At 61.6% G+C, this 114,584-nt stretch carries 111 protein-coding genes (2 of these 111 cut by a window edge); 90 read left to right on the top strand and 21 right to left on the bottom strand.

Translation table 11 applies throughout. The annotated features are described in order from the left end of the window. The 31 genes from RIN49_RS02865 to RIN49_RS02715 form a co-directional block, all read left to right on the top strand. Positions 1-386, top strand: the 3' portion of a protein-coding gene (locus RIN49_RS02865) for a hypothetical protein (protein ID WP_309118658.1). It extends 151 nt beyond the left edge of the window; only the last 386 of its 537 coding nucleotides appear in the window; the start codon falls outside the window, past its left edge; it ends in the stop codon at positions 384-386. A 102-nt stretch (positions 387-488) separates the two neighbouring features. After that, complete coding sequence (locus tag RIN49_RS02860; RefSeq protein ID WP_309118657.1) at positions 489-1,331, top strand: heptaprenyl diphosphate synthase component 1; 843 nt, start codon at positions 489-491, stop codon at positions 1,329-1,331. Between the two features lie 10 nt (positions 1,332-1,341). Then, the gene (locus RIN49_RS02855; protein WP_309118656.1) at positions 1,342-2,049 is read left to right on the top strand and encodes a demethylmenaquinone methyltransferase; all 708 of its coding nucleotides are present in this window, start codon (positions 1,342-1,344) and stop codon (positions 2,047-2,049) included. Between the two features lie 6 nt (positions 2,050-2,055). After that, positions 2,056-2,919 (top strand): UbiA-like polyprenyltransferase, encoded by an 864-nt coding sequence (locus tag RIN49_RS02850; RefSeq protein WP_309118655.1) that lies wholly within the window; start codon positions 2,056-2,058, stop codon positions 2,917-2,919. Further along, positions 2,916-3,545, top strand: coding sequence for a UbiX family flavin prenyltransferase (locus RIN49_RS02845; protein WP_309118654.1), 630 nt, complete (start codon positions 2,916-2,918; stop codon positions 3,543-3,545). Before RIN49_RS02850 ends, RIN49_RS02845 begins: the two co-directional genes overlap by 4 nt. After that, positions 3,529-4,416 (top strand): menaquinone biosynthesis protein, encoded by an 888-nt coding sequence (locus RIN49_RS02840; protein ID WP_309118653.1) that lies wholly within the window; start codon positions 3,529-3,531, stop codon positions 4,414-4,416. Before RIN49_RS02845 ends, RIN49_RS02840 begins: the two co-directional genes overlap by 17 nt. After that, a complete protein-coding gene (locus RIN49_RS02835; RefSeq protein ID WP_309118652.1) occupies positions 4,413-5,381 on the top strand; it encodes a polyprenyl synthetase family protein in 969 nt (322 codons plus the stop codon). Before RIN49_RS02840 ends, RIN49_RS02835 begins: the two co-directional genes overlap by 4 nt. Before the next feature lie 49 nt (positions 5,382-5,430). Beyond that, entirely contained in the window at positions 5,431-5,874 is a 444-nt protein-coding gene (ndk, locus tag RIN49_RS02830; protein ID WP_138193338.1) for a nucleoside-diphosphate kinase, read from the top strand. Positions 5,875-5,908: 34 nt separating this feature from the next. After that, positions 5,909-6,727: a CheR family methyltransferase gene (locus RIN49_RS02825; protein ID WP_309118651.1), complete on the top strand. Its 819-nt coding sequence runs from the start codon at positions 5,909-5,911 to the stop codon at positions 6,725-6,727. A gap of 67 nt (positions 6,728-6,794) precedes the next feature. Continuing rightward, positions 6,795-6,965 carry a hypothetical protein gene (locus RIN49_RS02820; protein WP_202914489.1) on the top strand — a complete coding sequence of 57 codons (171 nt, stop codon included), beginning with the start codon at positions 6,795-6,797 and terminating at the stop codon, positions 6,963-6,965. Between the two features lie 163 nt (positions 6,966-7,128). After that, on the top strand, positions 7,129-8,292 hold the full coding sequence (gene aroC / locus RIN49_RS02815) for a chorismate synthase (RefSeq protein WP_309118650.1): 1,164 nt from the start codon (positions 7,129-7,131) through the stop codon (positions 8,290-8,292). A gap of 1 nt (position 8,293) precedes the next feature. Then, positions 8,294-9,412 carry a 3-dehydroquinate synthase gene (gene aroB, locus RIN49_RS02810; protein ID WP_309118649.1) on the top strand — a complete coding sequence of 373 codons (1,119 nt, stop codon included), beginning with the start codon at positions 8,294-8,296 and terminating at the stop codon, positions 9,410-9,412. Next, on the top strand, positions 9,413-9,781 hold the full coding sequence (gene aroH, locus RIN49_RS02805; RefSeq protein ID WP_309118648.1) for a chorismate mutase: 369 nt from the start codon (positions 9,413-9,415) through the stop codon (positions 9,779-9,781). A gap of 268 nt (positions 9,782-10,049) precedes the next feature. After that, complete coding sequence (gene trpE / locus RIN49_RS02800; RefSeq protein ID WP_309118647.1) at positions 10,050-11,612, top strand: anthranilate synthase component I; 1,563 nt, start codon at positions 10,050-10,052, stop codon at positions 11,610-11,612. Between the two features lie 14 nt (positions 11,613-11,626). Next, positions 11,627-12,667: an anthranilate phosphoribosyltransferase gene (gene trpD, locus RIN49_RS02795; protein WP_309118646.1), complete on the top strand. Its 1,041-nt coding sequence runs from the start codon at positions 11,627-11,629 to the stop codon at positions 12,665-12,667. After that, positions 12,654-13,448, top strand: coding sequence for an indole-3-glycerol phosphate synthase TrpC (gene trpC / locus RIN49_RS02790; protein WP_309118645.1), 795 nt, complete (start codon positions 12,654-12,656; stop codon positions 13,446-13,448). Before trpD ends, trpC begins: the two co-directional genes overlap by 14 nt. Beyond that, positions 13,445-14,116, top strand: coding sequence for a phosphoribosylanthranilate isomerase (locus RIN49_RS02785; protein ID WP_309118644.1), 672 nt, complete (start codon positions 13,445-13,447; stop codon positions 14,114-14,116). Before trpC ends, RIN49_RS02785 begins: the two co-directional genes overlap by 4 nt. Further along, complete coding sequence (trpB, locus tag RIN49_RS02780; protein WP_375295201.1) at positions 14,116-15,318, top strand: tryptophan synthase subunit beta; 1,203 nt, start codon at positions 14,116-14,118, stop codon at positions 15,316-15,318. Before RIN49_RS02785 ends, trpB begins: the two co-directional genes overlap by 1 nt. 17 nt (positions 15,319-15,335) lie before the next feature. Further along, complete coding sequence (trpA, locus tag RIN49_RS02775) at positions 15,336-16,151, top strand: tryptophan synthase subunit alpha (protein ID WP_309118906.1); 816 nt, start codon at positions 15,336-15,338, stop codon at positions 16,149-16,151. Between the two features lie 81 nt (positions 16,152-16,232). Continuing rightward, positions 16,233-17,342 carry a histidinol-phosphate transaminase gene (gene hisC / locus RIN49_RS02770; protein WP_309118643.1) on the top strand — a complete coding sequence of 370 codons (1,110 nt, stop codon included), beginning with the start codon at positions 16,233-16,235 and terminating at the stop codon, positions 17,340-17,342. Then, positions 17,339-18,430, top strand: coding sequence for a prephenate dehydrogenase (locus tag RIN49_RS02765; RefSeq protein ID WP_309118642.1), 1,092 nt, complete (start codon positions 17,339-17,341; stop codon positions 18,428-18,430). The genes hisC and RIN49_RS02765 overlap by 4 nt, the downstream gene beginning before the upstream one ends. A 740-nt stretch (positions 18,431-19,170) precedes the next feature. Continuing rightward, positions 19,171-19,764, top strand: a complete 594-nt coding sequence (locus RIN49_RS02760; protein ID WP_309118641.1) for an RNA polymerase sigma factor — start codon at positions 19,171-19,173, stop codon at positions 19,762-19,764. Then, the gene (locus RIN49_RS02755; RefSeq protein WP_309118640.1) at positions 19,761-20,369 is read left to right on the top strand and encodes an anti-sigma factor family protein; all 609 of its coding nucleotides are present in this window, start codon (positions 19,761-19,763) and stop codon (positions 20,367-20,369) included. Before RIN49_RS02760 ends, RIN49_RS02755 begins: the two co-directional genes overlap by 4 nt. Positions 20,370-20,533: 164 nt before the next feature. Next, a complete protein-coding gene (locus RIN49_RS02750) occupies positions 20,534-21,826 on the top strand; it encodes a hypothetical protein (RefSeq protein ID WP_309118639.1) in 1,293 nt (430 codons plus the stop codon). A gap of 167 nt (positions 21,827-21,993) precedes the next feature. Beyond that, positions 21,994-22,185: an IDEAL domain-containing protein gene (locus RIN49_RS02745; RefSeq protein WP_138193351.1), complete on the top strand. Its 192-nt coding sequence runs from the start codon at positions 21,994-21,996 to the stop codon at positions 22,183-22,185. Positions 22,186-22,338: 153 nt separating this feature from the next. Beyond that, positions 22,339-22,776: a DUF2487 family protein gene (locus RIN49_RS02740; RefSeq protein WP_309118638.1), complete on the top strand. Its 438-nt coding sequence runs from the start codon at positions 22,339-22,341 to the stop codon at positions 22,774-22,776. 183 nt (positions 22,777-22,959) lie between these two features. Next, positions 22,960-23,505 carry a QcrA and Rieske domain-containing protein gene (locus tag RIN49_RS02735; protein WP_309118637.1) on the top strand — a complete coding sequence of 182 codons (546 nt, stop codon included), beginning with the start codon at positions 22,960-22,962 and terminating at the stop codon, positions 23,503-23,505. Between the two features lie 18 nt (positions 23,506-23,523). After that, the gene (qcrB, locus tag RIN49_RS02730; protein ID WP_138193354.1) at positions 23,524-24,195 is read left to right on the top strand and encodes a menaquinol-cytochrome c reductase cytochrome b subunit; all 672 of its coding nucleotides are present in this window, start codon (positions 23,524-23,526) and stop codon (positions 24,193-24,195) included. 19 nt (positions 24,196-24,214) lie between these two features. Further along, positions 24,215-25,123, top strand: coding sequence for a menaquinol-cytochrome c reductase cytochrome b/c subunit (locus RIN49_RS02725; RefSeq protein ID WP_309118636.1), 909 nt, complete (start codon positions 24,215-24,217; stop codon positions 25,121-25,123). A 72-nt stretch (positions 25,124-25,195) separates the two neighbouring features. Next, on the top strand, positions 25,196-25,873 hold the full coding sequence (locus RIN49_RS02720) for a DUF1405 domain-containing protein (protein ID WP_309118635.1): 678 nt from the start codon (positions 25,196-25,198) through the stop codon (positions 25,871-25,873). 43 nt (positions 25,874-25,916) lie between these two features. Further along, on the top strand, positions 25,917-26,804 hold the full coding sequence (locus tag RIN49_RS02715; protein ID WP_309118634.1) for a sporulation protein YpjB: 888 nt from the start codon (positions 25,917-25,919) through the stop codon (positions 26,802-26,804). Positions 26,805-26,818: 14 nt separating this feature from the next. On the opposite strand, the gene RIN49_RS02710 is transcribed toward RIN49_RS02715, so the two are convergent. Continuing rightward, on the bottom strand, positions 26,819-27,706 hold the full coding sequence (locus RIN49_RS02710; protein WP_309118633.1) for a YitT family protein: 888 nt from the start codon (positions 27,704-27,706) through the stop codon (positions 26,819-26,821). A gap of 198 nt (positions 27,707-27,904) precedes the next feature. Here RIN49_RS02710 and RIN49_RS02705 point away from each other — a divergent pair, with 198 nt between their 5' ends. From RIN49_RS02705 to RIN49_RS02580, 26 genes are all read left to right on the top strand, one after another. After that, positions 27,905-28,234 (top strand): nucleotide pyrophosphohydrolase, encoded by a 330-nt coding sequence (locus tag RIN49_RS02705; protein WP_309118632.1) that lies wholly within the window; start codon positions 27,905-27,907, stop codon positions 28,232-28,234. A gap of 69 nt (positions 28,235-28,303) precedes the next feature. Further along, complete coding sequence (locus tag RIN49_RS02700; protein WP_309118631.1) at positions 28,304-28,825, top strand: tetratricopeptide repeat protein; 522 nt, start codon at positions 28,304-28,306, stop codon at positions 28,823-28,825. Next, complete coding sequence (gene dapB, locus RIN49_RS02695) at positions 28,822-29,628, top strand: 4-hydroxy-tetrahydrodipicolinate reductase (RefSeq protein ID WP_309118630.1); 807 nt, start codon at positions 28,822-28,824, stop codon at positions 29,626-29,628. Before RIN49_RS02700 ends, dapB begins: the two co-directional genes overlap by 4 nt. 28 nt (positions 29,629-29,656) lie before the next feature. Continuing rightward, positions 29,657-30,061, top strand: a complete 405-nt coding sequence (locus tag RIN49_RS02690; RefSeq protein WP_309118629.1) for a methylglyoxal synthase — start codon at positions 29,657-29,659, stop codon at positions 30,059-30,061. Then, positions 30,048-30,755 (top strand): bacillithiol biosynthesis deacetylase BshB1, encoded by a 708-nt coding sequence (gene bshB1 / locus RIN49_RS02685; protein WP_309118628.1) that lies wholly within the window; start codon positions 30,048-30,050, stop codon positions 30,753-30,755. Before RIN49_RS02690 ends, bshB1 begins: the two co-directional genes overlap by 14 nt. Before the next feature lie 66 nt (positions 30,756-30,821). Next, the gene (gene bshA / locus RIN49_RS02680; protein ID WP_309118627.1) at positions 30,822-31,994 is read left to right on the top strand and encodes an N-acetyl-alpha-D-glucosaminyl L-malate synthase BshA; all 1,173 of its coding nucleotides are present in this window, start codon (positions 30,822-30,824) and stop codon (positions 31,992-31,994) included. Continuing rightward, complete coding sequence (locus RIN49_RS02675) at positions 31,991-33,295, top strand: CCA tRNA nucleotidyltransferase (protein WP_309118626.1); 1,305 nt, start codon at positions 31,991-31,993, stop codon at positions 33,293-33,295. The genes bshA and RIN49_RS02675 overlap by 4 nt, the downstream gene beginning before the upstream one ends. Next, positions 33,292-34,278 carry a biotin--[acetyl-CoA-carboxylase] ligase gene (locus RIN49_RS02670; RefSeq protein ID WP_309118625.1) on the top strand — a complete coding sequence of 329 codons (987 nt, stop codon included), beginning with the start codon at positions 33,292-33,294 and terminating at the stop codon, positions 34,276-34,278. The genes RIN49_RS02675 and RIN49_RS02670 overlap by 4 nt, the downstream gene beginning before the upstream one ends. 294 nt (positions 34,279-34,572) lie before the next feature. After that, positions 34,573-35,457: a 3-methyl-2-oxobutanoate hydroxymethyltransferase gene (gene panB, locus RIN49_RS02665; RefSeq protein WP_309118624.1), complete on the top strand. Its 885-nt coding sequence runs from the start codon at positions 34,573-34,575 to the stop codon at positions 35,455-35,457. A gap of 6 nt (positions 35,458-35,463) precedes the next feature. After that, complete coding sequence (panC, locus tag RIN49_RS02660; protein ID WP_309118623.1) at positions 35,464-36,342, top strand: pantoate--beta-alanine ligase; 879 nt, start codon at positions 35,464-35,466, stop codon at positions 36,340-36,342. Positions 36,343-36,348: 6 nt separating this feature from the next. Beyond that, complete coding sequence (gene panD, locus RIN49_RS02655) at positions 36,349-36,732, top strand: aspartate 1-decarboxylase (protein WP_309118622.1); 384 nt, start codon at positions 36,349-36,351, stop codon at positions 36,730-36,732. 104 nt (positions 36,733-36,836) lie between these two features. After that, positions 36,837-37,508, top strand: coding sequence for a tetratricopeptide repeat protein (locus RIN49_RS02650; protein WP_309118621.1), 672 nt, complete (start codon positions 36,837-36,839; stop codon positions 37,506-37,508). Between the two features lie 126 nt (positions 37,509-37,634). After that, positions 37,635-40,529 (top strand): ATP-dependent DNA helicase DinG, encoded by a 2,895-nt coding sequence (gene dinG, locus RIN49_RS02645; protein WP_309118620.1) that lies wholly within the window; start codon positions 37,635-37,637, stop codon positions 40,527-40,529. After that, positions 40,526-41,173: a redox-sensing transcriptional repressor Rex gene (locus RIN49_RS02640; protein ID WP_309118619.1), complete on the top strand. Its 648-nt coding sequence runs from the start codon at positions 40,526-40,528 to the stop codon at positions 41,171-41,173. Before dinG ends, RIN49_RS02640 begins: the two co-directional genes overlap by 4 nt. After that, the gene (locus tag RIN49_RS02635; protein WP_309118618.1) at positions 41,170-42,474 is read left to right on the top strand and encodes an amidohydrolase; all 1,305 of its coding nucleotides are present in this window, start codon (positions 41,170-41,172) and stop codon (positions 42,472-42,474) included. Before RIN49_RS02640 ends, RIN49_RS02635 begins: the two co-directional genes overlap by 4 nt. A 7-nt stretch (positions 42,475-42,481) precedes the next feature. Beyond that, positions 42,482-43,018, top strand: coding sequence for a cell wall elongation regulator TseB-like domain-containing protein (locus tag RIN49_RS02630; RefSeq protein WP_309118617.1), 537 nt, complete (start codon positions 42,482-42,484; stop codon positions 43,016-43,018). A gap of 310 nt (positions 43,019-43,328) precedes the next feature. Next, positions 43,329-43,862: a hypothetical protein gene (locus RIN49_RS02625; protein ID WP_309118616.1), complete on the top strand. Its 534-nt coding sequence runs from the start codon at positions 43,329-43,331 to the stop codon at positions 43,860-43,862. Next, positions 43,855-45,363 carry an AAA family ATPase gene (locus RIN49_RS02620; RefSeq protein WP_309118615.1) on the top strand — a complete coding sequence of 503 codons (1,509 nt, stop codon included), beginning with the start codon at positions 43,855-43,857 and terminating at the stop codon, positions 45,361-45,363. The genes RIN49_RS02625 and RIN49_RS02620 overlap by 8 nt, the downstream gene beginning before the upstream one ends. A 77-nt stretch (positions 45,364-45,440) precedes the next feature. Next, the gene (locus tag RIN49_RS02615; RefSeq protein ID WP_309118614.1) at positions 45,441-46,316 is read left to right on the top strand and encodes a 3-hydroxyacyl-CoA dehydrogenase family protein; all 876 of its coding nucleotides are present in this window, start codon (positions 45,441-45,443) and stop codon (positions 46,314-46,316) included. Next, positions 46,313-47,509: an acetate/propionate family kinase gene (locus tag RIN49_RS02610; RefSeq protein ID WP_309118613.1), complete on the top strand. Its 1,197-nt coding sequence runs from the start codon at positions 46,313-46,315 to the stop codon at positions 47,507-47,509. The genes RIN49_RS02615 and RIN49_RS02610 overlap by 4 nt, the downstream gene beginning before the upstream one ends. Before the next feature lie 58 nt (positions 47,510-47,567). Continuing rightward, entirely contained in the window at positions 47,568-48,878 is a 1,311-nt protein-coding gene (asnS, locus tag RIN49_RS02605; protein WP_309118612.1) for an asparagine--tRNA ligase, read from the top strand. A 21-nt stretch (positions 48,879-48,899) separates the two neighbouring features. Next, positions 48,900-49,640 (top strand): DnaD domain-containing protein, encoded by a 741-nt coding sequence (locus RIN49_RS02600; protein ID WP_309118611.1) that lies wholly within the window; start codon positions 48,900-48,902, stop codon positions 49,638-49,640. A 152-nt stretch (positions 49,641-49,792) separates the two neighbouring features. Continuing rightward, positions 49,793-50,050, top strand: coding sequence for a DUF2164 domain-containing protein (locus RIN49_RS02595; protein WP_309118610.1), 258 nt, complete (start codon positions 49,793-49,795; stop codon positions 50,048-50,050). After that, positions 50,047-50,718, top strand: coding sequence for an alpha/beta hydrolase (locus RIN49_RS02590; protein WP_309118609.1), 672 nt, complete (start codon positions 50,047-50,049; stop codon positions 50,716-50,718). Before RIN49_RS02595 ends, RIN49_RS02590 begins: the two co-directional genes overlap by 4 nt. Then, the gene (locus RIN49_RS02585) at positions 50,718-51,443 is read left to right on the top strand and encodes a DUF1361 domain-containing protein (protein WP_309118608.1); all 726 of its coding nucleotides are present in this window, start codon (positions 50,718-50,720) and stop codon (positions 51,441-51,443) included. The genes RIN49_RS02590 and RIN49_RS02585 overlap by 1 nt, the downstream gene beginning before the upstream one ends. Beyond that, a complete protein-coding gene (locus RIN49_RS02580; RefSeq protein WP_309118607.1) occupies positions 51,353-52,135 on the top strand; it encodes a VC0807 family protein in 783 nt (260 codons plus the stop codon). The genes RIN49_RS02585 and RIN49_RS02580 overlap by 91 nt, the downstream gene beginning before the upstream one ends. A gap of 12 nt (positions 52,136-52,147) precedes the next feature. Here RIN49_RS02580 and mtnB read toward each other — a convergent pair whose 3' ends face one another. The 6 genes from mtnB to proB form a co-directional block, all read right to left on the bottom strand. Beyond that, positions 52,148-52,783, bottom strand: coding sequence for a methylthioribulose 1-phosphate dehydratase (gene mtnB, locus RIN49_RS02575; protein ID WP_309118606.1), 636 nt, complete (start codon positions 52,781-52,783; stop codon positions 52,148-52,150). Then, positions 52,783-53,508 (bottom strand): 2-hydroxy-3-keto-5-methylthiopentenyl-1-phosphate phosphatase, encoded by a 726-nt coding sequence (locus tag RIN49_RS02570; protein WP_375295200.1) that lies wholly within the window; start codon positions 53,506-53,508, stop codon positions 52,783-52,785. The genes mtnB and RIN49_RS02570 overlap by 1 nt, the downstream gene beginning before the upstream one ends. Position 53,509: 1 nt before the next feature. Continuing rightward, positions 53,510-54,754, bottom strand: coding sequence for a 2,3-diketo-5-methylthiopentyl-1-phosphate enolase (locus RIN49_RS02565; protein ID WP_309118605.1), 1,245 nt, complete (start codon positions 54,752-54,754; stop codon positions 53,510-53,512). 137 nt (positions 54,755-54,891) lie between these two features. Beyond that, positions 54,892-55,758: a pyrroline-5-carboxylate reductase gene (gene proC / locus RIN49_RS02560; protein ID WP_309118604.1), complete on the bottom strand. Its 867-nt coding sequence runs from the start codon at positions 55,756-55,758 to the stop codon at positions 54,892-54,894. A gap of 12 nt (positions 55,759-55,770) precedes the next feature. Continuing rightward, positions 55,771-57,018 (bottom strand): glutamate-5-semialdehyde dehydrogenase, encoded by a 1,248-nt coding sequence (locus tag RIN49_RS02555; RefSeq protein ID WP_483874274.1) that lies wholly within the window; start codon positions 57,016-57,018, stop codon positions 55,771-55,773. 28 nt (positions 57,019-57,046) lie between these two features. Then, a complete protein-coding gene (gene proB / locus RIN49_RS02550; RefSeq protein WP_309118603.1) occupies positions 57,047-58,156 on the bottom strand; it encodes a glutamate 5-kinase in 1,110 nt (369 codons plus the stop codon). A 447-nt stretch (positions 58,157-58,603) separates the two neighbouring features. On the opposite strand from proB, the gene RIN49_RS02545 reads away from it, so the two are divergent. Continuing rightward, on the top strand, positions 58,604-59,287 hold the full coding sequence (locus RIN49_RS02545) for a hypothetical protein (protein ID WP_309118602.1): 684 nt from the start codon (positions 58,604-58,606) through the stop codon (positions 59,285-59,287). Positions 59,288-59,396: 109 nt separating this feature from the next. Here RIN49_RS02545 and argS read toward each other — a convergent pair whose 3' ends face one another. The 3 genes from argS to RIN49_RS02530 form a co-directional block, all read right to left on the bottom strand. Beyond that, entirely contained in the window at positions 59,397-61,082 is a 1,686-nt protein-coding gene (gene argS, locus RIN49_RS02540) for an arginine--tRNA ligase (RefSeq protein ID WP_309118601.1), read from the bottom strand. A 427-nt stretch (positions 61,083-61,509) separates the two neighbouring features. After that, positions 61,510-62,268: an HAD family hydrolase gene (locus RIN49_RS02535; RefSeq protein WP_309118600.1), complete on the bottom strand. Its 759-nt coding sequence runs from the start codon at positions 62,266-62,268 to the stop codon at positions 61,510-61,512. A 57-nt stretch (positions 62,269-62,325) separates the two neighbouring features. Further along, positions 62,326-63,513, bottom strand: coding sequence for a pyridoxal phosphate-dependent aminotransferase (locus tag RIN49_RS02530; RefSeq protein ID WP_309118599.1), 1,188 nt, complete (start codon positions 63,511-63,513; stop codon positions 62,326-62,328). 151 nt (positions 63,514-63,664) lie between these two features. Here RIN49_RS02530 and RIN49_RS02525 point away from each other — a divergent pair, with 151 nt between their 5' ends. Next, positions 63,665-64,450 carry a carbon-nitrogen family hydrolase gene (locus RIN49_RS02525; protein WP_309118598.1) on the top strand — a complete coding sequence of 262 codons (786 nt, stop codon included), beginning with the start codon at positions 63,665-63,667 and terminating at the stop codon, positions 64,448-64,450. Here RIN49_RS02525 and RIN49_RS02520 read toward each other — a convergent pair. After that, entirely contained in the window at positions 64,447-64,797 is a 351-nt protein-coding gene (locus RIN49_RS02520) for a hypothetical protein (protein ID WP_309118597.1), read from the bottom strand. The genes RIN49_RS02525 and RIN49_RS02520 overlap by 4 nt on opposite strands. 63 nt (positions 64,798-64,860) lie before the next feature. Continuing rightward, positions 64,861-65,772, bottom strand: coding sequence for a LysR family transcriptional regulator (locus RIN49_RS02515; RefSeq protein ID WP_309118596.1), 912 nt, complete (start codon positions 65,770-65,772; stop codon positions 64,861-64,863). Between the two features lie 133 nt (positions 65,773-65,905). On the opposite strand from RIN49_RS02515, the gene leuC reads away from it, so the two are divergent. From leuC to RIN49_RS02500, 3 genes are all read left to right on the top strand, one after another. Beyond that, a complete protein-coding gene (gene leuC, locus RIN49_RS02510; RefSeq protein ID WP_309118595.1) occupies positions 65,906-67,330 on the top strand; it encodes a 3-isopropylmalate dehydratase large subunit in 1,425 nt (474 codons plus the stop codon). 15 nt (positions 67,331-67,345) lie between these two features. Further along, positions 67,346-67,933, top strand: a complete 588-nt coding sequence (gene leuD, locus RIN49_RS02505; RefSeq protein ID WP_309118594.1) for a 3-isopropylmalate dehydratase small subunit — start codon at positions 67,346-67,348, stop codon at positions 67,931-67,933. A gap of 161 nt (positions 67,934-68,094) precedes the next feature. After that, the gene (locus RIN49_RS02500; RefSeq protein ID WP_309118593.1) at positions 68,095-68,805 is read left to right on the top strand and encodes a hypothetical protein; all 711 of its coding nucleotides are present in this window, start codon (positions 68,095-68,097) and stop codon (positions 68,803-68,805) included. Positions 68,806-69,104: 299 nt separating this feature from the next. On the opposite strand, the gene RIN49_RS02495 is transcribed toward RIN49_RS02500, so the two are convergent. From RIN49_RS02495 to RIN49_RS02485, 3 genes are read right to left on the bottom strand one after another with little or no spacing between them, the layout of a single operon-like run. After that, the gene (locus RIN49_RS02495) at positions 69,105-69,803 is read right to left on the bottom strand and encodes a TetR/AcrR family transcriptional regulator (RefSeq protein WP_309118592.1); all 699 of its coding nucleotides are present in this window, start codon (positions 69,801-69,803) and stop codon (positions 69,105-69,107) included. A gap of 27 nt (positions 69,804-69,830) precedes the next feature. Then, positions 69,831-70,865, bottom strand: a complete 1,035-nt coding sequence (locus RIN49_RS02490; protein ID WP_309118591.1) for an ABC transporter permease — start codon at positions 70,863-70,865, stop codon at positions 69,831-69,833. Next, a complete protein-coding gene (locus RIN49_RS02485; RefSeq protein WP_309118590.1) occupies positions 70,862-71,584 on the bottom strand; it encodes an ABC transporter ATP-binding protein in 723 nt (240 codons plus the stop codon). Before RIN49_RS02485 ends, RIN49_RS02490 begins: the two co-directional genes overlap by 4 nt. 246 nt (positions 71,585-71,830) lie before the next feature. Between RIN49_RS02485 and RIN49_RS02480 the strand changes: the two genes are divergently transcribed. From RIN49_RS02480 to RIN49_RS02430, 11 genes are all read left to right on the top strand, one after another. Next, on the top strand, positions 71,831-73,270 hold the full coding sequence (locus RIN49_RS02480) for an N-acetylmuramoyl-L-alanine amidase (protein ID WP_309118589.1): 1,440 nt from the start codon (positions 71,831-71,833) through the stop codon (positions 73,268-73,270). 24 nt (positions 73,271-73,294) lie between these two features. After that, on the top strand, positions 73,295-75,994 hold the full coding sequence (locus RIN49_RS02475; protein WP_309118588.1) for an S-layer homology domain-containing protein: 2,700 nt from the start codon (positions 73,295-73,297) through the stop codon (positions 75,992-75,994). A 192-nt stretch (positions 75,995-76,186) separates the two neighbouring features. Continuing rightward, the gene (gene nth / locus RIN49_RS02470; protein WP_138193401.1) at positions 76,187-76,864 is read left to right on the top strand and encodes an endonuclease III; all 678 of its coding nucleotides are present in this window, start codon (positions 76,187-76,189) and stop codon (positions 76,862-76,864) included. A gap of 46 nt (positions 76,865-76,910) precedes the next feature. After that, positions 76,911-77,192: an NAD/NADP transhydrogenase alpha subunit gene (locus tag RIN49_RS02465; RefSeq protein ID WP_309118587.1), complete on the top strand. Its 282-nt coding sequence runs from the start codon at positions 76,911-76,913 to the stop codon at positions 77,190-77,192. A gap of 162 nt (positions 77,193-77,354) precedes the next feature. Next, positions 77,355-81,071 (top strand): dynamin family protein, encoded by a 3,717-nt coding sequence (locus RIN49_RS02460; protein WP_309118586.1) that lies wholly within the window; start codon positions 77,355-77,357, stop codon positions 81,069-81,071. 193 nt (positions 81,072-81,264) lie between these two features. Next, positions 81,265-83,049: an ABC transporter ATP-binding protein gene (locus RIN49_RS02455; protein WP_309118585.1), complete on the top strand. Its 1,785-nt coding sequence runs from the start codon at positions 81,265-81,267 to the stop codon at positions 83,047-83,049. Further along, complete coding sequence (locus RIN49_RS02450) at positions 83,046-84,908, top strand: ABC transporter ATP-binding protein (RefSeq protein WP_309118584.1); 1,863 nt, start codon at positions 83,046-83,048, stop codon at positions 84,906-84,908. The genes RIN49_RS02455 and RIN49_RS02450 overlap by 4 nt, the downstream gene beginning before the upstream one ends. A gap of 106 nt (positions 84,909-85,014) precedes the next feature. Then, positions 85,015-86,190 carry a M24 family metallopeptidase gene (locus tag RIN49_RS02445; RefSeq protein WP_309118583.1) on the top strand — a complete coding sequence of 392 codons (1,176 nt, stop codon included), beginning with the start codon at positions 85,015-85,017 and terminating at the stop codon, positions 86,188-86,190. Positions 86,191-86,326: 136 nt separating this feature from the next. Next, positions 86,327-87,292 (top strand): TAXI family TRAP transporter solute-binding subunit, encoded by a 966-nt coding sequence (locus tag RIN49_RS02440; protein WP_309118582.1) that lies wholly within the window; start codon positions 86,327-86,329, stop codon positions 87,290-87,292. Between the two features lie 65 nt (positions 87,293-87,357). Beyond that, positions 87,358-87,888: a DUF1850 domain-containing protein gene (locus tag RIN49_RS02435; RefSeq protein ID WP_309118581.1), complete on the top strand. Its 531-nt coding sequence runs from the start codon at positions 87,358-87,360 to the stop codon at positions 87,886-87,888. Beyond that, entirely contained in the window at positions 87,881-89,836 is a 1,956-nt protein-coding gene (locus RIN49_RS02430) for a TRAP transporter permease (protein ID WP_309118580.1), read from the top strand. Before RIN49_RS02435 ends, RIN49_RS02430 begins: the two co-directional genes overlap by 8 nt. Positions 89,837-90,024: 188 nt before the next feature. On the opposite strand, the gene RIN49_RS02425 is transcribed toward RIN49_RS02430, so the two are convergent. Further along, the gene (locus RIN49_RS02425; RefSeq protein WP_309118579.1) at positions 90,025-90,531 is read right to left on the bottom strand and encodes a ferritin; all 507 of its coding nucleotides are present in this window, start codon (positions 90,529-90,531) and stop codon (positions 90,025-90,027) included. A 117-nt stretch (positions 90,532-90,648) separates the two neighbouring features. Here RIN49_RS02425 and RIN49_RS02420 point away from each other — a divergent pair, with 117 nt between their 5' ends. From RIN49_RS02420 to RIN49_RS02390, 7 genes are all read left to right on the top strand, one after another. Continuing rightward, entirely contained in the window at positions 90,649-91,245 is a 597-nt protein-coding gene (locus RIN49_RS02420; protein WP_309118578.1) for a DUF421 domain-containing protein, read from the top strand. Between the two features lie 86 nt (positions 91,246-91,331). Further along, positions 91,332-92,111: a GDSL-type esterase/lipase family protein gene (locus RIN49_RS02415; RefSeq protein ID WP_309118577.1), complete on the top strand. Its 780-nt coding sequence runs from the start codon at positions 91,332-91,334 to the stop codon at positions 92,109-92,111. A 9-nt stretch (positions 92,112-92,120) separates the two neighbouring features. Continuing rightward, entirely contained in the window at positions 92,121-93,053 is a 933-nt protein-coding gene (locus RIN49_RS02410; protein ID WP_309118576.1) for an ABC transporter ATP-binding protein, read from the top strand. Beyond that, positions 93,046-94,038: an ABC transporter permease gene (locus RIN49_RS02405; RefSeq protein WP_309118575.1), complete on the top strand. Its 993-nt coding sequence runs from the start codon at positions 93,046-93,048 to the stop codon at positions 94,036-94,038. The genes RIN49_RS02410 and RIN49_RS02405 overlap by 8 nt, the downstream gene beginning before the upstream one ends. A 46-nt stretch (positions 94,039-94,084) precedes the next feature. After that, entirely contained in the window at positions 94,085-96,073 is a 1,989-nt protein-coding gene (parE, locus tag RIN49_RS02400; protein ID WP_309118574.1) for a DNA topoisomerase IV subunit B, read from the top strand. 26 nt (positions 96,074-96,099) lie between these two features. Beyond that, positions 96,100-98,547 carry a DNA gyrase subunit A gene (gene gyrA / locus RIN49_RS02395; RefSeq protein ID WP_309118573.1) on the top strand — a complete coding sequence of 816 codons (2,448 nt, stop codon included), beginning with the start codon at positions 96,100-96,102 and terminating at the stop codon, positions 98,545-98,547. A 517-nt stretch (positions 98,548-99,064) separates the two neighbouring features. Next, on the top strand, positions 99,065-99,490 hold the full coding sequence (locus tag RIN49_RS02390; protein WP_309118572.1) for a MarR family winged helix-turn-helix transcriptional regulator: 426 nt from the start codon (positions 99,065-99,067) through the stop codon (positions 99,488-99,490). A 4-nt stretch (positions 99,491-99,494) separates the two neighbouring features. Here RIN49_RS02390 and RIN49_RS02385 read toward each other — a convergent pair whose 3' ends face one another. Further along, on the bottom strand, positions 99,495-100,754 hold the full coding sequence (locus tag RIN49_RS02385) for a CapA family protein (protein WP_309118903.1): 1,260 nt from the start codon (positions 100,752-100,754) through the stop codon (positions 99,495-99,497). 9 nt (positions 100,755-100,763) lie between these two features. Then, on the bottom strand, positions 100,764-101,630 hold the full coding sequence (locus tag RIN49_RS02380) for a class I SAM-dependent methyltransferase (protein WP_309118571.1): 867 nt from the start codon (positions 101,628-101,630) through the stop codon (positions 100,764-100,766). Positions 101,631-101,750: 120 nt separating this feature from the next. Between RIN49_RS02380 and RIN49_RS02375 the strand changes: the two genes are divergently transcribed. The 9 genes from RIN49_RS02375 to cls all read left to right on the top strand — a co-directional run bounded on the left by RIN49_RS02375 (position 101,751) and on the right by cls (position 112,561). Beyond that, entirely contained in the window at positions 101,751-102,404 is a 654-nt protein-coding gene (locus tag RIN49_RS02375; protein ID WP_309118570.1) for a phosphatase PAP2 family protein, read from the top strand. A gap of 40 nt (positions 102,405-102,444) precedes the next feature. Beyond that, entirely contained in the window at positions 102,445-104,370 is a 1,926-nt protein-coding gene (glgB, locus tag RIN49_RS02370) for a 1,4-alpha-glucan branching protein GlgB (RefSeq protein ID WP_309118569.1), read from the top strand. Continuing rightward, a complete protein-coding gene (locus tag RIN49_RS02365) occupies positions 104,367-105,521 on the top strand; it encodes a glucose-1-phosphate adenylyltransferase (RefSeq protein ID WP_309118568.1) in 1,155 nt (384 codons plus the stop codon). Before glgB ends, RIN49_RS02365 begins: the two co-directional genes overlap by 4 nt. Next, positions 105,518-106,627: a glucose-1-phosphate adenylyltransferase subunit GlgD gene (glgD, locus tag RIN49_RS02360; protein WP_309118567.1), complete on the top strand. Its 1,110-nt coding sequence runs from the start codon at positions 105,518-105,520 to the stop codon at positions 106,625-106,627. The genes RIN49_RS02365 and glgD overlap by 4 nt, the downstream gene beginning before the upstream one ends. A 17-nt stretch (positions 106,628-106,644) precedes the next feature. Beyond that, the gene (glgA, locus tag RIN49_RS02355; protein WP_309118902.1) at positions 106,645-108,072 is read left to right on the top strand and encodes a glycogen synthase GlgA; all 1,428 of its coding nucleotides are present in this window, start codon (positions 106,645-106,647) and stop codon (positions 108,070-108,072) included. A 19-nt stretch (positions 108,073-108,091) separates the two neighbouring features. Then, the gene (locus tag RIN49_RS02350) at positions 108,092-109,267 is read left to right on the top strand and encodes a GNAT family N-acetyltransferase (protein ID WP_309118566.1); all 1,176 of its coding nucleotides are present in this window, start codon (positions 108,092-108,094) and stop codon (positions 109,265-109,267) included. 88 nt (positions 109,268-109,355) lie between these two features. Then, positions 109,356-110,018: a helix-turn-helix transcriptional regulator gene (locus RIN49_RS02345; RefSeq protein ID WP_309118565.1), complete on the top strand. Its 663-nt coding sequence runs from the start codon at positions 109,356-109,358 to the stop codon at positions 110,016-110,018. Between the two features lie 612 nt (positions 110,019-110,630). Beyond that, positions 110,631-110,909, top strand: coding sequence for a hypothetical protein (locus tag RIN49_RS02340; RefSeq protein WP_309118564.1), 279 nt, complete (start codon positions 110,631-110,633; stop codon positions 110,907-110,909). 206 nt (positions 110,910-111,115) lie between these two features. Continuing rightward, positions 111,116-112,561 (top strand): cardiolipin synthase, encoded by a 1,446-nt coding sequence (gene cls / locus RIN49_RS02335; protein ID WP_309118563.1) that lies wholly within the window; start codon positions 111,116-111,118, stop codon positions 112,559-112,561. Between the two features lie 5 nt (positions 112,562-112,566). On the opposite strand, the gene RIN49_RS02330 is transcribed toward cls, so the two are convergent. Next, complete coding sequence (locus RIN49_RS02330) at positions 112,567-113,190, bottom strand: TVP38/TMEM64 family protein (protein WP_309118562.1); 624 nt, start codon at positions 113,188-113,190, stop codon at positions 112,567-112,569. Positions 113,191-113,340: 150 nt separating this feature from the next. On the opposite strand from RIN49_RS02330, the gene RIN49_RS02325 reads away from it, so the two are divergent. Further along, positions 113,341-113,634, top strand: coding sequence for a Dabb family protein (locus RIN49_RS02325; RefSeq protein ID WP_309118561.1), 294 nt, complete (start codon positions 113,341-113,343; stop codon positions 113,632-113,634). A gap of 108 nt (positions 113,635-113,742) precedes the next feature. On the opposite strand, the gene RIN49_RS02320 is transcribed toward RIN49_RS02325, so the two are convergent. Both RIN49_RS02320 and RIN49_RS02315 read right to left on the bottom strand, forming a co-directional pair. After that, positions 113,743-114,258, bottom strand: a complete 516-nt coding sequence (locus RIN49_RS02320; protein ID WP_309118560.1) for a Ger(x)C family spore germination C-terminal domain-containing protein — start codon at positions 114,256-114,258, stop codon at positions 113,743-113,745. A gap of 202 nt (positions 114,259-114,460) precedes the next feature. Then, positions 114,461-114,584, bottom strand: the final stretch of a protein-coding gene (locus RIN49_RS02315; protein WP_483874275.1) for a Ger(x)C family spore germination protein. 140 nt of this gene lie beyond the right edge of the window; only the last 124 of its 264 coding nucleotides appear in the window; its start codon lies beyond the right edge, outside the window; the stop codon is at positions 114,461-114,463.

Raw genomic sequence — 114,584 nt, 5'->3', positions numbered from 1 at the left:
CGCCGGAGACGGTCGTCGACGCGCTGGTCGATCTCGGCTTGTCGGCGGAAATTCGAAGAGTGTCGGTCCGTTCGTCTTTGCTGGAGATCGACCTCGCCCTCACCGGCGACCAGGTCGACGAAGCGTCGGTCCGCGCCGACATGGGTGCCGTCGCGGGCCTTGCGCTAGCGAGGTCGGACAATATCTCCCGCGTCTTCGTGCGCGTGCTGGAGCCGGAGCGCGAAGGAAGCGGCGCGAAGCTGCTGCTGGCGTTGTCCGGCGCGAAATCCGAGTTCCGATCGACGGAGCTGCAGCGGCTTCGAGACGGGGAACCGATGCCGGACGCCTGGCTCGAAGAGAAGATGCGGCTGACGGCCACCGACCGATGGCGCGAGCTCGCGCATTAGCGCCGCCGCGCGCGGCTCGCCGTGCGTCCGTAATATCGTTATGCTATAATGTCAAGAATGAATGCGAACGAAGGACGACATCGGAGGAGTGCCTGGACACGCATGGACGGATTTAAGGAAACAGCCAAAAAGTATACCGAGCATGACTTGATCAGCACGCACACGAAGCTGCCGGAATATCCGGAGCTTCGTTCGAACGTGCTGACCGCATTTTTGCAGTACGCCGCTTCGACGTCGGCGCACCCGAAGCTGCAGGAGGCGATCGGTCTCGCCGTGTCGCTCATGCAGCACGGACTCGATACGCACGAGCTCGTTGACGGCAAGGGCGAGACGCGCCGTCGGCAAATGACGGTGCTCGCCGGCGATTATTTCAGCAGCCGGTTTTACCAGCTGTTGTCGCAGGCGGAGAGCGTACAGACGATTAAGCTCGTGTCGCAGGCGGTGTGCGACGTGAACCGGCTGAAGATGAACTTGTACCTCAAGGCGAAGCGGCTGCTGCTGACCGCGGAGGAGTACGTCCGCGCCACGGTAGACATCAACACGCACTTGTTCGTGACGTTCTCTTCCTGGATGGACGTCATGTATCGCAAATCCTGCCCCGCGATTTTGCGCGCGATCGCCGAATGCGAGCTGATCGCCAGCGAGCTCGGCCGGGTGCGGCCGGATAACGTGAAGGACGGCTTCGCGTATTGGTACGTCGTCGAACACGGCACGACGGAAGAAGTGGATTTGTTCGTCGGAGGGAAGATCGACGAATCCCGGCTCCAGTCCGTATTGATCAAGTATAACTTGATCGGACGGCTGACGGACCGATGGGAGTCGAAGATCTCGGAACTCCGGCATCTGCTGCGCGGCATCGGGTCGGACAAGCTCGCGGAGGAGCTGCATCGCCTCGCCGAGCCGCTGCTCGCCCACGGACATACAACCAGAGCGCAAGAAATATGAGGTGAATGCGGTGAGCGTACGAAACAAAGAGAAGCATGTTCATTCGGTATTCGAGACGATCGCTCCGAATTACGACCTGATGAACGACGTCATCAGCTTCCGCCGGCACAAGGCGTGGCGAGAGTATACGATGCGGCGGATGGACGTGAAGCCGGGGCAGTCGGCGATCGATCTATGCTGCGGCACATGCGATTGGACGATCGCCCTCGCCAAAGCGAGCGGGACGGGCGAGATCGTCGGACTCGACTTCAGCCGCAACATGCTGGAGATCGGGCGCGCCAAGGTGGAGAAGGAGGGGCTCGGCGGTTCGATCGAGCTCGTCCAAGGCAACGCCATGGCGCTGCCGTTCGAGGACAACCGGTTCGACTTCGCGACGATCGGCTTCGGGCTGCGCAACGTGCCCGACCTCGACGTCGTCTTGAGGGAGATGGCGCGGGTCGTGAAGCCCGGCGGCAAGGTCGTCTGTCTCGAGACGTCGAAGCCGACGGCGGAGCCGTTCCGCACGGTGTATTATTTATATTTCGAGCATATATTGCCGCGGCTCGCGAAGTGGTTCGTCAAGCGGTACGAGCAATACAAGTGGCTGCCCGAATCGCTCGCGGCGTTCCCCGGACGGGAGGAGCTCGAGGAGCGCTTCCGGCAGGCGGGAATGACGGACGTGAAGTCCCGCGCGTTCTTCATGGGCGTCGCCGCGCTGCATATCGGAACGAAGGTGTAACGAGAGATGAATAAAATCAAAGTGTTTTTAGAGATGATCAAGTTCGAGCATTCGATCTTCGCGCTTCCCTTCGCGTACATGGGAGCGATTCTGGCCTCGATCGCGCTGAACGATTCGCTGCCCTCCTGGTCGGATATCGGCTGGATCACGCTTGCGATGGTCGGCGCACGCAGCGCCGCCATGGGCCTCAATCGATTGATCGACGCCGCCATCGACGCGGAGAATCCGCGCACGGCGCTCCGCGCCATTCCCGCGGGGCTGCTGTCCAAGAAGGAAGTCCTGATCTTTATCGTCATTTCGTTCGTCTTGTTGTTTTACGCGGCTTCTCGGTTGAACCCGTTGTGCGTATGGATGCTGCCGGTCGCCGTCTTTTTCTTGACGTTCTATTCGTATACCAAGCGCTTTACCTGGCTCTGCCATGTCGTGTTGGGCCTGACGATCGGTCTTGGTCCGCTCGGCGGTTGGATCGCGGTAACCGGCGCCTTCGACTTGATCGGGCTTGTGCTGTATGCGACGGTCGCCTTCTGGACGGCCGGCTTCGACATCTTGTACGCCTGCCAAGACACCGAGTTCGACCGGGAGAAGGGGCTCCATTCGATCCCTTCGCGATTCGGCGTCGCCAGAGCGCTGCTGATCGCGAGAGGCTTCCACGTCGTCACCGCGGCGGGGCTAGTAGCCGTCTGGTGGATGGCGGACCTGAACTGGATTTACTTGATCGGTCTAGCGATCGCTTATGTGGTCTTGTTCTACGAGCATGCGCTCGTCAAGCCGAACGACTTGTCCCGCATTAACACCGCCTTCATGACGATGAACGGCATTCTCAGCATGGTCATGTTTACGTTCACGCTGATCGACGTGGCGGTTCTATGAGCGAGACGGCGGCGAAACGCGGGTGGATCGTAGGTCTTACCGGCGCCAGCGGGGCGGCGTACGGCGTTCGATTGGTCGAGCGGCTGCTCGACATGGGGTATCCCGTTCATCTCGTCGTAACGGACGCCGGCTGGCGCGTGCTGAAGGAAGAGCTCGATTGGGACGCGGCGAAGCGCGCGGCGACGATCGAAGCGAAGTTCGCGGGTCGGAACGCGCAAGCGACGTATTATCCGATCCAAGACATCGGCGCGGCGGTCGCCAGCGGCACGTTCCGCGTGAACGGCATGGTCGTCGCGCCGTGCTCGATGGGGACGCTCGCGGCGATCGCCCACGGACTGTCCGACAACTTGTTGGAACGCGCGGCCGACGTGACGCTGAAGGAAGGCAGAAAGCTTGTGCTCGTGCCGCGGGAGACGCCGCTGCATGCGATCCATCTGGAGAACATGCTGAAGCTCGCCCGAATGGGCGTAAGCATCGTCCCGGCGAGTCCGGGGTTGTATCATCGCGCTCAGACCGTCGAGGAGCTCGTCGACTTCATGGTCGGCAAGACGCTGGACAGTATGGGCATCGATCACGAATTGTATCGACGTTGGGGAGAGGGATCGCCGCATGACGAGGCAGAATGAAGAGACGGAACGGCAACGAGACATTCGCCTCGGGAAGATCGTATTTACGAACGTATGGCCCGTGTTTTACGGCTTTCCGCCCGCGGGACTCGAGTCGCGCATCGAAGTGACGACGCGGACGCCGACGGAGCTGAACGCCGCGTTGTCCCGCGGCGAGATCGACGTCGCGTCGATCTCCTCGTTCGCGTATGCGAAGCACGCGGACGAGCTGCTGCTGCTGCCCGAGTTGTCCGTCGGGGCCAAGGGATCCGTCGGCTCGCTCTTCCTGTTTACGAAGCGTCCGCTCAATGAGGCGCTGCCGGAACGGATCGCGCTCGCGACGACGTCCGCGACGACCGTGCATTTGCTTAAGATCATTATGGCGAAGCGTTTCGAATTTACGCCGACCTATGTAGATATGTCGCCGATTTTGGATACGATGATGAGTACGTGCGACGCGGCGCTGTTGATCGGCGACGACGCGATTCGCGCGAGCCGACCCGCCGAAGCCCGCGGCTATCACCGATACGACCTATGCACGCTCTGGACCGAATGGACGGGCTTCGGCATGACGTTCGCGGTGTGGGCCGTTCGAGAGGCGTGGGCGGCGGAGCGGGCGGATGACGCGGCGCTGGTGCACGAAGCGCTGCTTGCGTCCAAGCGGCTCGGGAAGCGTCTTCCGAACGATCTGTTGGACGAAGCGTCGCGGAAGGTCGGAGAGGATCGGGAGTTTTGGCGAAGGTACTTCGGCGGGCTCGACTATGATTTCGGGGAGTCGCAGCGCCAAGGACTCGAGCTGTATTTCCGCTTCGCGCACGACCTCGGCTTTCTCGACTCCGCGCCGCCGCTGCGGGTATGGCGAAATCCCAACGTAACGCAGGTGAATGAATGAAGCTATTGGACATATACGCGAAAATGCAAGACGACATCCAATATATCGAGCGGAAGTTGGAAGGCAGCGTCCGCACCGAAGAAGCGGAGCTCAACGACGCTTCGCTGCACCTGTTGAAGGCGGGCGGCAAGCGGATTCGGCCGATCTTCGTTCTGTTGTCCGGCCGCTTCGGCCGGTACGACATCGAACGGCTTTCGCATGTGGCCGTCGCTCTGGAGCTGATCCATATGGCGACGCTCGTGCACGACGACGTCATCGACGACGCGGCGACGCGTCGAGGTCAGCCGACCGTCAAGGCGAAGTGGGACGAGCGGATCGCCATGTATACCGGCGACTACATTCTCGGCAAGGCGCTCGATACCGCGGCGAACTTGGAGCAGCCCGACATTCACCGCATCTTGTCCAAAGCGATGGTGCAGATGGTCATCGGCGAGATGGAACAGTTCCGACTGTTCTACCAGCTTGACCAGTCGGTTCGCGATTACTTGCTTCGCATCCGTCGGAAGACGGCGCTGCTCATCGCCGTCTCCTGCCAGCTGGGCGCGCTGGCCGCCGGCGTATCGGTGCCGCAGTCTCATCGGCTGTATAAGTTCGGGTACAACGCGGGCATGGCGTTCCAGATTCGGGACGACATCCTCGACTTGACCGGGACCGAGAAGCAGCTCGGCAAGCCGCCGGGGAGCGACATGCGGCAGGGCAATATTACGCTGCCGGTCTTGTGCGCGATGCGCGACGCGCGCGTCAGAGAGGCGGTGGAGGCCGCGACGCGCGGACCGACGCCGGACGAAGACGCGCTGAAGCAGGCGCTGAAGCTCGTTCGGAAGAGCCCGGGCATCCGAGAAGCCGACGAACTGTCGCATCGGTACATCGACAAGGCGATCGGTGCGCTGAACGAGCTGCCGGACATTCCGGCGAAGAAAGATTTCGTCGCGATCGCTAAATTTATCGCGGATCGCTCGCATTGACTTTTTCCTTGGAGTTTTAAAAAACATACATATACTTGGAGGAATCACAATGCAAAGAACGTACTTAATGGTCAAACCGGACGGCGTCCAACGCGGACTGATCGGCGAAATCGTGGCTCGCTTCGAGCGCAAGGGCTTCCAGCTCGTCGGCGCGAAGCTGATGCAGGTGACGCGAGAGCAAGCGGAATTCCATTACGAGGAGCATAAGGAGAAAGCGTTCTTCGGGGAGTTGGTCGATTTCATTACGTCCGGTCCGGTATTCGGCATGGTGTGGCAAGGCGACGACGTCATCGCCCTGTCCCGTCTCATGATGGGCAAGACGAACGTGATGGATTCGCAGCCGGGCACGATCCGCGGCGATTTCGCGGCGCACACGCCGAAAAACTTGATCCACGGCTCCGACAGCCCGGAGAGCGCGGAGCGGGAGATCGGCAACTTCTTCAAGCCGGAAGAATTGCTCGGTTACGATAAGGCGATCAACCGCTGGATTTAGCGAAACGCCGCTCGCCACGGGAGGTGGGGAACGCATGGGAGAAGAGGGACGCGAAGGGGAATACGATCCGGATTTCGCCGCGTTCGTCGCAGGATTTAAAGGGTTGACGGGGATCGACCTAGCTTTATATAAGGAAGCTCAGATGAAACGTCGGCTCGCGACGCTGCGGCAGCGCAGGGGATACGACACGTTCGCGACGTATCTTCAGGCGGTTCAACGGGATAAGGAGCTGCTCGCGGAGCTGCTCGACCGAATGACGATCAACGTGTCGGAGTTTTGGCGCAATCCGAACCGATGGGAAGTGCTCGAGAACAAATTCATCCCGGAGATGCTGCAGCATTCGAGACGGCTGAAGTGCTGGAGCGCCGCATGCTCGACGGGCGAGGAGCCGTATTCGCTCGCGATGATCCTGGCGAGGCGAGGAGCGCTTCCGGACGCGAAGCTCGTCGCCACCGACATCGACGACAACGCGCTCGCGAAGGCGAAGCTCGGCGTCTACCACGAACGGAGCCTGAAGGACGTGCCGAAGCCTTATATCGACGCGTACTTCCGCCGGGAAGGCGAGTCGTATTTCGTAACCGACGAGCTGAAACGAGGCGTGTCGTTCGCGAAGGGCAACCTGCTGACGGACGCCTTCGATACGGGATACGATCTCATCATCTGCCGCAACGTCATGATTTACTTCACGGACGACGCCAAGACGCTGCTGTATCGGAAGTTCGCGGAGGCGCTCCGGCCCGGCGGCATCTTGTTCGTCGGCTCGACGGAGCAAATTTTCACGCCGGGCCAATACGGCCTCGCGTCGGCGGATACGTTCTTCTATCGCAAAACGTTGGCCTCCGACCATGTATAAGCATTTCCAACAATTCCTATACTAGGACTACGGAACTGTTTACTTGGTCAGGAGGAGCCATCCGAGAATGGACAAACGCAAAGTAATAACCGCTTATCGCCGCGGGTTTCTTACGATTCAGGAATGCGCGCAAATTTTGGGCATCGACTCGCCGCAGATCATGAAGTTGGTGAACGATCCGTCGATGTCCGAAACGAAGCCGTTCGCCTTGCCGAAATCCGCAGCGAAGACGGTTTGATTCGCAGCCCAAAACCCCCGGAAGCATGGCTTCCGGGGGTTTCGTTTTCTTGCCAAGGATGATAGATTAACTTATAATAGTTCAAAACGCATTCGCGCATAAAAGCGTTAAAGTCTCGAAGAGTACGGGGTCGGACTGGGGCAGACAAAAGGAGGAACCGGTTGTGAGGTATTTAACGGCGGGGGAGACGCACGGACCGCAGCTGACGGTCATTATCGAGGGGATGCCGAGCAACGTGCCGTTGACGGCGGAATTCATCAACGAGCAGTTGGCGCGGCGCCAGAAGGGCCACGGCAGAGGCCGTCGGATGCAAATCGAGAAGGACGAGGTCGCCATCGTCGGCGGCGTTCGTCACGGAAAGACGACGGGAGCGCCGATCGCGCTGGTCGTATATAACAAGGATTGGAAGAATTGGACGTCCGTCATGGGCATCGAGCCGGTGGAAGAAGATTCGGAAGCGAAGCGGCGAGTCAATCGCCCGCGTCCCGGCCACGCGGATCTATCCGGCGGCATCAAATACAATCAGCGGGATCTTCGGAACATTCTCGAGCGCTCGAGCGCGCGGGAGACGACGGTTCGCGTCGCGGTCGGCGGCGTGGCGCGGGCGCTGCTCGCCCACTTCGGCATCGCGGTCGGCGGCCAAGTCGTCCGGATCGGCGAAGTGGAAGCGCCGGCGAACGAGCTTCCGCTCGACGAGCTGATCGCGCTTACGGAAGCGTCGCCGGTTCGCGTCGTCGACAAGGCGACAGAAGAGAAGATGATCGCGGCGATCGATGCGGCGAAGGCCGACGGCGATACGCTCGGCGGCATCGTCGAAGCGATCGTCGAAGGCGCGCCGATCGGCCTCGGTTCCCACGTGCAGTGGGACCGCAAGCTGGACGGGCGCATCGCGCAGGCGGTCGTGTCGATTCAGGCGTTCAAAGGCGTCGAGATCGGCATCGGCTTCGAAGCGGCGAAGCTGCGCGGTTCGAAGGTGCACGACGCCATCCATTTCGACGAAGCGAAGGGCTTCGTGCGGCCGACGAATCGCGCCGGCGGCTTCGAGGGCGGCATGACGACCGGCGAACCGATCGTCGTTCGCGGGGTCATGAAGCCGATATCGACGCTTTACAAGCCGTTGGCGAGCGTCGATATCGACACGAAGGAAGCGTTCACCGCCCAGGTGGAGCGATCCGATACGTGCGCGGTTCCGGCGGCCGGCGTCATCATGGAGAACGTCGTCGCTTGGGAAGTCGCGCGGGCGATGGTCGAGAAGTTCGGCGGCGACTCGATCGAGGAGATGCGTCGAAACTACGATTCGTACCTCGCGTACGTGAAGGATTACTAGGATGAGCGGCAATCCATCGCGCGAGCTGACCGTCGAGCTGGGCGAGCGATCGTATCCGATCTATATCGGAGAGGGGCTGCTCGCCGGCTTCGGACGGACGGCGGAGAAGCACGGACTGCCGAAGAAGTCGCCGATTCTCGTCGTCACCGACGAGAAGATCGCCCCGTTGTACTTGGAGCGAGTCGTCGCGTCGCTGAGGGAAGCGGGTTACGAAGCGGCCAGTCACGTCATCGAGTCCGGCGAGCAAGCGAAACGGCTCGAGGTGCTCGGCGACGTCGTGACGACGGCGCTCCAGGCCGGACTCGACCGCGATTCGACGATCGTCGCTCTGGGCGGCGGCGTCGTGGGCGATCTCGCGGGCTTCGCGGCGGCCTCGTACATGAGAGGCGTCCGCTTCGTTCAGGCGCCGACGACGATCCTGGCGCACGATTCGAGCGTCGGCGGCAAGGTGGCGGTCAATCACCCGCTCGCCAAGAACATAATCGGCGCGTTCCATCAACCGGAGTTCGTCCTCTACGATACGGAGACGCTTCGGTCGCTTCCCGCCCGGGAAGTCCGCTCGGGGCTCGCCGAGGTGGCGAAGCACGGTCTCATCAAGGACCGCGCGTTCGCGGCTTGGTGCGACGCGAACGCGGAGAAGCTGCTCGCGCTCGACCCGGAGTCGCTCGCATACGCGCTTTACGTCGGCTGCGGCGTGAAGGCGTGGGTCGTCTCCCAAGACGAGAGGGAAGGCGGCCTGCGGGCGATTCTTAATCTCGGGCATACGATCGGACATGCGCTCGAGGCGGTCGCCGGATACGGCGAGCTGACGCATGGGGAAGCGATCTCGATCGGGATGTGCGGCTCCGCGCGTCTAGCCGAGAAGCTCGGCGTCGCGAAGGAGCCGGTCTACGAGCCGACGCGGAAGCTGCTCGCGAACCTCGGGCTCCCCGTGGCGCTGCCGGCGCACTTCGATACGGACGCGATCATGGAAGCGATGATGCACGACAAGAAGTTCCGCGGGGGGCAGATGGTATTCGTGCTCCCGCAGGAGATCGGCGCGGTCGACATCGTGAAGGGCATTGCGTCGACGCTCGTGCGAGACGTCGTCGAATCGTTGAAACAGGGGGAGAGCGAGTAAATGTACTGCAGGGGAATTCGGGGAGCGACGACGGTAGAACATAACGAGGAACGGGATATTTTACACGCCACGGCGGAGCTGCTGTCGACGATCATCGCGGAGAACGGGCTCTCGCCCGAAGACATCGCTTACGTCTACATTACGGTCACGAACGATCTGGACGCGACGTTCCCGGCCCGGGCGATCCGCGGCATGGAAGGCTGGGACCTCGTTCCGCTCATGTGCGGCCTGGAGATCCCGGTGAAGGGCGCGCTGCCGCTGTGCATCCGATTGCTTGTAACCGTCAATACGACGAAAACCCAGAAGGAAATGAATCACGTGTACTTGAACGAAGCGCGGGTGCTGCGGCCGGATTTAGCGAGGCGTTGACCGCGAACGGACCGTTGGTGTATAGTGGGAGGTAGCCGAGTAGAGCCTAGCTAGTTTTTTAGATGAGTGGAGATCAGTCGAGACGAGAGATAAGCGTACCCCGAAACCGGGCGGACGTCGCTTCGCGTTACCGCGATGCGCGACCCAGGCGGCAGGAGGGCAGGCTTCCTTTTCCATTGATAATGAATCCACCGGCCTCTACGTTCCGTAGAGGCCTTTCGTTGTTTTTCAGGCTCTTGCGCGGCAATCACGAGACGGAGGCGTTCCTATGATGTACCCAGATCGCGAATCGTTCGGGCGGTTCGCCCGCGATTACAACTTGATTCCGGTGACGCGCACGCTGCTCGCCGACACGGAGACGCCGATCCGCGTGTTCCAGCAGTTCAGCGAGGAGCCGCACGCGTTCTTGCTCGAGAGCGTCGAAGGCGGGGCGAAGTGGGCCCGATATTCGTTCATCGGCACGGACCCGTTCCTCGTCGTCCGAGGCAAGGAAGGCACGCTCGAGGTCGAGCGCCGCGGCACGTTCGAGACGTATGCGGAGCAGCCGGTCGACTTCCTTCGCGGAATGCTGGACCAATACCGAAGCCCGCAGTACGACGGTTTCCCCCGATTCATGGGCGGGGCCGTCGGATTTTTCGGCTACGATCTGCTCCGGTATTACGAGAAGAAGCTGCCGCCGCATCGCGTCGACGATTTGAAGATGAACGACGTACAGTTTATGTTCTGCGACCAACTGATCGTATTCGACCACTTGAAGCAGCATATGGTCGTCGTCGCCAACGCGCACCTGCCGCATGGCGCCGACGAGGCTCGGCTGGACGAAGCGTACCGGGACGCGGAAGCGAGAATCGACGCGATGATCGCGAGATTGCAGGGCGGCGGAGGAACGGCCGTTAACGCGTTCACCCCGCGATCGCCGCAGGAGCCGGCGACGATTCGAGCCGAGGAGCTCAAGTCGAATTTATCGAAAGAAGCGTTCCTCGCGAACGTCGGTAAGGCGAAGGAGTACATTCGCGCCGGGGACATTTTCCAAGTCGTGTTGTCGCAAAGATTCGAGATGGACACCGCCGTCTCCCCGCTGCACGTGTACCGCGTGCTGCGGACGATGAATCCGTCCCCGTACATGTATTATTTGAAAATGGGCGAAGAGCGCATCGTCGGCACGTCGCCGGAGCTGCTCGTCCGCGTCGAAGGCGGCAAGGTGCAAACCCGGCCGATCGCGGGAACGAGACCGCGGGGCAAGTCGCCGGAAGCGGACGCGGCGCTCGAGCGAGAGCTGCTCGCCGACGAGAAGGAGCTCGCGGAGCACCTGATGCTCGTCGATCTCGGACGCAACGATATCGGCCGCGTGTCCGTGCCTGGCACGGTGAAGGTCGACGCTTACATGGAGATCGAACGCTACTCGCACGTCATGCATATCGTCTCGAACGTCTCCGGTACGATGCGGGAGGATAAGGATTTCTATGACGCCTTCCTCTCTTGCATGCCGGCGGGGACGGTGTCGGGCGCGCCGAAGCTGCGGGCGATGGAAATTATCGCGGAGCTCGAGCAGGAAGCTCGCGGCGCTTACGCCGGGGCGATCGGATACTTAGGCTTCTCGGGCAACCTCGATACGTGCATCACGATCCGGACGATCATCTTCCGCGAAGGCAAGGCGTATGTGCAGGCCGGCGCGGGCATCGTGTGGGACTCCGTGCCGGAGAAGGAGTACGAGGAAACGGTGAATAAGGCGAAGGGCATGTTGACGGCCATCAAGACGGCCGAGAGCGTCTTCGGCGCCTCGATCCGCGAATCGGTCACCGTGAATCAAGACTACTACGCAAAGCCCTAGGGAGGGGACGGACGATGAGTGAGTCGGTAATGAAGTCTGCGCTCGCGACGCTGCTGGACGGAAGGCCGCTGACGCGAACGGAAGCGCAAGAAGTCATGGAGACGATTATGGACGGCGAGGCGACGCCCGCGCAAATCGGAGGTCTGCTCTCCCTGCTGCGGGTGAAGGGCGAGACGGCCGAGGAAGTCGCCGGCTTCGCGGAAGGCATGCGGTCGCGCGTGAACCGCGTCCCGACGCTGCAGGAGGGACTGCTCGACACATGCGGCACCGGCGGCGACGGGCAGCATACGTTCAATATTTCGACGACGGCCGCTCTCGTCGCCGCCGCGGGCGGCGTACGCGTCGCGAAGCACGGCAACCGGGCGATGTCGAGCAAGAGCGGCAGCGCCGACGTATTGGAGGCGCTCGGCGTGAACATCGAGCTCGGCCGGGAACAGGCGGCGGAATGCCTCCGCGAGGCGGGCCTCTGCTTCATGTTCGCGCAGGTGTACCACCCGTCGATGCGGCATGCCGCGGCGCCCCGGAAGGAGCTCGGCTTCCGCACGGTGTTTAATCTGCTCGGACCGTTAACGAATCCCGCCGGCGCGGACCGGCAGCTGCTCGGCGTCTACGACCGGACGAAGACGGAGCTGATGGCGCACGTGCTTCGCAAGCTCGGGACCGTGCGGGCGCTCGTCGTCGGCAGCCACGACGGCTTGGACGAAATCAGCTTGTCGGCGCCGACGCGGGTGACGGAGCTGAAGGACGGCCACCTCCGAACGTACGATATTACGCCGGACGATCTGGGGCTGCGGCCGTGCGCCGTGGCCGACATCGTCGGGGGAGACGCCGCGGAGAACGCCGAGAAAGTGCGAATCGTCCTCTCCGGAGAGAAGGGGCCCTACCGCGACATCGTTCTTGCGAACGCGGGCGCATGCTTCTATGTGTCCGGCCTGAGCGGCACGCTGCAGGAAGGCGTGAAGCGGGCGGCGGACGCGATCGATTCGGGCGCCGCGGCGCGCAAGCTGGACCAATTGGTGAAGACGACGGAGGCGCTTAGACATGTTTCTCGATAAGATCGTAACGGTGAAAAAGCAAGAAGTCGAGCGCCTGAAGGCGTCGACGAGCGTCGCCGAGCTGGAGCGGAAGATCGCGGGCATGCCGGCGACGGTCGGGTTTCGATCGGCGCTCGTCGAGCGCGCGAACCGGCCGACGGGGCTCATCGCCGAGGTGAAGAAGGCATCGCCGTCGAAGGGGCTCATTCGCCCCGACTTCGATCCGGTGGCGATCGCCGAGGCGTATGAGCGAGCGGGCGCGGACTGCTTGTCCGTCTTGACGGACGAGCCGCACTTCCAAGGCGCTAACTCGTACTTGACCGCGGTTCGCGCCGCGGTCGGTCTGCCCTTGCTGCGGAAGGACTTCACGATCGACCCGATTCATATTTACGAGGCTCGCGCGATCGGAGCAGACGCGATCCTGCTCATCGCGGCGATCTTGTCGAAGGAAGAGCTTCGCTCCTTCCTCTCGGAAGCGGCGTCGCTCGGACTCGATGCGATCGTCGAGGTGCACGACCGCGAGGAGCTGGACGTCGCTCTGGAGCTCGGCGCCGATCTCGTGGGCATCAATAATAGAAATTTGAAGACGTTCGCGACCGATCTCGCGGTGACGGAGGAGCTGCTTCGGACGATCCCGAAGGATCGCTTCGTCATCAGCGAGAGCGGGATCTCGAAGCCGGAGGACGTGGCGCGCGTCTCCGCGGCCGGCGCCCGCGCGGTGCTCGTCGGCGAGCACTTCATGCGCCAGCCGGACGTAGCCGAGGCGGTCGCCGCGCTCATGGGCGAGCCGGCCGCGCGATGAGCGCGCCGCTGCTGAAGGTGTGCGGCCTGCGGGACGCGGCGACCGCCGCTTCCGCCGCGCCGCTCGCGATCGATTACATCGGCTTCGTGTTCGCGCCGAGCAAGCGCCGCGTGACGGCGGAGGACGCGCGACGCATGATCGAGGCGATGCGGATGGCCGAGGGGCGGCAGCGGTTCGTCGGGGTGTTCGTCAACCCGACGTTGGATGAGCTCGACGCGCTGCTCGGCGTCGCGCCGCTCGACGCGCTGCAGCTGCACGGCGCCGAAACGCCGGCGTTCGTCCGCGCCTGCCGCGACCGCTTCCCGGGCGTCGCCGTCTGGAAGGCGATAGGCGTCGCGGGCGAGGCGGATCACGGCGACGCGGCCGTGTCGGCGCGCCTTGCGCCGTACGACGGGCTGCTCGACGCGCTGCTGCTCGACGCCTACGATCCCGTCGCGGGCGGCGGCACGGGACGGACGTTCCGTTGGGACGTCATTCCGGCGTATCGGCGATGGACGCAGGCGCAGGGCGTTCCGTTGTTCGCCGCGGGCGGGCTGCACGAAGGGAACGTCGGCGAGCTGCTCGCCGCGGGCATCGTCGACGGGGTCGACGTCTCGAGCGGCGTGGAGGCGGACGGAGTGAAGGATCTACACAAGATACGTACATTCGTGAAAAGGGTGAAACCATAATGGCGATTTCGTTCGTTCCCGACAATCAAGGCCGCTTCGGCAAATTCGGCGGGCGCTTCGTGCCGGAGACGTTGATGAACGCGCTTCTCGAGCTCGAGGAAGCGTACGCGCATTATTCGAAGGATGAATCGTTCCAACAGGAAATCCAGGAGCTCTACCGTCAATATTCGGGCCGGCCGACGCCGCTCTATTACGCGGAACGGCTGTCCGAGCATCTCGGCGGAGCGCGCATCTACCTGAAGCGGGAAGACCTCAATCACACGGGCGCGCATAAGATCAACAACACGATCGGACAAGGCGTGCTCGCGAAGCGGATGGGCAAGAAGAAGGTCATCGCGGAAACCGGCGCGGGCCAACACGGCGTCGCGTCCGCGACGATCGCGGCGCTGCTCGGCATGGAGTGCAAGGTGTTCATGGGCGAAGAAGACACGAAGCGGCAGCAGTTGAACGTGTTCCGGATGAACCTGCTCGGCGCGGAAGTCGTTCCGGTGACGTCGGGCTCGCGCACGCTGAAGGACGCGGGCAACGAAGCGCTTCGCTACTGGGTCAGCCACGTCGACGACACGTTCTACATTCTCGGCTCCGTCGTCGGGCCGCATCCGTATCCGATGATGGTCCGCGACTTCCAGCGCATTATCGGCGACGAGACGAAGTCGCAGATGCTTAGGGACCACGGCCGGCTGCCGGATGCGATCGTCGCCTGCGTCGGCGGCGGCAGCAACGCGATGGGCATCTTCTACCCGTTCGTGGACGATACCGACGTACGGTTGATCGGCGTCGAGGCGGCCGGCGAAGGCGTCGATACGGAGCGGCACGCCGCGACGATGACGCACGGGACGGCGGGCGTGTTCCAAGGCTCGATGAGCTACCTGCTGCAAGACGAGCACGGCCAGGTGCAGGAGGCGCATTCGATCTCCGCCGGCCTCGATTATCCGGGCATCGGTCCGGAGCACTCCTATTTGAAGGATATCGGACGGGCGGAATACGTCCCTGCCAGCGACGCGGAAGCGCTCGAGGCGCTGCAGTTGCTCTCCCGTAAGGAGGGCATCATTCCGGCGCTCGAATCGGCTCACGCGATCGCGCATGTGCTGCGCCTGGCGCCGACGATGTCGAAGGATCAGATCATCGTCGCGAACTTGTCCGGCCGCGGCGACAAGGACGTCGAGTCGATCATGAAGTATTTGGGAGGGAACGTACGATGACCGTGGAACACGTTGCCGTGAACGCCATCGATACGACGTTCGCCGCATTGAAGACGGAAGGGCGGACGGCGCTCATTCCGTTCCTTACGATCGGCGACCCGGATCTGGACGCATCGCTCGCGTTGATCCGCGAGTTGGAGGCGGCCGGCGCGGACATGATCGAGCTCGGCGTGCCGTATTCCGACCCGCTCGCCGACGGACCCGTCATTCAACGGGCGTCGCAGCGCGCCTTGAGCGGCCGGCTGACGACGATCCTGGACGTGATCGCCATCGCGCGGCGCGCGAAGGAAGAGGGCGTGAAGCTGCCTTTCATTTTGTTCACGTATTACAATCCTATACTCCAGCTCGGCTTCGACCGCTTCTTCGACCTGCTGCAAGCGAACAATATTTCCGGCATGATCGTGCCGGATCTTCCGATCGAGGAAGACGAAGAGCTTCGCGGGCTCGCGGAGTCGCACGGACTGCATCTCATTCCCCTCGTCGCTCCGACGTCGAGCCAGCGAGTGAGCCGAATCGCGAAGAAGGCGCGGGGCTTCGTCTACTGCGTCTCGTCGCTCGGCGTAACGGGGGAACGAGCTTCGTTCGCGAACGAGATCGAGGCGTTCCTCGACACGGTGCGCGGCGCGACCGACGTGCCGATCGCGATCGGATTCGGCATCTCGAACCGGGAGCAGGTCGCCCGCTTCGAAGGCCGCTGCGACGGCGTCATCGTCGGCAGCGCGATCGTGCGCAAGGTCGAAGAGCAGGAGGAGAAGCTCCGCAATCCCGCCACGCGGGCCGAAGGGGCTCGCGCCGTCGGCGACTTCGTGCGGGAGCTGAAAGGCGCGAAATAAGCGTGGATGCGGTTCGCCGTATGCGATACAATGGTTGTATTATTTTCACATGACAGTATGGGGTTAGGAGTGGGTTCGAGGATGCAACCGAAAGCGAGAATCATGCACCTGCCGGTATACCAGCCCGGCAAACCGATCGACGAAGTGAAGCGGGAGCTCGGGTTGACCGACGTTATCAAGCTCGCTTCCAACGAAAATCCGTTCGGCTGCTCGCCGAAGGCGAAAGAAGCGATCATCGCGCACGTGGATCAAGCGAACATCTACCCGGACGGCGCCAGCGTCGAACTGAAAAGCGCGCTCTCCGCGCTGCACGGCGTGTCGCCGGATCAGATCGTCTTCGGCGCGGGCTCCGACGAAGTGATCCTCATGATCGCGCGGGCATACCTGTCGCCGGGCGACGAGACGATTATGGCGGACCGGACGTTCCCGCAATATCGTCATAACGCGGAGATCGAAGGCGCGACGGTCGTCGAAGTGCCGCTGAAGGACGGGACGCACGACCTCGAGGCGATGCTTGCCGCCGTTACGGACAAGACCAAGGTCGTATGGGTATGCAACCCGAACAACCCGACGAGCACGATCGTCACGAAGGACGAAGTCGAATCGTTCCTGGCGCGCGTGCCGTCGAGCGTGATGGTCGTCTTGGACGAGGCGTACGTCGAGTACGTCGTCGACGAGCGTTTCCCGAACGGGCTCGAGCTTGTGAAGAAGTACCCGAACGTCATCGCGCTGCGCACGTTCTCGAAGGCGTACGGACTCGCGAGCCTGCGCATCGGCTACGGCATCGGCAGACCGGAATTGATCAAGTCGATCAATCAAGTGCGGGAGCCGTTCAATACGACCGGCTTCGCGCAAGCCGCGGCGCTCGCCGCCGTGCAGGATCAAGCGTTCATCGACAGCTGCCGCAAGGCGAACGCCGCCGGCATCGCGTACCTGCGGGAGCAGTTCGATCGCCTCGGCCTGCGCAGCTTCCCGGCGCACGGCAACTTCGTATTGGTCGATTGCGCGCGCGACGCCAAGACGGTGTACGAGGAGCTACTGAAGAAAGGCGTCATCGTTCGCGGAGGCCACACGGCCTCGATCGGGTTCCCGACCATGATTCGCGTGACGGTCGGGTCCGAAGCGCAAAATCGGACGTTCATCGAAGCGTTGACGGCCGTGCTGCAAGAGACGGCTGTGGCCGCCGAATGACGAAAATCGCGATTTTCGGAGTAGGGCTTATCGGCGGGTCGCTGGCGCTGTGCTTCAAGGGGCGCCCCGGCTTCCGCGTCGTGGGCCACTCGCCGAGGTCCGAATCGGTGCGGAAGTGCGTGGATCGCGGCGTCGTCGACGAAGGGACGACGTCGCTCGAGGAAGCGGCGGCCGATGCCGACTTTTTGTTTCTGTGCGTGCCGGTCGGCATGCTGAACGATTATTTGGAGGCGTTGTCCCGCTGCCCGTTGAAGCCTGGCGCGGTCATTACCGACGTCGGCAGCACGAAGGGCGAGATCGTCGAGGCGGCTTCGCGGCTCTCGTTCGGCGGCGCGGCCTTCATCGGCGGCCATCCGATGGCCGGCAAGGAGCGCTCCGGCGTCGAAGCCGCGACGTCGAAGCTGTTCGAGAACGCCTACTACGTATTGACTCCGACGCCCGCGACGCCGGAAGCGTCCTACGACGCGCTGGTGGAGCTGCTTGAGCATACGAACGCGAAGCTCGTCCGGATGGACGCGCGCACGCACGACGGGATCGTCGGGGCGGTCAGCCACCTGCCGCACATCGTCGCGGCGATGCTCGTCAACTTGGTCGCGCGCTTGGGCGAGTCGGACGACGGCTACGAGAAGCTGGCCGCCGGGGGCTTTCGCGACATCACGCGGATCGCTTCGGCCGATCCGACGATATGGCGCGACATCTGCGTGAGCAACCGCGAAGTGCTGCTGGAGCTGTTGCAGGCATGGATTTCGGAGACGGAGCGGTTCATGGACATCCTCCGCGCGGAAGACGGAGAAGGCATCGCGGCGCAGTTCCGCACGGCCTCCGCGTTCCGCAGCGCGCTGCCGGAGCGTCGGGTCGGGATCGCGACGACGCATTACGAGTTTTACGTGCAGGTGGCGGACGAGCCCGGCACGATCGGCAAGCTGACGACGATGCTCGGCAGCCGGCGCATTAATTTGCGGAACATCGGCATCTTGGAGCCGACGCCGGGCGGACCGGGATCGTTGCGGCTGTCGTTCGGCAACGAGGACGACTTGGTGCGCGCGAAGACGCTGTTGGAACAAGAAGGCTATCCCGTGCACTATTAGGATTTGTCAGCCGTCCCGTCGAGGGGCGGCTTTTTTTATCGCAGAACGGGGGAGGCGCTCGTTTTTCGCCTCCTTGTCCCCGAATTCCTTTCGCTCGGCTGGCTAAGGGGACGCCGCACAGGCGTCGGAATGGCGCGCTGGCAGCCGCGAAGGGGCCGTAGTCGAAGGAATGTCGATATCCCTAGTTCGGGGGCTTCCGACGCCTCCAGGCTCGCTGACGGCCTACCACGAGGGCGACAAACGGGCGGCGCGCGGTTGAAGGGAACGCGACGGAAGGCGGCGGGAAGGAGGAAGGCGATCGTCGCAAAAACAGCTGAAAGCGTTTTAAAAAAACTGTTGACAAAATGAAAACGGATACATATACTAAAAGTACAGTATGGTTTCTCTCCACTCCTATCCGATATATGGCACTATGTGCAACCGCCGCGAGGCGGTCTTTTTTTTGCCATTTTCCCCTGCTGGATCGCTAATTTCGGTGATATTTTCCAAATAGGGATAGTCAATATATGGAATTTCTAGTACACTAGGGTTTGGCGGAAGGAGGGGAACGTTGGGAATTGTCGAATTTAGCAGGATTTCAACGAAGAAACACGAATTATCTTTACATATCGAAATGTTGACAATAGGCGATTCGAACTAATTCATTTTATGAGATAAGGTACCGCAACTTTTCCGTTCGGGGATGGTATACACTTGTAGCCGAACGGAATCGCGCACGGAAACCGGCAAGGAGGTTTTCCATGACCGATTCCCAGCTGATTCGGGAAATCAAGGACGGCAACGTTCAGCTCTATAAGGAACTGGTCACGCGTTACGAGCGGAAAATCCTGCTTTTCATCTACCATATGTTGAAAAATTCGCGCATGGATCACATGGCCGAAGATATGTGTCAGGAGACGTTCTACAAGGCATACCGGAGCTTACACTCGTTCCGGGAGGTGGAGGCGTCGTTCTCGACTTGGCTGTACACGATCGCCCGAAACACGGTGCTCAGCGAGCTCCGGAAAAATCGGAACGGCAACGTGTATCTGGAGGACAGCGGGTACGAGCCGATCACGTCGACGGAGGCGCTGCCGGAACAAACCGTGCTCCGAAGCGAGAAGGTTCAGAAGGTGCGCGAAGCGATCAACAGCTTGCCGGAGAAGCAGCGTTCCGCATTGATCTTGCGTGAGTATGACGGAATGGATTACCAAGAAATCGCGAACATTCTCGGGCAAACCGTATCATCCGTCAAATCGTTGTTGTTCCGGGCTAGAGCTAGCGTCAAGACGCAATTGGAGTCTTACGTGGGGGAACCGATCCTAGAGGAATATGAAGGGATGAAACAACGATGAAGTGCGAAGAGATCCGGGAGTCGATGCCCGAATATTGGGATAAGCCGGAAGGCGACTGGAGCCGCGTTCGCGTAGACGAGCACGTGAAGCGCTGCGCGGCTTGCGCGGAAGAGTTCGAGCTGTGGCGGGAGAGCGGCGAGTTGCTCCAGAACGTGGAGTGGAGCGAATCGTTCGAGCTGCCGGAGCGCGGGAAGGTATCCGCCGGCGTCATGGACCGCATCTACGCCGACGAAGGCTGGCGGCTGCCGGTGGCGGATCGGCTGCATTCGATTCCGCATCGCCTGCGGTTAAGGCTGCTGTCGATCGTTGCCGGCTGCCTGGCGATGTTCGGCTGCGCGTTCTTATACCGATTGCTGTGGCCGGACGCGAACGGGGCGGCGCTGCCGAGCTCGGGTCTCATGAGCGTCAACGCCCTCGGGGGCGGCGAGACGAACGAGTTCGCGCTGGCGGGCATCGAAGGAGTACCGGTCGCTTCGATCGGAGATCCGGTCGTACTGGGCTTGTCGGTCGTGGATTCTTACCCCGATTATCTCTTCGTTTTATCGATGCTGGGGCTCATCTGCGCCCTCCTCACGATGAACTGGCTCGCCCGGGTCCGGGCGTAAGCGACGACGACAATGGCATACCGATTCGAGGAAGGCGCCTGCAACGAGGCGTCTCTTTTTGTGCCCAAAATTCGAAAAAAGATGCTTCCCGGCGAATACTTTTTGCAAAATGCCCAATAATGGGTAACAAAAGCAAGAGAATTCGAAAGGCGGGACGTCAAACGATGAATTTAGCTGACATGCTGAGCTATGCGGACATTCACCAGTTGAACCGAATCGCCGATCATTACGCATGCGATTGCAACACGAACTCCAAGAGAGAATTGATTCAGTCGATCCTCAACACCTTAAATCGCAAGGACGTGTTTGAACGGTATGTCGAGACGCTGTCGGTGGAAGACATCCGGTTTCTGAATTCGCTCGTCTTCGATCCGAGAGACGCCTATTCGCTCGAGGAACTGCTGGCAAGGGCGCAGATCAGCCGCTACGAAGCGGCGAAGCCGGCCGCGATCGGAACCGCGCCTTCGGAGGCGGGAAGCGAAATTCTGTCGACGATCACGGTCGACCTGCGCGGCCGGGAAGACGCCAAGCCTGCGAAGAAAGAGTCGAAGAAGCGGGAGTCGAAAAAGGCGAAGCCGCCCGCGGAGCCCGAGCCTCCGCAATGGAGTCCCCGGCAAATGATCGTGAAATTCGCGCATCAAGGGTGGCTGTTTAACGGGTATTCCCATCATACGAAGTATTTATACCAGGTGCCGGCGGACTTGAAGCGGCGATTCGGCGATTCCCTGGCCCGCGCGTTCCAAAAGCAGCTTCGCGTCATCGACGAGCCGAGCGCCTACCGGGACGAGCAGCGGATGCTCGTGGAGGATATCGGCAAATTGCTGTCGTTCGCGGATCGGTACGAGGTGGAGCTGAACGCCGAGGGCACGATGTACAAGCGTTCCCAGCAGATGATTCTGGAGACGTTCAACGTGAAAGAGGAGTTGGTGGGCAAGGGCGGGTGGCGGTTCGGGTACGGGCGGAAAATTAAAGATTACCCCAATCGCTTCTCCCTGATTTACGATTATTGTTTCTATAACAACCTGATCGAGGAAGCGGACGGGATGCTGCTGTTGACCGAGAAGGGCCGCGCCCAGCTTCTCGAAGGTCGGCCGGCGGATCCCGGAGCCGTGTATCAATTTTGGCTGAAGCTGTACAAGAACCCCATCCATAACGTGCAAACGCTCGTGCATTGGATCGAACGGCTGGCCGGACGCTGGGTGACGTTGGAGACGTTATCGCGGGTGCTGACGCCTCTGATCAAGCCGTATTATTACGATTCTCCGGAATCGATTCTCACGACTCGGATCGTGCTGATGATGATGCACCAAGGGCTGCTCCGCATCGGCGAGCACCCGGAAGAAGGCACCGTGGTCGAGATGACGAAGCTCGGCAGCAGCATCGTGCGGGGCGTGTACGTGCCGGACGACGAGAAGATCGCGCTGCCGGCCGACGCGGCTCCGGAGGCGGCGCCGTAACGCGGCGTTCGCTCGCCGCCGGGCAAGTGCATATTCCAACGACAAGAGGGTATTCGCCTTCGTCGGCGCCTCGCCCGACGAATATAATTTTTCTAGAAGGATACGCTCCGACGATTCGCGAGGTCCGTCGCAGGGGGCGTGCGTCTTCAAGGGATGGAGGGTGACGTATGGATAATAAAATGGTTCCGGCTAACGAAGCGTTCCGACTGCTAATGGCGGAACTGATCGTGGACAAAGCCATACGCGACTACCGGGAGAAAGAACTGTATCGCGAGATCGATAGGGCTTTGGCGCAGGGGGACGAAGCGGCGTTCCTGTTATTGACGAGCGAGCTTCGGTCGTTGCAGGGCATCGCATAGCGATTCGACAAGGGAATCGGTCTATGTCCGACGGGCATAGACCTTTTTGGGTTCGCCGGTGGTGTCCGCCCCGCGATTGTGATAGATTGAGGGGAGTGTCCGGCGGCGGAAACGCGGATCCGGACGGAATGGGGACACGAGGCGGGATCGAAGATGAAATTCAGCGAGATCGAACGAGAGCGGTGGGCGGAGCTGCAGCCGTATCTGGACACGGCGCTGCTGCCCCTTAGCGGACTGACGGGGAAGGAGTCGCCGCACGAGGCGACGGCGGCGCTGGAGCGGCTGCGCGACGCGCTGGACCCGATCGAGCAAGCGTACCGAGGACGCGTCGTAACGTACCCGGCGCTTCATTACGCGGCGGACGACGAGTCGCTCGCCGCGCTGGCGGACGAGCTGTGCGAGCGCCTGAAGCGAAGCGGCTTCCGGTACTGCGTCGTCGTGACGGGGGAATCGAGGCTGCGGAGCTTGACCGTACGGAACGCGTCCGCGGTATTGGGGCCGGAGCCCGAATCGCAGGAGGCGCCGAGCGAGTTATATCGCTCCTTCGCGAAGCGGACGATCGAAGGAATGTGGAGCGGAGCGGACGCGTGATCCGGATCTGGGGCGAGTTGTGACAATTTCGCAACAGTTTTCCGAGGAACGCGGCGCAACGGCGGTTTGCCGAGTTCCGCTTTCTTGACGCCCCCTATGCCGTAAGCTATTATAATTATGACTTTGCATGTGCAATTTTCAAGGCAAGATTTGACAGGTTTCGGCAAAGGGGGGTAACCGAATATGAGCGAACATCAACAACATGGAAACCACGAGTCCGAACACAAGGAGACGAAGCGGCGCGAGATGTCCCGCCGTCAGTTTCTTTCCTATACGCTTGGCGGGGCCAGCGCGTTCATGGCGGCAGGCGTCGTCATCCCGATGCTCCGTTTTGCCGTTGATCCGGTGCTCCAGGCGAAAGGCGCGGGCACGCTCGTGAAGGTGGTCGAGGTCGACAAGATTACAGAAGAGCCGGCGTCGTTCACGTTCAACGTGCATCAAGTGGACGGATGGTACGAAAGCGATCCGGAAATGGTCGCATGGATTTCCAAAGACGCGGAAGGCAACGTCTTCGCGCTGTCTCCGGTGTGCAAGCACTTGGGCTGCGCGGTGAACTGGAACACGAACGCGGAGTACCAGAACCAGTATTTCTGTCCATGTCACGGCGCGCACTACACGAAAGAAGGCAAGAACTTGGCCATCGCGCCGGCGCCGCTGGACGAATACCAGGTAGAGATTCAAGAAGGCTTCGTATACTTAGGACCGATCAAACCGAACGAACGGGTGTAAGAGGAGGCGTAAAGTCGCATGTTAAAAACCGTATACAACTGGATCGACGAACGTCTCGACATTACGCCGATCTGGAGGGACGTGGCGGACCACGAGGTGCCGGAGCACGTAAACCCGGCGCATCACTTCTCCGCGTTCGTTTATTGCTTCGGCGGGTTGACGTTCTTCATCACCGTCATTCAAATTTTGTCGGGGATGTTCCTGACGATGTACTACGTCCCGGATATCGTGAACGCCTACGCGTCCGTCGACTACTTGCAGCATAAGGTCGCGTTCGGCGTCATCGTCCGCGGCATGCACCACTGGGGCGCGAGCCTCGTTATCGTCATGATGTTCCTGCACACGCTTCGCGTGTTCTTCACGGGTTCGTACAAACATCCGCGCGAGATGAACTGGGTCGTCGGGATGCTGATCTTCGGCGTCATGCTCGGTCTCGGCTTCACCGGATACTTGCTCCCGTGGGACAACAAAGCGTACTTCGCGACCAAGGTCGGCATTCAGATCGCGGCGTCCGTGCCGTTCATCGGCGAATCGATCAAGGTGTTCTTACAGGGCGGCGACATCGTAGGCGCGCAGACGATCGCTCGATTCTTCGCATTGCACGTATTCTTCTTACCGGCTGTTCTGCTTGCGCTTCTCGCGGGGCACTTCTTCCTGATTCGGAAGCAGGGCATCTCCGGACCGTTGTGATAAGGGGGTAACATTAGCTATGGCCGGTTCGCATCATAACGGTAACGACAACAACGAAAAGATTGTTTACGTCGGAGACTCAAGGGTCCCGAAGCCTACGAAGGTATATACGCCGCGCGATTATACGGCGTTCCCAGGCAAGTCCGAAGCGTTCATCCCGAACTTCCTGTTGAAGGAATGGATGGTCGGGTGCGTGTTCTTGGTCGGGGTGCTCGTGCTTGTGGTTTCCCACCCGGCGCCGCTCGGCTATCCGGCGGATCCGACGAACACCGGCTTCATTCCGATGCCGGACTGGTACTTCTTGTTCATGTACCAGCTGCTGAAGTACCCATATATGTCCGATCAGTTCATCGTGCTCGGCACGGTGGGCATCCCGGGCCTTGCGTTCGGCGGCTTGCTGCTCGCTCCGTTCCTTGACCGCTCTCCCGAGCGCCGCTTCTATCGGCGTCCGGTGACGTCCGCGATGATGCTCTTGTCGCTCGCGGCGATCGTCTACTTGACGAACGTGTCTTGGACGCACTACCAACACGAGCTCGAAGTGAACGGCATCGTGCCGGAGCATATCGAGCGCGAAGAGAAGATGCGGGAAGAGCGGGAAGCGCTGAAAGCCGGCGAAGAACCGCCGAAGGAAGCGGAATCGATCGTGTTCGCGGACGACCCGGCAGCCGAGATTTATCAGAAGGCTACTTGCGTGCAATGCCACGGCACCGACCTGAGAGGCGGCGCGGCCGTCCTCATCGGCATCGGCGACAAGTATACGGAAGAGGAAATCGCGGATATCGTGCATAATGGCAAGGGCGGCATGGCGCCGCAATACGACGAGAACCTGAAGCAAGGTCTCACCGAAGAAGAAATGGATTCCTTGATCGCTTGGCTCGCGCTGCAGAAGGCAGAGAACGAAGGCAAGGAAGCGCCGGCGGCGCATTAAGCGTAACGACATAGCATCGACCCGATCGCCTAACCGCGGTCGGGTCGATTTTCTTAAGGAGTGAATCCGCGGGTGATCGACCGAATTTCTTGGATTTGGAGCCGTTCGCTGCTGCTCTCCCCTTGGTTTCTGCATGCGTTGCTGTGGGTCAACGTCTTAGGCACGCTGTACGGATACGAATGGTACCGAGGGCAGCTGGTACGGACTTGGAACGAGTACGGGGAATGGTTGGTCGTGTTCGTGCCCGACAGTCCGACGGCGAGTTTGTTCTTCAGCGTTACGATCTGGTATTTGATTCGCGACGCATCGCGGGCGCGCCGAGGCGTAGAGACGCTGAAGCCTGCCGGAGCCGGCTCTCCGCTCAGCTGGCGGGGCGTCTGGGAAGGGCTCGCCGTCATTACGCAGGTGAAATACGGCGTCTGGGCGGTATCGATCATCTTCTGGGGCGCTTCGCAAGGGGATACGATCGTGTGGCAGGAGTGGATGCTAGTGATATCCCACTCGGCGATGGCGATCGAGGCGCTGCTCTACATGCGCTTCTACCGTTTCACGGCGCTCGCGGTCGCGATCGGTGCGGTATGGACGCTGACGAACGACTTCATCGATTACTCGTTCGGCGTATTCCCGTATTTGCCCGCGCCGCTGTACGACAATGTCGGCGAGGTGCAGCTGTTTACCGTAGCGCTCTCCGTCCTCGGCATCGCTTGCGCCTTCTTCGGCGTACGTCTTGCCGCAAAATATCGCGTCTAAACCGGGACATCCCTCCATATCATGATGATAGGAGGGATGTCCTATGGTGTTTTTCGGGCGATTTCGCCGTTACGCCTTGATCGCGGCCGGCGCGGCGACGCTGCTGTTCGCGGCCGGCTGCGGATCGGACGAGCCGGTCCCGGAAGCGGAAGCGAAGAAGGTCGTAACGGACGTACAGCGGCAGACGATGCGATTAATGAACGAAGCCGCCGAAGGGGCGTACCAGAGCGTGCAAAAGGGCGACCTGGAGCAGACGAAGGTTCGCGTCGCGCAATTGTCCGTCTTATCGACGAAGTTGTCGTACGAAGGGCTGGCGACCGTGGAAGGCATCGAAGCGGTGACCGGTTCGATCAACGCGGCGATGCGCGCATTGAACGCGTCGTCTCCGGACCGTCAGTCGACGACGCTGAAGGTCGCCACCGCACGGCTCGCGGTGGACGCGTTGTCGCATCGGGAGCAGCCGATGTGGCTCGGCTTCCGCGATACGCTTACAGGCGATCTGGAGAAGATGGCGATGGCCGTCGAGTCGAGGAACGACCCGGCGGCGAGCGAAGCGCTCGCATCGTGGCGGGGGCATCTGACGATCGTCCGTCCCGCCGTCGTCGTGTCTCGCAGCGCATCCGACGCGGTGAAGCTCGATTCGATCACGGCGTTCCTGACGAACGCCTTGCGTTCGGGTGATTGGGACGGTCTTCGGCAGGCGATGCCGAACTTGGAGGCGGCGCTCGGGGAAGTGTTCGCGGAGCAGGACCGGGAGACGACGGTCACGCCGCTCGCGCCGACGGCGGAGCCGCCTCATCCGATTCTCTGGTCGTTGGGACTCGGGGCGTTCATCGTCTCGGTGCTTACCTACGTCGCGTGGAGACGGTACGAGGCCGATCAAGGCGTGGCGAGAGTGAAGACGGAGCGGGATTTCGAAGGGCGAGGCTGAGGCCTCGCCTTTTTTTATTTGTCCGAACCGGGATCTTCGGATTTGAAGCCTTCCCCGAGAACGTCCTGAACCTCCGATACGATGATGAAAGCCCGGGGATCGGCTTGGCGTACGATCCGTTCGAGACGCCGGGTTTCGTGACGATAGACGACGCAATACAGCATCTCCTTCGGCTGCCCGGTGAAGGCGCCCTTCGCCGGAATGAGCGTCACGCCTCGATCGAGCTCGAGCATAATCTGCTTCGAGATGTCCTGCGTCCGTTCGGAGATGACCGTGAACGCCCGCGCCGCGTATTCCCCTTGTTGGATGACGTCGATGATCTTGGCCGCGACGAAGACGACGACGAGCGTGTACAGCACTCGCTCCATGGAGATGAACAGCAGCGACACGGAGATCACGATCGCGTCGAAATACAAGAAGAACTGTCCGATGCTCCAGCCCTTCGTCCGATTGACGATCCGCGCCAAAATGTCGACGCCTCCGGTCGTTCCCCCGAAGCGAAACACGATGCCGAGCCCCGCGCCGAGCGTGACCCCCGCATAGAGCGAGGCGAGGAACAAATCGTCCTCCGTCGCGAACGGGACGATGAATCCCATATGAAGCACGCGCTCCATGATATAGAGGAAGAGAGTCAAGGACAGCGTGCCGAAGCCGGTCAACAGCATACCCTTGCGGCCCAGCAGCCTCCACCCGATAATGAACAACGGGATGTTGAGCAGCAGCGTGGACACCGAGAGCGGTACGCCGAACGCGTAGTTGAGCAGGATGGAGATGCCGGTGACGCCGCCTTCCGTCAATTCGTTCGGGACGATGAAATAATGGATGCCGAAAGCGTAGATCGCCGTTCCGAGCATGATGGGAAACAATTGCTTCGCTAGTTTGATACCGTTCTGGATACGCATCGGGAACACCTATTCTTTTCGAGAGTTTGGAAAGTCGGTTTCGTTCGCGTTTATTGTACCATTGTTTTCATCCACCGTTCAAAAAACAAGCCCGAAAGCGCCGCGCTTCCATTCTTGTGCAATCCCCCTGCTTTGCAGTAACATAGGGATAAACCTCAGGATGGTCGCGCAGGAGACCGGAAAGGCGGGGAAAGCCCAATGTCGGACAAGTCGATGCGGGAGATGCAGAAGGAAGTCGACGCGTACATCTCGCAGTTTAAGGAAGGTTATTTCAGCCCGCTCTCGATGCTCGCCCGCATGACCGAAGAAGTCGGCGAGCTCGCGCGCGAGGTGAATCATACGTACGGCGAGAAGCCGAAGAAGCAGGGCGAAGCGGACAATTCCATCGAATACGAGCTCGGCGACATCATGTTTATCGTCATTTGTTTCGCGAATTCGCTCGGCATCGACCTTCAGAAAGCGCACGAGATGGTGCTCGAGAAATTCAACACGCGCGACGCGAATCGTTGGACGAAACGGGACACCTAAGCTTCGCATCGCGAATATGCTGTACCATCATCCCTTGCACGTTGGTCATCCGCAAAGGAGGTGGTCACGATGAGCGGCGAGAAGGAATTGCAGAAGGCTTATGAATCGATCCTCGGGCAGCATTTCGAGCAAGCGGTGGAATGGTTCCACAAAGCGATCGAGCAAGATCCGGATAATCCGGATTATCACTATAAGCTGTCGATCACGTACGCGCGCAGCGGGCGGATCGACGAAGCGCTCGCGCATGCACGCAAGGCGGCGTCGCTTGCCCCGGACGGCGCGGAGTACGGCATTCAAGTGCGTACGCTGGAGGCCAAGCAGCTGATCGCGACGGCGGAGCGGCTGATCGCGGAAGGACCGGCGGGCGACGCGCTCGCGACGACGTATTTGCGTCAGGCGCTCGCGTTGGATCCGCTGGAAGAAGGGGCCTACGTACTGCTCGCTTCGACGCTGTATCGCATGGAGGAGTATACGTCGGCCATGGCCGCGCTGAAGGAGCTCCTGGAGCTCTCCCCGAATCACCGGACGGCGTCGGCACTGCTGGAACAAATCAAGTCATCATTCGCGGTTTATTTGGAGGAACGGACATGAACGAACGGAAAATACGCGTGGCGGTTGCCGGCGCGGGCGGCCGGATGGGCCGAGAGGTCGTCAAACTGGTGCTTAGCGAACCCGATTTCGAATTGGCGGCGGCGATATCGCCGTCTGCCCGCGGCAAAGACGCGGGCGAGCTCGTCGGCTTGCCGGCTTGTGGGATCGAGGTCGAACACGATCTGGAGGAGTCGCTGAGCGCCGTCCGAGCCGACGTACTCGTCGACTTTACGACGCCGCAGCTGGCGCTCCGCCACGCATACATAGCGATCGAACGTCGCGTGCGCCCGGTCATGGGCACGACGGGGTTTACGCCCGACCATATTTCGGATTTGGACATGCTGTGCCGGGACGCGGGGATCGGCGGCTTGATCGCGCCGAACTTCTCGATCGGGGCGATCCTGATGATGAAGTTCGCGCAGGAAGCGGCGAAATATTTCCCGCATCTGGAGATCATCGAATATCATGGCGACCAGAAGCTGGACGCGCCCTCGGGCACTGCGGTCAAGACGGCGGAGCTCGTCTCGCAAACGCGGGCCCGAATGAAGCAGGGCAATCCGAACGAACACGAGACCATTCCGGGATCCCGCGGAGGCGAGTACGACGGCTTCCGCATTCACAGCGTGCGGCTGCCCGGGGTGTTCGCCCAGCAGGAGGTCGTCTTCGGCGCCTTCGGCCAGACGTTGAAAATTCGTCACGATTCGTACGATCGGGCGGGATATATGCCCGGCGTCGCGACGGCGGTGCGCAAGGTGATGGAGACGACGGGCATGGTGTACGGCTTCGAACACATGATGGACTGACACGAGGGGACGACTAGGAGGGTACGGCATGAATATTTCATTGATCGCGCACGACCGCAAAAAAGAAGAGATGGTCGATTTCGCCATCGCTTACGAGCAAGTGTTGTCGCGGCACCGGTTGTTCGCGACCGGGACGACCGGTCAACGCATCATGGAGAATACGAAGCTGACGGTGCATCGGTTCCTATCGGGGCCGCTCGGCGGCGACCAGCAGATCGGCGCCATGATCGCTCAGAACGAGATGGATTTGATTATTTTCCTGCGGGACCCGCTGATGGCGCAGCCGCACGAGCCGGACATTATCGCGCTGCTTCGGTTATGCGACGTGCATAACATTCCGCTCGCGACGAATCTCGGCACCGCCGAGGTGCTCGTGAAAGCGATCGAGCGCGGCGACTTGGACTGGCGCGAGGTTGTCCATGGAGAGGCGTAACGACGCCGAAGCGCTCGACCTGCTCGTCTTCGGCGCTCATCCCGACGACGCGGAGATCGGCATGGCCGGCACGATGGCGAAACACGCGGCCGCCGGGCTGCGCGTCGGCGTCTGCGACTTGACGCGGGCGGAGCTGTCGTCGAACGGCAATCCGACGCTCCGCGCGGAAGAGGCGGAAGCGGCTTCTCGGGCGCTCGGCCTTGCGTACCGGTCCAATCTCGGGCTGCCCGACCGCGGGCTCGTCGGCGACGCGGGACAGTTGGAGCGCGTCGTGCGGGAAATCCGCGAGCGTCGCCCTCGGTTCGTCTTCGCCCCCTATTGGAAGGACCGCCATCCCGATCATGTCGCGTGCAGCGCTTTGATCGAAGCGGCGGCGTTCAACGCGAAGCTGCGCCGATGGATGCCGGACGTCCCCGCTTGGACGATCGAACGGCTTTATTTTTATTTCATCAACGACACGGACCGCGCGGACGTCGCCGTCGACGTAACGGACTATTACGAAGCCAAGACGGCATCGCTCGCCGCGTACCGGAGCCAGTTCGAGCCGACGGGCGACGACGCCGTCGCGACGCCGCTCACCCAAGGGTATTTACGGAAGGTGGAGCAGCGCGACAGCTTGCTGGGCAACGCGCTCGGCGTGCGGTACGCCGAAGGGTTCGCGACGAAGCAACCGCAGCTTCTGACTCTATTTTGACGGGATTGCACATATATAAAGAAAGATAAGAATCGAATTCAACGAATCGGGTCGGAGGTGACATCGGTGAGAGACAAATTAAACATCGGCATTACGTGTTATCCGTCGCTCGGCGGGTCCGGCGTCGTGGCGACGGAGCTCGGCAAGCTGCTTGCGGAGCGCGGTCATCAGGTGCATTTCATCACTCACAGCATGCCGTTCCGATTGACCGGCTACCACAAAAATATTTTTTATCACGAGGTCGAGGTTTCCGATTACCACGTGTTCAAATATCCGCCTTACGACTTGTCGCTCGCGGCGAAGATGGCGCAGGTGGCTAACATGCAGAAGCTGGACGTGCTGCACGTCCATTATGCGATTCCGCACGCCGTCTGCGCCTATTTAGCGAAGGGAATGATCGAACGGCCGCTGAAGGTCGTCACGACGCTGCACGGCACGGATATTACGATTCTGGCGCATAACGAAAGCATGGCCGATCTGATTCGCCTCGGCATCAACGGCAGCGACGCGGTGACGGCGGTATCCAACGACCTGATTCGCGAAACGCAGGAGCGGCTGCATATTACGCGCCCGATCGATCTGACGTACAATTTCGTCGACAAGCGGGTGTATTATCCGCGGGATTGCTCTCGCTATCGGTGCGACTTCGCGCCGAAGGGCGAGAAGATTCTCATGCACGTCTCGAATTTCCGGCCGGTGAAGCGCATCTCCGACGTCGTCGACGTGTTCCGCCGGGTGAACGAAGAGGTGCCTTCGCGCCTCGTCTTCATCGGGGAAGGACCGGAGCTCGGGAAGACGATGGCGCGCGTACGCGAGTACGGCTTGGAGGAGCGAGTGCTCTTCCTCGGCAAGCAGGACGAAGTGGCGGAGCTGTTGTCCGTCGCCGATATCATGCTGCTTACCTCGGAGAAGGAAAGCTTCGGCCTCGTCGCGCTCGAAGCGATGGCGTGCGGCGTCCCGACGGTCGGAACGACCGCCGGCGGCATTCCGGAGGTCGTCACGCACGGGGAGACCGGATTTTTATCGGAAATCGGCGACACGGATTCCATGGCCGACGATTGCATTAGGCTCTTAACGGATCCGACGTTGTACGCCCGCGTCTCGGCGAACTGCACGAATCGGTCCCAGACGGTGTTCTGCAACGATCTGATCATGGAGACGTACGAGGATATTTACTACCGCATTCTGGGGCGGGAGCGGGAGCGGGTCGTTCGGGAGCGAGTGTGCGCGGTCGAATGACGGACGGGATTTTCTTCGAAGACGAGATGGGGCGAGGCGGCGTTCGGCTGCTCCGGCGGCTGGCCGAATGCGGTTATGCCGCCTATTTCGTAGGCGGGTGCGTGCGGGACGCCTTGCTTGGCCGTCCCGTCAAAGATATCGACATCGCGACGGCGGCGAAGCCGGAGACGGTGCTCGAGTTGTTCCCGGAGGCGATTCCGACGGGGCTGAAGCACGGCACGGTGACGGTGCCGATCGGCGCCTGGCATTACGAGGTGACGACGTTCCGCGCGGAGTCCGATTATTCGGACGGCCGTCATCCGGATACGGTGTCGTTCCTCGACGACGTGGAAGGGGACTTGGAACGGCGCGATTTCACCGTGAACGCGATGGCTGTCGACGCGGACGGCCGGCTCGTCGATCCGTTCGGCGGACGCCTGGATCTGGAAGCGAAGCGGCTGCGCGCCGTCGGCGACCCGGCCGCTCGGTTCGGCGAAGACGCGCTGCGCATGCTGCGTTTCGTCCGCTTCGCGGCGGAGTACGGCTTCGCGGCGGACGAGTCGACCTGGGCGGAGGCGAAGCTCGGCGCGCCCGGGCTCGCCGTCGTCGCGATGGAGCGCGTCGCCGCGGAGCTGACGCGCATGATCGGCGGGAGCGATCCGTATCGGGCGCTGGCGCTGCTCCGCGAGAGCGAGCTGCTGCGGTGGACGAAGGAGCGTCTGCGTCTGCCGCGCGCCCTCGGACTCGCGGCCGACGCCACGGCGGACGATTCGTTGCGGCGCCTCGCCGAGGTGGAGGACGAGCTGGCTCGCTGGGCGCTATGGTTCGACCGGATGGAGCTCGGGCCGGACGAAGCCGAAGGCGTCTGCCGGGCGCTGCGAACGTCCGGCGCGTTCGAGAGCGCGCTTCGGCGGACGCTCGCGTTCCATGCGGCGCTGCGCGGGGCGCCGGCGGAGCTCGCGCGTCGGGCCTGGATCGGCGCGACGCTGAGGCAAGGCGAGGAGACGGCGCGGCGATGGCTGACGCTTGCGCCGGCGTATCGCGGCTTGCCGGAATTCGGATGGACCGCGCCGTATTTCGACGCAGGAGCCGCTTGGCTCGACGAGATGCCGACGAAGACGCTGAAGGAGCTCGCGATCGGCGGCGCGGACGTGTTGGCCGCGGCCGGAGGCCGAAGAGGCGGACCGTGGACGGCCGATCTGCTCGGCAGGCTGTTGGAGGAGACGGCGCTCGGGGAGCTGGCGAACGAACGCGAAGCGCTGCAGGCGCGCGTACGCTCGCTGCTGCCGAGGTACGGCGCCGGTACCGGAGGGGATGCATGATGGGGGCGAACGAGAAGCTGTTAGCGTGCTTTGAGGAGACGCCCGGCGCGTACGTATCCGGCGAACGGCTGAGCCGGGAGCTCGGCGTTAGCCGAACCGCCGTCTGGAAGCGAATCCGGCGGCTCGAGGAGGAAGGCTACGTGTTCGAATCGATGCCCCGGCTCGGGTACAAGCTGCTGCGAGGTCCCGATAAGTACCGGTTGGACGAGCTGATGCAGCGCCTCTCGGGAACGGCGTTCGGGAAGTCGGTGAAGCTGTACGACGTCGTGGAATCGACCCAAAACGCGGTGCACGAAGCGCTGCTCGCGGGCGCACCGGAAGGGGCGTTGGTTTTGGCTGAGGGTCAATCGGCGGGGCGCGGCCGCTTCGGCCGCGTCTGGTTTTCCCCGCCGGGGAAGGGAATTTACGCAAGCTTCCTCCTGAAGCCGAACGTGCCGCTCGCGGTAGCCCCGCAGATGACCTTGCTCATATCGGTGGCGCTGTGCCGGGCGATCCGCAAGGAAACGGGCGCGAACGCGACGATTAAGTGGCCGAACGACATCTTGATCGACGGCCGGAAAGTATGCGGCATTCTCGTCGAGACGATGCTCGAAGCCGACGTCGTGAAGGCGATGATCGCCGGCGTCGGCATTACCGCGAACGTTCGGCGGGACGAGCTGCCCGAAGAGCTCCGCGACCGCGCGACGTCGCTGCTGGAGGCGACCGGGGCGCCGGTGTCGCGCGAGGCGATCGTGGGCTCGTTCTTCGAGCAACTCGAATGGTTGTACGACGCGTACCGCAAGGAAGGCTTCGGACCGGTGCGCACGCTGTGGGAGGCGCTCACGTCGACGCTGCACGGGCGGGTTCGAATCTCGACGCCGCAGGGCGTGTCGGAGGGCGTGGCCGAAGGGATCACCGAGGAAGGCGCGCTCCTCGTCCGCGACGACGAGGGGCGCGTGCATACGATGTATTCGGGCGACTTGACCGTACCGACTTCCCCGTAACGGCGCGGTCCGGCAGACGACCTATGTACAAAATCGAACGGTTTGATATACTAAGGAGAACGCAAGGGGGACGGTATCCGAACGGAACCGTACCTCCGAGCCGTTGTCTTTTCTTTTTACTCCATCTATTTTCTGCTCTGAGCCGCAAGGACCGAGACGGAAAGGGACGCATCGCGCACGGCCGCCGACGGCGCCGGAACGCGCGAATTGGGTTTGCGCTGCCATCCTTCTTCGGCTCTGGGCCGGGAAGGATTTTTTTGTTTTCCAGGAAGGAACCCTAAGGAGGAATGTGCGATGCCGGAACAATCGTCATCGGGAACCCGTAAGCCAGTAACGACGACGCGGCTGCGGGCGATGAAGTCGAAGGGCGAGCCGATCGCAGTCGTCACCGCGTACGATTATCCTTCGGCGCAGCTGGCGGAGGCGGCCGGCGCGGACGTGCTGCTCGTCGGCGACTCGCTCGGCAACGTCGTGCAAGGTCGGGAGACGACGCTGTCCGTGACGTTGGATCACATCGTGTATCACGCGGAGATCGTCTCGCGGGCCGTGAAGACGCCGTTCGTCGTCGCGGATCTGCCGTTCGCCACGTACCACGGCGGCGTCGATGCGACATTGGCCAACGTCGCCCGCGTCATGCGGGAGGGCGGGGTCAAGGCGGTCAAGCTCGAAGGCGGCAACGAAATTGTGCCCGCGGTGCGAGCGGCCGTCGGCGCCGGCGTGCCGGTGATGGGCCATCTCGGCTTGACGCCGCAGTCGGTCCATGTCATCGGCGGGTATAAGGTGCAAGGCAAGCAATCGGCCGCGGCGGAGAAGCTGCTCGACGACGCGCTGCGTCTCGAGGAGGCGGGCGCGTTCGCGATCGTGCTGGAGCTCGTCACCGACGAGCTGGCGGCGCAAGCGACCGAACGGCTGTCGATCCCGACGATCGGCATCGGCTCGGGTCCTCGCTGCGACGGGCAAGTGCTCGTGTTCCATGACATCCTGCAATACGAGCTCGATCCGATGGCGAAGAAATTCGTGAAGGCGTACGCGAACGTAGGCGCGGTCGTGAAAGAGGCGATCCGCGAATACGTCGCGGACGTGAAGCAACGGGCGTTCCCGGAGGAGCGCCATACGTTCCATATGGAGGAAGCCGACCTGCAGCGGTTGTACGGCGGCGGCGCGGCGGACAAGGAGTGAGCGGTTATGGAAGTGTTCCGTACGATTGCATCTTACAAACAATACCTTAACGAAGTCGAAAATGAAGGCCGATCGATCGGCTTCGTGCCGACGATGGGCTATCTGCACGCCGGTCATCTATCGCTCGTCGAACGGGCCAAACGGGAAAACGACGTCGTCGTCATGAGCGTCTTCGTCAATCCGCTTCAGTTCGGGCCGAACGAAGATTTCGAACGGTATCCTCGGGACGAAACCCGGGATTTGGCGCTCATGGAGAGCGCCGGGGTAGACGCAGCCTTCCTGCCTACGGTCGACGAGATGTATCCCGGCGGCGGCGGGACGTCGAAGACGATCGTGACCGTCGGAGGGACGGTCGCGGAGCGGCTCTGCGGCGCCTCTCGCCCGGGCCACTTCGACGGCGTCGCCACGGTCGTCTCCAAGCTCTTCCATATTGTCGAGCCGCGGCGCGCGTATTTCGGCTTGAAGGATGCGCAGCAGGTCGCCGTCATCGAGACGTTCGTCAGAGACTTGAACCTTCCGGTGGAAATCGTGCCTTGCGAGACGCTGCGGGAACCGGACGGCCTCGCAATGAGCTCGCGGAACGTGTACTTGACCCCGGAGCAGCGCAAGAACGCGCCGGCACTCCGCCGGTCGCTGCTGGCGATCGACGAGTGGCTCGCCGCCGCGCCGGAGACGACGGCGCCCGAGCTGGAACGTAAGCTCGCCGACGCGATCCGCGCCGTCCCCGGCGCGGAGCTCGATTACGCGCAGGTGCTCGCGTATCCGTCGCTCGAGCCGATCGAAGGACCCGTCGCGGAAGCGGGACGGTTCATCGCGGCGCTCGCGGTGAAGTTCGGGGGAACGCGGTTAATCGACAATCGATTATTTCATGAAAACGAGAGGTGACGAGCCATGTTTCGCACGATGATGAAATCGAAGCTTCATCGCGCCGTCGTGACGGAGGCGAATCTGAACTACGTCGGCAGCATTACGATCGACGAGGATTTGATGGACGCGGTGGACATTCTGGCCAACGAGAAGGTTCAAATCGTCAACAATATGAACGGCGCCCGCTTGGAGACGTACGTCATTCCGGGTCGCCGCGGCGAAGGGACGATCTGCTTGAACGGCGCGGCCGCGCGGCTCGTACAGCCGGGCGACGTCGTCATCATCATCTCCTACGCGATGATGACGGAGGAGCAAGCAAGGAGCTATAAGCCGAAAGTGGCGATTCTGGACAGCAGCAACAACATCGTGCAAACGGCGAACGAAGAAGTTCACGCGACGATTTTGTAATCGAATCTATAGTCGAATAATGATTTGGCAGTATGAAATGCCTCCCCGGCGCAAAAAATGAGGGTACCCTCGCGTCGCGAATCCAACCGAAAGGTGGGAGGCCCATGTTCAAGTACTTGTTTCAATCGATGAACGAGAAGCTGGACGGCATCCTCGAGGCGCTGCCTGCGTCGCACGGAACGGAACACGAGTCGCTGCTCGAACAGCTGCAGGAGCTTCGGGAAATGAGCGACGAAATGATCGAGGAGTGGCTGTTGTTCGAGGAGAAGATGGCGAGAGCCAAACAGCGGCCTCAGCCCGAACCGGCGGCGGCCTCGACGAAGCCGCAAGCCCACGAGCCTCAAGACCTATTCGAAACGGTCGACGCCTTCGCCGAGACGCCGGCGCAGACGATGCAGTACCAACGAGGCGAAGGATACTTCAAGCTGTACATGTTTCCGGAAGCGGCCCGCGAATTCGAGGCGGTCGTCCGCGCATACCCCGATTTCCTGCAAGCGCGTTTGTTCTTGGCCTTATGCTTCTTACAAAGCGAAAACGTCACGGAAGCTTCCAGTCATCTTCAAATCATTATTTCGCTTGCGAACGACGGCAGGATGAAGGCGGTCGCGTACAATGCGCTCGGCTGCGTGCAAGCGGTGAGAGGGAATGTGGAACAGGCGTGCGAATGTTTCCGAACGTCCCATTCGTTGGATCCGAACTTTAAGGACCCCGTGTATAACTTGAAGGCTTGCCAGATCGACGGAGGCGTGCTGCAGCTCGGCGTCGCGATCGGCTGACGCCTTCGTTTTTTTTCTATGGATTCCCTCGCGAGAGGGTTTCTTCTATTTTCTTTTCCCCCTTCGGTTTGGTATCCTTAATGGTACGAACGACAACGAATCGAAGACGAATGGGGTACCCTATAGATGAAATTTGCGGTTTTGGATTTGGAGACGACGGGCGAACAGCCGGGCCGCGACGAAATTATTCAGGTCGGCATCGTCATCGTGAACGACTTCGCGATCGAACGTACGTACGCTTCTTTCGTTCGGCCGAGCGTCCCGATCCCGCCGTTCATCCGGTCCTTGACCGGTATTACGGACGAGATGGTGGCGGACGCCCCGGCGATGGACGACGTCGTGAACGAGATCGTTCCGCTGCTCGACGGCGCGGTGCTCGTCGCGCATAACGCGCCGTTCGACGTCGCGTTCTTGAAGCGCGCGCTCGCTTCGGCCGGTTATCCCGGCTACGACGGGCGAATACTGGATACGCTCGATTGGCTTCGCGTCTTGTTCCCGACGCTGACGAGTTATCAGCTCGGCTTCGTCGCGAACGCCTTCGGCATCGCGCACGACCGTCCGCACCAAGCGGACAGCGACGCGGAGGCGACGGCGGAAATATGGGTTCGATGCATGGAGAAGCTGTTCTCGCTGCCGCTCATGACGCTGCAGCGGCTCGGCTTCTTGTTCGCGCATCCGGATTTCGCCTCGCAGCAGGATCAAGCGTGGTTTCTCGAAGAGGTCGTCGCATGGAAGGAAAGCGCGGAAGAGCCCGTAAACCCGACGCGCTCCCACCGGCAATTCGCGCTCGGGGTCGACGACTGGACGAACGAGGAGGACCGGGATCGGGAGAAGTTCGAGGAGGACTTCGACGCATTCCAGGAAGCCTTGAAGCGGCGCATCCGGGAGCGAATGCCCGATTACGAGGAACGCCCCGCGCAAGAGCGCATGATGCAAGAGGTGTCGCAGTCACTGAAGGACGAACGGCATCTCGTCATCGAAGCGGGCACGGGCACGGGCAAGTCGCTCGGTTATTTGATCCCGTCGATTCATTACGCGCTGCAGACCGGCGATAAGGTCGTCGTCAGCACGCATACGATCAACTTGCAGGAGCAACTGCGGCAGAAGGAGCTGCCGATGCTGCACGAGCTGTCGCCGACCCCTTTCCGGTCCGCCGTGCTCAAGGGACGAAGCCATTACTTGTGCTTACGTAAGTTCGAGGGCAAGGTCAATAATCAAGATTTCCCGAATGAACGGGAAGACCGCGTGATCGCCGCGCAGATGGTCGTCTGGCTCGGCGAGACGAAGCACGGCGACGAGGAGGAGCTGAACCTCGGACAGAAGGGCGGCGAGTTCTGGAGCCATGTCGCTTCGGACGCGGATTCGTGCTTGAACCGGGCGTGTCCTTGGTTTCGCAAGTGCTTTTACCACCGGGCCCGGAACGATGCGGGGGCAGCGGACGTCATCATCACGAATCATTCCTTATTATTCACGGACGTGAAAGCGGAGCATCGCATTCTTCCCGCCTACGGACGTCTCGTCGTCGACGAGGCGCATCATTTCGAGGACGTCGCCAGTCAGCATCTTGGCGTCGATCTGTCTTATTTTTCGATGGTGAGCGCTTTAACCTCCTTGCTGAAGGACAGCCGCTCCGGCCAGCTCCCGCTGCTGAAGTCGCTGCTCGAGCAGCATCCGAACGCGAAGACCGAAGGCTGGGGCGAGCGCATCGGCCAACTGTACCCCGACATCGTGAAGGTGAAGGAAAATTGGGACGAACTGTTCGATGCGCTGTACGACCGATTCATCGCTCGCGCGGCCGCGGGGCAGAGCGAGGGCGGCGCGATCACGGTTCGTCTGAAGTCGGATAAGCTGCCTCACGACTGGAAGTCGTTCGTCGCGATGGAAGACAATTTGTACCTGACGTTGACGAGCGTGCTAAAGGTGCTGGACCGACTCGTGACGGAAGGGAAGGACGACGCGGAGGACTTCGGACTGGAGAGCCTGTTTACGGATCTGGCCGGCACGGTCAAGGACTTGTACCGGGCGCGCGACGCGCTGCGGCTGCTGCTGAAGGCGGACGATCCGAACATGGTGTATTGGATGGAAGCGACGCCGCACTTCAAGTCTCGGTCGCTGCGATTGTACGGGGCGCCGATCGACGTGTCGGGTTTGATGCGGGACTTCTTCTGGGAGCGCAAGGACGCCGTCGTCATGACGTCCGCGACGCTTACGGTCGAGAAGTCGTTCCAGTACGTCAAGGCGCAGCTCGGCTTGTCGGATCGGGACGAAGCGGAGGAGCGGCTGCAGACGGTTCAGCTGCCTTCGCCATTCAAATACCGCGACCAAGCGCTGGTGCTTATCCCGAGGGACTTCCCGGGCTTCAAGGGCGCTAACGCGGATCCGCTGTTCATGGAACGGCTGATCGAGTCGCTTCGCGACGCGGCCGTCGTGACGAACGGCAAGATGCTCGTGCTGTTCACGTCCCATAAGATGCTCAAGCAAGCCCACGGCCCGCTGCGGGAGGCGCTGCAGCCGCATGGCATCCATGTCCTCGGACAAGGGGTCGACAGCGGCAACCGGAGCAAGCTGACGCGGCTGTTCATGCAAGCGGGCTCCGCCGTGCTGCTCGGCACGAGCTCCTTCTGGGAAGGCGTGGACATTCCGGGCGATGCGCTGACTTGTCTAGCGATCGTACGTCTTCCGTTCCAACCCCCGAATCATCCGATGGTCGAGGCGAAGAGCGAATACCTGAAGGCGCAGGGCGAAAATCCGTTCACGAAGCTGTCGGTGCCGCAAGCGGTCATCCGCTTCAAACAAGGCTTCGGGAGGCTCGTGCGAACGGCGAAGGATCGGGGCGTCGTGCTGATTTACGACACGCGGGTCATCGAGACGTCGTACGGGAAGCACTTCCTCTATTCGCTGCCGGGGCCGAAGATCGAGCATTTGCCGAGCGAGTCGATCCCCGATCGGATGCGGGACTGGCTGGAATCGCCGGGCGCGGAGACAGGGACCGGATCCTCGGGAAAGGTGGAAGCGACATGAAGTTTCCTAAAATATCGGAAGCGGTCGTCCGCCGTCTGCCGATGTATCTTCGATATTTGAACGAACTCGCGAAGAGCGACGTCCAGACGGTGTCATCCCAGGATTTAGGCCGGCGTTTGGATTTGAATCCGGCCCAAATCCGCAAGGATCTCGCGTATTTCGGCGAATTCGGGAAGAAGGGCATCGGGTACGACGTCGGTTATTTGGTCGAGAAAATCCGCGGCATCTTGAAGCTGGATCAAGAAATCCGCGTCGCGCTCGTCGGCGCGGGCAATCTCGGCCAAGCGCTGTGCAATTATAACGCATACTTGAAGGATAATATGCGAATTTCCGCCGTATTCGACGCGAATCCGAATCGGATCGGCGAACGCATCAACCAATTGGCCGTTCAGCCGATGGAAGAGCTCGTGCGGACGGTCCGGGAGCAGAATGTGCGTATCGGCATCATAACGGTACCGGCGACGGAAGCGCAGCGCGTGGCGGACCAATTCGTGGAAGCGGGGGTGGAAGGCATTATGAATTTCGCTCCGGCGATCATTAAAGTGCCTTCCCAGATCCGCGTTCATTACGCGGATTTCACGATCGAGCTGCAAAGCTTGGCGTATTACTTGAACCGGGGCGAAACGGAGGAAGAAGAAGAATGACGAAACGTACGGTGATCCGAGGCGGAACGTTCCTCACGATGGCGGAAGGCATGGAGGGAACGACCGCGTTCGCGGGAACGCTGACGATGCGGGGGGACCGCATCGAATACATAGGCGCGGCGGATGTCGACGTCTTGCCAGGCGACGAGGTGATCGACGGCGCGGGCAAGCTGTACATGCCCGGCCTCGTCAATACGCACGGGCATGCGGCGATGTCGCTGCTGCGCGGACTGAAGGACGACGTGAGCCTGCAAGTATGGCTGCAAGAATATATGTGGCCGACCGAAGCGAAATTTACCGCGGCCAGCGTTCGAGCGGGAACGATGCTGGCGATGCTGGAGATGCTGAAATCGGGCACGACGACGTTCATGGATATGTACGACCATATGGATCAAGTGGCGGAAGCGGTGGAAGAAGCGGGCATGCGCGCCTGCCTCAACCGCGGGGTCATCGGTTTGTGCCCCGAAGACGTGCAACGAGCGAAGTTGGACGAGGCGATCCGGTTCGCCAAGACGTGGAACGGCGCCGCCGACGGCCGCATTACGACGGCGATGGCGCCGCATGCGCCGTACACGTGTCCGCCGGAATTCATCGCGAAGTTCGTCGAGGCGGCGCATGAACTGAACTTGCCGATGCACACGCATATGTCGGAGACGGCGCGCGAGGTGGAAGAGAACGTCGCCGCCTACGGCGTTCGACCGGTCGAGCATCTGCGGAGACTCGGCGTGTTCTCGCGTCCGTGTCTCGTCGCGCACGGCGTGCACCTGACGGACGAAGAGATCGACATCCTGGCGGAGCACGACGTCGGCGTATCGCATAATCCCGGCAGCAATCTGAAGCTGGCGAGCGGCATCGCCCGCGTGACGGCGCTGCGGCAGGCGGGCGTTCGCGTCTCGCTCGGCACGGACAGCGCAGCCAGCAACAACAACTTGGACATCTTCCGCGAGATCCGTCTCGCGGCGCTCATCCACAAGGGCGTCAGCGGCGATCCGACGGCCGTGCCGGCCGGCGACGCGCTGCGGATGGGCACCGTCGAAGGGGCGCGTTCGCTCTGGTTGAACGACGTCGGCACGCTCGAGGCCGGCATGAAGGCGGACGTGATCGCGATCGACGTGACGGCGCCTCATTATCAGCCGGAGGCCGATCCCGTATCGCACCTCGTGTACGCAGGCTCCGGTTCGGACGTGACGGACGTTTGGGCGAACGGGAAGCAGCTCGTTCGCGGCCGCCGCTGCTTGACGCTCGACGAAGAGCGCATCGTCGCCGAGGCGAACGCGGCGCTGCGGCGCCTGAAAGCGTAGGCGCCGCATGGCCGAACGATTCATGAGCGAGAGCTCGTCGAACCGGCGCCGAGCGATCAAGGCAACCGCCGTCGCGATCGTCTTGATCGGCGCGATCGGGCTGTTCGGCAGCCGGTTTTACCAGACCGTGCAGGAGCCGCATTGGGATGCGTTAAGCCGCGCCCAAGCGGAGGCGGTACAGCGGCTGAACCTGACGCGCGTCGATTCCGTCGAACGATTCGTCGGCGACCGGCCGTATTCGATCGTCTTCGGCGCGAACGCGAACGGAGAAGACGTCGCGGTATGGATGTGGGGCGAAGACGGACTGCATATCGAACGCCAGTCGGACGGCTTGACGCGCGACGAGGTGAAGTCGCGGGCGCTGAAGGAACGGCCGGAGATGCAGCTGCTTCGGATTTCCCCAGGAAAGCTCGGCGAGACGTACGTTTGGGAAGTGTTCTACGCGTTGCGGGAGCCCGGCGGAACGAGAAAATACTATGATTATTACGCGTTCCGGGACGGCACGAAGCTCGAGACGTACCGCCTTGCGTTGGAACGAGAGTAAGCCGGTCGGTGACGCCGGGAACGGACGGAGGGCGAACGACGCGTGAAGTGGTCGTGGAAGACGAAGGTGTGGTTCACGCTGACGGTGCTGTTCGGCGTGTTGTTGATCGCAAGCTTCTTTTATAAACCGTAAGGTGACTGTATCGCAGCCGTCCCGATCACTCGATCGGGGCGGCTTTTTTCATGCCGAGAGCAGGTCGCTTCGACTTCAGGTCGGGTTGCCTTCCACACATTGCATCCCATATCGTATGCCTAATATGATATACTCATGTATATACGAATACGATAGATAATAGAAAGGGGGACGAAGTGTGAAACTGCGTCTCTTACCTGTTGTTATAACGATCGTCGTGTCGTCCGGCATCTTGTTCGGCGGCTGGTTCGCCTATCAATCGTACGCCATGGAAGACCCGTTCTTGGAGAAGGTCGCCGCCGTGGAAGGTATCGCGGCTCCCGTCGTCGAGATCGATCGGGAGCGCGCGGTCGTTCGGATGACGATCGAGGCGGGCGCCAGCCTGCGCGAAGCGTATCGCGGCGTCGTGGAGGCGGGAGCCTCGTCCCTCGGAGACCGCGACATCGTCGTGGAAGCTTCGGGCGAATCGAACGATAAGCTCGAGGATTGGTGGTCCGAAGCGCTGTTCGACGTCGCTCAGGCGATGGAGACGAAGCAATATTCGCTCATTCCGCAACGTCTTCGCGAACTGGCGAAGGCGGACGGCTCGCTGCAAGTGACGACCGAGATGGACGAAACGAACGTATATATTACGATGGTCGACGGCCCGAACCGCAAGTATGTCATTTTGCCGCGACAGGCGGCGATGATGGGAGTGTGGCCGAATGAGTAAATACGGTAAAGAAATCGCGATCGGCTTCCTGCCCGTCCTGCTCGCGTTCCTCGTGTTCATCGGGGTCAATCCGATCCCGGTGCTGCTCGTCGGCGTCATCGTCGGCTCGCTCTTCCTCATGACGCGCATGCGGACCGGAGGCGGTCTCGGCATGGGCGAACGGAACAAGCCGAAGGCGAAGCTTCCGTCGTTCCTTACGTTCGATCATATCGGGGGGCAGGACCGCGCGAAGAAAGAGCTGATCGAAGCGCTTGATTTCCTCGTCAAGCCGGAGCGGATTCAGAAGTTCGGCATTCGCCCGCTGAAGGGCATCCTGCTCATGGGTCCTCCCGGAACGGGGAAAACGCTGATGGCGAAAGCGGCCGCGCATTACACGGACAGCGTATTCGTCGGGGCGAGCGGCTCCGAATTCGTCGAGATGTACGTCGGCGTCGGCGCGTCCCGCGTTCGGGACATGTTCAAGGAAGCGCGTCAGAAAGCTATTAAGGAAAATAAGCAAAACGCGATCATCTTCATCGACGAGATCGACGTCGTCGGCGGCAAGCGCGACGGCGGACAGCAAAAGGAGTACGATCAGACGCTGAACCAGCTGCTGACCGAGATGGACGGCCTGCATACGTCGGAGACGCCGCGCATCCTGATCATGGCGGCGACGAACCGCAAGGACATGCTCGATTCCGCGCTTCTTCGTCCGGGACGCTTCGATCGACACATACAGGTCGACCTGCCCGACGCGAAGGGACGTCTCTCGATTCTCGAGCTTCATGCACGCAATAAGCCGCTGGCCGAAGGGGTATCCTTGCAGAAGATCGCGGACCAGACGTTCGGCTTCTCCGGCGCCCAACTCGAGAGCTTAATGAACGAGGCGGCGATCTACGCGATGCGGGAAGGCCGCGAGACGATCGAAGAGAGTCAGCTGCTCCAGGCGATCGACAAGGTGATGATGGGAGAGAAGACGGATCGCGAGGCTGCGGCGGAGGAGCGCGAGCGAGTAGCGATCCACGAACTCGGGCATGCTATCGTTGCCGAGACGGTACGTCCCGGCTCCGTCTCCCAAGTGGCGCTCAGCCCGCGGGGACAGGCGCTCGGCTACGTGCGGCACAACCCGCCGTCCGACAAGTATTTGTACACCAAGGCGTACTTGGAGGACCAGATCATGGTGGCGATCGGCGGTTCGGCCGCGGAAGAGTTGTTTTACGGCGAACGGAGCACCGGCTCTCGCAACGACTTCGAGCAAGCGCTCGGCCTCGTGCGCACGATGATCGACTCCGGTCTCACCGAGCTCGGGATCGTAGATTCGCAGATGCTGACCAAAGAAGAGTATAATAAAGCGAACGGCGAAATCTTAGACGCGTTAACGACGCGGACGCGGGAGCTGCTGGCCGCCCGCCGCGAGGTGTTCGAGCAGTCGCTCGACATTCTGAAGCAAGAAGAGACGTTGTCGGGAGACCGGTTTCGCGATCTTCTTCACAGTGCGGAGCTCCAGCCTGCCGGATCATAGAGTCGTTCATAATGCTCCGGGTGCGCGCATGAGTCGCGCATGCGGAGTATCTTCATACATACATGGGGTGGAAGGGAATGGCAACGTTTAAGAAAATCGGCGTGATCGGCGCGGGCACGATGGGCCAAGCGATCGCTTCGATGCTCTCGCACAAAGGATTGGACGTTTATATAACGGAGAAGACGCAAAGCAAAATGGAACACGGCTTGAAGGCGATCGAGATGAGCCTCGACAAGCAAATCGAGAAGTGGGCGCTCACCGCGTCGGAGAAGAAGCTCATCCTCTCCCGCATCCAACCGATCTCCGATCTCGCGAGGCTCTCGGAGTGCGAGCTCGTCATCGAGACGATCAGCGAAGATTTGGACGCCAAGAAGGCCGTGTTCCAGACGATCGGGGACATCTGCGGCGAAGACGTCGTGCTCGCCACGAATACGTCTACGCTGTCCGTCACCGAATTGGCCGGCGCGACGCGTTACCCGAAACGGGTCATCGGGCTGCACTTCATTCATCCGGTGTCCAATATCGAGATGGTGGAAATTATCCGCGGCCTGCAGACGTCCGACGAGACGTTCGACCGGACGAAGTCGTTCGTGGAAGAGGTCATCTCGAAGAAGGGCATTCTCGTGTACGAGACGCCCGGCTTCGTTACGACGCGGCTTATCTGCACGTTGATCAACGAAGCGGTGCATACGTTGTCCGAGGGCGTCGCTTCCGCGGAAGACATCGATTCCGCCATGCGGCTCGGCTACGGCTTTAAGTACGGACCGCTCGAGATGTGCGACCGGTTCGGCCTCGATTCCGTATTGGCCGCGCTCGAGCGCATGTTCCGCGACTACGGCGACTTGAAATATCGCCCGGCGGTGCTGCTTCGCAAGATGGTCCGAGCCGGCCAGCTCGGGGCGAAGACCGGTTCGGGTTTCTTTCGTTACGACGAGGATGGTGATAAAATATGAAGGTGCTCGTCATTAACGCCGGCAGCTCGTCGCTCAAATATCAGCTGTACGATATGACGGACGAATCGGTGCTCGCCGCCGGCCGCGTCGAGCGGATCGGCATGGACACGGCCATTCTCACGCACGAACCGGCGGGGAAAGCCGAGGTGCGCGAGGTCAGCGAAATATTGGACCACACGACCGCCATCCGCAAGGTGCTCGCCTTGCTCGTACATAAGGAACACGGCGTACTCGAGTCCATCGCCGACATTCAGGCCGTCGGCCATCGCGTCGTGCACGGCGGGGAATCGTTCCGCGAATCCGCGATCGTGACGCCCGAGGTGAAGCAGGAGATCAAGCGGCTGTTCGACTTGGCGCCGCTGCACAACCCCGCTCATATGATGGGCATTCAAGCGGTGGAATCGAATCTGCCCGGCGTGCCGCAAGCGGTCGTCTTCGATACGGCGTTCCACCAGACGATGGACCGGAACGTGTACTTGTATCCGATTCCGCTTGCCCTCTACCGCAGACACAAAATCCGGAAGTACGGCTTCCACGGCACGTCGCATATGTACGTCAGCCGACAAGCGGCGGCGTTCCTCGGTCGACCGATCGAAGAGATGAAGATCGTGACTTGCCATATCGGCAACGGGGCGAGCGTCACCGCGGTGAAGGGCGGCCGATCCGTCGACACGTCGATGGGCATGACGCCGCTCGAAGGCTTGATGATGGGGACGCGGAGCGGGGATCTCGATCCGGCGATCGTCCCGTTCGCCATGGGCAAGGAGGATCTCACGATCGGCGAAGTGAGCTCGATGCTGAACAAGCACAGCGGCTTGCTTGCCATATGCGGCATGGGGGACATGCGAGAGGTACAGGACGCGATGGAGAACGGCGACGCGAACGCGAAGCTCGCGTTCGAAATGTACGAATATCGGCTGCGCAAGTATATCGGCGCTTATGCGGCGGCGATGAACGGTCTCGACGCGATCGTCTTCACGGCGGGCGTCGGGGAAAATTCATGGCTGCTTCGGGCGCGAACGTGCCTGAACCTGTCGTACCTCGGCGTCGAGATCGATCCCGAGGCGAACCTGGTTCGGTCCAAGGAGGCGCGTCGCATCTCGACGACGAAATCCAAGATCGACGTACTCGTCGTGCCGACGAACGAAGAGCTCGTCATCGCGCGGGACACGTACGAGCTGATCAAGAAGTAGCGCCGAGCGCGCGGGCGCGGGACATATCATTTTCATAGGTAAAGTAGGGATCGATGGCATGAATCAAGCAGAGGCGAACCAAACGACGATTCGGGACGTGGCGGCGCATGTCGGCCAAACCGTCCGCATCGGATGCTGGCTGACGCGCAAGCGGTCCAGCGGAAAAATTCAATTCCTGCAGCTGCGCGACGGCACGGGATTCATTCAAGGCGTAGCGGCGAAGAACGAAGTCGACGAAGCGACATGGGCGGCGGCGGATCGGCTGACGCAGGAGTCGTCGCTGTGGGTGACGGGCGTCGTCCGAGAAGAGCCTCGCAGCCCGAGCGGCTACGAGCTGTCCGTAACGGGGGTCGAGATCATTCATTTGAGTTCCGATTACCCGATCACTCCGAAGGAGCACGGCATCGACTTCTTGATGGACCATCGCCATCTGTGGCTTCGGTCGCCGAAGCAGCACGCGGTCATGACGATTCGCGCGACGATCGTGCGGGCGATCCAGGAGTTCTTCGACACGCGCGGATTTACGCAGGTCGATGCGCCGATTCTGACGCCGACGTCCGCGGAAGGCACGACGAATTTGTTCCATACGAAATATTTCGACGAGGACGCGTTCCTGACGCAGAGCGGGCAGCTCTACATGGAAGCGGCCGCGATGGCGCTAGGCAAGGTGTATTCGTTCGGGCCGACGTTCCGGGCGGAGAAGTCGAAGACGCGCAGACACTTGATCGAATTTTGGATGATCGAGCCGGAGATGGCGTTCGTCGACCATGAAGAAAATCTTCGCGTGCAGGAGCAATTCGTCTCCCACGTCGTACAGACGGTTCTCGCCAAGAACGCCAAGGAATTGGCGACGCTCGAGCGGGATACGTCGAAGCTCGAGAAGGCGCTCGCGCCGTTCCCGCGCATTACGTACGACGACGCGGTGAAATTTTTGAACGCGAACGGCTTCCCCGAATTCGTCTGGGGCGAAGATTTCGGCGCTCCGCACGAGACGGCGATCGCCGAAAGCTACGAGAAGCCGGTGTTCATCACGCATTATCCGACGTCGCTGAAGGCGTTCTACATGAAGCCGGACCCGAACCGCCCGGACGTCGTCTTGTGCGCCGATCTGATCGCGCCGGAAGGCTACGGCGAAATTATCGGCGGCTCGCAGCGGATCGACGATCCGTCGCTCATGGAGCAGCGCTTCGACGAGCATCATCTTTCGAAAGAGACGTATTCTTGGTATTTGGATTTGCGGAAGTACGGCTCCGTGCCGCATTCGGGCTTCGGACTCGGTCTCGAGCGCACGGTCGCTTGGATTTGCGGTCTGGACCACGTGCGCGAGACGATTCCGTTCCCGCGCCTCTTATACCGCTTGTACCCGTAAGAGGAACGGAGGGGAAACGTTGTGACGGATACGGAATCGTACCGCGCGGGGCTTCGAGCCGGATTGCGGCTGGGCACGGTTTCCGTGCCCGGCATGCTGCTGCGCGGTTACGCGAGGCTCGGACTGTCGGAGATCGAAGCGATGCTGCTCGTTCACCTGTTGTATTACGCGGAGCGGGAACAGACGCTCTTCCCGACGCCGGACCAGCTGTCGTCCCGGATGTCCACGACGCCGGACCGGGTGCTCGCGGCGATCGAGCGCTTCGTGCGCGAAGGGTTCGTCACGATCGAGGACGACGTGGACGAAGCGACCGGCGTTCGGAGCGAACGATACGACCTATCGCCGCTCTACGATAAGCTGGCGGCCGCTTGGATGGAGGATCCGGAACCGGACGCGTACGCCGATTCGGCGGCGACGGACGACGCTTACGGGACGGCGGCGAAGTCCAGAAGGGAAACCGCCGCCGCCGCGGCCCCGCGGGGACGCGAAACGGCGGCGACCCGGCGGAAAGACTTGTTCACCGTCTTCGAGAGCGAATTCGCCCGTCCGCTGTCGCCGATGGAATACGAGACGATCGTCGGCTGGCTCGACCAAGACCGATATTCCGACTCGCTCATCATGACGGCGCTGAAGGAAGCGGTATTCGCGGGGAAGGTGCACTTCCGGTATATCGACAGAATCTTAATGGAATGGCAGCGCAATCGCATTACGACGCCGGAGGAAGCGAAGGCGTATACCGAACGGTTCCGGGGCGGACGATAACGTCGGCGCTCCGGTCCGACCGGCTTGGAAGACCGAACCGTCCGCGGGTCGGCGCGTCGCCTTGACGTCGCCGGTCCGCGGACGGTTTTTTCGCGCCCGGTCGGGTGTGGTAAAATGAGGGAAGCTTACCTAGATTGAGGAGTGGATCCCGGATGATGACTCTAAAGCTGCCTAGAGAACAAAAAGAAACGATGATCGCGGCGGTGCAGGCGTATTTCGAGACGGAGCGGGGCGAGTCGATCGGCTCGATCGCGGCGGAAGGATTCGTCGACTTCATGATCGGCGCCGTAGGACCGCATATCTATAATCAAGCGGTTCAGGACGCGCGTCGGACCGTCAACGAACGGCTCGCGTCGGTCGAGGACGACTTGTATGCCCTCGAGAAGCCGCTCCCTCGGCTCGGTCGATGATGAAGGAACGCGTCTGCTTGCTGCTGCACGGTTTCACGGGGGGGCCGTACGAGGTACGCCCGCTCGCCGAACACTTGGAATCGCGGGGGTGGATGTGCGAGGTGCCGACGCTGCCCGGGCACGACGGCCCGCTGCGCGACTTGTACCGCACCCGGTACGAGGAGTGGGTGTTGGCCGCCGCGGCGATCGCCGGGGAGCTGACGGAACGGCACGGGAGCTTCGATCTCGTCGGCTTCAGCATGGGCGGCTTGATCGCAGCGTACCTTGCGAATCGGTTCCCAGTGCGGCGCATGGCGCTGCTGAACGCGGCCGTCCATTACGTAAGCCCCGGCAGATTCGTTCGCAATGCGGTCAGGGTGCTGCGCTCCGGCGAAATCCGGGTGCTCCGCTCGAAACGGGAAACGCCGGTCGGTGCGGTCATCGAATTCGCGAAGCTGGTCCGTAGGCTGAAGCCCGAGATCGCGAAGATCCGGACGCCGACCTTCATCGCGCAGGGCGAGCTGGACGAAGTCGTCCACCCGCGGAGCGCCTTCTATATCGCTTCCCGCGTGAAAGGCGAGAAGACGATGACGGTGTACCCGCACTCGCGGCACATGCTTTGCTTCGAGCCGGACGCTTCTTACGTGTTCCGTCACGTGGAACGATTTTTCTCGGAGGAGGACCGGTAATGCGCACGACTTCCGCAAGGAACCCGCTCGGCAACGCCAAGGTCGCCGGGCTGCTGATTTTATTGTCGCTGGGCTGCTTCGCGATGGTATGGTTCCGGCCGTTCGTCTCGGGCGATCGGCTGTTCCTTTTTATGCTATGGAATTTGTTTCTCGCGTGGCTGCCGTATGCGGCGTCCGTCGCGGCGACTCTGATCGCAGGCGGCGGCAACCGCAGCGGCGGCGGACGCGGCCGACCCGCGCCGGGCGTCGCCGGGACCGGGCTCGTGCTCGTCCTGGGCGCGCTCTGGCTGCTCTTCCTGCCTAACAGTACGTATTTGACGACGGACTTCATTCATCTCATCGCGGGGCGTCACCGGTACATCGATCAAGGCGCCTTCGGATACCTCGTCTGGTTCGATATCGTCCTCTTTTTCCTCTTCGCGTGGTGCGGCGTTTTTCTGGCGTATTTGTCGACGTATCAATTTCAGCGGCTCGTCGCGATCCGCTTCGGGGGGGCGGCCGGATGGACGTTCGTCGGGGCCGTGTCGCTGTTGACCGGCTACGGCGTATTTCTCGGCAGAATCGTTCGGCTGAACAGTTGGGACGCATGGGTACGTCCGATGGAGTTGATCGGCGAAGTTTTGGGAAATCTACATTGGCGGGGGGCTTCGTTCAGCCTTCTCTTCGGCGTATTTATGGCGGTCACGTATTTGTTCTTGTACCATCTGCAGGAAGGCGATCGTTAGGGTGTTACGCGGGCCGGTCCATACATACACTGTATACGAACAACGAGAGAAAGGGGACTTGCCTTACGAAGGGATCCGGAAAGCTCGTCGTTTTCGATCTAGCGTTTTATGCCGTCATGCCTTATGCGATCTGGATGATCACGCGGCACTCGCTCTCGGATTACCACGCGCTCCTGCTGTCCACCGTCCCCGGCTTCGTCTATACGATCGGCCGGTTCGCCAAAGAACGGAGCTGGAACGTTACCGGCATCTTCCTCATCGCCGCGCTGCTCATCGGCACGACCGTCGACCTGTTATCGGGCGACGCGGAGACGATGATCCTCAATAATATTCGTACGCTGCTCGTCTTCGGCGTGTTCTTCCTCGCGACGATGCTGGCGAAGCGACCGATGGCGTTGTACTTCTTCGCGGATACGGCTCGGGTGCTCGGCTGGCTGCCGGAACATGTCAGAGGCCGCGACCGACTTCGCGACGAGGAGCTCATGCCGTATTTTCAAGGCCTTACGTTTCTGTTCGCCTTACGGTACGTCGCGATCGCGATCGTCAAGCTGGCGTTGTTTTCGATCCATGGGGTGGAAGGATACGCGTTGCTGATTTGGTGGCGGGTGGCGCTCAGCTGGGGCTTCGGCGCTCTCATCCTGCTGGCGTCGCTGTACGTCGCCGGCAGGGTGAGGAAGCGCATCGAAGGGTAGTAGGACGCGAGGTTATTTCGTGAGCAGCAGGTACTTGTACCGATGCTCGAACAAGAACTCGAACGCCTCGAGATGGCGCTTCGCCTCGAACGCATTGGCGCCCCAGGCGTAGATGCCATGGTTTCGCAGCAAAATTCCGGGGATTCCGGGACGGATGGCGCCGGCCACCCGTTCCGCGATTCGCGGAATTTTCGCGTAATTGGGGAGAATCGGCACTTCGATCGAAGCGTTCTCCTCCCAGATGTTGAACGCCTTGATGAGCTCGACGCCTTCGATCGGGACCGCCCCGAGCGACGCGTCGTACTCGGAGATGATGTTGTTATAGATCGTATGAACGTGGAAAATGGCGCCGCATCCCGTATGCTTGTAAATTTCGCAATGGATGAGCGTCTCGGCCGACGGCTTCAGCTTCGTCGGCTCGGTCGGCAAACCGTCCTGATCGACGATCAGGAAGTCTTCCGGCGTATTCGCGGCCTTATCCTTGCCGCTCGCCGTGACGGCGAAAGCGAACTGCTCGGGCGAGTACTCGCCGACGCGGACGGACAGATTGCCGCTCGTGCCGGGGAACCAGCCGCGCGCGGCGAAGTCGGTCTTGACGGCGCGCAGCTCGGCGAACGCCGCCATTCGTTGTTCCAATGGCAAATTCATTAGAGATTCTCTCCTTGCGAAGTTTCGGATTCGGGAGCGCCCGCGTCCGCGAGCGTCTCCAAGACGCGGATAACGTCGTAGAACGTGTCGTATTCGTGATGCGGCAAACCGAGCTCGCGGCATCGCGTCGCCAGATGCGATCTCGCGAACACGAGGTCGGCCAGCTTCGCGCCTTCGAAGTCGGTAATGCTGTCGCCGATCAGCATGCGGAAGTATCGGTCTTCGGGAAAGCGGCGGATGACCCGCGTCTTGCACATCCCGCAATCGTTCGTACAATGCTCGTCGCACGGATGCGGCCACAAAATTTCGATCCGGTCCCCGGCGAAGTCCGCCGAATTGCAGAAAATATGCGCTTCCTCGATATCGAACGGAGCGAGCAGCGGACGAAGGAAGAAGTCGATGCCGCCGCTCGTGACATAGAACGGAATTTCCTTCTCCCGGCAAAGCTTCAGCAGCTCTGCGAAGCCGGGCCGAATGCCGGCGGTGTTCAACACGTACTGCGTAATGTCTTCCTTCAGGGACGACGGCAGCAGCGCGAACATCTCGCCGACGCCTTGGCGAATGCTCTTGGCCCCGGAGACGATGTCGTTCACGATCTGCTCGCAGCCGGGCGGATCGTAATGCTTCATAATCGCGACGATGTTGTCGCTGAGCGTAATCGTGCCGTCGAAGTCGCAGAAGACGATGGGCTGTTTGCCTTGGGGCACGGTAGTCGGTCGGTTCAAGTTATTTCTTCACTCCCCATAGCTCGATAGCGGCTTTCAGCGGTTCGCGGCCCGGCTCCGCGGCGTAGGCTTCGAGCTCGACGCCTTGCAGCGCCGCGTCGATCGCCTGGCGGAACGCTTGTCCGCCCGCGGCCGTGCCCATCGGATGCCCGTGGATACCGCCGCCCGCATTCACGACCGAGCGTACGCCGAAGTCTTCGAGCAGCAGCGGCACCAGCCCCGGATGAATTCCTGCGGACGGCACCGGGAAGCTCGGCTTCAACGCCCCTTCGTGCTGCGTCAACGCCTCGGCGATCGCGAGCGTCTCGTCCTTCGGCATGACGACGGAGCCGTACGGCGACGGGAAGAGGACGAGATCCGCGCCAGCGAGCCGCATCAGCTTGCCGAGCAGCAGCTGCGGCGCGACGCCGTAATGCCGCGGCGGATACATCGCGCCGGAGAACGCAGGATGCGCCGCGATCGGGACGTTGATGTCCGGGTCCTCGGCGAGCTCCTGCAGCGCGTCGAAGCCGTAGGCGAGCACGTTGAACAAGAGCGCGTTCGCGCCGGCGTCGATCGCCTTCTTCGCCTGCGCTCTGAGCTGCGACGTGCGGCCGGTGACGTTCGCGGCGTACAACAGCTTCTGACCCGTCTGCGTCGAAGCCTCCCGCGCCGCCGCCATGCACGCCTCGACGCGCTTCTCGATGGGGGTGAGCGGATTCTCGAACAAGATCTCGTCGTCCTTGATCAGGTCGACTCCGCCGAGCGCTTGCTGGTAGAACTGTTCCTTCAGCTCCGGCAGCTCGTAGCCGACGACCGATTTGAAGATGCTCATCAGGAGCGGCCGGTCGTGAACGCCGAGCAGTTCCTGCACGCCTCGAATGCCGAACTTCGGGCCCGGGCACGCCTTGCGGAAGCCGTCCGACACGTCGAGGTCGAGCAGCCGGATGCGGCCGTCCATCGACAGCTTGCCGAACGCGGTAACGAGCAGCGCCGGGATGTCGCGGCTGAAGTTGACGTCCGGGTACGCGATCTTGATGTCCGCGTACCGTTCCGCCGCGAGGCTGCCCGGAGCCGCGCCGGCTTCGGGCTCGTGCACGTCGACCGAGACGACCTGGCCGAGATGCTTCTCCATGTCTTTCTTCTTCGCTTCGGGCAGCTCGGTCCAGCTGCCGACCGTCAGGCCGACGGCGATGCCGGTCGCCTTCTTATGAAAATCCGCTTTCTCGTCGAACGCGCGATACGTCGCGGTGCAAAACGAGGTCATCGGAAACCACCGCCTTCGTTAGGTTTGAACATCATTCCATTATACAAGAAAAGAAGGAAAGGGTAAATTTGGGCCGGGCGCAACAGAACCGCCCGGACGGCGGAGGAGCCGGTCCGGGCGGTCGGAAGGGGCGTGCGTTATTCCTTCGCTTGCTGCAGCACCGCGGTCGCGATGTCGTCGCCCATCTCGCCGGCGCGGGCGGACGCGCGGCCGATCGCCTGCACGAGGCCGTCCCGGAAGCGGAACGACTCCAGATGCTGAATGGCGGCGTACGTCGTGCCGTTCGGAGACGTCACTTTGGCGCGGAGCGCGGCCGGGTCTTCGCCGGTCGAATCGACCATATGCGCCGCGCCGAGCACCGTCTGGACGACGAGCTCGCGGGCCTCTCGCTCGGTCAGTCCGCCTTGCACGCCGGCGTCGATCATCGCTTCCATCAGGTAATACACGTACGCCGGACCGGAGCCGGAGACGCCCGTGACGAGATTCAGCAGCCCCTCGTCGAGCGGTACGGCTTTCCCGACCGCGCGCAGCATCTGCAGCGCCATCTCGCGCTGTTCGGCGGAGACGGAGGAGGAGAAGGCGATGCCCGTGGCGCCGAGGCCGATCGTCGAAGACGTGTTCGGCATCGTTCGGACGATCGGTTGCGCGCGGCCGAGCAGCCGCTCGATCGTATCGATCGACAGCCCCGCGACGACCGACAGCAGCAGCTGCTCGGGGCGGAAGGCGTCCCGGAATTCGGTCATGGCGGCGCCGACGTCCTTCGGCTTCACCGCGAGCACGACGATGTCGGCTTCCCGGACGAGGCGCTGCCGCTCCGCGTCGTCGTTCGTCTCCGGCACGCGGATGCCGTAGGCCGACTTCAAGTCGTCCAATCGGCTTCGGTTATGCCGGTTCAACACGACGACGGACAGCGAACGGACAAGCTTCGCCTCGACGATGCCGCGCAGCAGCGCTTCGGACATCGAGCCGGCGCCGATGAAGGCGATCGTTTGTTCTTTAAGCATGGGGATTCTCCTCTACTGTCGAATTTGACCGTCTCCGACGACGACGAACTTGGACGACGTCAACGCCGGCAAGCCCATCGGACCGCGGGCGTGGAGCTTCTGCGTGCTGATGCCGATTTCGGCGCCGAAGCCGAATTCGAAGCCGTCCGTGAAGCGGGTGGAGGCGTTATGGTAGACGGCGGCCGCGTCGACCTCTTGCAGGAAGCGGCGCGCGTTCGCCGCGTCGTTCGTGACGATGCACTCGGAATGACGCGTGCCGAACCGGTCGATATGGTCGAGCGCCGCATCGAGGCCATCGACGATCTTCACATTCAAAATATAATCGTTGTATTCCGTCGCGTAATCCTCGTCGCCGGCCGGCTCCATCCACTCGATAAGCCCTCTGGCGTCTTCGGATCCGCGCAGCTCCACGTTCCGTTCGCGGAACGCTTCGGCGAACGCCGCGAGGTGGACGGCCGCGAAGTCCCGGTGCACGAGCAGCGTCTCCATGCTGTTGCAAACCGAGGGACGCTGCACCTTCGCGTTGAGCGCGATGTCGAGCGCCATGGCCGGATCGGCCGACGCGTCGACGTAGGTGTGGCAAATTCCGGCGCCCGTCTCGATGACGGGAACCGTCGCGTTCCGCACCACCGTCTGAATGAGCGAGGCGCCGCCGCGCGGGATGACGCAGTCGAGCAGGCCGTTCAGCTTCAGCATCTCGTCGACGGAGCCGCGGCTCGGATCGTTCACGAGCTGCACCGCCTCCGGCGGCACGTCCGTCGCCGCGAGCGCGTCTTGGATCACCTGGACGATCTTGGCGTTGGAGGACAACGCGGAGGAGCCGCCGCGGAGCAGCACCGCGTTGCCGGTCTTGAGGCACAGCGACGCCGCGTCGACGGTGACGTTCGGCCGCGCTTCGTAGATGATGCCGATCAGCCCGAGCGGCACGCGCACCTGACGGATGCGAAGGCCGTTCGGACGCTCGATGTCGGCGAGCGGTTCGCCGACCGGATCCGGCAGCGCCTCGACTTCCCGTACGCCGTGCGCCATCGCTTCGATCCGCTGCGGCGTCAGCGCGAGCCGGTCGAGCAGCGACGTCGACATGCCGCCGTCGCGTCCGCGCGCCAGATCCTCCGCGTTCGCTTCTACGATTTCGCCGGTTCGCGCGATCAGCGCGTCGGCGATGCTCCGCAGCGCGGCGTTCTTCGCTTCCGTCGATAGAATTCCCATGCGGCTCGTCGTCCGCTTGGCGAGAGTCGCCTTGTCTCTAACTTCGCTCATTCGTTCATTCCCCCAACTCGGTACATAGTTAAAATAAGACCCATTCGTCGCGATGGATGACCTCGATGCGCGATACGTCCAGCCGCCTCAGCACTTCCTCCGAGGACAGGCCGGCCGCCGCTTGCAGCTGCCAAGCCGCGTAGTTGACGACGCCTCGCCCGATCCGCTTGCCGTCCTCGAGCGCGACCTCGATGACGTCCCCCGGGTGGAACTCGCCCTCGACTTGCTTGACGCCGGCGGGGAGGAGGCTCTTGCCGCCTTCCGCGAGCGCCCGGCGGGCGCCGTCGTCGACGACGACGCAGCCCTGCGGCACCGAGTGGAAGCCGACCCATTGCTTCTTCACCGACAGCTTCTGAAGCTCGGCGTCGAAATACGTGCCGTCGCCTTCGCCCGTCGCCGCTCGAAGCACGTCGCCCGGCGCGCTCGCGCGGCCGATGAACGTCCGTACCCCGCCGCGTATGGCGATGCGGGCCGCTTCGAGCTTCGAACGCATGCCGCCCGTGCCGACGGAGGAGCCGCTCCCGCCGGCCATCCGGAACAAGTCGTCGTTCAACTCGGAGACGCGGTCGATGCGACGCGCGTTCGGATTTTTCCGCGGGTCTTCGGTATACAGTCCGTTCATGTCGGTGCAGATGACGAGACAGCGGGCCTGCACGAGATTCGCGACCAACGCGGACAGCGTGTCGTTGTCGCCGAACTTCAGCTCGTTGACGGAGACGGTGTCGTTCTCGTTAATGATCGGGATGACGCCCCGATTCAGCAGCTCCTCGAGCGTGGCGGACGCGTTGCGGATGCGACCCCGCGCCGAGAAATCGTAGCGGGTGAGCAGCACCTGCGCTACGACGAGACCGCGGCTCGCGAACGCTTCGTTGTACGCTTGCATCAGAAGCGCTTGGCCGACGGCGGCCGACGCTTGCTTCTCGTGCGTCGCCTTGGGCCGCTTGGCGAACCCGAGCCGAGCGAAGCCGGCGGCGACCGCGCCGGACGTGACGAGCACGACCTGTTCGCCGGTCGCCGCGATCTTCGCAAGCTCCTCCGCGTAATAATCGATTTGTTCTCTTCGCAAGCCTCCCTCGGTCGCGGTGAGCGAGCTGCTGCCGATCTTGACGACGGTGCGTCGTCGATTCGTGCCGGTCATGACGGACGGCGCCTCCTTGTTTTCCCAAAATAAAAAGAACAGCCCTTCATCCTTCAATCGTTAAAGGACGAAAGCTGCTCGTGTCGGTTGCTCCCGCGGTACCACCTTTATTGACGGCAATCGGGCGACGCTCGCGCATCGCGCGTCGTCGTAAGGATGCCGTCCGGCTCCATGCCCTCATATCAGGAGAGCGCACTGTCCGACTCGTCGCCGGCCGTTCCGGGGTGGGTCGGCGTGTCCTGCGGCGACGGATTCTTCCAGCTGACGAATCCGTTCTCTGTACGCCCGTTCGAACGCTTACTGGCCCCTTCTTCACGTTAGGGTAATGAAGTTTTTCAATACTATACCATCCCGCGCCGCGGTTTGTAAATAAGCGTCCGCGCATTCGCCGCCCGTTCGCAACATCTTGGCGCCGAACGTCGTCTTCAAGAGTAAGAGGTGAGGCAAGTGTACAAAATGTCGTACGGCTCGATCCTTCTCATGTGTTTTCTCATCTTCGCGTTGGGCGGACAAGACCGTCTTTCTTGGGCGCCAGGGCCGACGATCCCGGAAACCGCCGTTCGAACGGAGGCGCGGGAGGAGGCGCGGGAGGAGGCGCGGCCGCAGGTGCGGATCGCCGCCGTCGACGATGCCGAGACGCCGCCGCCGGCGGCGGCCGGTGCGGGAAGGAAGAAGGGCGACGCCGTCGCGCTTGCGGGGCCGGTCGCGCTCGCGTCGCCGGTCGTGCGGAAGTCGCCGTCCGCCGAGGTCGCCTGCGCCGCGGGCTTTGCGTTGTCGCTGCCTCCGGAAGCGGATGACCGCTATCGGCAGCTCGACTGGGCGACCGTAGAGGGCGAGTCGGCGACGATCCGATTCGAATTCGCGAACGGCGGGCTGTTGGAGCTGACGCAATCGCCGATCGACGAACAACTTGACGCCTCCGGCTCGTCCGAATCGGTCCCGCCGTCGCCGTCGGCTTCGCCGCTGCCAAGGATGACCCCGGCCGCGCCGAAGCCGGCGATCGACATCGCTTGGCAGGACGGGAGCCGCCGGTACGCCGTGCGATCCTTCGGTTTAACGGAGAACGAAACGCGGGCGTGGATCCGCTCGCTCGAATCGGTCCGCGCCGGATGTTCCGCGCCGACGTCCTAGGGGCCGAGAGGACTAGATCCTCTCGCCTGCGCGGCAGCAGGATACGCATACATCCAGTACGACGGGCTGCTGGCGTTCGGTCCTCATCCGGCCGCCGCATCGACGCGGGTTACATCCGTTCCGGCGCCTTCACGCCGAGCAAACCGAGGGCGGCTTGCAGCGTATCGGCGGCCGCTCGCGCCAGACGGAGCTTCGCCGCGGCTTCGGCCGGGTCGTCGACGAGCACCCGCTCGGCGTGATAGAAGCGGTTGAACGCCTTGGCGACGTCGAGGGCGTATCGCGCTACGATCGAAGGCGCGAGCCGCTCCGCCGCTTCGCGCACCGCCGCCGGGTAACCGGACAGCTGCTTGAGAAGCGCCCATGCGTCGTCGCCGGCGAGCGCGGCCGGGCAGGGAGCCGCCGCCTCGAGCGCCGACGGTTCGGCCTTGGAGAGCAGCGTGCGAATCCGCGCGTGCGTGTATTGGACGTACGGTCCGGTCTCGCCTTCGAACCGGACCGCCTCTTCCAGCCGGAAGTCGATCGCCCCTTCGCGGTCGTGCTTCAAATCCCCGAACGCGACCGCGCCGATCCCGACCGCTTCGGCGACCGCCTCTCGGTCCGGCAGCGCCGGGTTTTTCTCGGCGATGACCGCGGTCGCCCGCAGGACCGCCTCGTTCAGCACGTCCTCCAGCATGACGACCCGCCCTTTGCGCGTCGACATCTTCTTGCCCTCGACCCGCATCAAGCCGAACGGCACGTGCGCGCATGCGTCGGCCCACGCGTACCCCAGCTTTTTCAGCACCTCGAACACCTGGCGGAAATGCACCGCCTGCTCCGATCCCACCACATATAGCAGCCGGTCGCCCTTCAGCGTCTCCCGACGGTAGATCGCCGTCGCCACATCTCTCGTCGCGTAGATGGAGGAGCCGTCGGACTTTAGGATGATGCAAGGCGGCAGTCCTTGGTCGTCGAGGCGGACGACTTGCGCGCCGTCGCTCGTCTCGAGCAGTCCGGCGGCTTGGAGCCGATCGACGACGGGCTGCATCTTGTCGTTGTAGAAGCTCTCGCCGAGCTCGTATTCGAATTCGACGCCGAGCCGGTCGTAGATGCGGCGGAATTCTTGAAGGCTCGTGTCGACGAAGAAGCGCCATAGCTTCGCGGCGTCCTCGTCGCCTTGCTCGAGCTTCGCGAACCAAGCGCGGGCTTCTTCTTCGAGCCGCGGGTCGCGTTCCGCTTCCTCGTGGAAGCGGACGTACAGCTCGAGCGCCGCGGCGAGCGGCCGGCGCTCGAGCGCCGCGTCGTCGCCCCAGGCCCGGTACGCGGCGATCATCTTGCCGAATTGGGTGCCCCAGTCGCCGAGATGGTTGACGCGGACGACGTCGTATCCGTCGGCCGTCAGGATGTGGCGCAGCGCGTTCCCGATCACGGTCGAACGAAGATGGCCGATGCCGAACGGCTTCGCGATGTTCGGCGACGACATGTCGATGACGACCCGCTCGCCGCGCGGCGCCCGAGAGGCGCGGAAGGCGGGCGCTTCGACGGCGTCGAGCCAGCGCGGCGCGAACGCCTCGCGGCGCAGCGCGAAGTTTACGTAGGCGCCGACCGCGCGGCACGTCAGCATCGGGTGCGCGATGCGTCCGGCAAGCTCCGCGGCGATCGCCTGCGGCGGCTTCCGCATTTCGCGCGCGAGGGCGAAGCAGGGCAGGGCGGCGTCCCCGAGCGCCGGATCCGGCGGCGTCTCGAGTCGTCGCGCCGCTTCCTCCTTCGGTACTTGCAAATACGGTGCGATCCACTCGCCGATCGTCTCCATCATCATCGCGTCTTCCTCCTTGGGTTGTTAGATTCCATTCGTTCCGATCCGCAGGCGGACGACAAAAAAACCTCTCGCCTCCAGGGAAATATCCCTAAGAGACGAGAGGTTGCGAACTCCCGCGGTGCCACTCTTCGTGCCGACCCTCGCGCGAACCGCGCCGCATCGACCGCTCGACGCCCGGTAACGGGGGCGACCCGGATCCGCCTGCCGCGTACCGACCTCGCCGAAGAAGGCGCGTCGGAGCATGGGCGAATCGTCTCGCGGGTGCGTTTCGCTTTACATACGCTCGTTCGGCGCCGGCTTCCACCATGCCCGGCTCGCTGTTCCGTCGGTCGCGCGCTACTGTCCCGGTCAACGACGATGGCATTTCAACTTCCAATGATTATCGAACTATTATACGAGTATTCCAGGCGCGTGTAAACGGTGACTCTTAGCGATGCTGCCGCAGCCCGGCGAACGCCGCCGGCACCTGCGAGATCGACTCCAGCCGCAGCAGCCTCTCCGATTCCCCGACCGGAATGTCGACCAAGTCGAACGCCCAATTGGAGAGCGGGGGAATGTACACCGCGCCGATGCCGCAGGCGACCGCCGGAGCGATGTCGGTGCGCAGCGAGTTGCCGATCATCCACGTCCGCGAACGGTCGAAGCCCATCGTCGTCAGAATGCGTTCGAGCGCTTCGGCGTTCTTATGTTGGGCGACGAAGATGCGATCCCCGAAGAACGGCCCCAGATTCACCTTCTCCACCTTGGCGCGTTGAATGTTCTCCACGCCGCCGGTGTACAGCGAGAGGAGATGCCCTTCGGACCGAAGCCGCGACAGCGTGTCCACGACATGCGGGTACAGCTCGAATTCGCTGTCGTACACCGTATAGCCCAAGTCGAGCAGGCGCTGACGTTCTTCCGGATCCGGGTCCCGTCCGAACATGTCGCTGTAATGGTCGTACGTCTCCGCGAACGATTCGGGGAACCGCTCCGCGGCGAACCCGTGGACGTGAATGCCCGCCAGATCGAGCTCGAGCTGTTTCTTCTTGATATCTTCCTTGGACAGCCGATGCGAGGCGAACCACGTCTCGAGCAGATCCGCGAATTGGTCGATGACCAAGTCGAAATATTTATTGCAATGGATAAGCGTATCATCCAAATCGAACAGCAGGTTGAGCGTCCCCGTGCGGGTTCCGATCTCCGTCATCCTAGCCAACTCCCGTCTCCTGAAGCGAACCTTCTCTCTAATTCCGACAATCTTCCATTATCCGAAAATGCCGAGCCGCCCGATCCGCGCCGCCGCCTCGCGCAGCCGCGCTTCGTCGGTGAGCAGCCCGAGACGAACGTACCCTTCGCCGTGCTCCCCGAAGCCGATGCCCGGCGCGACGACGATGTCGGCCTCGTCTAACAGCTTGTCCGCGAACGAAGCGGACGTGTAGCCGTTCGGCACCGGCAGCCAGCAGAAAAACGAGCCTTCCGGCTTCGACGGCCGCCAGCCGATTTCCGCCAGCGCGCCGTACAGCGCGTCGCGCCGCGATTCATACGTCGCTACGAGCGCGCGCACGGAATCCTGCGGTCCGAGCAGCGCCTCGCGCGCCGCCCACTGCACGCCGCCGAACAGGCTGCAGTAGAAATGGTCCTGCAGCAGGTTGATCTGCGCGACGATTTCCTCGTTGCCGAGCGCGAAGCCGACGCGCCACCCGGCCATATTGTAAGTTTTGGACAAAGTGTAAATTTCAATACCGACGTCGATCGCGCCCGGCGTCTCGAGGAAGCTGACCGGCCGTCGGCCGTCGAAGCCGATCGCCCCGTACGCGAAGTCGGACACCGCAAGAATGCCGTGCTTCGCCGCGAACTCGACCGTGTCCCGGTAGAACGAGGCGGGAGCCATCGCGGCCGTCGGGTTGTTCGGGTAATTGACGAACAACAGCTTCGCCTTTTCCAAATCGGACGGCGCGACGGCGTTATAATCCGGCAGGTAGCCATTCGCCTCCGTCAGAGGCATCGTCGTCATGCGGCCGCCGGCGATCGCGACGCCCGACCAGTAATCGGGGTAGCCCGGATCCGGCACGAGGGCGACGTCGCCCGGGTTCAGCATGATTTGGCTGATCTCGACGAGTCCGGCTTTGCCGCCGAACAGGATCGCCACTTGCTTCTCCGGATCCAACGTCACGCCGTAATCGAGCCGATACCGCTCGGCGACCGCTTCCTTCAGGAACGCGTACCCCGTGAACGGGGAGTATCTATGGAACTGCGGATTTTCCGCGCCTTGCTTCATCGCTTCGACGATCGTACCCGGCGTCGGACGGTCCGGATTGCCCTGCCCGAGATTGATGACGTCGCGGCCCGCGGCCGTCGCGGCGTTCGCCTTCTTCACCAAGGACGCGAAAAATTGCTTCGGCAGCTCCGTCATGCGGGCGGCCGGCTGAAAGCGCACCTTCGAATCGTTCATCTTCCATTGCCTCCGTCTATCACGTAAATGCTATTAATCTTATCAAAAACGCCAACCGCTGTATACCGTTAGACGTCTTGACATCGGCGGCGGGTAGCGTATGATGGGGGAAAACCATTCGCATAGTGGCGCAAAGGGGAACGAGAAACGCATGAAAGTCGCGGTCATTCAAATGGACGTGTCGATCGGAGAACCGGAACGGAACCGGGAGCGGGCGCTGGCCCGGATGGAGGAAGCCGTGAACGGCGGCGCGGAGAAGCCGGACGTGCTCGTCCTGCCGGAGATGTGGAATACGGGATATTCTTTGGAAAATATAGAAGAGATCGCCGACGAGAACGGCGAACCGACGCACGCGATGATGTCCGCTTTCGCGGCGAAGCACGGCGTGAACGTCGTCGCGGGCTCGGTGGCGAACCGGGCGGAAGGCGGCGTGAAAAATACGATCTTCGTCTACGACCGCACGGGCGCGCGCACGTCGGAATACTCGAAGATCCATCTGTTTCGGTTAATGGAAGAAGAGAAGTACCTGAAGCAAGGCGGCGAGCTCGGCCGGCTCGCCATCGACGGCGACGCCGCGGGCATGATGGTGTGCTACGACATCCGCTTCCCCGAGCTGACTCGGCGTCTCGCGCTCGACGGCGCGAAGGTGCTGTTCGTGCCGGCGCAGTGGCCGAAGCCGCGGCTGCATCATTGGCGCACGCTGCTGCTGGCGCGAGCGATCGAAAACCAAATGTTCGTCGTCGCGTGCAATCGAGTGGGCGTCAGCCGCGGCAACGAGTTTTTCGGCAACTCGATGATCATCTCGCCGTGGGGCGACGTGCTCGCCGAAGGCGGGGAAGAGGAAGCGATCCTGCGCGCGACGCTCGATCTCGCCGAAGCGGACCGCGTCCGCGGCACGATCCCGGTGTTCCAGGACCGCCGACCCGAACTGTACTAACCGTTCGAGAGCAATGTCGCCATGACGCGGTAGTTGTCGTGGCGGCGCAGCAGGAAGTCGACCTCCGCCTTCAGCCGGTCGACTTCGGCCTGCGCCTGACGAATGTCCGCGTGGAGCGGCCCGGTATACGCGCGGAACGCCGCGAGCCGGGCCGCTTCGTCGTTGTACGGCGCGGCGTCCGTCAATGGCCAGGCGGACTCTGCGTCGGCGAGTCGACCGCGCTTCTCGGCAAGCGCGTGCTGCGCGCCGTAATATCGCATCTCGGCTTTGCGCAGCAGCTCGGGCAGCAGCTGCAATTCGTCGATGATCGTCTCCGTCAGGAGGTGGCGCGTCGTTTGGGTAGTCATCGCAATCATTCCTTCGGTTTGGTGGACAAGAGTTACTAGGAATGTATGCGCGGGGTAGCCGACTTATGCTTTGCGCGCGTCGCGTTCCGACGCGGTCACTTCCATCAGCGTCTCGATGAACGCCTCCGCCGCCTTCGTGAAGTAGCGGCCGCGGCGTTCGGCGATGACGAGCGTGCGGCTCGGCGTCGGATCGGTCAGCGATTTGAAGACGGGGACGTACTTGCCCTTCTTCGACGCGGCGATCATGTTCGGGATGAAGGCGACGCCCATGCCGGCGGCGACGAGCGACATGACCGTCTCGATGTTGCTGCTCTCGAACACGATGCGGGGCGCGAAGCCGGCTTCGGCGCAAATGTCCGACGTAATTTGGCGGAAGCCCTGGCCCTTCTTGAGCACGATGAACGACTCGTCCGCAAGCGAACGTACCGGAATCGGCTCCGGGGCCGCCGCCAGCTCGTGCGTCTGGGGCACGGCGAGGCAAATTTCTTCCGTGGCGTAGGGACGGTAGTCGAGCGTCGTCTCCTCGATCGGCAGGGAGAGCAGCGCAAGGTCGACGGCGCCGGACGACGTCAGCTGCTCCAGGTTGGCGCTGGTGTCTTCGACGAGCGAAATTTCGATGCCGGGATGGCGTTTCGCGAAAGCGGGCAGGACGAGCGGCAAAATGTGGGAGCCGGTGATCGGGAGGGTGCCGACGACGAGCTTTCCTTTTCGCAAATTCGAAATGTCGTTCATCTCGCTCCGCAGCTGCTCGACGAGGTCGAGGATGACCTGGGCTTTATTTACGAAAATTTCCCCCGCGTGCGTCGGCTCCACGGCGTTCGTCGTCCGGTGAAACAGCGTGACGCCGAGCTCCTTCTCGAGCTTCGCGAGCTGCTGGCTTAAGGAAGGCTGCGCGATGTGGAGCTTTTCCGCGGCGCGGGAGAAATTCTTTTCATTATAAATTTGTACGGCGTACCCGAGTTGTCGAAATTCCAAGGTCGGTAGACCCCCTTATAGATATTACCAATCAAATATATAGATATTATATCTTGGAACAATGACGAAAGAAATGATAGGATACGTTATAGAGGAAATTGCAATTATCGCGAAAACGGGAGAGGTGACGGGAATGGCGAAACGTACATTGTTCGAAAAAATTTGGGACAATCACGTCATTCATCAAGAAGAAGGCAAACCTAGCATCATCTATATCGACTTGCATCTGGTGCACGAAGTAACGAGCCCGCAGGCGTTCGAGGGTCTCCGCCTCGCCGGCCGGAAGGTGCGCCGTCCGGACTTGACGTTCGCGACGATGGACCACAACGTGCCGACGAAGGACCGCTTCAACATCGCGGATCCGATCTCGAAGCAGCAGGTCGACACGCTGACGAAGAACGCGCAAGATTTCGGCGTGACGCTGTACGACCTGAACTCGATCGACCAGGGCGTCGTTCACGTGATGGGGCCGGAGCTCGGCTTGACGCATCCGGGCAAGACGATCGTATGCGGCGACTCGCATACGTCGACGCACGGCGCGTTCGGCGCGCTCGCGTTCGGCATCGGGACGTCCGAGGTCGAGCACGTGCTCGCGACGCAATGTCTGCAGCAGTCGAAGCCGAAGACGATGGAAGTGCGCGTGAACGGAAAGCTGCCGGCGGGCGTGACGGCGAAGGACTTGATCCTCGGCATCATCGCGCAATACGGCACGGACTTCGCGACGGGCTACGTCATCGAGTATACGGGCGAAGCGATCCGCGGGTTGACCATGGAGCAGCGCATGACGGTGTGCAACATGTCGATCGAGGGCGGCGCCCGCGCGGGCATGATCGCTCCGGACGAGACGACGTTCGAATATTTGCGCGGCCGTCAACACGTGCCTGCCGGCGCGGAATTCGACGCAGCCGTCGAGAAGTGGAAGTCGCTCGTTACGGACGAAGGCGCATCTTACGACCGCGTCGTCGAGTTCGACGCTTCGGCGTTGATCCCGCAAGTGACGTGGGGCACGTCGCCGGGCATGGGCACGAACGTGCTCGCGTCGGTGCCGAATCCTGCCGACTTCGCGACGGAGAACGAGCGCAAAGCGGCCGAGAAGGCGCTGGAATACATGGATTTGAAGCCGGGCACGCCGATGACGGAAGTCGCGATCAACTACGTGTTCATCGGCTCCTGCACGAACGGCCGCATCGAGGACCTGCGCGCGGCGGCGAAAGTCGCTCGCGGCTACAAGGTGTCGCCGAACGTAACGGCGATCGTCGTTCCGGGCTCGGGCCGCGTCAAGATTCAAGCCGAGAAGGAAGGCTTGGATAAAGTGTTTACCGAAGCGGGCTTCGAATGGCGCGACGCCGGCTGCTCGATGTGCCTCGCGATGAACCCGGACGTCTTGTCGCCGGGCGACCGCTGCGCTTCGACGTCGAACCGCAACTTCGAAGGCCGTCAAGGCCGCGGCGGACGCACGCACCTCGTTTCGCCGGAGATGGCTGCGGCGGCTGCGATCAAAGGACGTTTCGTCGACGTGCGCGACTGGAATTTCAAATCCGAACCGGTAACCGTGTAAGGGGGATATACGAACATGCAAGCATTCACGAAGTCTACAGGACTCGTTTGCCCGGTCGATCGCGTCAACGTCGATACGGACGCGATCATTCCGAAGCAATTTCTAAAGCGCATCGAGCGCACCGGTTTCGGCCAATTTTTGTTCTTCGAATGGCGCTGGGACGAGAGCGGGAACGTGATCGAGAGCTTCCCGATGAACCAGCCGCGCTACCAAGGCGCGTCCGTTCTGATCTCCCGCGCGAACTTCGGCTGCGGCTCGTCCCGCGAGCACGCGCCGTGGGCGATCCTCGACTACGGGTTTAACGTGGTCATCGCTCCGTCGTTCGCGGACATTTTCTATAACAACTGCTTCAAGAACGGCATTCTGCCGATCAAGCTGTCCGAAGCGCAAGTCGAAGACTTGTTCCAACGCACGGCGAAGCACGATGGCTACAAGCTGACGGTCGACCTCGAAAACAAGACGATCGCGGACGAGTACGGCCTGTCGATCGCGTTCGATCTCGACGAGCACCGCCGCCAGTTCCTGCTGCAAGGTCTCGACGACATCGGCCTGACGCTGCAGCACGAAGACAAGATCTCCGCGTACGAAGCGGCTCGCGCGTAATCGAATACGACGTTGTATGCGTCAGTGCAAAGCATGCGCTGTCTCCCGGATTCCGGGGGGCGGCGCTTTTTGTTTTTCGGTTTTCTGGGGAACTGGAAGTTTCGTCGAGGCGAATGAAGTTTGGCGCGTGAACACTTTTCTTTCCGGGAGGGGCGGTTGCGATGGAGTTGGACCAAAGTTTCGATGAAGCGTATGAAGTCTGGTTTCGGAAACACCTCAAGGAAAGCGCCGGGGACCGCCGGCTGCAGTTGGAACGACGTGCGGCGAAGGCGGATCCGAATGACCAAGCGTGTGCGGAGACGCGTTTTTTGCGTGAAGTCTGGTGGCCGGTTTACGGAGAGTTAGAGTCATTGATCCCGGAATACGAGATTGTAGATGGTTTGGGTAAGACTCGCTATCTCGATCACGCGATGATCCGATACCCGGTCTTGGCGGACTTGGAGGTGGACGGATATGCCTCTCACCAAAAAGATGCATCCCGTTGGAGCTTCGCCGACGACCGCCGCCGCGATGCGGGACTGCGCATGCTCGGGTGGGACGTTCTGCGGATCGCGTATAGCGATGTACAGGCGTATCCTCTCGCATGTCAGCAGTTGTTGAGGAGGCGGATGATTTCAATTGCGCCGAAAGCTACTCAGAAACAAGAGTGGGTGGAACGGGTAATTCAATATAGTATTTACCATTCACCGTTTACTATCAAAGATGTAATGGCGTTATTACGTATTTCAGAAAATCCCGCGAGAAAGCTTCTTAGAGAGCTTGTGGGGAAACAACTCATCTTATCTGCAGGTACCGGCGATAAAAGAGTAAGGTTCTACCAGAAGAATGATCATTATTTGAGGGGACGTAACCCACAAGTAATAAAGTTTTAAGTATGTTGGCGGTTAAACGGCGGATAAGCGCACAGGTGAGGTTAAAGCGACGGTTGGCGGGTGAAAAGGTAGAGCTAAGCGCACATGTGAGTTTAAAGCGGCGGTTGGCGGTTGAAAAGGCAGAGATAAGCGCACATGTGAGGTTAAAGCGGCGGTTGGCGGGGGAAAAGGCAGAGATAAGCGCATATGTGAGGTTAAAGCGACGGTTGGCGGTTGAAAAGAAAGAGTTAAGCGCGTATGTGAGGTTAAAGGCGGCATTGAAGAGGGTTATGGCTCTGGCGACAAGAGCCCGCGGGGCGTTACCCCCGCGGGCCGGCCAGGCCGTGCATCAAAAAGTCGATCGTACGCTCCGTCTCCGCCTCTTCATCCCATGGGTAGTCCGGCATTAAGATATGCCGGACGAACAAAAAACCGATGGCCGACGTGACCGTCAGCCGGATGACCGCGTCGGACGGGAAGTCCGCGCGCAGAGCGCCTTCGGCTTGGAACCGTTCCACCGTTCGGCGGATCCGGGGCAGGACGCCTTCGACAACTACGTCCTTATAAGGCTCCCGCAGCTCCGGGTGAAACGGAATCTCCTGCAGCATGATCCGCAGCGCCGGCAGATGCTTCCGCACGAATTCGGAGCGGTTGCGGATGACCGCCCGCAGAAAGCTCTCGTAGTTCGGGTACGGCGTCTCCAACACTTTAAAGAAATCCTTCAGCACCAGAGGGGCGACGAGTTTGGCGACGAGAGGAGAGACGATCGAAAACAACAATTCCTTCTTCGTCTTATAGTGACGGAAGATCGTGCCCTCGGCGACTCCCGCCTTGGAGGCGATTTCGCTCGTGGAGGCGGCGGAGTACCCTTTCTCGGCAAAGATTTCGATCGCGGCGTTCACGATTCTCGCCTGCTTATCCGTCATCTTCGGGTGGTCGTCCTCCGCCGCGCGAAGCAGCTCCTCGAGCCATCGCTCCTGCGCGCGTCTTTCCGCATCGTCTTTCTCCGACCGATCCATAGCGATCCCTCCTCCCCGCGGCGTAAATTATGTCTTGCGATATTTCCGAAGCGCCATGGCGTTCGCGGCCATGAAGAGTAAGGCGAAGCCGAGCAGCGCGAATACGTCGACGGCGATGTCGCTCCAGCCGCCGCCGCGAACCATCACTTCGCGGAGCGCGTCCGCGCCGTACGTTAACGGAATGACGTGCGAAATCCATCGAAGCGCCGGATGGATCGTCTCGAGCGGGAACAGCCCGCAGAAGAAAATCTGAGGCACGATGACGATCGGAATGAATTGGATCATCTGAAATTCGTTCGCCGCGTACGTCGACAAGAACACGCCGAGCGTCAGCGCGGCAAGCGCCAGCAAGGCGGTGATCAGCAGTACGTACCCGAACGATCCGACCAAAACCATATCCAGTATATCAACGGCGAACCATGCGATCAATCCGGCTTGAAGCAGCGTGAAGAGGCCGAAGCCGATCACGTAGCCGAGCACGATTTCGCCGCGGCGGAGCGGGGAGACGAGCAGCCGCTCGAGCGTGCCGCCGGTCCGTTCCCGCAGGAATGCGATGCCCGCGATCAAGAAGACGAAGAAGAACGCGAAGACGCCGATCAAGACGGGACCGAACCAGTCGAACGGGACGGACGACGCGGAACCGTGAACGTATTCCACCTCCGGGGCAAAGGAAGCACCCGAAGCGCCGGCGCCGGCGCCGGCCAACGCTTCGCCGATCAACAGCAGCGCGGCCCGGCTCTTGGCCGGGTCGCTCCCCTCGAGCGCGACGCGAGGGCGCCCGCCGGCGAACGAGAGCGCGGCGTCGACCTCGCCCGCGGCGAGCGCCTCCGCCGCTTCAGCCGCGGAAGCGGACGTGGCCTCCGCGCCGGCGGCTTCGAGCCGCTCCGCTACGGTGGCCGGCGCGTCGACGACGAGCAGCGAAGGCTCGTCGGGTTCGCCGTCGAACACGAGCGACATGAGCGTGAGAATGACGAGCGGCGCGACGAACATCATCGCGATCGTTCGCTTGTCGTGGAGGAACTGGCGGAAAATGCGCAGGATCAACGCGGCGACGCGGTTCATAAGACAGCCCTCCCGTACGCAAGGAACGCTTCCTCGATCGTGGCGGCGCCGGCCGCGGCTTTCAGCTCCGCCGGCGAGCCGACGGCGATAAGCGCGCCGTCGCGCATCAGGGCGAGCGTATCGCAATGCTCCGCTTCGTCCATGACGTGGGTGGTCACCAGGATGGAAGTGCCGCCCGCGCGAACGCGCTCCAGCTCCGCCCAAATTTCGCGCCGAAGCAGCGGGTCGATGCCGACCGTGGGCTCGTCGAGCAGCAGGACGGCAGGCTCGTGCAGCAGAGCGACGGCGAGGGAGAGGCGGCGTTTCATTCCTCCGGAGTAGCGGGACACCCGCTTGCCCCGGTCGGCGGACAGTCCGACGAGCTCCAAGACGGCATCCGAGCGCCGCTTCTTCGCCGCGCCGCGAAGACCGTAGAGCGAAGCGAAGAAGTCGAGATTTTCGCCGCCGGTCAAGTCGGAGTAGAGCGCGTCCGATTGAGCCATGTAACCGATGCGGATTTGGAGCGACAGCTTCGGCATGCGTTCGCCGAGCAGCTCGACGTCGCCGGAGGTGGGGCTTTCGATGCCGGCGATTATCTTCACGACGGTCGTCTTGCCGGCGCCGGACGGGCCTAGCAAGCCGAAGATGCGACCAGGCGGGACGTCGAACGAGACGTCGCGGACGATGGCGCGGTCGCCGAACGTCCTGCCGACCCGCGACAGCCGAATGACGGAATCCATTCAATCCACTCCTTAACTGGAAATGAGTAATTACTCACTCATATCATACGCGGTCGAATGTAATTTGTGAAGTGAGTAATCACTCATTTTTGTCGAAAAAGATTGAATCGTCGATTCGACCGAAACTAGCAACTTTTGCTATTCTCGCGCGTCTATTAAGTATCCTAGTGTCGGACGCTCTATTTTTATGTTCTTTTTTGGCGGTTTTTGATAGACTTAACATGGTTGCTAGATTCGGAGGGACTTATGAAGAACGGATGGAGAACCCTGGCATGGACGGCCGGAGGAGTGCTGGCGGCGGCGATTTGGCTGCAAGCGGCGCCGGGGACGGCGATGGCCGCCGCTTCGACGGCAACGCTCTTTGTTGACGGAGAAGAACGAGAATGGTCGGCCATATCCATCGACGGCGCGGCCTATTTATCGCTCGAGGCGATCGCCGGATTGGGCGGCGCCGCGAAGGCGGAGAAAGACGGGGAGACGTATACGATCTCTTCCGGACGGAAGGAAGTCCGCTTCACGATCGGGGAGAAGCAGCGCTTCGTCGACGGCGCGCCAGCGACGGGAGACCTGACCGCCCGCAGCGAGGAGGGCGGAGTATACGTTCCGGCATCTTGGTTGACGGATATGCTGGGACTGAAGGTCGTCAAGGATCGCTTCACCGATTCCGTGTACGTATTTCGGCTCCAGGCGGGCGCGAAGCCCATAACGACGATCCCGGCGCAGCCGAAGGAGAACGATCCGATCGTTTCGACGCCGCCGGCTTCGACGGATCCGGGGAAGCCGGCGACCGGCTCGCCCGTGACGGTGTCGGAAGCGCAACCGATGTTCCATGGGCTGACGCTGGACGGGGACGCGCTGCATATCGCGGCGACGGGCGAGGTGAATCCGACCGTATTCGTGCTTAAGTCGCCGGAGCGCATCGTCGTCGACTTGCCGAACGCGACGCTGGAACGCGGCCCCGACGGCAGCGCGAGCGGTACGCTCGCCGTGGACGCGAACCATCCGTATATCGCGGGCATCCGGTATTCGCTGTTCGCGACGGAGCCGTCCACGGTGCGGATCGTCGTCGATTTGAAGGCGCCTAAGCCTTATTCGCTTCGTACCGCGGCGGACGGATCGGGAGCCGTGCTGCACTTCACCGAAGCGAAACCGGTCAAAGTCATGATCGACGCCGGCCACGGCGGCAACGATCCGGGCGCGATTTCGCGCACGGGGAAATACGAGAAGGACTTGACGTTAGCCGTCACGCAGAAGGTGCTGGATCGGCTCGAGAACGAGAAACTCGTCGAGCCGTTCTCGATCCGCGAGGACGATACATACTTGGCTCCGGCAGAGCGCGCGAAAGTCGCCAACGCGGCGGGAGTCGACTTATTCATCTCCATTCACGCCAATACCGCCTCGTCGGCGACCGTGAAAGGGACGGAAACGTACTACTGGAACGACAACAGCGTCGAGTTCGCGAAACAAATTCACAATTCGGTTCTGCAAGCGGTCGGAACGGCCGACCGCAAGGTGAAGCAAGAACGCTTCGTCGTCGTCCGCGAGACGACGATGCCGGCCGCGCTGCTGGAGCTCGGCTTCCTTACGAACGCCGAGGACGAAGCCAAGCTGTACAACGATGCGGTCCAAGACCGAATCGCGGACGCCATCGTCGCCTCGATCAAAGCTTATTTTCGCATTCAATAAAGACTACTCGGGAGGAATCGCTCCATGAATCATAAAATACGTAAGCCGTTCGCCGTCCTGACGACCGTCGCTCTGACCGCCTCGCTCTTGCTCGGCACGGGCGCGACCGCTTTCGCCGCCGAGACGCCTGCGACAACGACGACGGCGGGCGTGAAGCTGACGTTCCCTGACATCGTGCCGACCCATTGGGCGAAAAGCCACGTCGCCAAGCTAGCGTCCGCAGGCATCGTCAAAGGATATACCGACGGCGGGTTCCGTCCGAGCCAGGACGTCACGCAACAGGAAGCGATCGTGATGGTCATCCGGATGGTCGGGCTCGAAGAGGAAGCGCTCGCCGGCTCCGGAGACATCGTCACCGGCTTCCAGGAGGACGCCTTCTTCACGAAATACGTCGTGAAGGCGCTCGAGGAACGCATTATCGACATGAGCGAAGAGACGGCCGCCGCGGCGTCTGGCACGACGCCGTGGGGCAAGCGTCCGGCGACGCGGGAATGGGTGTCGAAGCTGATCGTCCGCGCGCTGGGCGAACAGCCGGCAAGCGGGGCGCTCGGCTTCGCGGACGCGAGCGACGTGTCCGCCGGCGCCGCGGGCTATGTCGCGAAGTCGCAGGAGCTCGAGCTCGTCACCGGCTTTACGGACAATACGTTCAAGCCGAAGGACGCCGTCACGCGGGCGCAGATCGCCACGATCCTGTCGCGCGCGGACAAGTACATCCCGGACGACGAATCGAAGTATACGAGCGGCCTCGTGACGAGCCTCAGCGGCTCGTCGCTCGTCCTGCAGCCCGCCGGCGGCGGAGCCGCCCGCACGTTCGGCCTGAACGCGGAGACGCTCGTCTTCGACGCCGAGGGCGGATCGCTCGATCGGAGCGCGCTGACGAGCTTGACGCCGGTTCGCGTCATTCATCAAGGAGGCCAAGCTTATTATATTGAAGTGACGGGCGGCGCGGTCGAGCTCGAGTCGATCGACGGCGAGCTCGAAGCGCTCGATATCGCCTCAAGCTCGCTAGTATTGCGCCGGTCGAACGGCACGTTGGAACAGTACGATCTTACATCGACCGTCACGGTGACGAATGCAGGCGGAACGGGGTTGTCCTTATCGCAGCTGAACAAGGGCAGCGAAATTCGATTGCAGCGAATGGCGGGAACCGCCGAGGTGTCCGCGATCGTCTTGATCGAAGAAGCGTTCAACGCGAAGGGCACGGGAATCGTCCAGACGGTGAACGCGGCGGCTCGCACGGTGACGTTCACCGACGACAAGGGATCGATCGTGACGTATCCGCTCGTCGACGGCGCGACGTTGACGGTGAAGGGACAACCGTTGTCCGATCTGAGCGGAATTCAGTCCGGGGACACGATCGCTTACGAGATCGAAGACAGCGAGATCGTATCCATCGATATTACTGTACAGAAGTACGTCATGAAGACCGGTGACTTCCAAGTCATCGCCGGCGATACGATCACGATCAAGGTGAACAGCACGACGCCGGAAGCGTTCATCATGAGACCGAACGCCGCCGTCAGCATCGAAGGGTTGACCAATCCGACGATCAGCGATCTACAGGTCGGCGACGTCGTGCAGCTGCGCCTTTCGGGCGCCACGAATCAAGTGGATCAAATTACGGTGACGAATCGCAACGTGACCAAGCTGCAAAACGTCACGATCGATACGCTCCAAGCCGAGTACATGATCGTCAGGGATGCGAAGAACGCCGTGCATTTCTACAAAATCACGGATCGGTCCCTGTTCGTGCTCGACGGAACGGCAATGACGGAACAGATGTTTAAGACGTACGTCGCCGCAGGCCGCAAGGTGGATTTGAGCGTAACGTCCGATCAGCTCGTCCGCCTCGACGTCGTTACGAAGGTGAGCGGTACGGTGTCGGCCGTGAACACGACGGCGCGCACGATCACGGTCACGACCGCCGACAACGGGTCGACGACGCTGCCGTTCGCGCAGTACGCCGTCGTCGAAGTACCGCAGCAATCGAGCGCCGGCTTCGCGGACGTGACCGTGGGCGCGAAGGTCCATATGTCCATGGGATATAACACGAACGAAGTGCAGATGATTCAAGTCGAGAAGTCGTTCGTTTATACGCTGAACTCCGTTACGGCGGCGACTCGGACGGTGTCCGCGAAAGACGCGAAAGGTTCGTCCGTATCGCTGGCGTTGGACAGCGAAGCCAAGGTGCTCGGGCGCGACGGTCAAGCGATCGCGCTAGCGTCCTTGACGGTCGGTCAGCCGATCGTCGTCAATTACGCGGGACGCAGAGTCGTGTCCGTCCAAGAGCCGGCCGCGGTCGTCGGGAAGGTGTCGACGCTGGATACGACGGCCGGAAAGCTGTCCGTCACCGACTATAACGGCAACGTGAAGAACTACAGCTTAACCGGCGGCATTTCGATCCAAAAAGGGACGACCGTCTCGACGAGCGCTTCGTCGCTGCAGTTGAACGATCGCGTGTCGCTCATCGTCGATGCGCAAGGAAAGCCTTACGTCTACGTCGCGCAAGCGGAGACGCGGAAGTTCAGCGGCTACGACGCGGCGAAGAACGAGGTTTCCTTCAAGATCGCGAGGGTCGGCGATCAGAGCAAATATACGGTGGAGCCGAACGTCAAAGTCACTACGGCCGCCGGCGCCTCGATGACGATGAACCAGTTAAAAGAGAACGACACCGTCGTCGTATACTTGATGAACGGCAAGATCGTCGAGCTCGTGAAGCAGTAACGAGCTCGCGGAGAAAGCCTCCGGGGCGGGACGAGACGTCTCGCCCTCGTTTTTTGTCCAAAAAAGTTCGCAATGTGACGTCGAAACGCCCCCTTTTCCCATTGAAAAACGTTGGGCGGTTCGCTACACTAGAGTACGCTACGAAAAAACGACGAATTTCGAGGATACATACGCGAGAAGGAGGACGAACGGATGAACAAAGCGCAGGTTCGCGAGGCGCTCGACATCGTCGCCGGTATGTTCCCGGACGCGCACTGCGAGCTCGTGCATTCGAATCCGTTCGAATTGACGATCGCGGTGCTGCTCTCCGCGCAGTGCACGGACGAGACGGTCAACAAGGTGACGGCCGACTTGTTTCGGAAGTACCGGACGCCGGAGGATTACTTGGCCGTATCGCTGGAGGAGCTCGAGAACGACATTAAGCGGATCGGGCTGTACCGGAACAAGGCGAAGCATATCCGATCGCTCTGCAGGCTGCTCCTCGACGAATACGGCGGCGACATTCCGGAGGCGCACGAGGAGCTCGTGAAGCTGCCCGGCGTCGGAAGGAAGACGGCGAACGTCGTCGTCTCGACCGCCTTCGGGGTGCCGGCGATCGCCGTGGACACGCACGTGGAGCGGGTGTCGAAGCGGCTCGGCATCGCGGGCTGGGACGATTCGGTGCTCGAGGTCGAGAAGAAGCTGATGAGCAAGGTGCCGAAGGACGAATGGACCGCGACGCACCATCGGCTCATCTTCCTGGGGAGGTATCACTGCAAGGCGCAGCAGCCGAAATGCGAGGGCTGTCCGCTGCTTTCCTTGTGCCGCGAAGGGAAGAAACGTATGAAAACGCCGAAAACTAGAAAGACTGTAAAACATATAGAAGCATGACGCCGAGTAGACGCGCGTCGGAGAAGCAGAAGGGTGAGAGAAACATATGAAATGCATTTCCGTATACACGAAGAATTTCGAGCAATTTTCGGATATTTACGATAAAGTGCTTAGCACGAAGCTGAAGGAAGACGAAGAGACCGTCGTCGAAGGGGTGACGGTGACCGAGTCCGGCGCGGTGCCGGAGCATTACATCGACCGCATGCGGGCGAAGCGCGACGTCGTCGTCATGAAGGAGAAGGAACGCGACATTACGATTCTTCAGCATGGCGAAGTGTTCGAGATTTTGGTCCCGGAAGAACATGATTTGAAAGTCACCTCGGTCTAACTTCGGTAGATGCGAGTCGCGTCGACGCCCGTCCCGGCTTTTCGCCCGGGACGGGCGTCTTTTTTCGTTCGCGAAGGCGCGGTTACAGGGCGCGGGGGATTGTTGTATAATGACAGAGTTGCACGTATACAGAACGGTATCGGGTTAGGAGAGACACGAAGCATGATCGCGGAGAAGAGAAACCGAGTGATCGAAGAGCTAGAGGCGCTCGGAAGCGCCCTTCGGGAGCAGGGAGACGCGGCGCTGGCGGAGAAGGCCGACGCGCTCGCGGCGAAGGGGAGAAAGAGCGAGATTTATTTTGCGTTTTGCGGGCATTTTTCCGCGGGGAAGTCGAGTCTGATCAACCATCTATGCGGCGCGCGGCTGCTGCCGTCGAGCCCGATTCCGACGAGCGCCAATATCGTGGCGATTCGCGGCGGCGAGACGTCCGAGGCGGTGCTTCGGTATCGGGACGGGCGCGAGGCGCGAGTCAAAATCGAGGAGGCGTCCCAATACGCGAAAGCCGGCGAGGAGGTGCGGTCGGTCGAGCTGCGGCATCCGATCCCGATGCTCGGGGACGGGGGCGTGCTGCTCGATACGCCCGGCGTCGACTCGACCGACGATCTGCACCGGCAGTCGACGGAATCGGCGCTGCATCTCGCGGACGTCGTGTTCTACGTGATGGACTACAACCATGTCTTGTCCGAGATGAATATGGACTTCGCGAAGCGGTTGTCCGAGATGGGCAAGCCGCTCGTGCTCGTCGTGAACCAGATCGACAAGCATCGCGAGGAGGAGGTGCCGTTCGCGTCGTTCCAGGAGGGCGTCGAGAACGCGTTCCGTTCCTGGGGCGTGAAGCCGGCGGCATGCCTCTATACGACGCTGATGGCGCCGGATCACCCGAAGAACGAGACGAACCGACTTCGCGCGCTGCTCGGCGCCTTGGTCGAGGGCGGTCCCGAGTTGGCGCTCGCCGGTCTCGCGGCCGCGGGGACGGAGCTCGCGGAGGAAGGCGTTCGCGCGGTCCGGTCGCGCCAGGAGGAACGCCGCGCCGAGCTGGAGCGGCTCGCGGCCGGCGAGGATCGGGACGCCGCCGAGCGGTACGAGACGCTGCGGGCCGAGCTCGAAGCGCGGTCGTCCGTTCGGGAGCGATTGACGGACCGGCTGCGCGCGGAAGCGACGTCGATCGCGGACAACGCGAACATTACGCCGGCGACGACGCGGGACGCGGCGCTCGCGTTCCTGGAGAGCCGGCAGCCGGGCTTCCGGGTCGGGCTGCTGTTCGCCGCCGCGAAGACGGAGGAGGAACGGCGCCGGCGGCTCGAGGCGTTCCGCGCGGAGTTCGCGGAGCATGTGAAGGCGCGGCTCGTCTGGCACGTCCGCGACGCCGTCCGCAAGGCCGGACTCGAGCTGGGCCTCGGCGATGCCGAGGTGACCGCGGCCGTCGAGACGGTGGACGTCGAGGTGACGCCCGAATGGCTGATCGCCATGGTCCGCCCCGGCGCCGTCGCTTCCGGCGAGTACACGCTCAACTATGCGAAGGAGATCGCCGCCGAGGCGCGGCTGACGGCAAGGCGCGCGGCGGTCGCCGCCGCCGAGCGGCTCGCGGACGCGGCCGAAGCGATGTACGCGCAGGACGGCGCGGCGCTCGCCGCGGAGGCGGCGGCGCTCGAGGCGGCGCTGTCGCACCGGCGCGCGCTCGAGGCGTTGGACGCCGAGGAGGCGGCCGCGCGGGCGCGCCTGCTCGCGCTGCTGCCGACGGCCGCCGAGACGGCGCGCGCGGGGGCGACGCTGCCCGACGCGCGCAAGCTGCCCAACGCGGCGCCCGAAGCCGCGGCGGACGGCGCCTACGCGCATCCGCTGGCGCCGTCCAAGGCCGCCGCGCTGAACTTGTCGCAGGCGGCGTCCGGCCACGGGCAGCCCCGCGATACGGCCGGCGGCGTCGCTACGGCCGCGCCGCCTCGCGCCGAGCTGCGCGCGCGCTTCGCGGAGGGGGCCGCCCTCCTCGAGGAGGCGAGCGCCCTCGCGGCGAAGCTGCCGGCGCTCGCCGGCGCGGCGGAGGCGCTGCGGGAGAAGGCGCAGCGCCTCCGGGACCGCCGCTTTACGGCGGCGCTGTTCGGCGCGTTCAGCGCGGGCAAGTCGTCGTTCGCCAACGCGCTGCTCGGCGACGCGGCGCTGCCGGTGTCGCCGAATCCGACGACGGCCGCGATCAACACGGTCGTGCCGCCGACGCCGGATTGGCCGCACAACACGGCGCGCGTCACGATGAAGACGCGCGAGGCGGTGCTGGACGGCGTCAAGCATTCGCTCGACGCGCTCGGCGTCGCGACGCCTTCCGGCGCCCTCGAGATCGCCGAGCTGCCGAAGCGGCTTGCGGCGCTCGAGAAGCGCGTCGACGACGTGCCGCCCGGCGGCAAGCCGCACCTCGCGTTCCTGCGCGCCGTCGCGAGCGGCTGGAGCGATGCCGAGCCGCTGCTCGGCACGGACGTGCGCGCCGATCGCGAGCGCTTCCGCGCTTACGTGGCGGAGGAGCGCAAGTCGGCGTTCGTCGAACGGATCGAGCTCCACTTCGACTCGGCGCTCGCGCGCCAAGGCGTCACGCTCGTCGACACGCCGGGGGCCGACTCGATCAACGCGCGCCATACGGGCGTCGCGTTCAACTACATGAAGAACGCCGACGCGATCTTCTTCGTGACGTACTATAACCACGCGTTCTCCCGCGCGGACCGGCAGTTCCTCGAACAGCTCGGCCGCGTGAAGGACGCGTTCGAGCTCGATAAGATGTTCTTCGTCGTCAACGCCGCCGACCTCGCCTCGAGCGAGGCGGAGCTGCAGGACGTGCTCGAGCACGTCAAGCAAAACCTCGCCGCCTTCGGCGTGCGCCATCCGCGGCTGTTCCCCGTCTCCTCGCTGCAGGCGCTCGAAGCGAAGCGAGCCGGCGACGAGAACGCGGCGGCCATGTCCGGCATCGTCGCGTTCGAAGACCGGTTCGACCGGTTCGCGTCGACGGAGCTGGCGGGGCTCGCCTACCGCGCCGCGGGGGCGGAGCTGTCCCGAGCGGCGCATCTCGCGGCGACGGCGCTGCAGGGCGCCAGAGCGGGCGAGACGGAGCGACGCCAGGCGATGGAGCGGCTCGCGGCGAGCGAGTCGCAGGCGCGGGAGACGGCGCGCGCGTTCGACCTGGACGCGATCCGCGCCGAGGTCGCCAAGGAAGCGGGCGAGCAGCTGTATTACGTGAAGCAGCGGTTCCAGCACCGGTTCGGAGAATGGTACGCGGCGTCGTTCAACCCTTCGACGCTGCGCGAGGACCGCGGCGACGTCAAGACGTCGCTCGCCTTCGCTTGGCGCGATCTCGTACAGTACCTGCAGACGGAGCTGGTCAACGAGGCGCTCGCGGTGTCGCTGCGGCTCGAGCGGTTCCTGAAGCAAGCGATCGAGGCGTCCGTCGGCCGCTGCAACGAGCGGATCGCCCGGGTCGCCGAAGCGTACGAGCCTCCGGCATGGGAAGCGCCGGAATTCCGTACGCCCGAGATCGAAGCGGTCTGGGAAGGAGAGGCGCCCGACGCGAAGCTGCTGTCGTCGCAATACCGGAGCGCGAAGCATTTCTTCGCGGGCGAAGGACGGAAGGCGCTCCGAGAAGCGCTCGAGAAGCGTTGGCAGCCGGGCGTGAGCGAAGCGGTCGACCGGTTGGGCGCGACGTTCGCGTCGTGGATGGAAGACGAGCTGCGACGCGTCGGCGGGGAGATCGAGAACAAGCTCGAATCGGCGCTGGCGCAATCGTTCGAAAGCGCGCGAGCCGCTTGGGAGCGGCCGCTCGACCCGGCGGACGCGGAGCGGACATGGACGCGTTTGCAATCGCTTCGGGACGCCTTCGACGCGACTTCGCGCAAGGGGCAGTAATGTCGCTTGAAAACCGAAGATTTCAATGAATGATTCCCATTGTGTGAACATTTCGTGGAAATAAGGGAAAATAACCTGATTTATGCCGATTTCCCCTTTTTGAATGTTCCCTCCTACGGTGCTACACTGCATTAAGATTACAAAACCGATAGGGAAAAGCTCGCGCGACAAAGCGAGCGAGAGGGGAACCGGCATGGAAGTATTTAAACAGCTCCGAAGTTTTTATTGGCCCGGGAAGTTGAAGTATCTCATTTTCGCATCGATTCTCTGTTTGGCGGTTTCGACGGCGCTTGGTCTAGTGTACCCTTACATGCTGAAGCATCTGGTCGATGAGATCATCATGAAGGGGAACTACGGTCAAGTGCCGTTCGTTGCCTCTACCGTGCTTGTCGTCGTCGCGATCAAGGCGGGATTTCAGTTCCTGCACGGCCTCGCGGGCGGCAGACTCGGCAACCAAGTCGCCTACAATCTCAGAAAATCATTGTACGAGAAGCTTCAGTACTTATCGTTCCAATATTACGACAAGGCGCGGACGGGCGACCTGATGTCGAGGCTCACGGGCGACCTCGACGGCATCCGGCAATTCATCGGCTTCGGTTTCCCTCAATTTTTGAACGTCTTCCTGATGGTCGGCTTCGGCTCGGCCATGATGGCGGCGTTGAACTGGAAGCTGATGCTGATCACGCTCGCGACGATGCCCTTCCTCGTGTTTACGGCGTTCCGGTTCGAGTCGAAGATTCACCCGGCGTTCCGGGAAATCCGCAAGTCCATGAGCGATCTGACGACGGCGGTGCAGGAAAACATTACGGGCGTCCGCACGGTCAAGTCGTTCGCGCGCGAAGCGCACGAGGTCGAGAAGTTCTCGGTGCGCAACGATCAGTTCCGCGAAAACCTGACCGGCTCCGCGTTCATCTGGGCGCGCTATTTCCCGGTCATGGAAGTGTTCGCGAACCTGAGCATCGTCATCCTGCTGGCGACCGGAGGCACGTTCGTCCTGCGGGGCGAGATGACGACCGGCGAGCTGCTCGCGTTCTTCTCGCTCATCTGGTACATTATCGGTCCGATGTGGGGACTGGGCTTCCACATCAACAACTATACGCAGTCGAAGGCGTCCGGCGAACGCGTGCTGGAAATCTTGAATCAATACATTCATGTCAAGAACAACCCGAACGCCGCTCGGGTAGACGAAGCTCGCTCCGAAGGTCACGTCCGGTTTGAAAACGTCACCTTCGCCTATCCGGAAAACGCTCCCGCGCTCGTCGACTTCTCCGTCGACGCGAAGCCGGGCTCCGTCATCGGCCTGCTCGGCCCGACCGGCTCCGGCAAGTCGACGGTGTTCCAGCTGCTGATGCGGGCGTACAACGTCAAAGACGGCCGCATCCTGCTCGACGGGAAAGATATCAAGGAGCTGGAGCTCGAAAGCCTGCGTCAGCAGATCGCGATCGTCTTCCAGGAGACGTTCCTGTTCTCCTCGACGATCCGCAACAACATCGCGTACGGCCAGCGGGACATCCCGATGGACCGCATCGTCGAAGCGGCGAAGCTGGCGCAAGCGCACGACTTCATCATGGAGCTGCCGCTCGGCTACGACACGATCGTCGGGGAGCGCGGCATGGGTCTCTCCGGCGGGCAGAAGCAGCGCATCGCGATCGCGCGCGCGATCTTGGAAAATCCGAAGGTGCTGCTGCTCGACGACGCGACGAGCGCCGTCGACATGGAGACCGAGCACGTCATCCAGCAAGGACTGCGTCAAGTGATGAACGGGCGCACGACGTTCATCGTCGCGCACCGGATCTCTTCGCTCAAGCACGCGGACGAAATCATCGTGCTCGACGAAGGGCGCATCGTGCAGCGGGGAACGCACCAGGAGCTGCTGGCGCAGCCGGGACGTTACCGCGAAACGTATAACATCCAATACTCCGATCACCCCGACCTCGCGGCGACACGGATGGAACAACGAGGAGTGGCACACGGATGACGACCGAACGGCAAGAGAAACGAACGCAGGCGCAAGCGGCCGAAGCCGCCGAGCGGAAGAAGGCGGAACGCTTCGTCTATCAAGACGACGAAGTGATGGAGAAGCCGTTCGACTGGGCGCAATTTTCCCGATTGGCGGCGTATATCAAACCCTATGCGAAGCAGCTGCTGCCGGTCATTATCGTCGCGATGGTGCTCGGAACGATCACGAAGCTGCTCGTGCCGCTGCTGCTCGGCTATGCGATCGACGAGGTCGGGCCGGAAGGCGGCAAGAACGCGGCGACGCTGTGGACGTATTGCGCGGCGATCGCCGGATTGTTCCTCGTGCAATGGGGGGCGGGCTTCTTCCGCATCCGGTTCACGAACATTATCGGGCAGCGGGTCATCTTCGACCTGCGCGCCCATCTGTTCAAACATATTCAGAAGCTAAGCTTCCGGTTCTTCGACAAGCGTCCCGCGGGCTCGATTCTGGTGCGCATTACGAACGACGTCAACTCGCTGCAGGAGCTGTTCACGAACGGGGTCGTCAATCTGCTCATCGACTGCGTTCAGCTCGTCGGCATCATCGCGATCCTGCTGACATTGAACGTGAAGCTCGGCCTTGCGATCATGATCACCGTGCCGATCATGTTCGTGCTCTCGACGTCGCTGCGCAAGCGCATCCGACGGGTATGGCAGGATGTGCGGCAGAAGCAGTCGCGCATTAACTCCCACTTGAACGAGAGCATTCAAGGCATTAAGGTCACGCAAGCGTACACGCAGGAAAAGGATAACATGGCGTTCTTCGACACGATGAACACGAGCAACCGGAAGGCGTGGGATCTCGCGTCCTTGATGAACCAAGCGTTCAACCCGTTGATCGAAGTGACGGCCGGCGTCGGCTCGTTCATCTTGTTCTTCTACGGCGCGTATTTGATCCAGCAGGGCGAGCTGTCGATCGGGATGCTGCTCGCGTTCGCCACGTACGTCGGCAACTTCTGGGAGCCGATCAACCGGCTCGGCCAGATGTATTCCCAGCTGCTCATCGCCATGGCTTCGTCCGAACGCATCTTCGAGTTCATCGACGAGGAACCGACGGTCGCGGAGAAGCGGGAAGCGAAGGAGCTGCAATCGATCAAAGGCGACATCTCGTTCCGCGACGTCGTGTTCGAATACGAGAAAAACCGCCCGGCGCTGAAGGGCGTCAGCTTGGAAGTGAAAGCGGGGCAGACGATCGCCCTCGTCGGCCATACCGGCTCCGGCAAGAGCACGTTCATTAACCTGCTGTGCCGCTTCTACGACCCGGTCGGCGGGAGGGTAGCGATCGACGGCACGGACATTCGCGACGTCACGATCCAAAGCTTGCGCTCCCAGGTCGGCATCGTGCTGCAGGATACGTTCATCTTCTCGGGCACGATTCGGGATAACATCCGTTTCGGCAAGCTGGACGCGACGAACGCGGAAATCGAAGAAGCCGCGAAGGCGGTCGGAGCGCACGAGTTCATCGTGAACCTGCCGAACGGGTACGACACCCAGGTCGAAGAGCGCGGGAACGTGCTGTCGATGGGGCAGCGGCAGCTGCTGTCGTTCGCGCGGGCGCTGCTCGCGGACCCGAGAGTGCTTATCCTCGACGAGGCGACGGCGAGCATCGATACGGAAACCGAAGCGAAGATTCAGGAAGCTCTGAAGAAGCTGCTGCATGGCCGGACGTCGTTCATTATCGCGCATCGGCTGTCCACGATTCGTAACGCCGACCAGATCGTCGTGCTCGATCACGGAAGCATCGTCGAGCAAGGCGATCACGACGAACTCATGCGGCTGCAGGGTTATTATTACGGCCTGATCGAAGCGCAGTATCGGTTTTTGGAAGAAGTCAGTTAGTTCCCGCGAAGTCGGGACCCGGCGCGGCAAGCGCCGGGTCCCTTTTTGTCTTGGGGGCGCAGTGGTAAAATGGGACAAACGAAAACAACCATAAAGGGGAAGAGGCATGAGTTCGAAGGATCGCATCCAAAGGCTTCAAAGCATGCTCCGGGAGCAGCGTCTCGACGGCTTCGTCGCGACGCACCCGATCGATATTTTTTACTTGACGGGCACGATGCAAAGCGGGTTTCTCGTCGTGCCGGCGGCGGGAGAGGCCGTCTTCTATGTGCGGCGCAGCGTCGCGCGCGCGGCGGCGGAGTCGACGTCGACGCGGGTCGAGCCGCTCGGCAGTCTGAAGACGTGGAAGGAGCGCGTCGCGGCGAATACGCCGGCGCTCGCCGGCGCTTGCACGCTCGCCGCCGCGTTCGACACGCTCGTCGTGGACGGACTCGAGCGGTTGAAGTCGGCGCTCCCGCAGGCGTCTTGGACGAACGGCGCGGCGATCGTGCGCACGCTGCGCATGGCGAAGGACGAGGCGGAGCTGAGCTGCATTCGGCGCGCGGCGAAGCTCGTCGACGAAGCGCTCGCCGAGGCGGTGCCGAAGCTCGTCCCCGGCATGCGGGAGATCGAGCTGCTCGCCGAGATCGAATACGCGCTGCGCCGCCGCGGCCATCTCGGCCTTATGCGCGTGCGCGCGGCGGGCTCCGAGCTCGTGACGGGCATCGCGGCGAGCGGCGCCGCGGTGGCGAAGCCGTCGGCGTTCGACGGTCCGGCGGGCGGCGAAGGATTGCATCCCGCGTTCTCGAAGGGCGCGGGCTGGAGTCGGATCGAGCCGGGCGAGCCGATCCTGCTCGATATCGGCTGCAACGTCGACGGCTACGTCATCGACCAGACGCGCACGGCGGTCATCGGCGAGCTGCCGGCCGACCTTCTCGCGGCGTACGAAGCGTCGGAGACGATACTGCGGGCGATCGAAGAGCGGCTCCGGCCCGGCGCGATCTGCGAAGAGCTGTACGAGCTGTCGCTGTCGCTCGCGGCGGAGCTCGGGCTGGCCGAGCATTACATGGGCTTCGGTCCGGACGCGGTCAAGTTCGTCGGCCACGGCATCGGCCTCGAAATCGACGAATGGCCGGTGCTCGCCCGGGGCTTCCGGACGGCGCTCGAGCCCGGCATGGTGCTCGCGATCGAGCCGAAGTTCACGTATCCCGGCCGCGGCGTCGTCGGCATCGAGAATTCCTACGTCATCACGCCGGACGGCTTCGAGAAGCTGACGATTTCCCGCGAAGGGCTATGGAAGCTGTAAGCCGACAGGGGACTAACATGATAAGGAATTTGAATGGGAATAAGCCGTTTAGAAAACGCAAATCGAATAAGATTCGTTGATAAATTGTCCTCCGCCCGAATACCATTGGTAAAAAGGTTGAGAGGGGAATGATTCGATGAATCGTACTCGCACATCGCTTTTCGCTCTTGTCGTAGCGTTGGCTGGCGCGTTGGCGGCTTGCTCCGGCAGCGGAAGCGGGGACCCGGAAACGATCAGCATCGCCACCGGAGGCACGTCGGGTACATACTACCCGCTAGGCGGGGGCATGGCACAAATCTTTACGGACGAAGTCGTCAACGCGACGGCGGAAAGCACGGGCGCATCCGTAGTCAATATGCAGCTCATCAAGGACGGCGACGTCGACCTCGCCTTCGTGCAAAGCGACATCGCCGACTACGCTTCCAAGGGCGTCATGATGTTCGAAGAGGGCGGCGCGATCGAAAACGTGCAAGCCGTCGCTTCGCTGTATAACGAGACGATCCAGATCGTCGTTCCGTCCGGCAGCGATATACGAAGCGTCGAGGATTTGGCGGGCAAGAAGGTGTCGATCGGCGAGCCGGGCAGCGGAACCGAAGCGAACGCCAGGCAAATTCTCGAAATTCACGGCATGAGCGAGGACGATCTCGGGCAGGTGCAGCGCCTCGGCTTCGGCGACTCGACCAGCTACATTCAAGACGGCACGTTGGACGCGGCGTTCGTCACGGCGGGCACGCCGACGTCGGCGGTCAGCGAGCTCGCGGCCACGAAGGGGGTCCGCATCGTCGGCATGACCGACGAGAACATCGGCGCGCTCATCGAGAAGTATCCATATTATGCGTCGCAGACGGTGAAGGGCGGCACCTACGCAGGGTTCGACGAGACGGTGAACACGGTTGCCGTCAAGGCGCAGCTGGTCGTCCGCTCGGAGCTGAGCGAGGATCTCGTGTATCGGCTGACGAAAGCGTTGTTCGAGAATTTGGACGCGATGGTCGCCGTTCACGCGAAGGCGTCCGAGATCGCGCCAGACAAGGCGCTGGAAGGCGTAAGCCTGACGGTGCACCCGGGCGCGGCGAAGTACTTCGAGGAAGCGGGCGTTCAATAATCGCCGGTCATAGGAGAAGGGAGGGGAGGCGGCGCCTCCTCTCTTTTTCGAAATGGAGGCTGTTTATGAATATTCGCCGGAAGCGGATCGCCGCCTTGCTCGTCGCCGCCGTCGGCCTGGCCGGCGCGGCGTTGTTCGCGCCGACGCGGCTCGCGCTGACGGCGACGCTCGAACCGGAAGGCGGCCTTATGCTCGCCGTGCCGGTCCGGGCGGCCGATCCGTTCGAGATCCGCTTTATTCATTCCGTTCATCGCACGCCGGTGATCGAAAGGTATCGGGTCGGGAAGGATCGCTCGCTCGTTCTGGAGCAAGTCGTATACGAATCCTACGGCATCGGCAATCCGTCGTCCCCGGAGCCGGGCGAGCGGTTCCGGATGGAAGACGGGAAGTTCGTCATCGATCGGATGGATCGTCGTTTCCGTGTCCTTCGGCTCCGGATCGGACGGGAAGTGGCGAACCACGAGCTGACCGTCGCCGGCCGTACGTATCCGCACGCCGAGTGGAGCGAGCCCGGACGCCGGATCCGGCTGGAAGCGAAACGCGTGTCGGTTTGGGAGGTATGGAGATTAACATCGGGAGGAGCGGCCCATGGGTAACTTCGAAAGCATTCCGTCCGCGCCTGACCAGAACGAGCTGCTGGCGAAGTACGACCCGGAATCCAGGGTTCGACGGTTCGCCGGAGCGAAGGGGTGGTTCGTCGGCGCGTGGCTCGCAGCCTTTTCCATCTATCAAGTGGTTTTCTCGATTTTCCCGGCGCCTCCGGCGCAGCAGCATCTGTCGATCCATCTCGCATTCGGGCTCGGAGCGATCTACCTGTTGTTTCCGCCCGGGAAACGGGGGGATCGCGGCAAGCTGCCTCTCTACGACGCCGCTCTCGCGATGCTGGCCGTCGCGGCGGCGGCGTACTGGGTGTATCATTTCGACGGACTGGTTTCCCGAATCGGCAACTACTCGGCCGTCGACTACGCGGCCGGCGCCGTCGTCGTACTGCTCGTGCTTGAAGCGGCGCGGCGCGTCGTCGGCGTCCCGATCGTCGTCATCGCCTCGCTGTTTCTGCTGTATGCGCTCTTCGGCGGATTTCTACCCGGATTTCTACAACATCGGGGCTACGACTGGGATCGCGTCATCGGCCAAATGGTTTTCACGACGGAAGGCGTATTCGGTACGCCGCTGCAGGTGTCGGCCAAGTTCATCTTCTTGTTTCTATTATTCGGCGCGTTCTTGGAGCGAACCGGCGTCGGCGCGTATTTCAACGATCTGTCGCTGGCGATCGCGGGCCGACGGGTCGGGGGGCCGGCGAAGGTGACGGTGTTCTCTAGCGCTCTGCAAGGCACGATTTCGGGAAGCTCCGTCGCCAACGTCGTCATGTCCGGCGCGTTCACCATCCCGATGATGAAGCGGCTCGGCTATCGGAAGGAATTCGCCGGCGGGGTGGAAGCGGCTTCGTCCACCGGTGGGCAGATCATGCCGCCGATCATGGGCGCAGCGGCGTTCCTCATGGCGGAATTCACGGGCATCGAGTACTGGAGCATCGCGCTCGCCGCGGCGATCCCCGCCGCGCTGTACTTCGCGGGCATCTGGATCATGGTGCATCTGGAGGCGCGCCGCGTCGGGCTGCGCGGATTGAACGACGAGGAGATGCCGGACCGATGGGAGGTGCTGAAGCGGTCGTATTTGCTGCTCCCGATCGTCGTCATCATCGTTTCGCTCATGATGGGCGCATCGCCGATCCGGGCGGCGCTGTACGGCATCGCGTCGTCGATCGCCGTCAGCTTCTTTCGGAAGGATACGCGGCTGACGGTCACGGATTTCTTCCGGACGCTGCGAGACGGAGCGCGCTCGGCGCTCGGCGTCGTGGCCGCTACCGCGGCGGCCGGCATGGTCGTCGGCACCGTTACGCTGACCGGCCTCGGGCTCAAGTTCGCGAACGGACTGATCGACCTGTCCGGCGGTATTCTGCTGCTGACCTTATTTTTGACGATGATTTCGTCCATTCTGCTCGGCATGGGTACGCCGACGACGGCGAACTACATCATCACGGCGACGATCGCCGCGCCGGCGCTCGTTCAGCTCGACGTGCCGATCCTCGCGGCGCATATGTTCGCGTTCTACTTCGGGATCGTGGCGGATATTACGCCGCCGGTCGCGTTAGCCGCGTTCGCGGCGGCCGGCATCGCCGGCGGCGGGCCGATTCGCACGGGCATCGAATCGAGCAAGCTGGCGATCGCCGCGTTTCTAATCCCGTACGTGTTCGTTTTGTCGCCGGAGCTCCTCCTGATCGACGCGACTTGGTACGAGACGCTCATCGCCGTCCTGACGGCGACGGTCGGCATGTTCGGCGTCGGCGCGGGCATGATCGGCTTTTGGTTTCGACCGCTGCGTTGGTGGGAACGCGTATGGGCGGCGGCGGCCGGACTGTCGCTGATCGTTCCCGGATGGTTGACGGACTCGATCGGGATCGGCTCGCTGCTCGTCATTGCGCTCATGCAATGGACGGACATTCGCAACAAGCCCGGGCATTCGAACGCGACGCAAGAGATGTAAGCGGGACCTAAAGAAAAAAACCTCCCTTTCATTCACCGCCAAACCCGATATTTCGGGTTTCGGCGGATGAAGGGGAGGTTTTCTCGTTACAGCGTACATTCCCGACGAATTCGCTAAGTAGGGCGGCTTTAGCCCCGCGCGTCTACCGAGGGATGAACGCCCGCGGTAGCGTTGCGGCCGTATGCGCCTTACTCCGTCGGCGGCGTGAACGAACGCTTCGCGAATTCGGCGTCCATCATGAGGAACGCGTTCGAATCCTTTTCGATCAGCTTCAGCTTGTGCACGATGTTGTCGAAGAGCGCTTCTTCCTCGACCTGCTCGTCGATGAACCACTTGAGGAAGTGCATCGTTGCGTGCTCCCGCTCGTTGAGCGCGATGTCGGACAGGCCGTAGATGCGGCGCGTCACTTCTTTCTCGTGCGCGTACCCCTTCTCGAAGGCGTCGCGAATCGAATCGAAGTCGTTGACGGGATCCTTCATGCCGGTAACGACGGCGCGCTTCCCGAGCGTATTGATAAATTTGTAGATTTTCATGGCATGGAACTTTTCTTCCTCGGCTTGCACCTCGAAGAAATTCGCGAACCCGTCGAAGCTCTCCGCAGCGCAGTAAGACGCCATCGACAAGTATGTCTGCGAAGAGTAGAACTCGTAATTCATCTGCTCGTTTAACGCTTTCAGCAAGTTATCGCTTAACATGAGGTTCGCCTCCCCGGTTTTGGTAATCATTGTACACGATGCGGGCGCCGTCTTGCAAAAAACGGTAAGGTTCGGGGCAACGTATTAACAATCACGAAGGAAGAGGAGGAATTCGCCATGAAAGGTACGGATTGGATTTGGATGGCGGCGCTCATGACTTTAACCGGATTCGTCCTGCTGCGCCTCGTCGGCCGGAAGTCGATCGCGCAGATGACGATCCCGACCACGGTCATCATGATCTCGATCGGTTCCATCATCATCCAGCCGTTCATCGATAAGAGCCTCTGGAAGACGATCGGCAGCGCGTTCATCATCGTGCTGTTGTTGATCGCGGTCGAACGGCTGCAGCTTCGGTTCCCTTGGCTGGAAAAATTGCTGGGCGGCAAGTCGATGCCCGTCGTCGTGAACGGGAAGCTGGACGAGGCGAAGCTGCGCCGCCTTCGCATCACCGTCGATCAACTGGAGATGCGATTGCGCCAGTCCGGATACGGAAGCTTCGCGGAGATCGAGGTCGCGACGCTCGAGCCGAACGGGCAAATCGGCATTCTGCCCAAGCCCGAGCATCGCCCGTTGACGCGAGCGACGCTGCGCGAGGAGCTCGACGCCTACTTTGAAACCGTGCGGACGCGGGACGGCAGTTCGGAGCCGCCCCCGCTCTTCCGAGAGACGCTCGAGGACGGCCATACGAAGCGCGTGGATCCGAAGCTGCAGTGACGCGTTTCGGATCAAAATTTGCTTAAGGGCAATAAATTGCTTACTCTTGAAGTAAACCCATCGACGGAAAAGGGGGATAACCCTGCATGCAACGTTCTAGATGGCTATGGAGGGCGATCGCCGCCGTCTCCGTTTCGTTCACGCTGCTGTTCGTCGCGGGCTTCGCATACGCCGTCAAGACGGTCGTCGCTCCTCACGGGTTGATCCGCCCCGTCGCCGACGCGCGGGAAGAAGCGCCGTTCGAAGGCGAGAACAGCCTCGAGATCGTCGCGTTGGGCGACTCGCTGACGTTCGGCTACGGCGATTCGACGGGGCAAGGCTATGTCGGCCGCTTACGCGCCCTGCTCGAAGAACAGGCGGACGTCCCGGCGCATGTCGTGGGCAATTTCGCGGTGAACGGGTACACGACGGAGCAGGTGACGGCCGATTTGAAGGACCGCGAGGGAATCGCGGAAGCGCTGCGCCGCGCGGACATCGTCCTGATGACGGCCGGCGGGAACGATCTCGTGCGGCTCGGCGACGAGATCGACGTCGAGGCGTTCGAGGAGAACATTCCGGAGACGCAGGCGCATATTCGAGAAATTTTGGCTACAATAAGGGACATTACCCCCAAGGCTCATATCTACTACATAGGCTTATATAACCCGTTCATCGAATACGCGGAGATCGAGGGGACGTCGCTTGCGGTCCAGGCTTGGAACGCCGCCGTCTTCGAAGCGCTTACGCCGCTGCCGAACGCGACGTTCGTGCCGACGTTCGATCTGTTTCAACACGGGGGCGGGCGGTTTCTCTCATCGGACCGCTATCACCCGAACGACGAAGGATACGCCAGAATCGCCGAGCGGTTGGCGCAGCTGATGAAGTAGGGGGCAGCCATGACGGAACGGAAGGACGCGAACGCGGCGCCGGTATTGACCGTGCGCGGACTGAAGAAGCGGATCGGCGGCAGGGACATCATTCAGGGCCTCTCGTTCGACGTATACGGCGGGGAAGTATTCGGCTTCCTCGGACCGAACGGATCGGGGAAGACGACGACGATCCGGATGTTGGTCGACCTGATTCGGCCGACGGAAGGGCAAGTGCTGTACGACGGCAAGGACATCCGGCGCGAGCACGACGAAGCGCTCGCGAAGGTCGGGTGCATCGTGGAAAACCCGGAAATGTATCCGTACATGACCGGTTGGGAAAACCTAGAACATTTCGCGGCGATGCTTCCCGGCGTCGGCGCGGAAAGAATCGTCGAAGTCGCCGCGCTCGTCGGCTTGGATGCGCGGATTCACGACAAGGTGAAAACGTACAGTCTCGGGATGCGTCAGCGTCTCGGCATCGCTCAGGCGCTGCTCGGACGGCCGAAGCTGCTCATTCTGGACGAGCCGACGAACGGGCTCGACCCGCAAGGCATCAAGGAGCTGCGCGCGTTCATCCGCGGCCTCGCGGAGCAAGGGGTGAGCGTCTTCGTGTCGAGCCATCTGCTGAGCGAGATCGAGCTCATGTGCGACCGCGTCGGCATCTTATCCAAGGGCCGCCTGCTCGCCGTCGACCGCGTGGACAAGCTGCTCGCCCGTTCGACGGAGACGGTACTATGGACGGCGTCGCCCGCGGATCGGGCGCTCGCGTTGTTATCCGAAGCCGGAGAGGCGAGACTGGACGAAGCCGGGACGGTGTCGGTGCGCATGGCGCGGGAGGCGGCGGCTCGGTGGAACCGGAGGCTGCTCGACGCCGGCGTCGAGGTGCGCGGGATCGAGATCCGTCAACCGGCGCTCGAGGATTTGTTTTTGGAGCTGACGGAGGGGGACGCCATTGACTAGCCTAATGCCGCTCGTTCGCAACGAGACGATGAAAGTATGGCGAAAGAAGCGGTTTTTCGTCATCGTCGTCATATTGGCCGTCCTTATACCGATTTTTACGTACGCGCAGTGGAAGGCGGCGGATACGTTCCGCGCCCAGAGCGGCACCGACGATTGGCGGATTCGCGCGGAGACGCAAATCAACGACTACAACAACCGTCTAGGCAGCGCGCGAATACCGGAAGAGTGGAAGCAGACGCTTCGGGTGGAGGTGCAGCGGCTCCAATTCCACCTCGACCACGATATCGACCCGAATGCGCCCAGCGGCGTAACGTTCACGAAGCAATTCGCGGAAAACGCTATCGGCTTATTCCTGCCGCTCATGGTCATGGTCATCGCGGCGGATCTCGTCTCCTCCGAGCATGCGCAGGGGACGATCAAGCTGCTGCTCACCCGTCCGGTGAAACGGTGGAAGGTGCTCGCCAGCAAATACGCGGCGCTCGTCGTGTACGTGACGTTGACGGTGTTGGCGACGGCGCTGCTGTCGTACATGATCTCCGGCGCGGCGTTCGGTTACGCCGGCTGGCGCGTCCCGGTGCTCACCGGCTTCTCGGTCACGGCCGGGGGCATCGACACGACGAACGCGCATACGGTAGAGCAATGGCTCTATGTGCTCATGGTGCTCGGACTCGTCTGGTTTTCCTGCTTGGTCGTCGCCGCGCTCAGCTTAATGGTGTCCGTCCTCGTACGAAGCACCGCCGCGGGAATGGGCATCATGCTGGCGCTCTTGATCGCGGGATCGATTCTCGCGAGCATGGCGTCGAACTGGGAGCAGGCGAAATACTTTTTCATGGTCAACTTGAATACGGCGACGTATTTGGCGGGCCAGATGCCGCCCGTGCCGGGGATGACGCTGCAGTTTTCTCTGACCGTTCTGACCGTCACCGCGCTCGTCTCCGCGATCATTTCATTCGGAGTGTTTACGAGAAGGGACGTTTTGAACTAAAATAAGGCAGAATTGTGTTGCTTTCGAGATCGTTAGGGGGAACAGCATGGCCGATCAAATCGATCTGTTCGCGGACGCGCCTCAGACGTCGCCCGAGACTACGGGGTACGACGCGGACGATATACAAGTACTGGAAGGCTTAACCGCGGTTCGGAAGCGGCCGGGGATGTACATCGGCAGTACGACGACGTCCGGATTGCATCACTTGATTTGGGAGATCGTCGACAACGCGGTGGACGAGCATCTGGCGAAGTTCGCGAACCGGATCGCGGTAACGATCCATAAGAACAACTCGGTCACCGTCGAAGACAATGGCCGCGGCATTCCGACCGGCATGCATAAGACCGGCGTGCCGACGCCGCAAGTCGTCTATACGGTGCTTCATGCCGGAGGCAAGTTCGGCGGCGGCGGATACAAGAAATCCGGCGGTCTGCACGGCGTCGGCGCATCGGTGACGAACGCGCTGTCCGAGTGGCTCGAAGTGGAGATCCACCGCGACGGGAAAATTCATAAGATGCGGTTCGAATATTGGGTCGACCCGGACGGCAAAGAACACGTCGGGGAGCCCGTCACCGGTCTCGAAGTCGTCGGGACGACGAGACGGACCGGCACGAAGGTTACGTTCAAGCCGGACGCGCGCGTGTTCCACGGTAACGTGACCATCAACTACGATACGTTGTCCGAGCGTCTGCAGGAGCTGGCGTTCCTGAACTCCGGCCTCAAGATTTACCTGAAGGACGAACGCTCCGGCAATGAAGTCACTTACGAGTACGCGGGCGGCGCGAGCGAGTTCGTGCGCTATTTGAACGAAGATAAGACCGTGCTGCACGATTGCATTCATTTTTCCGGCGAGAAAGACGATATCGAAGTCGAAGTCGCGTTCCAATACAACGACGGCTACACCGAGACGATCGCGTCGTTCGTCAACTCGATTCCGACGCGGGGCGGCGGTACGCACGAAACCGGCTTTAAGACGGCGTACACGCGCATCATGAACGAATACGCCCGGAAAACCGGATTGCTGAAGGAGAAGGAAAAGAACCTCGAAGGCAACGATCTTCGCGAGGGCATGATGTGCGTCATCAACGTGAAGATGGGCGAGGTGGAATTCGTCGGACAGACGAAGGATCAGCTCGGCAGCGCATCGGCGCGCGGCGCGGTCGACTCGATCGTCGCGGACAAGCTGGCGGTGTTCGTCGAGGAAAATCCGCAGGTCGGACAGATGCTCGTGAAGAAAGCGGTGCAGGCGGCGAAAGCGCGGGAAGCGGCGAGGAAGGCGCGGGAGGACGTTCGAAGCGGCAAGAGGGGCAAGGGCGAAGGCAGCAACTTCGGCGGCAAGCTGACGCCCGCGCAATCGAAGGATCGGATGCGCAACGAGCTGTTCATCGTCGAAGGCGACTCCGCCGGCGGCTCCGCGAAGCAAGGGCGAGACTCGCGCCATCAGGCGATCCTGCCGCTGCGCGGAAAGCCGATGAATCCGGAAAAAGCGAAGCTCGGCGACATCATGAAGAACGAAGAGTATCGCATGATCATCGCCGCCATCGGCGCCGGCGTCGGCTCCGAAGTGGAACCCGAGGAAGCGAATTACGGCAAGATCATCATCATGACCGATGCCGATACGGACGGCGCGCATATCCAAGTGCTGCTGCTGACGTTCTTCTATCGGTACATGAAGCCGTTGATCGACGAGGGCATGGTATATATCGCGCGTCCGCCGTTATACAAGGTAACCCGGAAGGGCGGCCGCGGCGAAACGAAGATGAAATACGTCTACTCCGACGAGGAGCTCGCCACCGTATCCAAGGAGATGGGCGGGAAAAACATCGAGCTGCAGCGCTACAAGGGTCTCGGCGAGATGAACCCGGAGCAGCTCTGGGAGACGACGATGGATCCCGAGTCTCGCGTGCTGTTTAAGGTGTTGATCGAAGACGCCGCGAAGGCGGAGCGGCGCGTGTCGACGCTCATGGGCGACAAGGTCGACCCGCGGAAGCGTTGGATTATCGAAAACGTGGACTTTACGGAGTATGAAGAATAGATCAGCTTAGGACAGGGTGATAGCCGATGGGTACGTTGGAACAATTTATGCCGGTTGTGATGGAAGAGGTGGTCGGCGAACGATTCGGGCGCTACTCGAAATATATTATTCAGGATCGCGCGATTCCCGACGTGCGCGACGGGCTCAAGCCCGTGCAACGGCGTATATTGTACGCGATGTACGAAGCCGGAAATACGCCGGACAAGCCGTACCGCAAATCCGCGAAGACGGTCGGCGACGTCATGGGCAACTATCATCCGCACGGCGACAGCTCCATCTACGAGGGGATGGTGCGCATGGCCCAGCCTTGGAAGATGGCTCATCCGCTGATCGACGGCCACGGCAACTGGGGATCGATGGACGACGACCCGGCCGCCGCGATGCGATATACGGAGGCGCGACTGTCGAAGATCGCGCTGGAGCTGCTGCGCGATATCGAGAAGCGCACCGTCCAGTTCCGGGACAACTTCGACAACACGACGAAGGAGCCCGCGGTGCTGCCTTCCCGGTACCCGAACCTGCTCGTCAACGGCGTCAGCGGCATCTCCGCGGGCTTCGCGACCGAAATTCCGACGCATAACCTCCGCGAGGTCATCGACGCCTGCATTAAGGTCATCGAGGATCCGTTCGCGACCGTCGAGGACCTCATGGGCATCGTCCGCGGGCCGGACTTCCCGACCGGCGGAACCGTCATGGGCACCGACGGCATCCGCGAAGCCTACAACACGGGACGCGGCCGGGTCTACATCCGCAGCCGCACGGCGATCGAGGATTTGCGCGGAGGGAAGCAGCAGATCGTCATCACGGAAATTCCGTACGGCGTCGTAAAGTCGAAGCTCGTGACGGCCATGGAGACGATTCGGATCGAGAAGAAGGTCGAAGGCATCGCGGAAGTGCGCGACGAGAGCGGCCGCAATGGCCTCCGCATCGTCGTGGAGCTGAAGAAGGACGCCGACGCTCAAGGCATCTTAACGTACTTGCTGAAGAAAACGGACCTTCAGATCGCTTACAACTTCAACATGGTCGCGATCGTCAACAAGACGCCGAAGCAGCTGGGGCTGAAGGAGATGCTCGTCGCTTACGTCGAGCATCAGAAAGACGTCGTGACGCGCCGTTCCCGCCACGATCTGGAGAAGGCGGAAGACCGCGCACACGTATTGGAGGGGCTCGCGAAGGCGCTCGATATTTTGGACGAGGTCGTCGCCACGATTCGCCGCTCGAAAAACCGGCAAGACGCGCAAAACAACTTAATCGCGGAATACGGCTTTACCGAACGCCAATCGGACGCGATCCTGACCTTGCAATTATATCGACTTACGAATCTTGAGATTACTTCGATCGAGAAAGAGCTCAACGACGTTCGCAAGCTGATCGCGCACCTTCGCGGCATCCTCGGCAGCGAGATGAAGCTGCTCGGCGTTATCAAGAAGGAGCTGCTCGAGATTCGGGAGCAATTCGGCATCGACCGCCGTTCCGAAATCCAAGACGAAATCGAAGAGCTGAAGGTGTCGCTCGAGGTCATGGTGACGCCGGAGGACGTATTGGTGACGCTTTCCGACGAAGGGTACATTAAGCGGACGAGCAAGCTGTCGTTCACGCGTTCCGGCGGCGAGATCGAGAATACGGGCTTGAAGGAAGGCGACTTCGTACGCGAGCTGCTCGAAGTGAACACGATCGACAATCTGCTCCTGTTCACCGATAAGGGCCAATACTTCGTGCTCCCGGTTCACGCGGTGCCGGAGTACAAGTGGAAGGATAACGGCACGGCGTTAGTGAACGTCGTGCCGATCGCGAAGGAAGATCGAGTCGTCGCGGCCATCCCGGTGAAGGACATGCAAGAGGTCGGACGCACGCTTCTCTTCGCGACGAAGCGAGGTCAGATCAAACGGTCGGAGCTGAAGGAGTACGCGACGAACCGGACGACGGCGATCGCGGCCGTCAAGCTCGGCGACGGCGACGAAGTGATCGCCGTATGGCTCGACACGCCGGCTTCGACGGACATTCTTGTCGTTACGAAGCTGGGACAGAGTATCCGCTTCTCGGGACAAGAAGTGAATACGATGGGCCGGGTCGCGGCGGGCGTCCGAGCCATCGCGCTGCGAGAAGGCGACGAGGTCGTAGCGGCTCTGCCGGTACGAGGAGACGAAGGCGAAGTGCTCGTGCTTAGCGACCTTGGGTATGCGAAGCGATCGCTCCTGGCGGACTACAATTTGCAGGGACGCGGCGGGAAGGGCATCGCGACGTTCGAGTTCAAGGAAGGCAAGCGCGTGAAGCCGAACGGCAACGGCTTGGTTTGCGCCGTATACGTTCGCGAATCCGCCGGCTTCGTCGCCGTGACGAAGTCGGGCAAGACGAGCGGCTTCTCTTCGGAGTCGGTGCCGATCGCCGATTTGCGCGCGACCGGCTCCTCGGTCGTCTCGATGGACAAGGGCGACGAGGTCGTGGCGTTGGTTTCGTTGAAGATCGAAGGATAAACGGATAAGGCGAGTCCCGCAGCCGGCGTCGGCTGCGGGATTTTCGTTTCGTCTAGGCATCTCCGAACGAGACTGCCATGTAGCTTCATCCGGGCGCGAAGGGGGTTCGGCGGGGGGGCAGGGCGATCGATAGCGTCAGATATGACGTTATTTGCAGAGTTAAGCGCAATTGTGGCATTAGCGGCGGCGCAGTTCGGCTGGGCGTGGCGGTGCGGAGGGGGGCGGCGAACGCGGGAGAGCGGAGACGAGCTAGCAAGCAAGCAAACAAACTTGAGATTCGCTATGCACCGGGCAAGGACATATGCCGGGACGGAAGTCCCGTTTTCTCAGAAATGTTTCGCCATGCTTCGGAAGAGTGACGGCAACCGCGGGCGACGCGTGTTGAAAGCTGTCGTATGCGGTCGCCATCATGCGAGATTTATCGATTAATGTCTTAAAATATTAAAGAGCTAAAGCTTTCGCTCTCCCTTGGACAATGCTATACTTTGGATAAATTAACCGAATGGGGGACGAGGTTATGTATACGAACGAGTTTGCCAAGCTCTGGTTCAAACTCACGAAGGATTTGCGGATCCATATGGAGACGCAGCTTGCGCCGACGTTGACCGAAAGCCAATTAAACGTTCTCGAATATGTACTCGCCGCGGATCGCATGAAACCCTCCGACTTGATCCATTACTTGGCGACGACGCCGGCCGCCGTTACGACGCTGCTCGATCGCATGGAGAAGAACGAGCTGATCGAGCGCGTCCGCGACGACCGCGACCGCCGCATCGTCTGGATCCACGTCACCCCGAAGGGGATCGACGAAGCCAAGCGAGGGACGGAAATCCGGGAAAGCTTCCTGACCGAATACTTGAGCCGGATCTCCGCGCACAATCAACAACTGTTGGTTTATCTGTTAGGGAAAATCACGAATATCGAGCATCAACGGATATCGTAACTCGTCATTCCTTTTCCGCGACCGGGGCTTGTCCCGTTCCTGCGGCTGCCGCAAGCTTGTCCAAGTGACTATTCATCTCTTCGGATTTCGCGACCAGCGTGGATCTCATGCGAGGCGTCAAGAGCGGATCGCCGCTTTCCAACGTTACTTCATCCAGCGACAATACACGGTAGCGCGTCTTGCCTCCGTCTACATATTTATGGACCCAGGTCGGAATCGCATCGACTTCCGCGACGGTCGTTACGGCGGCGCCGTCCGCTTGGTACGTTTTCCGAAACGTGACCTTGAGGACGGCGCCGTATTCTTTGTAATCGCCGAACTGGTTGGACACGAAGTTGCCGAGAGAATACATAATGATGCCTTCGCGGGACGTACCGTCGGGATGGTCGACTCGATATCGTTCGTACGGCTGCACGACATGCGGATGGTGGCCGATAACGAGATCCGCGCCGGATTCGATCGCGAGCCGCGCGAGCCGTCGTTGTTCGTCGTTCGGTTCGCGTTGGTATTCGTTGCCGAAATGCAAGGATACGCTCACGAAGTCGGCGCCCGCCGACCGCGCCCGTTGGATATCCGCCGCGATTCGCGCGTCGTCGATCAGATTGACGGCGAACGGCTTGTCCTTCGGAATCGGGATGCCGTTCGTGCCGTACGTGTACGACAGGAACGCGCCGGCGACGCCGTTCTTCCCGACGATCGCGAGGGCGTCGGCTTCCTCCTGCGTCTCCGCCGTTCCGACCGGAACGACCCCGCGTTCGCGCAGCGTCCTGAGCGTCGCGGCGAGGCCCTTGAAGCCTTGATCGAGCGAGTGGTTGTTCGCCGTCGAGACGACGTCGAAGCCGGCGCCGACGAGCGCATCCGCCAGCGCGACGGGCGCGTTAAACATCGGATAACCGGGGAAACCCCGGTCGTCTCCGGCGATCGGCGTCTCCAGGTTCGCGACGGCCCAATCCGCCTCCTCGAAGACTTCACGAAGCGGCGCGAAAAATCCGGAAAAGTCGTACGTATCCGTCTCCTTGTCGTAGGCGCCGGGAAGCATCGGCTTATGCATCATGACGTCGCCGATCGCCACCAGCGTCGCTTCCACGGGAGGCGGCGGCGGCGGCGGTTCGGCGGGCTCCGGCTCGAGCGCCGGGGCATCGCCGGCGCCGCTCTCGGCGACGGGGGCCTGCTCCTGCTCGGGCGCCGGCTTCGCCGGGGCCGCGGACTCGCAGCCCGCGGCGAAGAACAGGGAAGCGGCCGCGAGGAGCGCCGCGAGGCGCATCGCCGCCACTTACGCTTCTTCCCAGCGGCACAGGATGCCCGCGGGAAGCACCATATCTTTGGAAGTGATCGGGAGTCCGATCTCGCCGCTCGTAATGCGGCCGCCGTACGTATCGGCGAGCGATATTCGAGCGATGTTGCCGAGCACGGTCGGGGAGATGCCCGTCGTATACGAGTTGATCAGGAAAAACAGCGGATTGTCCGACAGGATCGTCGTGCAAAGCTGTATGAATGGATACAAGCTCTCTTCGAGCTTCCATACTTCGCCGCCGGTGCCGCGTCCGTACGACGGCGGATCCATGATGATTCCGTCGTATTTGTTGCCGCGCCGCTGCTCGCGCTGGACGAACTTGAACACGTCGTCGGTGATGAAGCGGACCGGCCGCTCGGCGAGGCCGGACAACTCGAGATTTTCCTTCGCCCAGAGCACCATGCCCTTGGCGGCGTCGACGTGGCACACTTCGGCGCCGGCCGCCGCGGCGGCCACGGTGGCGCCGCCGGTATAGGCGAACAAGTTCAGTACGCGGATCGGACGACCCGCGCCGCGGATCTTGTCCATCATCCAAGACCAGTTCGCCGCTTGCTCGGGGAATAGCCCGGTGTGCTTGAAGTTCGTCGGTCGGATGTAAAACTTCAGGTCTCGGTACCCGATCGTCCATCGGTCCGGAAGCTTCGTCTTGTATTCCCATTGTCCGCCGCCCGAAGCGCTGCGGTGGTAGTGGCCGGCGACCGAACGCCAAAGCTCGTTCTCGTGCTCGAGCGGCCATATGATTTGGGGATCCGGACGCCGCAAGACGACGTGCCCCCAGCGTTCCAATCGCTCGCCGCCTCCGGCGTCGATTAATTCGTAATCTTGCCAATCTTTCGCAACAAACATCGTCGTTTTTCTCCTTACTTGTTGAAAGTTTTTGCCTTATCTCTTATCTTGGATGAAAGAAGCTTATCCGTTTATTGTACACACATGTTTCCATCCAATCAAAAGACGAGGAGAAAGACGATGACTGTACCCATTACCCGCATCTCGATTCGGCGAAAAGCAAGCCCCGGCCGGCTGCTTCTCTTGACGGCGTTGTTCCTTGCGATCTTCCTCTCGATCGGCGCCGCTCTCGACGCTTCCGGCGTCAAAGCGTTCGATGCGTCGATTCACGACGCGATGCGAAGTCTCAAGGGATCCGCGGCGGACGCGGTCGCCCGCGCCTTCGACGCGGCCGGATCCACCGTCGGCTTCGCGGCGATCACGCTGCTGCTCGCCGGCGTCTTCCTCGCCCTTCGGCGCGGTTGGGACGCCGTGATGATGGCCGCGGCGACGGTAGGCGCCTGGGGGCTGAACACGATCGCAAAGAATCTTTACGAGCGTCAGCGGCCCGAGCTCGAATCGCTGTTCGCGGCAGACGGCTTCAGCTATCCGAGCGGCAACGCCACGATCGGCGCCGCGTTGGTCGGCTTCGCGGCTTTAGCGTTCCTGTCGGAAGCGAGGACGCCGGCGGCGAAGACGTCGATCGCGATCGCGGCGGTCGCGCTCGTGCTGCTGTTCGGCGCGACGCGCATTTACGCGGGCGTTCATTACGCCACGGATATCATCGGCGGGTATGCATTAGGATTTGCGTATTTGACGGTCCTGGCGTTCCTTCGCCGGAGACTGCAATCGTAAGGCAGGGCAATACACTCTCAAGCGGGAGGAACCTGAATCGATGAGCGTACGATCCCTTAGCGACCACGACTTGTTTTTGTTTCACGAGGGCACGCTCCACCGCAGCTACCTCACGATGGGCGCGCATCTGACGACGTCCGACGACGGGATCGGCGGCGTCCGATTCGCCGTCTGGGCGCCGCGCGCCGAAGCCGTCTCCGTCGTCGGCGACTTCAACGGCTGGGACTCGGCGGCGAATCCGCTCGAGAAAGCTTCGCACGGCGTGTGGGCCGGCTTCGTTCCGCGCGTCGGAGAAGGAACGGTCTATAAGTATGCCGTTCGATCGACGGACGGACAGTGGAAGTTCAAAGCGGACCCATATGCGTTCTACGCCGAATTGCGCCCGAAATCCGCATCGATCGTGTACGACCTGACGGGCTACCGATGGAAGGACGCGCTCTTCCGCAAAGGCAAGGAACGATCGCCGCATTACGAACGGCCGATGAACATCTACGAGGCGCATCTCGGCACGTGGAAGACGAAGCCGGACGGCACCGCGTTGACGTACGAGGAGCTCGCCGAGGAGCTGGTCGATTACGTCGCCGATCTCGGATACACGCATATCGAGCTGCTGCCGATCGCGGAGCATCCGTACGACCGTTCCTGGGGCTACCAAGCGACGGGCTTCTTCGCGGCGACGAGCCGGTTCGGAACGCCGAAGCAGTTCATGGCGTTCGTCGACCGGTGCCATCAGCGAGGGCTCGGCGTCATCCTCGATTGGGTGCCCGGCCACTTCGGCAAGGACGACCACGGCCTCCGCCGCTTCGACGGGACGCCGACGTTCGAGCCCGAGGACGACCGGCTCGCCGAGAAGCTGGAGTGGGGCACGCTCGCGTTCGACTTCGGCAAACCCGAGGTGCGGAGCTTCCTCATTTCCAACGCGCTCTTCTGGATGGATTTGTTTCACATCGACGGGCTTCGGGTCGATGCCGTCGCCAGCATGTTATACCTCAATTTCGGCAAACCTCGAGACCGCCACGTATACAATCGTTTCGGAGGGGAAGAAAACCTCGAAGCGATCCAATTCCTTAAAGATTTGAACGCCGCCGTCTTCGGGCGGTATCCGCACGCGCTTATGATGGCAGAAGATTCGACCGCATGGCCGCTCGTCACCGCTCCGGTGCACGAGGGCGGGCTCGGTTTCAATTACAAATGGAACATGGGCTGGATGAACGACATGTTGAAATACATGGAGGAGGATCCGCTCCATCGGAAGTACCATCACGAGCGCATCACCTTCTCGTTTTTCTACGCCTTTTCCGAAAATTACGTCCTGCCGTTCTCCCACGACGAGGTCGTGCACGGCAAGAAATCGCTCCTTGACAAAATGCCGGGCGACTACTGGCAAAAATTCGCGAACCTTAGACTCCTTCTCGCTTATATGATCGCGCATCCGGGCAAGAAGCTGCTGTTCATGGGCTGCGAGCTCGGAATGTTCTCCGAATGGAAGGATCTCGAACAAGTGGACTGGCACTTGCTCGACTATCCGATGCACGCCGCGACCCGCGATTTCGTCCGCGAGCTGAACGGATTTTATAAGAAGCAGCCGGCGCTATGGGAGCAGGACCGCAGCATGGACGGCTTCCAGTGGATCTCGCCGCACGACCGGGATCAGAGCGTCGTCTCGTTCATGCGGAGAGGACGCGACAAGGCGGAAACGTTGATCGTCGTCTTCAACTTTACGCCCGTGGTCCGAAGCGACTATCGGATCGGCGTGCCGGCGCCCGGCGTCTACCGGGAGCTGTTCAACACCGACGAGGAGCGCTACGGCGGCTCCGGGGTGTCGGCGGGGGGCCGGGTGCCGGCCGAAGGTCTGCCTTGGCACGACCAGGCGTATAGTATAAGCGTCGCTTTGCCGCCGCTCGGCGCCGTGATGCTGAAGCGTATGGACTCAAACTCTAGAACCAGGAAGGAGCAAGGCGAATGAGACGCAAAGAATGCGTAGCGATGTTGCTGGCGGGAGGGGAAGGACGCCGTCTCGGGGCGCTCACGAAGCATCTCGCGAAACCCGCGGTCCATTTCGGCGGGAAATATCGGATCATCGATTTCACCTTATCCAATTGCACGAATTCGGGCATCGACACGGTCGGCGTGCTCACGCAGTATCAGCCGCTCGTGCTCAATTCGTACATCGGTATCGGCTCGCCTTGGGATCTCGACCGCAAGAACGGCGGCGTGACGGTGCTGCCACCGTTCATGGAGCAGAAGGGCGGCAACTGGTACAGCGGAACGGCGAACGCGATCTATCGGAACATCGGATTCATCGAGCAATACGATCCGGAGTACGTCCTGGTCATCTCCGGAGACCATATTTACAAGATGAATTACGACGCGATGCTCTCGTTCCATAAGGAGCAGCAGGCGGAGGCGAGCATCGCCGTCATCGAGGTGAAGTGGGAGGAAGCGAGCCGCTTCGGCATCATGAGCGTCGACGACGCCCATCGGGTGACGGAGTTCGCGGAGAAGCCGAAGGAGCCGAAGAGCAATCTGGCGTCGATGGGCATTTACATTTTCAATTGGAGCGTCTTGAGGTCCTACTTGCTGAAGGACGAAGCGAACCCGGATTCGTCGAACGACTTCGGCAAAGACATCATCCCGAGCATGTTGGACGAAGGCGTCCGGGTCAAGGCGTATCCGTTCGAAGGCTATTGGAAGGACGTCGGCACGATCCAGAGCTTGTGGGAATCGAATATGGACTTGCTCGACAACGAGACGCAGCTCAACTTGTTCGACCGGTCCTGGCGCATCTATTCGCTGAGCCCGTATCAGCCGCCGCAATACATCGCGCCGACGGCGAAGGCGACCCGCTCGCTGCTGAACGAAGGCTGCTTCGTGTACGGGGAGGTCGATCATTCGGTGTTGTTCTACGGCGTGCGCGTCGAGAAGGGGGCGCTCGTGCGCGACTCGGTCATTATGCCGAACGTGACGATCGGGGAAGGTGCGAAGGTGTACCGCGCGATTATCGGCGAAGGGACGGTCGTCGAGCCCGGCGCGGTCATCGGCGACCCGAACGCGGCTCCGTCCGAAATTACGCTCGTCGGCAACAACGAAACGGTGCGAAAGGAAGTGTCCGCATGAAACGGATCATGGGCGTCATTAACTTAATCAACGAACCCGACCGGCTCGAGGAGCTTACGCTCGGCCGATGCCTCGCGTCCGTGCCGTTCGGCGGCCGCTATCGGCTGGTCGATTTCCCGTTGTCGAATATGGTCAACTCGGGCATCGAGGACGTCGCGGTGTTCACGCACCATAAATACCGCTCCCTCATGGACCATATCGGCTCCGGCAAGGAGTGGGACCTCGATCGCAAGCGCGGAGGCTTGTTCGTGCTTCCGTCGGTGCTCGACATCCCGAGCGGCATCTCTAAAGGAGACCTGTTCCAGTTTTTCTCTCATCGGGATTACTTCTACCGCGGTCGTCAGGAGTACGTGCTCGTGTCGCGCAGCCATATCGTCTGCAACATCGATTATCGCCGCGTCTTGGAGCGGCACGAGGAGACCGGCGCGGACATTACGTGCGTCTATCACGAGACGGACGACGCGGACGACGCGATCTATCGCAAGCTGACGGTCGAGGCGGACGGCCGCATCACGGCGATGCAGGATCGGACGGGACGGCTCGACAGCCGGAACGTGTCGATGGAGATGTATTTGATGAGCAAGAGCCTGCTGCTCGACATCGTCGAGACGTGCCTCTCCCAAGGGGACGATCATCTCGTGCGGGACGGCATCATGAAAAATATATCGAGATTGAATTTATACGGATATAAACACGAGGGCTACACGGGCATCGTCAATACGATCCAGAGCTATTACCGCCACAGCATGGGGCTGCTCAAGCCGGAGCTGCTGCGCGAGCTGTTCTTCCAAGGGGCGCCGATCTATACGAAGGTCAAGGACGAACCGCCGACCAAATATACGGAATCGGCCGGCGTCTCGAACTCGCTCGTCGCCAACGGCTGCGTCGTCGAGGGGATCGTCGAGAACAGCCTGCTCTCCCGCGGCGTGAAAATTCACCCCGGCGCGGTCGTGCGCAATTGCATCTTGATGCAAAACTGCGAAATCGGGAACAACGTCGTCATCGAACACGCGATTCTCGACAAAGACGTCAGCATCGACCGCGGACGCGTGCTGAGCGGCGCGACGAGCGCGCCGTATATCGCCGCGAAGAAGAAGGTGATCTAGTGTCCGCGAACGTATTGATGATCGCCGCGGAGGCGGTCCCCTTCGTCAAATCCGGCGGACTCGCGGACGTCGTGGGCTCGCTGCCGAAGGCGCTCGTCGCCGGCGGCGCGGACGTCCGCGTCATGCTGCCGAAGTACGAGGATATCCCCGCGAATTTGCTTGCAAGCGCGGAGCCGGTCGCGGAGTTTACCGTGCAGGTCGGGTGGCGGCGGCAATATTGCGGCGTATCGCGGCTGTCGCACGAAGGGATTACGTATTATTTGCTGGATAACGAATTTTACTTCAAGCGCCCCGGACTGTACGGCTACGGCGACGACGGCGAGCGGTTCGCGTATTTCTGCCAGGCGGCGCTCGAAGCGATCTCGAGGCTCGGCTGGAAGCCGGACGTGCTGCATTGCCATGACTGGCATACGGCGCTCGTCCCGGTGTTCCTGCGGGCGCACTACGGCTGGAATGACTTCTATGCGGGCATGCGCTCCGTCTTCACGATCCATAACTTGAAATACCAAGGCGTGTTCGGCTACGGGGCGTTGCGGGACTTGCTGAACTTGGGAGACGAGCACTTCCATGCGAACGCTCTCGAGTTCTACGGCAACGTCAACTATATGAAGGGGGCGCTCAATTACAGCGACTTCCTGACGACGGTCAGCCCGACGTACGCGAAAGAAATCCAGACGCCGCATTACGGCGAAGGGCTGGACGGCACGCTGCGGCATCGCCGCGACGCGCTGCTCGGCATCGTGAACGGGATCGACTACGACGCGCTCGACCCGGGTACGGACCCGCATCTGCCTGCGCATTACCGGCTGTTCGCGAAGGACGATCCGGGGAAGGCGGCCAACAAGGCGGCGCTGCAGCAGGAGCTCGGTCTGCCCGTACGGACGGACACGCCGATCGTGTCGCTCGTGACGCGTCTCGTCGAGCAGAAAGGCATCGATCTCATCTCGCACGTGCTCGAGGAGCTCTTGCGGGAGGAACTGCAACTCGTCGTGCTCGGGGCGGGGGAATCGCGGTACGAGAAGCTGTTCCGCGACGCGGCGTACCATCATCCGGCGCGGATGTCGACGAACTTAAAGTTCGACGAAGGGCTCGCACGGCGCATCTACGCGGGATCCGACTTGTTTCTAATGCCGTCGAAGTTCGAACCGTGCGGCATCGGGCAGATGATCGCCATCCGGTACGGGACGGCGCCGATCGTCCGGGAGACGGGCGGCCTCGTCGATACGGTGAAGCCCTATAACCGTTATACGGGCGAAGGGCACGGCTTCTCGTTCACCCATTACAATGCGCACGAGATGCTCGATACGATCCGCTTCGCGCTCGGAATCTATCGGGACGAAGCGCATTGGTCCGCCGTTCGGAGCAACGTCGCGGCGCAGGATTTCAGCTGGAACGCGTCCGCGAAGCAATATTTGGAGTTGTACGCAAGCTTGATTTCGAAGTGAAGCCGGAGGTTATTTACTTATGACGTTGATTCGTAATTTAGAGCCGCACGAGCTGGACGCGTCGCTGACGCTCAGCGAGTTCGCCTTCCAATACCGCGTGGCGCCGGACGAGCGGGAGGCGCGTCTCGCGACGATGAAGCCGCACCAGCAATGGGGAGCGTTCGTGGACGGCGTTCTCGCGGCGAAATATACGCTGCTCGACCTCGAAACGTGGATTCACGGGGTCAAGTTCGCGATGGGCGGGCTGGCCGGCGTGGCGACGTGGCCGGATTACCGCCGGCAAGGGCTGGTGGCGAAGCTGCTCGGCCATTCGCTCGAGACGATGCGGGCGAACGGGCAGACGGTGTCGTTCCTGCACCCGTTCTCGTTCCCGTTCTACCGCAAGTTCGGATGGGAATATTATACGGATGTGAAAAAATACGAAATTTCGTTCGCGAAGCTGCCGCCCGCGCCTCCGGAGACGGCGCGCGTTCGCCGGGTCGCGAACGACGGCTCGCTTCTCGACGCGACGTACGCCGCTTATGCGAGCCGCTACTCGGGGACGCTCGTTCGTTCCGAGGAATGGTGGCAGGAACGTATCTTCTACCGCTCCCAGGAAACGACGGCCGTCTATGAAGATGCTTCGGGCAACATGCAAGGGTACGTGTGCTACGAGGTCAAGGACCGGACGTTGTCGGTCAGCGAATTCGTCGCGCTTACCGAGGAGGCGCGGCGGGCGCTGTTCGGTTATGTCCGCAATCACGACTCGATGGCGGAGACGCTTACGCTGTCCGCCCCGGCGGACGATCCGCTCGCCTTCCTGCTGCCCGACCCGCGGGTGAAGCAGGAGCTCGTGCCGTATTTCATGGCACGGGTGGTGGACGCGGCGGCGTTCGTCGCCGCATACCCGTTCGTCGCGGGGGCCGGCGCGACGGTGCGGCTGCGCGTGAGCGACGCGCACGCGCCGTGGAACGACGGCGCGTGGACGCTCGCCGTCGACGACGCCGGGCGCGGCACGCTCGCGCCCGACGAGAGCGGCGCCGCGGACGGCGCCGCTCTGCTATGCGGCATCGCGGCGTTCACCGCGATGACGATCGGCGCGCGGCGCCCGGCCTTCCTGCATGCCGCCGGCCTGCTGCGGGGCCCCGCCGACGCGGTGGAGGCGCTGGAGCGCGTTCTGCCCGCGCGACAGACGTATCTCGCCGACTTCTTCTAATCTGCCGTCTTAGCCCTTCCCCATGAAAATCGGTTCAATCCGGGCGAAATCATGGTATGATAAGGGGAAAGGCGGTGGACATGCGACGATGGAAGACAACAATCCGACGACTCGAAAACAAATCGTGACCATGCTGCGGAAGCGCGGGCCGCTGAACGCGAACGATATCGCGAAGCAGCTGGGCATCTCCGACATCGCCGTGCGCCGTCACTTGAACAACCTCGAACGGGATCGCATCATTCGCTCCGAGACGGTGCGTCAAGCGATGGGGCGGCCGACGTTCGTGTATTCCTTGACCGAGCATGCGGAGGATTTGTTCCCGAAGCATTACGCGGACATTACCCTAGAGTTCTTGAACGACGTGCGGGAGCTGCAAGGACCCGGCGCGATCGACGCGCTGTTCGAACGTCGGGAAGAGCGGCTCGAGCTGAAGTATAAAGAACGAATGCACGACAAGCCGGCGGGCGCAGGCGGAACGGAAGCGCTGGCGGCCCGCGTCGACGAGCTGGCCGCGATTCAGGAAGAGCGCGGCTATATGGCGGATTGGCGCGAGGAGCGCGCCGAAGGCGGCGCTTCGTACGTCATTACTGAACACAACTGCCCGATCCACGCGATCGCCCACAACTACACGCAGGCGTGCGACAGCGAGCTAAGCTTATTCCGCAAGGTGCTCGAGGCCGAGGTGGAGCAGGTGGAATGCAAGGCGAAAGGCGGACAGCGGTGCGTGTACGTGGTGAAGCCTAAGACATAGCTCGACCGCGACCCCCATGCTCTGCGAGCCTCCGGCGTCCGTACGCCGCCGGGAACGAACCGAACAACCTTAGCCGAAGCGCCGGCTAAGGTTGTTTTTCGTTCCCGCGGTCTTTACGAATCGCAGAAGTAGGGAAGGGGGCGGGGCATACGGAACTTCTTAGCCGGCGTCGCCTTTTCGTGACGACTTGTTGTTTTCTCATGACCTATCGTCAATCGATCCGCCGCGGCGCTTCTGTCCATGGCTTTTCGCGCTTATGGCGATCCCGTCTACTTGTGTGCTTGGTCGAGTGTGCCGGAGAGCGCCTACCCCCGAGACCACCGGTACCGGCTCTTGTTCCCGCTGCCGGTGGAGAGGGAACAAACATGAGCGCGGGCGAATCCCCATGGATGAAGGACGCGTTGGCTCGGGCGGTCGCCAAGATCGTCGCGAACAGCCGGCGCATCGGCGCGTCGTTCCCGCACAAGGCGGGAGTTTATCCGGCCGGACGGCTCCTGTCATCACATCGTCCGCTTCGATCCGCGCACGGGCCGACGGGAACGAGCGCTCGCCGGGCAAGGCTATCGGGAGGACTCGGCATGGAGCCGAGGACAGGCATGGGCGCTGTACGGCTTGGCGTCAGCGCATCGCTACACGAAGGAGCCCGCGTACCTGGCCGACGCGGGCCGCGTCGCGGATTTCTTCCTCGAGGGGGTTCCGGAAGGCGCCGTCCGCATCTTGAAATCCGTTGGACGAGCGTTACGGCGCGTGGAATCGCTCGGACGAAGAAGGGCTGATCGTCAAGGGGGCGGTCGCTGCCACCAAAAACGGCAGGTGTCCCTGATCTACGGCGACTTCTTCTTCGCCGAGGCGCTGCAGAAAGCCGCAACCGGACACCATTTCTTTTGGTAGCGGATACTCCCGCGCCGAACGCCTCGGGGAAGTTTCCCCCGAGGCGTTTTTCCGGTTAGGAGCCCTTACTTTCGGACTATGCCGTAAAAATTTAATGATGTATAATATTGCCTGGCGAGAGCAGTCTTTTTTTTTGCTAGGCGGCGTGGATTTTCCGCTCGCGCATGATACATTATGTAGAGAAGCCGTATCGGGGGAGGCGCCGCATGTTCGTATACGATAAAATCAGCATTTTGGTCACGTTATTGAATATCGGCCTGGCCGGCTTCGTCATCTTCCTTGAGCGGCGGAACGTCGCGGCCACCTGGGCGTGGCTGATGGTGTTGTTGTTCCTGCCGATCGTCGGGTTCGTCGCCTACGTGTTCTTCGCGCAAAATTTAAGCAAGCGGAAGATGTATAAGCTCGAACGCGAAACCGAAGCGAGGCTGGCGGGCATCATCGAAGCGCAGCGTTCGGAGTTCAAAGAGCGCGCGCTGCCGTTCCGGGATCCGGTCATGAATCGGTACCGCGACCTGATGTATATGAACTTGATGAGCAGTTCCGCCGTCTTCACCCAAAACAACGACGTCCGCATCTTTACCGACGGGCGCGAGAAGTTCGAATCGCTGCTCGCCGATATTCGAGACGCGAAGGAGAGCATTCATCTCCTGTACTATATCGTCAAGGACGACGCGCTCGGGAATCGGATTCTCGACGCGTTGATCGAGAAGGCGGAGGCAGGCGTCGAGGTTCGCTTCCTGTACGATCAGATCGGCAGTTACCGGCTGTCCTCGAGCTTCTTCCAAGGCTTGACGAAAGCGGGCGGGCATGCCGCCGCCTTCTTCCCGTCGAAGATTCCGTATGTGAACATCCGCGTGAACTATCGGAACCACCGCAAGCTCGTCGTCATCGACGGGAGGTACGGATACATAGGCGGCTTTAATATCGGAGACGAGTATCTCGGACTCGATCCGCGGCTCGGCTATTGGCGCGACACGCATCTGCGCATCGTCGGCACCGCCGTGCTTCAGATGCAAATTCAGTTCATGTTGGACTGGAATTTAGCCTCGCACGCGAAGATTACCGCGGACGAGAAGTATTTTCCGGCGTCGGGGCTGCAGGGCGAGGTCGGCGTCCAGATCGTCTCGAGCGGTCCGAACTTCTCGATCGAGCATACCCGCAACGTCTACTTGAAAATGATTCACGCGGCGAAGGAGCGCATCTATATCCAGACGCCGTATTTCATACCGGACGAGAGCGTCCTGACCGCGCTGAAGATGGCCATCCTGTCCGGCGTCGACGTCCGGGTCATGATCCCGGGCAGGCCGGACAAGCGGATGGTGTATTGGGCTTCCTATTCGTACTTGGGCGATTTATTGCAATTGGGGATGCGCTGCTTTTTGTACGACCGCGGATTTCTGCACGCGAAGACGATCGTCGTCGACGGCGAGATCGCCTCGGTCGGCACCGCGAACTTCGATATTCGCAGCTTCCGCTTGAATTTCGAAGTGAACGCCGTGCTGTACGATACCGACACCGCCGGCCGGCTGCGGAGCATCTTCGAGGAGGATATGACGTATTGCCGCGAATTGACGTTCGAGCAATATCAGAACCGCACGAAGGGGGAGCGGTTCCGCGAATCCTGCATTCGGCTGCTGTCGCCGATCTTATAGTTTCCTTAGGCGGTTTCGGTGACGGAGTCGCTCCTCGGCGCTTCATCGGCGAAGCGCGCGTTGATCCGCTTGCTCAGGACGAGAGACACCGCGACCAAGGCGAGAATGAAGAGCAGGCGCCATGGCTGCTCGAAGTAAACGCCGGGATCGTGCCCGAAGTACGAGATCGTGAAGATCATAATCGCTTTGCCCCCGGAGACGGCGAGGGCGAACGATCGAACGTTCATGCGCGTCAAGGCGGCCGCCGTATTGACGACGACGAACGGTCCCGCCGGGAGAATGCTTAGCAAGAACACGTAACTGAACGCACGCTGTCGGATCCAGTGCATCGCCCTCGCGACCTTCGGTCTGCGGCCCCACCGCAGCATGATCGGATGCTCCGCGATTTTGCGGACGATCAGGAACGTCGTAATACAGCCGGCGACCATGCCGATCCACGTATACAGAAACCCTACCCACAGACCGTACACGACGGCGTTCCACCCGACGATGACGATCGTCGGAAGCGGAGGGACGAACGACTTGAGGAACGGGACGAGCAGACCGGGCAACGGCCCCCACGACCGATAACGGTCCAGCCATTCCGCGAGACGTTCCTCGGTCAGCATAGAGAGAAGGTCGGCGATCATGCTAGCGCTCACCCGTTTTCGATAAATTTTTTAACGACGGCATCTGTTCCATAGTACTAGAAGGAAGGGATAGCGACAAGCGCAAGGCGCTTGCTCTTCCGCGGTCCGCCCTGTAGAATGGAACTTTACCGAAAACAAGGAGGCTTCATTGTGATCCAACGCACTGTATTGTTGAAATTCGACGAAGCGACGACGCCCGAGACGCTCCAGGAGGTCATCGCGCGATTCAAGGCGCTGAAGAACGACCTGACGGGGATCTCGGAAATTCACGCGGGACTCAATATGGCGGAGCGCAGCAAGGAATATCAAGTCGTCCTCATGGTGCGGTTCGAGGATCGCGCCGCGCTAGAGGCGTACACCGTCAACGAGCGGCATCAAGCCGTCGCGGCGTTCATCCGCGATTCAGGCCGTCTTGACAGCATCGGAGTCGATATCGAAATCTAATACGGCACCGGAGAACGATCTCCCGCAGGGCGGGGGTCGTGTTTTTTATTTCCCTTGACGGCTAACGATCGTTAGCATCCTTGCCGCGCTCTTGAGTTCTCGCATTCGTTAAGGCGCTTTGAGCTTCCCGGTATTTTGAATAATCGCGTCCGTATCGAAGTCGATGCCCAAATTCGGGAAATCCTTCGATCTCCAATGCTCCAACCGTTCCCGCGGGAACTTGTTTCGGAACCATTGGCCCGAGCTGAGAATATCGGCGCGATGCGCCTGCGCGGTTCGGAACATGCGGCCGAACTTCTCCGTCAACTGACGGTCCAACTCTCGACGAATCAAGTCAGGGCTCGGATCGCCTCGGGTTTCCAGCACCGTGACCTTCATTCGAAGACGGGAAATAAGGAAGGGGCGGCCGCCGACGAGGGAGCTTCGATGCGAGACGGGATTGCCGACGACGTGAACGGTGGCATGATCCATCACCTCGATGTACCCGTTCGTGCTCCGCCCGTTGAAGGCGTTCACCATGAACGTCTCTTCCGGGACGATGCGACCGACCATCTTCCCGTTCTTGATGATCGCGGAACCGTCGAACCGGATCGCGGTGTCGGTGCCTATCCGTACGATCGGCACCGCAAGATCCCGAGTATAGGAATGAATGCTGCGAAACAATTGCCATACCCGGGTTTCGGTTATTTGCGGACTTCGCCCGATATTGTTTTCAAACAAATTGCAGATGGCGATCGCGTCGTGCTTTCCGTCGGTCAGGTGGGCGAAAAATTGGTCCAGCGGATCTTCGCAGACGTGCCATCGTTTTCGGAGACACGTCTCTTGATCACATAAATCCGGATACGCTGTCCTTGAGTCCGTTCTCGGCCACTTTCCGATCGAAGATGGCGAACTTCAAATGCAGCAGATCGACGTTCGTCTCCAAATTCATCCCGATCCGTTCCACGACG

The sequence above is a fragment of the Paenibacillus sp. genome (assembly GCF_031177825.1).
Lineage (GTDB): Bacteria > Bacillota > Bacilli > Paenibacillales > YIM-B00363 > Paenibacillus_AE.
This window is presented reverse-complemented; position numbering and strand designations above follow the sequence as displayed.

Bases quoted from the DNA above. Each gene is read 5' to 3' on its own strand.
- RIN49_RS02860 (WP_309118657.1), top strand. From the start codon at position 489: ATGGACGGATTTAAGGAAACAGCCAAAAAGTATACCGAGCATGACTTG.
- RIN49_RS02850 (WP_309118655.1), top strand. From the start codon at position 2,056: ATGAATAAAATCAAAGTGTTTTTAGAGATGATCAAGTTCGAGCATTCG.
- RIN49_RS02845 (WP_309118654.1), top strand. From the start codon at position 2,916: ATGAGCGAGACGGCGGCGAAACGCGGGTGGATCGTAGGTCTTACCGGC.
- RIN49_RS02840 (WP_309118653.1), top strand. From the start codon at position 3,529: ATGACGAGGCAGAATGAAGAGACGGAACGGCAACGAGACATTCGCCTC.
- RIN49_RS02835 (WP_309118652.1), top strand. From the start codon at position 4,413: ATGAAGCTATTGGACATATACGCGAAAATGCAAGACGACATCCAATAT.
- ndk (WP_138193338.1), top strand. From the start codon at position 5,431: ATGCAAAGAACGTACTTAATGGTCAAACCGGACGGCGTCCAACGCGGA.
- RIN49_RS02825 (WP_309118651.1), top strand. From the start codon at position 5,909: ATGGGAGAAGAGGGACGCGAAGGGGAATACGATCCGGATTTCGCCGCG.
- RIN49_RS02820 (WP_202914489.1), top strand. From the start codon at position 6,795: ATGGACAAACGCAAAGTAATAACCGCTTATCGCCGCGGGTTTCTTACG.
- aroB (WP_309118649.1), top strand. From the start codon at position 8,294: ATGAGCGGCAATCCATCGCGCGAGCTGACCGTCGAGCTGGGCGAGCGA.
- aroH (WP_309118648.1), top strand. From the start codon at position 9,413: ATGTACTGCAGGGGAATTCGGGGAGCGACGACGGTAGAACATAACGAG.
- trpE (WP_309118647.1), top strand. From the start codon at position 10,050: ATGATGTACCCAGATCGCGAATCGTTCGGGCGGTTCGCCCGCGATTAC.
- trpD (WP_309118646.1), top strand. From the start codon at position 11,627: ATGAGTGAGTCGGTAATGAAGTCTGCGCTCGCGACGCTGCTGGACGGA.
- trpC (WP_309118645.1), top strand. From the start codon at position 12,654: ATGTTTCTCGATAAGATCGTAACGGTGAAAAAGCAAGAAGTCGAGCGC.
- RIN49_RS02785 (WP_309118644.1), top strand. From the start codon at position 13,445: ATGAGCGCGCCGCTGCTGAAGGTGTGCGGCCTGCGGGACGCGGCGACC.
- trpB (WP_375295201.1), top strand. From the start codon at position 14,116: ATGGCGATTTCGTTCGTTCCCGACAATCAAGGCCGCTTCGGCAAATTC.
- hisC (WP_309118643.1), top strand. From the start codon at position 16,233: ATGCAACCGAAAGCGAGAATCATGCACCTGCCGGTATACCAGCCCGGC.
- RIN49_RS02765 (WP_309118642.1), top strand. From the start codon at position 17,339: ATGACGAAAATCGCGATTTTCGGAGTAGGGCTTATCGGCGGGTCGCTG.
- RIN49_RS02760 (WP_309118641.1), top strand. From the start codon at position 19,171: ATGACCGATTCCCAGCTGATTCGGGAAATCAAGGACGGCAACGTTCAG.
- RIN49_RS02755 (WP_309118640.1), top strand. From the start codon at position 19,761: ATGAAGTGCGAAGAGATCCGGGAGTCGATGCCCGAATATTGGGATAAG.
- RIN49_RS02750 (WP_309118639.1), top strand. From the start codon at position 20,534: ATGAATTTAGCTGACATGCTGAGCTATGCGGACATTCACCAGTTGAAC.
- RIN49_RS02745 (WP_138193351.1), top strand. From the start codon at position 21,994: ATGGATAATAAAATGGTTCCGGCTAACGAAGCGTTCCGACTGCTAATG.
- RIN49_RS02740 (WP_309118638.1), top strand. From the start codon at position 22,339: ATGAAATTCAGCGAGATCGAACGAGAGCGGTGGGCGGAGCTGCAGCCG.
- RIN49_RS02735 (WP_309118637.1), top strand. From the start codon at position 22,960: ATGAGCGAACATCAACAACATGGAAACCACGAGTCCGAACACAAGGAG.
- qcrB (WP_138193354.1), top strand. From the start codon at position 23,524: ATGTTAAAAACCGTATACAACTGGATCGACGAACGTCTCGACATTACG.
- RIN49_RS02725 (WP_309118636.1), top strand. From the start codon at position 24,215: ATGGCCGGTTCGCATCATAACGGTAACGACAACAACGAAAAGATTGTT.
- RIN49_RS02715 (WP_309118634.1), top strand. From the start codon at position 25,917: ATGGTGTTTTTCGGGCGATTTCGCCGTTACGCCTTGATCGCGGCCGGC.
- RIN49_RS02710 (WP_309118633.1), bottom strand. From the start codon at position 27,706: ATGCGTATCCAGAACGGTATCAAACTAGCGAAGCAATTGTTTCCCATC.
- RIN49_RS02705 (WP_309118632.1), top strand. From the start codon at position 27,905: ATGTCGGACAAGTCGATGCGGGAGATGCAGAAGGAAGTCGACGCGTAC.
- RIN49_RS02700 (WP_309118631.1), top strand. From the start codon at position 28,304: ATGAGCGGCGAGAAGGAATTGCAGAAGGCTTATGAATCGATCCTCGGG.
- dapB (WP_309118630.1), top strand. From the start codon at position 28,822: ATGAACGAACGGAAAATACGCGTGGCGGTTGCCGGCGCGGGCGGCCGG.
- RIN49_RS02690 (WP_309118629.1), top strand. From the start codon at position 29,657: ATGAATATTTCATTGATCGCGCACGACCGCAAAAAAGAAGAGATGGTC.
- bshB1 (WP_309118628.1), top strand. From the start codon at position 30,048: ATGGAGAGGCGTAACGACGCCGAAGCGCTCGACCTGCTCGTCTTCGGC.
- RIN49_RS02675 (WP_309118626.1), top strand. From the start codon at position 31,991: ATGACGGACGGGATTTTCTTCGAAGACGAGATGGGGCGAGGCGGCGTT.
- RIN49_RS02670 (WP_309118625.1), top strand. From the start codon at position 33,292: ATGATGGGGGCGAACGAGAAGCTGTTAGCGTGCTTTGAGGAGACGCCC.
- panB (WP_309118624.1), top strand. From the start codon at position 34,573: ATGCCGGAACAATCGTCATCGGGAACCCGTAAGCCAGTAACGACGACG.
- panC (WP_309118623.1), top strand. From the start codon at position 35,464: ATGGAAGTGTTCCGTACGATTGCATCTTACAAACAATACCTTAACGAA.
- panD (WP_309118622.1), top strand. From the start codon at position 36,349: ATGTTTCGCACGATGATGAAATCGAAGCTTCATCGCGCCGTCGTGACG.
- RIN49_RS02650 (WP_309118621.1), top strand. From the start codon at position 36,837: ATGTTCAAGTACTTGTTTCAATCGATGAACGAGAAGCTGGACGGCATC.
- dinG (WP_309118620.1), top strand. From the start codon at position 37,635: ATGAAATTTGCGGTTTTGGATTTGGAGACGACGGGCGAACAGCCGGGC.
- RIN49_RS02640 (WP_309118619.1), top strand. From the start codon at position 40,526: ATGAAGTTTCCTAAAATATCGGAAGCGGTCGTCCGCCGTCTGCCGATG.
- RIN49_RS02635 (WP_309118618.1), top strand. From the start codon at position 41,170: ATGACGAAACGTACGGTGATCCGAGGCGGAACGTTCCTCACGATGGCG.
- RIN49_RS02630 (WP_309118617.1), top strand. From the start codon at position 42,482: ATGGCCGAACGATTCATGAGCGAGAGCTCGTCGAACCGGCGCCGAGCG.
- RIN49_RS02620 (WP_309118615.1), top strand. From the start codon at position 43,855: ATGAGTAAATACGGTAAAGAAATCGCGATCGGCTTCCTGCCCGTCCTG.
- RIN49_RS02615 (WP_309118614.1), top strand. From the start codon at position 45,441: ATGGCAACGTTTAAGAAAATCGGCGTGATCGGCGCGGGCACGATGGGC.
- RIN49_RS02610 (WP_309118613.1), top strand. From the start codon at position 46,313: ATGAAGGTGCTCGTCATTAACGCCGGCAGCTCGTCGCTCAAATATCAG.
- asnS (WP_309118612.1), top strand. From the start codon at position 47,568: ATGAATCAAGCAGAGGCGAACCAAACGACGATTCGGGACGTGGCGGCG.
- RIN49_RS02595 (WP_309118610.1), top strand. From the start codon at position 49,793: ATGATGACTCTAAAGCTGCCTAGAGAACAAAAAGAAACGATGATCGCG.
- RIN49_RS02590 (WP_309118609.1), top strand. From the start codon at position 50,047: ATGATGAAGGAACGCGTCTGCTTGCTGCTGCACGGTTTCACGGGGGGG.
- RIN49_RS02585 (WP_309118608.1), top strand. From the start codon at position 50,718: ATGCGCACGACTTCCGCAAGGAACCCGCTCGGCAACGCCAAGGTCGCC.
- mtnB (WP_309118606.1), bottom strand. From the start codon at position 52,783: ATGAATTTGCCATTGGAACAACGAATGGCGGCGTTCGCCGAGCTGCGC.
- RIN49_RS02565 (WP_309118605.1), bottom strand. From the start codon at position 54,754: ATGACCTCGTTTTGCACCGCGACGTATCGCGCGTTCGACGAGAAAGCG.
- proC (WP_309118604.1), bottom strand. From the start codon at position 55,758: ATGCTTAAAGAACAAACGATCGCCTTCATCGGCGCCGGCTCGATGTCC.
- RIN49_RS02555 (WP_483874274.1), bottom strand. From the start codon at position 57,018: ATGAGCGAAGTTAGAGACAAGGCGACTCTCGCCAAGCGGACGACGAGC.
- proB (WP_309118603.1), bottom strand. From the start codon at position 58,156: ATGACCGGCACGAATCGACGACGCACCGTCGTCAAGATCGGCAGCAGC.
- argS (WP_309118601.1), bottom strand. From the start codon at position 61,082: ATGATGATGGAGACGATCGGCGAGTGGATCGCACCGTATTTGCAAGTA.
- RIN49_RS02535 (WP_309118600.1), bottom strand. From the start codon at position 62,268: ATGACGGAGATCGGAACCCGCACGGGGACGCTCAACCTGCTGTTCGAT.
- RIN49_RS02530 (WP_309118599.1), bottom strand. From the start codon at position 63,513: ATGAACGATTCGAAGGTGCGCTTTCAGCCGGCCGCCCGCATGACGGAG.
- RIN49_RS02525 (WP_309118598.1), top strand. From the start codon at position 63,665: ATGAAAGTCGCGGTCATTCAAATGGACGTGTCGATCGGAGAACCGGAA.
- RIN49_RS02520 (WP_309118597.1), bottom strand. From the start codon at position 64,797: ATGACTACCCAAACGACGCGCCACCTCCTGACGGAGACGATCATCGAC.
- leuC (WP_309118595.1), top strand. From the start codon at position 65,906: ATGGCGAAACGTACATTGTTCGAAAAAATTTGGGACAATCACGTCATT.
- leuD (WP_309118594.1), top strand. From the start codon at position 67,346: ATGCAAGCATTCACGAAGTCTACAGGACTCGTTTGCCCGGTCGATCGC.
- RIN49_RS02500 (WP_309118593.1), top strand. From the start codon at position 68,095: ATGGAGTTGGACCAAAGTTTCGATGAAGCGTATGAAGTCTGGTTTCGG.
- RIN49_RS02495 (WP_309118592.1), bottom strand. From the start codon at position 69,803: ATGGATCGGTCGGAGAAAGACGATGCGGAAAGACGCGCGCAGGAGCGA.
- RIN49_RS02490 (WP_309118591.1), bottom strand. From the start codon at position 70,865: ATGAACCGCGTCGCCGCGTTGATCCTGCGCATTTTCCGCCAGTTCCTC.
- RIN49_RS02485 (WP_309118590.1), bottom strand. From the start codon at position 71,584: ATGGATTCCGTCATTCGGCTGTCGCGGGTCGGCAGGACGTTCGGCGAC.
- RIN49_RS02480 (WP_309118589.1), top strand. From the start codon at position 71,831: ATGAAGAACGGATGGAGAACCCTGGCATGGACGGCCGGAGGAGTGCTG.
- RIN49_RS02475 (WP_309118588.1), top strand. From the start codon at position 73,295: ATGAATCATAAAATACGTAAGCCGTTCGCCGTCCTGACGACCGTCGCT.
- nth (WP_138193401.1), top strand. From the start codon at position 76,187: ATGAACAAAGCGCAGGTTCGCGAGGCGCTCGACATCGTCGCCGGTATG.
- RIN49_RS02465 (WP_309118587.1), top strand. From the start codon at position 76,911: ATGAAATGCATTTCCGTATACACGAAGAATTTCGAGCAATTTTCGGAT.
- RIN49_RS02460 (WP_309118586.1), top strand. From the start codon at position 77,355: ATGATCGCGGAGAAGAGAAACCGAGTGATCGAAGAGCTAGAGGCGCTC.
- RIN49_RS02455 (WP_309118585.1), top strand. From the start codon at position 81,265: ATGGAAGTATTTAAACAGCTCCGAAGTTTTTATTGGCCCGGGAAGTTG.
- RIN49_RS02450 (WP_309118584.1), top strand. From the start codon at position 83,046: ATGACGACCGAACGGCAAGAGAAACGAACGCAGGCGCAAGCGGCCGAA.
- RIN49_RS02445 (WP_309118583.1), top strand. From the start codon at position 85,015: ATGAGTTCGAAGGATCGCATCCAAAGGCTTCAAAGCATGCTCCGGGAG.
- RIN49_RS02440 (WP_309118582.1), top strand. From the start codon at position 86,327: ATGAATCGTACTCGCACATCGCTTTTCGCTCTTGTCGTAGCGTTGGCT.
- RIN49_RS02435 (WP_309118581.1), top strand. From the start codon at position 87,358: ATGAATATTCGCCGGAAGCGGATCGCCGCCTTGCTCGTCGCCGCCGTC.
- RIN49_RS02430 (WP_309118580.1), top strand. From the start codon at position 87,881: ATGGGTAACTTCGAAAGCATTCCGTCCGCGCCTGACCAGAACGAGCTG.
- RIN49_RS02425 (WP_309118579.1), bottom strand. From the start codon at position 90,531: ATGTTAAGCGATAACTTGCTGAAAGCGTTAAACGAGCAGATGAATTAC.
- RIN49_RS02420 (WP_309118578.1), top strand. From the start codon at position 90,649: ATGAAAGGTACGGATTGGATTTGGATGGCGGCGCTCATGACTTTAACC.
- RIN49_RS02415 (WP_309118577.1), top strand. From the start codon at position 91,332: ATGCAACGTTCTAGATGGCTATGGAGGGCGATCGCCGCCGTCTCCGTT.
- RIN49_RS02410 (WP_309118576.1), top strand. From the start codon at position 92,121: ATGACGGAACGGAAGGACGCGAACGCGGCGCCGGTATTGACCGTGCGC.
- parE (WP_309118574.1), top strand. From the start codon at position 94,085: ATGGCCGATCAAATCGATCTGTTCGCGGACGCGCCTCAGACGTCGCCC.
- gyrA (WP_309118573.1), top strand. From the start codon at position 96,100: ATGGGTACGTTGGAACAATTTATGCCGGTTGTGATGGAAGAGGTGGTC.
- RIN49_RS02390 (WP_309118572.1), top strand. From the start codon at position 99,065: ATGTATACGAACGAGTTTGCCAAGCTCTGGTTCAAACTCACGAAGGAT.
- RIN49_RS02385 (WP_309118903.1), bottom strand. From the start codon at position 100,754: ATGCGCCTCGCGGCGCTCCTCGCGGCCGCTTCCCTGTTCTTCGCCGCG.
- RIN49_RS02380 (WP_309118571.1), bottom strand. From the start codon at position 101,630: ATGTTTGTTGCGAAAGATTGGCAAGATTACGAATTAATCGACGCCGGA.
- RIN49_RS02375 (WP_309118570.1), top strand. From the start codon at position 101,751: ATGACTGTACCCATTACCCGCATCTCGATTCGGCGAAAAGCAAGCCCC.
- glgB (WP_309118569.1), top strand. From the start codon at position 102,445: ATGAGCGTACGATCCCTTAGCGACCACGACTTGTTTTTGTTTCACGAG.
- RIN49_RS02365 (WP_309118568.1), top strand. From the start codon at position 104,367: ATGAGACGCAAAGAATGCGTAGCGATGTTGCTGGCGGGAGGGGAAGGA.
- glgD (WP_309118567.1), top strand. From the start codon at position 105,518: ATGAAACGGATCATGGGCGTCATTAACTTAATCAACGAACCCGACCGG.
- glgA (WP_309118902.1), top strand. From the start codon at position 106,645: ATGATCGCCGCGGAGGCGGTCCCCTTCGTCAAATCCGGCGGACTCGCG.
- RIN49_RS02350 (WP_309118566.1), top strand. From the start codon at position 108,092: ATGACGTTGATTCGTAATTTAGAGCCGCACGAGCTGGACGCGTCGCTG.
- RIN49_RS02345 (WP_309118565.1), top strand. From the start codon at position 109,356: ATGGAAGACAACAATCCGACGACTCGAAAACAAATCGTGACCATGCTG.
- cls (WP_309118563.1), top strand. From the start codon at position 111,116: ATGTTCGTATACGATAAAATCAGCATTTTGGTCACGTTATTGAATATC.
- RIN49_RS02330 (WP_309118562.1), bottom strand. From the start codon at position 113,190: ATGATCGCCGACCTTCTCTCTATGCTGACCGAGGAACGTCTCGCGGAA.